The organism is Rhodoferax bucti (assembly GCF_005876985.1).
Lineage (GTDB): Bacteria > Pseudomonadota > Gammaproteobacteria > Burkholderiales > Burkholderiaceae_C > Allorhodoferax > Allorhodoferax bucti.
In genome coordinates this window covers 1,067,032-1,176,946 of the sequence record NZ_VAHD01000001.1, presented here as the reverse complement: position 1 = coordinate 1,176,946, position 109,915 = coordinate 1,067,032, and the positions used below count along the sequence as shown (strand labels likewise).

The window sequence follows — 109,915 nt, the reverse complement described above, 5'->3', positions numbered from 1 at the left end:
CACCGGTCTCGCTCACATCAATCGGGGGCATACGCTGCAAGGCATCGCCGCCACGGAACTCAATCACATCCGCCACACCGGCGCGCTGGGCGTTGCGCTGCGCAAAGTCGACCATGCGGTGCGAAACATCGCTGCCGTAAATCAAGGCTTTTTGGCCTGGCTCCGGCTTCACCACAGCGTCAGCCGCTTCTTGCTTCATAGCAGCCCATTCCTCGGAACGGAAGGGCTTGTACTTCTCAAACGCAAACCGGCGCAGCGATCCGGCGGCAATGTTGCAGGCAATCTGCGCAGCCTCGATGGCCACGGTGCCGCTGCCGCAGCAGGAGTCGTACAGAGGCAACAAATCGTCATCGCCCGAGGCCCAGCCGCTGGCGGCAATCATGGCGGCGGCCAGCGTTTCCTTCAGCGGCGCGTCGCCCTTGTCTTCGCGCCAACCGCGCTTGAACAGGGGCTCGCCGGACGTGTCGATATAGAGCGAGCAGGCGTCGGTGGTCAGGTGGGCGTAAATGCGCACATCGGGCCACTGGGTGTTCACATCGGGACGCACGCCGTTGGCGACTTCGCGGAAGCGGTCGCACACGGCATCCTTCACCTTGAGGGCGGCAAAGTTCAACGAGGTCAGCGGACTGTGCTGGGCCGTCACCTCAACCTTGATGCTCTCGCGTGGGGTGAACCAGCGCTCCCACGCTACTTGCATGGCGGCGCGGTACAGGTCCTGCTCATTGCGGTACTCGGTGTACGACACCAGCACCAGCACGCGCTGGGCCAAACGGCTGTACAGGTTGAGCAACATCGCATGCGTAAACCCGGTGCGCACCGCCACGCCACCGCGTTGCTTGGTGATGCAGCCGGGTGGCAAGCCGGTGATCTGCAAGATCTCCGGCGCCAGGTATTCCTCCACGCCAGCGGCGCAGGGGAGAAAAAGAGTCAATTGGTTCATAGCGCTTTGCGGAGTGAGGCGGGGGCGATCTTGAGGCCCTCGCGGTATTTGGCCACGGTGCGCCGGGCGCATTCAATGCCCTGCTCTTTGAGCATGTCGGAAATCTGGTTGTCGCTCAAGGGCTTTTTGGGGCTCTCGGAGGCGATGAACTGCTTGATGAGCGCGCGCACCGCGGTGCTGGAGGCATTGCCCCCCGACTCGGTACCCAGGCCGGAGCCGAAGAAGTATTTCAGCTCAAAGGTGCCAAACGGCGTGGCCATGTACTTGGCCGTCGTCACCCGGCTGATGGTGGATTCGTGCAGGCCCAGCTCGTCGGCGATTTCGCGCAGCACCAGCGGGCGCATGGCCAGCTCACCGTGGGTGAAGAAGTTTTTCTGCCGGTCCACAATCGCCGTGCTCACGCGCAAGATGGTGTCAAACCGTTGCTGAATGTTTTTGATGAACCAGCGCGCCTCCTGCAGGCGCTGCTGCAAACCGGCATGACTGGAACTGGCTTTGTGGTTGCGCAGCACGTTGGCGTAAATGTCGTGCACCTTGAGGCGGGGCATCACATCCGGGTTGAGCTGCACCCTGAATTTCGGCATGCCGCCCACCTTGCCGATGGGCACCACCAGCACGTCGGGCACCACGATGTTGCGCTCCACATCCACAAAGCGGCGGCCCGGCTTGGGCTCCAAGCGGCCGATCAGCGCAATCGCCTCGCGCACCAGAGCGTCACTGCCCACACCGGCTTGCACCAGGCGCTTGATGTCACGGCGGGCCAGCAGCTCCATAGGCTGCTGGCAAATAGCCAGCGCCACTTGCAAGGCCTCGATACGGTCCCACTCGCCGTCTTCATCTGCGGTCTTCAGCAAGGCTTGCAGCTGCAGGCGCAGGCATTCGCCCAGGTCCCGAGCGCCCACACCCACCGGCTCCAGGCTGTGCAACAACCCGCGCGCCACGGTGAAGTGGTGCACCAAGTCATGCAACTGCTCTTCATCCGCCGGGTGCAGGCTCTGGGCCAGCTCGGCCAGCGGCTCTTCGAGGTAGCCATCGTCGTTGAGGGATTCGATCAGGAAGCGCAGTGCGGCGGCGTCCTCGGCACTCAGGCGCAGCCCGGCGGCCTGGCGGTGCAAGTACGCCTGCAAGGACTCACCCGAGCGGGCCAGCTCAGTGGCGTCTTTCTGGTCGTCCTCATCGATGTTGTTGGTTTTGGCCTTGGCGTCCACGCCCCACTCCCCGTCGTCCGGGGTCATCTCGGTGGTGCCATCACCTTCCCAGTTGGGCTCGTCGCTGCTGGACAGCGGCGTGGATTCCTCATCATTTGTGCTGCTAGCGCTCGTACTGCTTGCATAGTCAGCTATGGAATTAGGAGCAAAATCACCTTCTTCCGATAGACGATCCCCCTCGCTCACCGGGGCATCTACCGCCTCCAGGCCGAAGTCTTCGCGCTCGGCACGCTCTTCGGTGAGTTCCAGAAACGGGTTTTCGTCCAGCATCTGCTCCACCTCCTGGCTGAGTTCCAGCGTGGAGAGTTGAAGCAAGCGGATGGACTGCTGCAGCTGCGGCGTGAGCGCTAGGTGCTGCGAGACGCGTAAAGACAGCCCTTGCTTCATGCCAAAGCGAGCCTGTTATCGGAGAGAAGGGCAATTTGCCGCCGGGCCGCCCCAAGGCAAATTCGCCCCCTCGGGGGGCAGCGACCCGCACAGCGGTGGAGCGTGGGGGTCATAGTCACATTTTGAAATGTTCGCCCAGGTACACGCGGCGGACATCGGGGTTGTTCACGATGTCCGACGGTGTGCCCTGCGCCAGCACATGCCCGTCGCTGATGATGTAAGCGTGGTCGCAAATGCCCAGGGTTTCGCGCACGTTGTGGTCGGTGATCAGCACCCCGATGCCACGGGCCTTCAGGAAGTTGATGATGCGCTGGATCTCGATCACCGCAATCGGGTCGATACCGGCAAACGGCTCATCCAGCAGGATGAAGCGCGGGCGCGTCGCCAAGGCGCGGGCAATCTCCACCCGGCGCCGCTCGCCCCCCGAAAGCGCCAGGGACGGCGACTCGCGCAGGTGCTCCACGCGCAGCTCCTGCAACAAATCGGTGAGGCGGCGCTCGATTTCGTCAGGCTTAAGCGGTGCGCCGGCGTCGTCGCGCTGCAGCTCCAGCACCGCGCGCACGTTGTCTTCCACATTGAGCTTGCGGAAGATGGACGCCTCCTGCGGCAGGTAGCCCAGCCCAAGGCGCGCACGGCGGTGGATGGGCATGTGCTCAATGCTCTGGCCGTCGATGGTGATGTCACCCGCGCTGGCGCGCAGCAAGCCCACGATCATGTAGAACGACGTCGTTTTGCCCGCCCCGTTGGGGCCCAGCAAACCCACGACCTCGCCGGTGCGCACCGCCAGCGACACGTCTTTCACGACCTGGCGCTTGCCGTAGTACTTCTGCAGGTGGTGCGCCTCCAGCCGCCCGGCGGAGGTGTCCGGGGTCTCCGTTGGCATATCGCTCACTGGCCCGCTTTCTCAGCCTGGGGGCTCATTTTGAGCGCGGCACCGGGTGCGGGCGTGGCGTTGGCAGCCACCGGCTCCGGCTTGGGCGTCAGCATGGCCCGGACGCGGCCGGCCGGTGCGGTCGCGGTTTTGGGCGCGCCATCCACCGTGAAGCGGTCGGTCAGGTTTTCGTAGAGGATGACCGCGCCCGTGGTCTCGTCCGCCAAGGTGGCACCACGCAAGCGGCGCATTTGGGCTTTTTTGATGAAGCGCACCGTATCGGCCTTGCCGTCGTACTCAATGGTGTCGCCTTCGCCCTCGATGTATTCGTCCAGGTTGTCCCGCTTCTGGCGGAAAAAGGCTTGCTGACCGGGCGCACCGGTCACCAGACCGAATTGGTAGCCCTCGGGGTCCTGGCGCACCTCGATTTGCGCTCCCCGGATCAGGATGGTGCCTTTGGTGAGCACCACATTGCCGGTAAAGATGCTGACCTGCTTGACGTCGTCGTAGCGCAGCGCATCCGACTCGACATTCATGGGTTTGTTGCGGTCGGCTTTTTCAGCCCGCACGCCTCCGGCGACGCCAGCCAAGGCCAGCAATACCGACAGGGAGAAAAGTATTTTTTTCATAAGGGCACGAAACTTGCTCTAAAAGCGCTCGGTGCATTGTACCGAGCGCTTGGTGTTGAATGCCCTTGCGCTGCTCAACCGTTGGCGTTAATTTGGCGGATCAGGGCTTGCAGCACTTCGGCCGCACGGTCGTTCTCCACCTGGCAGGTGCCGGCATTGGCATGGCCACCGCCGCCGTAGGCCAGCATCAGCTCACCAATATTGGTTTTAGAGCTGCGGTTGGTGATGGACTTGCCGGTGGCAAACACCGTGTTCTGCTTTTGCAGACCCCACAGCACGTGGATGGAGATATTGGTCTGCGGGAACAGCGCATAGACCATGAAACGGTTGACCGCGTAAATGGTGTCTTCGTTGCGCAGGTCCAGCACCAGCAAGTTGCCATGCACGGTGGAGCAGCGCAGCAATTGCTCCTTGGCTTTTTCAGCGTGCTCAAAGTACAGCTCTACGCGCTCCACCACGTCGGGCAGTTGCAGGATTTCATCAATGCCGTGGTTGCGGCAGTACTGGATCAAATCCATCATCAACTGGTAATTGCTGACGCGGAACTCGCGGAAGCGGCCCAGGCCGGTGCGTGAATCCATCAGATAGTTCAGCAGCACCCAGCCGGTGGGGTTCATGATTTCGTCATGGCTGAAGCGGGCCGAATCGCCCTTATCCACGGCGTCCATCATGTCGTTGAAGCGTGCCGGGAAGCGGCTGGCACCACCGTAGTGGTCAAACACCACGCGGGCAGCAGAGTCGGCATGGGGCAGGATGATGTGGTTGGCGCGCTCGCCGGTGTTGCGCACCGTCTCTGACTCGTGGTGGTCAAACGCGAGGTGCACGCCGGGCACATAGGGCAGGTTGGTGGTGATGTCGCGGTCGGACACCTCCACCTTGCCGTCTTGCATGTCTTTGGGGTGAACGAACTTGATCTCGTCGATCAAATCCAGCTCATTGAGCAGCACGGCGCAGACGAGGCCATCAAAATCGCTGCGGGTGACCAGACGGAACTTCTGACTCGACATAGAACGAACCCCTTGACGCAAAGATAAGGAAATTCATTCTAGCCCCGCCGTTTTGCGCCCGCGGGGCTCGCGGGCACTATCGCGACCGGCTTATGCGCGGCCGCCGCGCACGTCGGCGATCAGCGACTCCACCACCTGCAATGCACGCTGCATGTTGCCGGCCATGGAGCCGTCAGTGTAGAAGCGGCCGGCTACGCCCAGTGCGGGCACGCCTTCCACCTTGTAGGCGTTTTGCAGTTGGGCCGCTTTGCTGGCCTTGGTGGCTACGGTGAAAGAGTTGTACTGCGCCACAAACTTGTCTTTGTCCACGCCCTGCTGCGCCACCCACTCCACGATGCCTTCGGGCTTCGCGAGGTTTTGCTTCTCCGCATGGATGGCAGCAAACACTTTGGCGTGCAATTTCTCAACCAGGCCCATGGCTTCCAAGGTGTAGTAGAGGCGCTGCTGCGGCACAAAGCTCTCTTGAAAAGCGACGGGCGCACGGCGGAACGACACATCCTTGGGCAGCGATTTGATCCAGCCCTGCAGGGTGGGCTCAAACGCGTTGCAGTGCGGGCAGTTGTACCAAAAGAACTCCACTACTTCGATCTTGCCGGCGGCCGCCTCGGTAGGCGCACGCGGGTCCAAAGGCAGGTAGTCGGTGCCGGCTTGCGGCTTTTTGGCCTGGGCGTGGGCCAGGGGGCTCCAGGCCGCAGAGGCGGCCAACGCAGCACCAGTAGCCACCTGGGTGAATGCACGACGTTTCATATCCATAAGACTCCTAAGTTCGGGGGTGGGACTGGCTGCAGCCCCAAAAGTTCCAGTAGCAGGGCGGATGCGCTTCAGCGCTGCACCCGCACCAAGGCGGTTTCCAGGCCGGACTTGTCCAGCTTGTCTTTGGCTTTGTCGGCGTCTTCTTTTTTGTCAAACGGGCCGACACGTACCCGGAACACCGGCTTACCCGACAGCTCGCGCTCGGAGATTTTGGTTTCTATGCCGCTCAGCGAGAGTTTGGCGCGCTGGCTCTCGGCGTCTTCGGCGGTGCGAAAGGAACCGACCTGCACCCAGTAAGAGAACACATCACCATCCGGGCCACCCGCTTTCGCCTTGGCCAGATCGCCCAAGGGGTCTGCAGAGGCTTTGCCATCGGCCTTGGCCGCTTTAGTGTCTGCCTTTGCATCGGCTTTGGGATCTGTCTTCGCGTCAGGCTTGGCGTCCGCCTTCACCTCGGGTTTGGCATCGGCTTTGGTGTCCACTTTGCCACTGGCCTTGGCACCGGACGCGGAGCCCGCAGGCACCGAGGCAATCGGCGCTGCCGGGGCCGGGTTCTTGCCATACAGCAAGGCATTCGGGTCCCAGTTTTTGTTTTTCTGGGCTTCGGCGGCGTCCTGATCGGCGCTGCGGCTCTGGCTCTTGTTCATGAAAGGCACCGGCACTTTGGTGACGTAAATCGCCACCGCCAGGGCCGCACTCAAGCCTACCACCACGCCTACGATGAACCCGACCAGGGTTCCGCCACGTTCAAACTTCATGCCTTGCTCTCTTTTGAGGGAATTACATTTTTTGCGGAGCGCTCACGCCCAGCACTGCCAAGCCATTGTGCAGCACCTGCGCCGTGGCCGCGACCAGCGCCAGACGCGCCAGTTTGACGGCTTCGTCATCCACCAGAATGCGCTCGGCATCGTAGTAGCTGTGGTAGCTGGCCGCCAGTTCGCGCAGGTAGAAGGTCACGTCGTGCGGGGCTTCGCCCTCGGTAGCGGCCGTCAACATTTCGGGGAACTTGGCCAGAAGCAACATGAGCGACTGCGCCTGCGGGCTCTCCAACGCAGACAAGTCCACGCCTCGGAGTGCCGCCACATCGCCACCCCAGCTCGCCAACACCGAGCAGATGCGCGCGTGGGCGTACTGCACGTAGTAAACGGGGTTGTCATTGTTCTTCTGCACGGCCAAGTCCACATCGAAGGTGTACTCGGTATCGGGCTTGCGGCTCAGCAGGAAGAAACGCACGGCGTCCTTGCTGGTCCACTCGATCAGGTCGCGCAACGTCACATAGCTGCCGGCGCGTTTGCTGATCTTGACCTCTTCACCCCCACGCACCACGCGCACCATGGTGTGCAGCACGTAGTCGGGGTAGCCCTGGGGAATGCCCACATCGGCCGCCTGCAAGCCAGCGCGCACGCGGGCGATGGTGCCGTGGTGGTCGGTGCCCTGGATATTGACCACTTTGCTGAAACCACGCTCCCACTTGGCAATGTGGTAGGCCACATCGGGCACGAAGTAGGTGTACGTGCCGTCCTGCTTGCGCATGACGCGGTCTTTGTCGTCGCCATAGTCGGTGCTCTTGAGCCACAGCGCACCATCCTGCTCGTAGGTCTTGCCGTTGGCAACCAGCTTGTTCACCGCAGCATCTACACGGCCACTGGTGTAGAGGCTGGATTCCAGGTAGTACTGGTCGAAGTGCAGGTTAAAGGCTTGCAGATCTTTATCTTGCTCGTTGCGCAGGTAGGCCACCGCGAACTGGCGGATGTTGTCGTAGTCGTCCACATCGCCATTGGCAGTGAACTCGCGGTCATCGGCCTTGATGGAAGCCTTGGCCTTGAAGGCCTCGGCAATGTCGGCAATGTAGTCGCCGTTGTAGAAGTTTTTGGCCAGCGGGTTGTCGCTGTCGGTGGGCCAGCAGTCGTCGCCGGGCTTGAAGCCCTTGGCGCGCAGTTGCGTGCTCTTGGTAAGCGTGTCGATCTGCACGCCTGCATCGTTGTAATAAAACTCGCGGTGCACCTTGTAGCCCTGGGTGGCAAACAGGTTGCAAATGGCATCCCCCAGCGCGGCCTGGCGGCCGTGACCCACGTGCAAGGGGCCGGTGGGGTTGGCTGATACAAACTCCACCAACACCGGCTTGCCGCTCTCTGCCTGGTAGCCAAAGCGCGCGCCTTGGCCCAGCACCTCGCGCACCACTTCCTGCTTGGCGGCAGGCTTGAGGCGGATGTTGATAAAGCCGGGGCCGGCGATTTCAATGTCCTGCACCCACTGCTGGTACACGGGTGTGGCGAGCAATTCGGTACGCAGGGTCTCGGCCAACTGGCGCGGATTCATCTTCAGCGGCTTGGCCAACTGCATGGCGGCCGTGGTGGCGAAGTCGCCATGCGCGGCCACTTTGGGAGATTCAAACGCCGCCTTGGGGCCGGCGCCGGGGGAAAGTGTTTCGAGGCAGGCGGCCAGCGCCTGCAGAAGATCGTGTTTGACGGTAAGCATCTGCGGATTTTACGGGCCACGGAAAACACGCATTTGTGTGACTTTGTCAGCGCGAGCCGTCACAGGGGCGTTGTATGCTGATGTTCCCTCCCCCGGGGGATTTCTGCAACGGCAGCGCGTCTGCCAACTTCACTAGACAGGACTACACATGAAACACTTGATTTCTTTCTTGGCCTTGGGTTTGGCACTGGCCGTGGGCGGCGCGCACGCTGCGGACGAAAAGGCACCCACCGCCCAGCAAAACAAAATGAAAACCTGTAACGCCGACGCCAAGACCAAAGAGATGAAGGGCGACGAGCGCAAAAAATTCATGAGCGAATGCCTGAGCGCTAAAGCCGAAGCCCCCGCAGACGGCAAAACCGCCCAGCAAAGCAAGATGAAAACCTGCAACGCCGACGCCAAGACCAAAGAGCTCAAGGGCGACGAGCGTAAAAAGTTCATGAGCGAGTGCCTGAGCGCCAAATAAGCGCCCAAAGCACCCCGCAAACGACCCGGCCCTTGGCCGGGTTTTTTTATGGCCCCACCGCCAGTACCACGCCCACAAACACCGCAAATCCCACCCAATGATTGAGGCGGAAGGCCTTGAAGCAGCCTTCGCGGGTGCGGTCTTTGATCAAGGTCCCGTGCCACACTACTTGGGCCGCTGCCACCGCCATCCCCAGCCACCAAGCCCACGAGTTTAGCGCAGCGGGCAGCACCAGCCCCGTCCAAATAAGCAGGTAGAGCACATAAAACGCCAGCACCGCTGGCACGTCGTACCGGCCCAGGGTGATGGCGGAGGTTTTCATGCCGATGCGCAGGTCGTCGTCCCGGTCCACCATGGCGTACTCGGTGTCGTAAGCCAGCACCCAGAACAGGTTGCCGACCAACAACGCCCACGCCTGCCACGGAATATCGGCCCGCACGGCGGCATACGCCATGGGAATGCCAAAGCTGAACGCCACCCCCAACACCGCCTGCGGCATGGACACATAGCGCTTGGCATACGGGTACACCAGCGCCACGGCGAGCGCAGCAAACGACCAGGCGATGGTGACGCTGTTGGTAGTGAGCACTAACCCAAAGGCCGCCAGGGCCAGCACCGCCCCCACCAGCAGCGCCTCGCGGGTGGAGATGCGCCCGCTGGTCACCGGCCGCTGGGCGGTGCGCTTGACGTGCTTGTCAAACTCGCGGTCGGCCACGTCGTTGACGCAGCAACCGGCACTGCGCATGAGGATAGTGCCCACGGTAAACACCACGATCAGATGCCAGCCCGGAAAGCCCCCCGCCGCCAGCCACAGCGCCGACAGGCTGGGCCACAAGAGCAAGAGCCAACCGGCAGGCCGGTTCCAGCGGATCAGATCCAAATACAGGCGGAGTTTGGTGGAGAACACAGAAGACATATTGCTATGAAATAAATAGCTGCTCGCGCAATCTATACGGGCGCTAGCGGCACTTTTGACTCATAAATTACGAGAGCCGGGCCACACCCGGCAACTCGCAGCTGTAAATGGCGTTGCGCAGCGCGGCAATCGCCTCGTACCGGGTGAAGCTACGGCGCCAAGCCAGCACCACGCGGCGGGTGGGCGGGGGCAGGCTGCTGCCATCCGCCTTGGTGTCCTGAACCGGCAGGTATTTCACAAAACTCTCTTCCGCGCCCCGCTTTTTGGGCTCCAGCGCCTCTTTGGGCACGCTCAGGCGCGGCACCAGGGTGATGCCCATGCCGGCGGCCACCATGTGTTTGATGGTTTCCAGCGACGAACCCTCAAAGCTCTTGCGGATGCCCTCGGCATCGCTGGAGAAGCGGGCGAACTCGGGGCACACCTCCAGCACATGGTCGCGGAAGCAGTGGCCGTTGCCGAGCAGCAGCATGGTTTCGCTTTTGAGTTGCTGCGCGGTCACAAACTCCAGGCTGGCCAGCGCATGGCCGGAGGGAACCGCGGCGTAAAAAGGCTCGTCGTACAGCGGTGCCAGCGCCAGGCCGGTATCCGGAAAAGGCTCGGCCAGGATGGCGCAGTCGATCTCGCCGGTGCGCAGCATTTCCAGCAGCTTGACGGTGAAGTTCTCCTGCAACACCAGCGGCATTTGCGGGCTCTTGGTAATTACCTGGCGCACCAGCGCGGGCAGCAAGTAGGGGGCGATGGTGTAGATCACGCCCAGCTTGATGGGGCCGGCCAGCGGGTCCTTGCCGCGCTTGGCAATGTCCTTGATGTTGGCCGCCTGCTCCAGCACGCTTTGCGCCTGGCGCACGATTTCCTCGCCCAGCGGGGTCACTGCCACCTCGTTGGCACTGCGCTCGAAGAGCTTGACGTCCAGCTCCTCTTCGAGCTTTTTCACCGCCACCGACAGGGTGGGCTGCGAGACAAAGCAGGCATCTGCCGCCTTGCCAAAGTGGCGCTCGCGGGCCACGGCGACGATGTATTTGAGTTCGGTGAGCGTCATCTAGAGCCTCCTTGTTTATCAACCATGATGCCACGGTCGATAGCGTGAATCAATGAGCCACGTCAGCGCGCGTGGCCTTTGGGCTCAATGATGACCAGGGCAATGCCGCACACCAGCAACCCCGCGCCCAGCCAGAACGCGGTATCGGGCTGCTCGGCAAAAAATAGGGCGCCCAGCGCCGGGCTGAACAGCAGCAGCGAGAAGCTGCCCGCCTCCACCGCCGAGGCATCACCCGCCCGGTAGGCAAAAAAGTACCCCAGATAAATGCCCGAGGCCGCCACCGCTACCACCGGCAGCAAGGGCCACAGATTGGCGGGCACCACCGGCAACGCAAAGCCCGACAGCGCGCCGAAGGTGCACCAACACGCCACCTGGCTCCAGGTGAGCACCGCAATCGGGTGCTCGGTACCCGAGTACTTTTTAAGTACCACGCCCAGCGACGCCTCCATCAGCGCCCCGAACAAGGCCACCAGCGCGGCGGGCTGAAACGCCTCGGCACCGGGCTGCAAAATCACCAACACGCCCCCAAAGCCCACCCCCACGCCACTCCAGCGCAACCAGTGCGGCCGCTCGCCCAGCAGCAGCACGCCCAAGGGCAACATGAAGAGCGAGCCCGCCATCAGCAAAGCGCTGGCATCCGCCAGCGGCAGGTGCGACACCGCATACGCGGCACACCAGGCCGAGGTCACGATGAAACAGGCCCTCAGCAGGTGCAGCCAAGGCCGCCGGCTATGCAGCACCCGCCCCCGTGTGGCCAGCCACACCGGCGCCCACAAGGCCAGCACCACAGAGGCCTGCAAAAACAAGACCTGCTGGGGCGCCAGGCCTTGCGCCATGAGTTGCTTGTTGCAGGCATCGAGCACCGACCAGCACCCCATGGCGAGCATCACCAACAGCACGCCACGGGTGTTGCCATGCAACCCACGCCAACGGGATACCCATGCGAACCCCATGCGCTCAGACGGCCGGCAAAGTAGCGCTGCGCAAGCTGTCCCGCAAGATTTCGAGCCGCTCCTTCCAGGCGCGGCGCACCTCCGGCGGCATGCCTTTGAGGATTTGGAAGGACAGCGTGTCCCCACTGCCCTCGACGTCATGCACCGTGACTTCCAACTCGCCCCCCAGCGAGGTGACAACGGCGCCCCGCAAGGTGGTGTGCGCCGTGCGCCGGTTGGAGTGCAGGGTGATGCGGCCGGTCGCGTCCAGGTCCACAAACCATTCGATGCCGCCCTTGCCATCCAGGCCGATTTCACTGCTGCCACCGGTGAAGCCGGCGGTTTTGCGCCAGAGGGCGACTTGTTCGTCCGGCGTCATGGCGGCGACTTTGCCTTTGATCTTGGCGGCTTCGCGCTTTGCGGCGGCCTCTTCGGCCTCTCGCTGCGCCGCGGCTTCTGCTTCCTGCTTTGCCGCACGCTGCTGCTCCAACCGCTCCACCCACACCTGAATCTGCTTGGCAAAGGTGGCAAACGGCTCCGCCACCTTGGCGGGCACATGGTCCAAGCGCAGTGCGGCCTGCTCTTCGGTGCCATTAAAGGCAATGCTGTACGAGCCGGTGGGCACCTGGGCGTCCTGCCCCGGCTTGGGGTTGGCCGCCACCCGCACCATGCGGCTGGCTTCGATGCGCAGGCCTAGGGCGTCAAAGGTCACGTCTAGGGCGCCGGATTTGTCCAGGGCCGGCTGGTCGCCGTGGGCCTGCTGGCTGTAGTGCGCGTGGCGGGCCTTCACGCGGACCTTGCCGGTCTTGCGCATCATGTCCACACTCCAGCCGTGGGCCTGAAAGCGGTGGCCGCTGGGGGTTTTGAGCACAGCGGTGCGCGTCCAGTAGGCCTGCAGCTCGGCGTACAAATACATCGCGACCGCCGCTACAAAAAGCAAGCCCAGGCTCCACCACAACCAATCCATGTGTCCGTTCATGCGGTGATGTTAATCGGCAGGGCGGCTTACCGGCAGCCTTGTGTTTCCACCAAGGTGGTGCAAGGCACAAAGCGTTCACGGATGCGCTTGTAGCTGCCATCGGCCAGCATCGCGTTGAGCGCCTTGTCCAACCCCGCCACGAACTCCGGGGTGTTGGTGCGTTTGCTCAAGGCGTATTGGCCGGGCTCATCCGACGTCACCACTTTGGTACGTACCACGGCCTTGCTCAGGCCCAAGCTCTCCAGCTCACCCCAAGCGGTCACTTCATCGGCAATCAGCCCATCCAGTCGACCCATTTGCAGCATGCCCCAGGCGTTGCGCCGCACCGTCAGCGGCTGGGTGCGGGCGACAAAGTCGGGGTTCTTGATCAGCTCGTCGTACTCCGCTCCGTAGGCGACGCCGACTTGTATGCCCAAGCGAAATTCCGTGCCCACCATGTCTGCGAGCTTGTTGAATTTGTAGCGCTGGTTGGCCGCCGCGCTCATGAACAGCACATTGGGCGAGCGGTTCACTGGGCGGGAGAAATAGGCGAAGCGTTCGCGCTCCACCGTTTTGCGGGCTCCGGGCAGGATGTCGAGTTGCCCGCCTTCCAGCTCCGCCAAGCCGCGCGCCCAGGGCAACTCCATCCACTGCACGGTGCAATCCATGCGGCGCATCGCGTCCCGCAGCAGCTCCACATAGAGTCCGGTGGGCTGCCCATCTGCACCCCGGTAGGAGTACACCCCGTCTTCAAACCAGCGCGCCGTTTTGACACACGCGGCCTGGGCCACCGACAACCCCATCCACAAGCACACACACAGTCGTACACGCCAGATCCTGGTCATTTGCACTCCCTTGTTAGTTCACGCCTTGAGATATTCTGCCCGCCCGCCCAGCCAGCGCGCCACATGCTTGGCTGCCAGGTGGGGGTAGGTGTCCAGCAGCATGGGGGCCTCGGCCTTGGCCCACTCCAGCAGCTCGGTATCGGTTTGCAAGTCCGCAAAGCGCAGCATGGCCTCGCCGCTTTGGCGGGCCCCCAGAAATTCACCGGGGCCGCGAATCTCGAGGTCGCGCCGGGCGATCTCAAACCCGTCGTTGGTCTCGGCCATGGCCTTGAGGCGCTCCCGAGCCGCTTCGCCCAAGCGCGGGGCATCGCCCGTGGAATACAGCAGCACGCAGGCGGAAGCTGCCGCGCCCCGCCCCACCCGCCCGCGCAGCTGGTGCAGCTGGCTGAGGCCAAAGCGCTCGGCATGCTCAATCACCATCAGCGAGGCGTTGGGCACATCCACGCCCACTTCAATCACGGTGGTGCTCACCAGCACCGACATCAGCCCGGCCGTGAAGGCGCCCATGACCGCCTTTTTGTCATCCACATGCATGCGCGAGTGCAGCAGCCCGATCAGCACCGGCTGGCCATCGGCCCGGGTAGCGCCTTGCAGCGCCTCGGCCAGATCGGCGTGGGTCTGGGTGGCGTTGGTCAGGTCCAGCGCCTCGCTTTCTTCAATCAGCGGACATACCCAGTACACCTGCCGGCCTTGACTGATCTGGGCACGGATGCGCTCAATCACCTCGTCGCGCCGCGCATCGTTCACCACCTTGGTAACGATGGGGGTGCGCCCGGGGGGCAGCTCGTCCAGGGTGGAGACATCCAGGTCCGCGTAGTAGCTCATGGCCAGCGTTCTGGGTATTGGCGTCGCCGTCATCATGAGTAAATGAGGCTCCATGTCCTCGTGGTGCAGCTTGTTGCGCAAGGCCAGGCGCTGCGCCACACCGAAGCGGTGCTGCTCGTCGATGATGGCCAGGGCCAGGTTTTTGAACTTCACCTTGTCCTGGATGATGGCATGGGTGCCCACCACCAACTGGGCCTCACCACTCTCAATCAAGGCCAGCATGGCGCGACGCTCTTTGGCCTTTTGGGTGCCGGTGAGCCAGGCAGTAGTGATGCCCAAGGGCTCCAGCCAGCCCAGCAATTTGCGGAAATGCTGCTCGGCCAATATCTCGGTAGGTGCCATCAGCGCGCACTGCCAGCCCGCATCCATGCAAATGGCGGCGGCCAATGCCGCCACCACGGTTTTGCCGGCACCCACATCGCCTTGCAGCAAGCGGTGCATGGGAATGCGGCGCGCCATGTCTTTGGCAATTTCGGCCCCGACGCGCTGCTGCGCATTCGTGAGGCCAAAGGGCAGCGCCGCCAGCAAGCGGGCGTGCAGGGTGCCGCCCTCCACCGCTTTGAGTTGCGGGGCCTTGAGCGCCGCCCGCTCGCGCCGGCTTTGCAGCTGGCTCAGTTGCTGGGCCAACAGCTCCTCGGCCTTGAGCCGCTGCCAAGCCGGGTGGGTGTGGTCCATCAACGTATCGAGCGACACATCGGGCGTGGGGTGGTGCAAAAACTGTAGCGCGTCGCGCAGCGTCCACAAGGGCTGGCGGCCGTTTTCGTGCCGAATGATGTCCAGATCACCCGGCGCGAAGGTGTCGCTCAAATCCGCCCGCACCAGGCCCGAGAGCACCGCTTTGCGCAGATAGGCCTGGGGCAGCCCGGCCACCGTGGGGTAGACCGGTGTGAGCGCGGTGGGCAAGTCGCCACCCGCTGCTTTGAAGCTGGGGTGCAGCATGGTGCGGCCCAGAAAACCGCCTTTGACCTCGCCACGCACCCGCACCTTGTTGCCCACGGCCAGGGCTTTTTGCTGAGAACCGTAAAAGCTGAAGAAGCGCAGGGTGCAAGTGTCGGTGCCGTCGTCCACCGTCACGATGAGTTGGCGGCGTGGCCGGTAGGTGACCTCCTGGTGCGTCACCGTGGCTTCAATCTGCACCGGGTGGCTGTTGTCGCGCACCTCGGCCAGTTTGACGATGCGGGTCTCGTCTTCATAGCGCAGCGGCAGGTGCAAGGCCAAATCGATGTCCCGGCGCAAGCCCAGCTTTTCGAGGGCTTTGGCTGCGGCGGATGCCTTCTCGCTCAAAGGTGCTTTGGCTGGCGTTTTTTTTGAAGCCTTCATCAATAGTGATACCGACAGGCAATGATGATCAAATTTTCACCGTCTGCCCGATATACGAGGCGATGCTCTTGGTCAATCCGACGCGACCAAAAACCCGACAGGTTTTCCCGCAAGGGCTCGGGTTTTCCGATACCGTCAAATGGGTGGCGTAAGCACTCTTGAATCAGCTGATTGATACGCCGCAGCGTTTTTTTGTCTTGCCCCTGCCACCACTCGTAGTCGGCCCACGCGGCAATCGTCCAGGTCAACTTCACAAGGCGAGGCTCAGACATCCGCCAAGCCCTGCTCCAACACTTGTCCCTGACGGTACTGTGCAATGGAGTTGGCTAAGTGCGCAGCATTGGCCGGCGACCTTAATAAATGCACCGTTTCCATCAAGCTATTGAAGCTCTCCAGCGACATCACCACGGCGTCCGGTGCATCACGGCGGGCGATCACGGTGTAGTCGGCGTCTTCGGTAACTTGGTCTATGACCGCTTTGAGGCTGTTACGGGCATCTGAAAAATTGACGACTCGCATGGCTAGAGACTTGTGCTGTAAATTGTGCAAGTCTAAAGAGTTTGCATCGACAACTCAAGCCTCTTGCTCCCGGAATGCTCGGATTCGCTTAAACAACTCAAACACATCCATCCCCAACGCAACAGCGATCACCTCCATGGCATTGAGCGTGGGATTTGCGCGCCCGGTTTCAATCCGGCTGAGGTACGTCTGGTAGAAGCCGCAGCGCTCACTGAACGTCACCTGCGTCCACCCCTGCTCCTGCCGCAAGGCTCGCACGCACGCGCCGAAAGATTGAGCCAGAGACGTTTCCACGCTCGGCACTTTCTATGCTTTGCCTTAATTCACATACACACTAATTCGTATATATTCAACGCACGTTGGATGCGTTTTAAGAGTCGCGCCTTGGCCGCAGAGCTGGCCGTCTCTTCTCTATTCGGGCCTCACGATGGCACGAGCACACAAACCCTTTTTCAAACATTTCATGAAAACCAGCTTTACATCTGTTGTCGCACTTGCAGCGACTCTCCTTGCACATTCCGCCATGGCGCAGGACGCTGCGCCTGCCAAGGGCTATCTCGGCGTCGAATATGGTGCCGTCAAGTTCAAAGACCAAACGTCCGTGGCGAGTGCACTCGTCAGCGCAGTAGGCGGGTCCGCTAGCAGCGTCCAAGACACTGGTATCAGCGTAGGGCGATTCTTCGGCGGAATCAATCTCACAGAAAACGTAGGCGCCGAGCTGGGCTACGTCATGTCGGGCACCGCCAATGCCACCTTTTCTGGCGTGAGCCGTACGTCCGTTGCCTACTCCGGCAGTGCCTCGCAAAAAATCAGTGGCTTCGACTACTCCGCACTTATTCGCCCCAATGTGTCGACAGGTTTCAACGGTGTTTTCGTGCGAGTCGGTGGACACTCCATGAGCATACAAACCGACGTAAGTATCGTTACAGGAAGCTCCTCCGGCGTGAGCAACTCAACCACCAGTGGCACCGGCAGTCTGATCGGGCTTGGTTATGACGGGAAAATCAATGACAAACTGGATTTCCGCATTGCCTACACAAGCTACAACAACGTTGCGGGCATCAGTGGCAACGACAGCAATTTGTGGACCATTGGCCTCATCGGCAAGTTCTGACACATCCAGACCCGTTACCAAGCTGGGCATCGACTCCTTGAAATGAGCTCCAGATAGTAGTGGGCGGCAAATGCCGCCCACTACACTGTGGTGTTTGCCTGCACGCGCAGGCCCACCACCAGAGGAAGCCCCATGAAGAAACTGATTGCACCCTTGGCCATCGCGGCCACCTTGCTGGGCAGCTTTGCCAGCGCTCCCGCCCACGCCCAAAACGCGGCCTATCCGAGCAAGTCCATCCGCTTGGTGATTCCCTTCCCGCCCGGTGGCGGCACCGACATCCTGTCGCGCCTGGTGGCCAACAAGCTCACGGAGAACTTCCAGTGGACCGTGGTGCCCGACAACAAGGCGGGTGCCGGCGGCACCATCGGCATTGCCGAAGCCATCAAGGCTGCGCCCACAGGGTATGACATGGTCATGGGCCAGAAAGACAACTTGGTCGTGGCCCCTTGGCTGTACGGCAACCTGCCCTGGGACCCGACCAAAGACCTCGTACCCGTAGCCCACGTGGCCTATACACCGGTGGTGATCGCCACCGCCGCCAACTCCAGGTTCAAGACACTCGCCGATGTGGTGGCGGCGGCCAAAGCTGCGCCGGACACCATCACCTACGGCTCCCCCGGCAACGGCACCACCATCCACCTGGCGGGCCATTTGTTTGAAAAAGCCGCCAAGGTCGACATCCGCCACATTCCCTACAAGGGCTCCAACCCGGCCTTGATGGACGCGTTGGCCGGCAATGTGGATTTGCTGGTGTCGTCGGTGCCCTCGGCCATCGCCCAGATCAAGGCCGGCAAACTGCGTGCATTGGCCGTGACCTCTGCCGCCCGCAGCACCTCGCTGCCCGACGTGCCCACCGTGGCCGAGTCCGGCTACAAAGACTTTGACGTCAGCACCTGGTACGGCCTCTTCATGCCTGCCGGCACTCCCGCCAACGTGGTCACTTTGGTAAACAGCAAGGTCAACGAACTGCTGGCCAAGCCCGAGTTCAAAGAGGCCATCCATGCCCAGGGTGCAGAGCCCCAGGCCATGAAGCCCGAGCAATTCGGCAACCTACTCAAAACCGACTACGCCAAGTGGAAAGGCATCGTGCAGGCTTCCGGCGCCAAGGTCGAATAAACCTTATCACCCGGACGCATGCCGCGTCATCAGGGAGGCTGGGATAATCCAGCCTCCCTTTTTTATTTCTTTTCCTTGGAACGGGCCTGTCCGGCCCTCAAGCACCATGCCCCACCCGCATCCCGACGCAGGCCGCGTCTTCACCCTCAGCGACTTCGACTTTGAACTCCCCGAAGCGCTGATTGCCCAACACCCCGCTGCAGAACGCAGCGGATCCCGCCTGCTGGATGGCACGGGTGACACCTCGGTAGACCGCATCTTCAAAGACCTGCCCGGCCTGCTGCGTGCAGGTGACTTGCTGGTGTTCAACGACACCAAGGTCATCAACGCCCGCCTCTTCGGTGAAAAAACCACCGGCGGCAAGGTGGAGCTGCTGATCGAGCGGGTGCTGGGCGGCAACCAAGTGGCGGCCCACATGCGGGTGAGCAAAAAACCGGAGGTCGGAGCCACCATCAAAATGACCTGTGCCCCCGGCCAGGAAGACGGCCTCTGCGCCACCCTGCTGGGCCGCTGGCCGAATGTGGACGGCCCCATCTACCGCTTTGTACTCAGTAACGACAAAGGCGATGACCCCTACACCCTGATGGAGCGCCACGGCCATGTGCCCCTGCCCCCCTACATCACCCACAGCGACTCGCCCGAAGACGTGCAGCGCTACCAGACGGTGTTTGCCAAGAACCCCGGCGCAGTAGCCGCCCCGACTGCCGCCTTGCACTTTGACGAAGGCGTATTCGCCCAGCTCGATGCCATGGGCGTGCAGCGCGCGCACGTGACGCTGCATGTGGGTGCAGGCACCTTCCAGCCCGTCAAAACCGAGAACCTGGCCGAGCACCAGATGCACAGCGAGTGGTACCAGGTGCCGCCTGAAACCCAAGAGGCCATTGCCGCCTGCAAGGCGCGCGGCGGCCGCATCGTGGCGGTCGGCACGACCAGCGTGCGCACCCTGGAGAGCTGGGCCAAAACCGGTATTGCGAGCGGCGACACCAATATTTTCATCACGCCCGGTTTTGCGTTCCAACTGGTTGATGTGCTGGTGACAAACTTCCACCTGCCCAAGAGCAGCCTGATGATGCTGGTCAGCGCCTTCACTGGCTACGACCATGTGATGAGTCTCTACCGCGAGGCGATTGCACGGGGCTACCGCTTCTTCAGCTATGGCGACTCGATGCTGCTGACGCGCCGCCGTTAATCTCCCCTGAACACTGACACGAGCACCACCATGTTGAAATTTGACCTACTGAACAACGACCCCGCCAGCGCCGATGGCAGCTACCTCGGCAGCCACGCCCGGCGCGGGCGCCTCACGCTGAACCACGGCGTGGTCGAAACCCCCATCTTCATGCCCGTGGGCACCTATGGCACCGTCAAGGGCGTGATGCCGCGCAGCCTGCACGACATGAATGCCCAGATCATTCTGGGCAACACCTTCCACCTGTGGATGCGCCCCGGCCTGGACGTGGTGCAAAAGTTCGGCGGCCTGCACCAGTTCGAAAAGTGGGACAAACCCATCCTCACCGACTCCGGCGGCTTCCAGGTCTGGAGCCTGGGCGAAATGCGCAAGATTTCCGAAGAAGGCGTGAAGTTCGCTTCTCCTGTGAACGGCGACAAGCTGTTCCTGACGCCCGAGATCAGCATGCAGATCCAGACCACGCTGAACTCCGACATCGTGATGCAGTTCGACGAGTGCACCCCCTACCTGTCGGTGGAGACCAAGACCAAAGGCCAGATCACCACCGAGCGCGAAGCCCGCAGCTCCATGGAACTGAGCTTGCGCTGGGCCAAGCGCTGCCAGGACGAATTTGCCCGGCTGAACAACCCCAACGCGCTCTTCGGCATCGTACAGGGCGGCATGTTTGAGCACCTGCGCGACGAGTCGCTGGCGGGCCTGGAAGCGCTGGACTTCCCCGGCATCGCCGTGGGCGGCTTGTCGGTGGGCGAACCCAAGGAAGACATGATGCGCGTCCTGAAGCACATCGGCCCCAAGCTGCCCAAGCACAAGCCCCACTACCTGATGGGCGTGGGCACGCCAGAAGACCTGATTGCCGGCGTGCAAAACGGCATTGACATGTTCGACTGCGTGATGCCCACCCGCAATGCACGCAACGGCACCCTGTTCAGCCGCTATGGCGACCTGAAAATCCGCAACGCCCGCCACAAGAGCGACGAGCAGCCGCTGGACGTGACCTGCACCTGCTACGCCTGCGCGGGCTCCAGTGGTGTGAGTTGGGCTAACGGCGGGCGCGAAGGCTTCAGCCGTGCCTACCTGCACCACCTGGACCGTTGCGGCGAGATGCTGGGCCCCATGCTGGCCAGCGTACACAACCTGCACTACTACCTGAACCTGATGCAGGAAGTGCGCGATGCGCTGGACGCCGGCCGCTTTGGCGCGTTCGTGCAGCAGTTCCACACCGACCGGGCGCGCGGCGTCTAAGCAGGCCAACCCGCCACACGGCACTTGCAAATAACAACGGGGCCTGAGGCCCCGTTGTTATTTGCTACCAAATCTATAGCTACTTGCGCATACCCACCGTGCGCTAGAGCCCGATTTGACTTAAAGCTTGAACACCGCCACCACCTGCACCAAGTCGTTGGCCTGGCTCTTCAAGCTGCCGGCCGCCGCTGCCATCTCTTCCACCAAAGCCGCGTTCTGCTGCGTGGTCTGGTCCATGGAAGTCACCGCTTCACCGACTTGAGAGACCCCTGCACTTTGTTCTGAACTGGCGGCGCTGATTTCTCCCATGATGTCGGTGACTCTGCGGATGCTGCTGACCACTTCGGTCATGGTTTCACCGGCTTTGTCGACCAAGCTACTACCCTGCTCCACCCGCTCCACGCTGGCGTTGATCAGGGTTTTGATTTCTTTGGCGGCTTCGGCAGAGCGTCCTGCCAAGCTACGGACTTCGGAGGCTACGACGGCAAAGCCTCGTCCCTGTTCACCCGCCCGTGCGGCTTCTACTGCTGCATTCAGGGCCAGGATGTTGGTTTGAAAGGCAATTCCATCAATCACGCTGATGATGTCAGCAATCTTGCGGCTGGATTCGTTGATGCCTTTCATGGTTTCCACCACCTGACCCACCACTTCGCCGCCCTGGATAGCGACGGTCGATGCACTCATGGCCAGTTGGTTGGCTTGGCGGGCGTTGTCCGCGTTTTGCTTCACCGTCGCCCCCAGCTCTTCCATGCTGGCGGCGGTTTCTTCCAGGGCGCTGGCTTGTTGTTCGGTGCGGGCCGAGAGGTCGTTGTTGCCTTGGGCGATTTCGGCGCTGGCGGTGGCAACGCCTTCGGAGCCTTCGCGCACTTGGGCCACCACATGCTGCAGCCGGGCTTGCATCTGCTCCAAGCTGCCCAGCAAGCGGCCCAGCTCATCACTGCCTTTGACCAAGCTGCGCTGGCGCAAGTCGCCTTCGGCAATCCGGTGGGCTAAGTCCATGGCTTCGCGCACCGGGTGGATCACGCTGCGGGGAATCACCCACATCAGCAGCAAGCCGACCACCACGCTCACCAGCAGAGCGGCCAGCGTGGCCAGCTCCACCGATGTCACCATGTCTTTCACCTTCAAGGCGGCCGCCGCAGTGCCGTCCAAATTGAATTTCAAGATTTTTTCCATCGCGTCGTAGGTCTGGCGAAACGCCTGGGGCGCTTTGTCAGCAAAGTCCTTGCGCGCCAAAATGAGCATTTCTTCGGCTCCTTGCGCCGCGCCCACCGCGTCCAAGCCCACATCGATGGTTTTGAAATACGCATCCCGCTTGGCCTGGTAATCGGCAAACAAGGCCTTCTCGGCATCGGCCTGGGGATCGCCGGCTTCGTAGGTCAGCAGGGTGGCGGCATACACCTCGGTGGCTTTGCGCAGGGCGTCGTTCAGGCCAGCGACCCGCTTGGCAAAGGAGGCCGCATCCTCCAGGTCCCGCCCGCCAATGCGGTCGCTGACCAGCAGATAGTGGTCTGCGAGGTAGCCCTTCATATTGCCGAGGTTTTCAATCGCCGGAATCCAGGAGGTCGCCACCTCCCCCGACTCGAACTTGACCGACAGATTGCGGTACAGCGAATTGGCGGCGCTCACAATCGCGAGCGCCAGAATCACCGCCAAGCCGACGGTGATGCGTGCGCGGATGCCGAGGGGCTTGAAGTTCATCGTGTCTCCATCCGCGAACGGTTGGTTTAAAAGGTTTCCCAGTCGTCATCGCCACCGGCCGACTTGGCGCTGCTAGCCGGTTTGGCTGCGGCCAACTGAGGCGCGGGCTGGAAGGCTGCCGGCTGCGCGGCCGGCTTGCTGGCAGTCGCTAGGGCTGGCTTGGCTTTGGGGGCCAAGGCAGGGCGGTTCAGCACCGGCGGTGCCGGGCGCGCGGTTGCGGGCGCACGGTAGGTGCTGACACTGCTGCTGCGGCCATCGGCCAACTTGAATACCGAAACCACCTGCACCAAGTCCCCAGCCTGCGACTTGAGCGCGCTGGCGGCGGCGGCCATTTCTTCCACCAGGGCCGCGTTTTGCTGGGTGGCCTGGTCCATTTGCTGCACGGCTTCGCCCACCTGGGCCACGCCGGCACTTTGCTCATTGCTGGCCGCGCTGATCTCGCCCATGATGTCCGTCACCCGGCGGATGCTGCTGACCACTTCACTCATGGTGCTGCCCGCCTTGTCCACCAAAGCCGTGCCCTGCTCCACCCGCTCCACGCTGGCGTTGATAAGGCTCTTGATTTCCTTGGCCGCCTCGGCGCTGCGGCCTGCCAGCGAACGCACTTCCGATGCCACCACCGCAAAGCCGCGGCCTTGCTCACCAGCGCGGGCGGCTTCCACCGCCGCATTCAGCGCCAGGATGTTGGTTTGGAAGGCAATGCCGTCAATCACGCTGATGATGTCGCTGATCTTGCGGCTGGACTCGTTGATGCCCTTCATGGTTTCCACCACTTCGCTCACCACCTCGCCGCCCTGCACCGCTACGCTGGAGGCGTTGACGGCGAGCTGGTTGGCCTGTTTGGCGTTGTCGGCGTTCTGGCGCACGGCGGAGTTCAGCTCCTCCATGCTGGCGGCGGTTTCTTCCAGGGCGCTGGCTTGTTGCTCGGTGCGGGCGCTCAGGTCGTTATTGCCTTGGGCGATTTCGGCACTGGCGTTGGCCACGCTGTCGGAGCCGGATCGCACCTGGCTCACCACCCGCACCAGGCTGTCTTGCATGCCTTGCATGGCATGCAGCAGTTGACCCACTTCGTCCTGGCTGGTGCTGTCGATGCTGCCGGTCAGGTCACCGGCGGCCACATTGGTGGCAACGGCCAACGCTTCATTCAACGGCTTGGTGATGGAGCGCGCCAACGCAGTGCCAATGACCACCGCCAACAGCACGGCCAAGGCCACGGTTCCCAACATGATGGTGCGCCCGGTGGAGTAGGCAGACTGAGCAACCTCCCGCGCGGCCGTGGCACCGTTGTGATTCAGCTCCACCAATTTTTTAAGGGTTGCACCGGAGCTATCGAACAGGGCTTTGGAATCAGTTTCCAGCAACGTCTTGGCCAATTCGTTGTCATTGCGGCGAGAGGCCTCAATCATTTTTTGGTGCACCGCTAAGTACTGAGCCCGTTCTGCAGCGAAGGTGTCGTAGAGCTTTTGCTCTTCCGGGCTGCTGATGAGCGCCTCGTACCGCTTGCGCATGGCCTCGATTTCGAGCTTCTTGGCGTCTATCAATTTTTCGATACCCGCCATCTGGGCTTCGTCGGTATTGAGAACGTGGCGAAATTCGTACACCCGGTAGAACTTGATTGCCGCGTCAATTTGGTTCACCACCTCCACACTTGGGAGCCAGTTTTCGGTGATCTCGGTGGTTGCCGCATTGAGCTTGCTTTGCGCAGTTAAGCCCACCCCCACGACGACGAGCATCAACACGATCAACAAGCCCGCCGCCATGTACAACCGGGTACCGATTTTTAAGTTTCCCATGTGTGTCTCCTGAAAATTGCGCACTTATGCATTACAACAAACGAATTTTACACAAAATAATGATTTTGTGTTTTATTTAACAAAAACGGTCAGTATTCCGGTGTATCCATAGAGTTGCGCCCCAGCAATCTCTCCATCGGCAAAAAAACCCACCAGCGGCACATCGCCCAAAGCGCGCCGCACAATCTGCATTTCGGCACTGGGCACACCAAAATGAGGCCCCCCGCGCCCGGAGCAACTCACATAGATGGCTCCGGCGATCTGACGGGCCGGGTGGGGAGCCGCCTGCGCCTCGTCTGCGTGCATGGCGGCCGCCAATTCCAGGCTCATTTCCTGCGGCTCCAGCGCCTCCCGGATTTCGGCGCCTATGCGCATCACATCCATGCGAGCGGCCTCCCGGTCGCGTCGGCACAGGGCAAACTGGGCCCCTACCTGCACCTGCTCGGACACCGCAATGCCACGACGCCCTGGGTCCAAGCCAATGATGTGGCGCACCGTCACCTCGCTCCCCAGATTGCCGGTGCGGCGCACCATGCCCGTGGGCTCGGCGCTGTCGGCCGGGGCCAAGGCCACCAAGGTTGCGCGCACCGCCTCCAGGGCATGCTCCGGCTGGTCCAGTGAAATCTGCAAGTCCGCCAGCAACACGTCCAAGGCCGGCTCTCCATCGAGCGACACCACGAGGTTGCGGTCCGCCCCGGTAATCCGCCGGGCCGGGGACACGGGGCTGCAGCCCTGGGTCACGCGGGAAATAACGGCCACCTCTTCCGAAAACGCCACGCCACTCAGGCCCCCACTGAACACGCCGCTGGCGCCGCCATGGCCGCTCAGGTTGCCATCAGCCGCCACGGCAAATTGCACACTGCGTGTGCGGCTGCTGCTCAAGCCCCCGAACACATACCCGGCGCTGGTGCGCCCGGCCATCTCATACACCAGCTCGCCGAGGTCAAACGTGCTGCCGTCGGCATGCACCAGGGCCGTGTGGGCCTCAAACCCCAGCCCCAATGGCGCCACGCCAGAAAACACGCGGTACTGGTCAGCGGGAATGTCTAACAGCATGACGGCCAACGCGGGCTCATCGAAATACTCCACGTTGTTGGCGGCAATGCCAATACCCACCGTGCCGGACCAGTCGGTGACCAGGGGCAGCTCGCCACTCAGATGCTCCAGAATGGCGTCGGCATGGGCGGCATAGTGGTCGGTGATGTAGAGCAGCGCCAGCGTGGGGCTGTTGGCGTACTGCGGCAAAGCCATTTGCCCACGCAACTGCGCCAGCACCAGTGCGGCCGCCATGGGCCACTGCGGGTGGGTGGCATGGGCGTAGGGAAACAGGTGCATGGCAGGGTGAGCGTGGGCAGCCGGTCAGCGGCCGCCGGTTTTTTTGGCAGCGGCCTTGCGCGGCGCGGCACGTTTGGTGACCGCTTTTTTGGTCGCAGCCGTGGCAGTTTTGATGGCTTCTTTGGCCAAGCCGGTAGCCATGTTTTTGGTGATGTCCACCGCCGTTTTGGTGGTGGCTTCTTTCAGGGCGGTAGCCGCAATGTTTTGGAACTGCTGGGTCAACGAGCCCCAGAGCTGCAGGGGGTCCACCATCGGGGTGGCCGGCTTGTCGGCAGCTGCCGCCGATGGGGCGGCGGGTTTAGCGGGGGCCTTGGCCTCTGCCGGCGCCTCGGTTTTGGCGGCCACTGCGTCGCTGAACGACTTGGCGGTGGTCGCCGCCGCCTCGGTCGCCTTGAGCTTGAGGGCGTTGGCCATGTCGCCCAAGTTGAAATTCATGCCCTTGAGGGTGGCCAGCGTCATTTTCTGCACCTCCAGCGCCTGGATGGTGGCGGCCAGCGCGCGAGAGTTCTGCTCCAGCCAGAAGTGCACGTTTTTGAGCTCTTCGATGCGCTTATCCAGCTCCTCCACATTGAGCGTGGGCGCCACCCAGTTGCCCAGGTTGGGCATCTGGGGGATGCTGGTGCTCGCGCCCTTGGCCAGGTTTTGGAGAAAGTCGAAACCGGGAACGAATTTGCCGAAACCGGTGCTGTCTGAATCGCTCATAAGTGCTCCATGGGCCTGCTACCGAGGCTCTTGGTGCAGCTTACCTGACGCAGATGACTTTGGGGAAGTTAGTGTTTGTGCTCCCCATGTGCCGCCGCCGAGGCAGCAGCACCTGCGGGCGCCACCTGCGACACCGGCACTTTCAGCTCTTTCTTGGTCTCCACGCCCTTGGCGTCTTTGAACACCAGGGTCAGTGGGATGGTGGTGTCCTTTTGCAGGGGCAGCTTCAGATCCATCAGCATGACGTGGTAGCCACCGGGCTTGAGGTCCACCGCCTTGCCGGCGGGCAAATCGAGGCCGTTGGTGAGGGCGCGCATCTTCATGACATCACCCTCCATCTTCATTTCATGCACCTCGGCCACGCCCGCCACGGGCGAGCTCACCGCCACCAGCTTGGCGGCGCTTGGCGCAGTCAGCGTCATGAAGGCACCAGAGGCTTTTTGGCCTTGCACCGTGGCGCGGGCCCAGGCGTTTTGCACCTCCACGGCTTGCGCATGCGCACCGGCGGCCAAGAGGGACAGGGCCGCCAGCGTCAGCGCGGCACGGGTAGAACGGAACACACTCATGGAAAGCTCCTTGTAAAAAATCAGTGGGCGTGGCCGCCAGCGGCTTGCACATCCAACACATCCAGACGGGCGGCGGGAAACTTCAGGCCGTGGGCGTCTTGGCCGGCGGCCGGAATCTCGACCCAGGCGTTGCTGCCCTTGTCGCAGCCCTGCACTACCTTGAACCACAGCGTACCGGGCTTTTTGGGCGTGGTGCCACGGAAGACGAATTCGTCCGCAAACGCGTCGGGCAGTGCGCTGTCGGCGCTCTTGGCCGTCCAGGTGATTTCCTGCACGCCTTCGGTGTACTTGGTGCCGTGCATTTCATAAGGCTGGTCGAGCTTTCCGACCTTGGTGCTCACCGCCCAGCCGGCTTTCACCAGAGGCTGCGCGGCATTGAAGCCTGCGGGAATGGTGACGGTCATGGACGTCGTGGGCGAGCCCGCACAGCCATGCCCCACACGCAGCACGGCGCGGTAGCCCGCCCCGGCTGCGGCGGCCTGGTCTTCCAGCGTTACATGAGAAAAAGCGGCGCTAGCGCCCATAGACGTTGCGCAAGCAGCTATCAATTGAATAGCAAAACGATTCATACATCACCTCTATACAGTCACCCTGTCGCCACGCAGAGGGGCGCAAGGGCAACACAACTCGAAACAGGAAATAAGCGCAGGCGTGGCCGTGGTCAGGCGCGCTGCGCAGGGCCAACAAGGCAAGCGCGAGGCTTGCCGCGTTACAGGCGGGCCGGCGGGCCGCGCGCAGGGGCGGTGTTAACGAGGCGGGTGATGAACTGCGCCGGGGGCGCAGCAGGCTGCACGGTGCGCGCCGCCATGGGTACCGGCTGAGCGGCCGGTGTAGAGGGGGGGGCCCCGGCGGGCAAGCACAGCACGCAGTCCAGCGCGTGGGCTTGCATGCCAGCCGGCAGGCTGTCGGCGCTGTCGCCGGACTCGGCCACAAACTTGACGCTGCCGGCCGTGGTGCACACCAGCGTGAGCGCCTGCGGGTGGAGCACCGGTGCCGCCACCGCCACGCCCATGGACAGGACAAAGCTCACCACCATCCAACGGACGATGGAGCGTGCCTGGCGCAGGGACTGGAGGAAGGACATGGGGCCGGATTATGTCGCACACGCCATCCGCCCTGCCATTGACCCGCATCAATGCAATGCGGGCGGCACAGGCGGAACATGGTGACCAGCCCTTGTGCAACACCCGTTTTTCCCCACCCGTTTGGAGCCCCTCATGACCCACCCCACCCCGCACACCTACCAGCAGCAACTGCTGCAACAGCGCGACGAGCTGCGCGCCCGCCTCAACCAGCTGCGCGGTGGCGAGCCCAGCCGCGCCGCCGCCTCGGCGGCCCACTTTGCCGGCCATGAAGATGCGCCCGCCCAGGCCAATACCGAGCGCGACCTGGAGCTGGCGCTGGACGAGCACGAGAGCGCCGAGCTGCGCCGCATCGATGCCGCCCTGCAGCGCATCACGGCCGGCACTTACGGCCAATGCACGGCTTGCGGCACCACCATCCCCGAAGCGCGCCTGCACGCCAACCCGGATGCAGAGCGCTGCATCGACTGCCAGAGCGCACTCGAAGCGGCCTGACCCCGCGCTCGCTGAGGCGGCGGACTGGTATTCTCAGGCGCCATGATGAATTACACCTTCGCCTCTGCGACCATCCTGCTGATCCTGATTACCGACCCCATCGGCAACATCCCCATTTTTGCCAACGCGCTCAAGCACGTCGCGCCCGAGCGGCGGCCCAAGGTCATCCTGCGCGAAATATTGATTGCGTTTGCCTTGCTGCTGACCTTCATGTTTGTGGGCGAAAGCTTTTTGCGGGTGATGAACCTGAGCGAGCTCTCCCTGCAGATCGGCGGCGGCGTGATCTTGTTTTTGATCGCCTTGCGCATGGTGTTCCCGCCTGCCGCCACCGCGGAGAGCGAAATGAAAACCGAGCCGCTGATCGTGCCCCTAGCCATTCCGGCCGTGGCGGGCCCCTCGGCACTGGCAACCGTGCTGCTGCTGGTCTCCCAGCAGCCTGACCGGCGCATGGAGTGGATTGGCGCCCTGTGCGTGACCATGCTGGTGAGCGCGGTGGTGCTGGTGAGTGCGGAGCGCATCCAGCGCATCATCGGCGACCGCTTGGTGGTGGCTGCCGAGCGCCTGATGGGCTTGGTGCTGGTGTCGGTGGCGATTGAGATGATGCTGCGCGGCATCAAGACTTTTGTGCAGCAAGTGGCCGCCGCCACCTGAGCACGACACGCCCCAAGAAAAAAGCGCTCCTCGTGGAGCGCTTTTTTTATGGGTGCTTTTTATGCTGGTTTGGCTACGCCAGCAGCCCTTGCCCATGGTGACGCAGGTGGTCTTCCATAAAGGTGCTGATGAAGTAGTAGCCGTGGTCATAGCCCGCGTGACGGCGCAGGGTCAGCGGCTGGCCCACCTGGGCACACGCGGCCTCCAGCAGGTGCGGGTGTAACTGTTCTTCCAGAAATTTGTCAGCCAGCCCCTGGTCCACCAGGATGCCGCCGGGGTATGGGGGCGTGCTTTGCGCCGCCATCAGTGCAGTAGCGTCATGCGCCGCCCACAGGCTTTCGTCCTGGCCAAAGTAGCCGGTGAAGGCTTTCTTGCCCCAGGGGCACTGGGTAGGCGCACAAATGGGCGCAAAGGCCGACAGGGTTTTGAACACGCCGGGGTGGCGCTGCGCCAGCGTGAGCGCGCCGTGCCCGCCCATGGAGTGGCCGGTGATGCCGATGCGCGCTGCGTCCACCGGCAGGTCTTGGGTGATGTGCGGCAGCAGCTCCTTGAGCAAATAGCTTTCCATGCACCAGTGGCCGCTCCAAGGCTCCTGGGTGGCGTCGAGGTAGAAACCGGCGCCCACGCCAAAGTCCCAATGGTCGGCCTCGCCCACCAACCCTGCGCCGCGCGGGCTGGTGTCGGGGCTGATGAGGGCCAGCCCCAACTCAGCCGCCACCCGCTGGGCGCCGGCCTTGAAGGCAAAGGTTTCTTCGGTGCAGGTCAGGCCTGCCAGATAAACCACTGCGGGCACCGGCCCGCTGGAGGCCTGCGGCGGCAAGAAGACGCCAAAGCGCATGGGCAAGCCGATTTCGGTAGAAAAGTGCTTGTAAAAGCGCTGCACCCCGCCGAAGCAGGCGTGCTCGCTGAGCAGTTCAAACTGGCTGGATTGCATGGATTGCGACCTTGAATTTGCTATCAAAAGAGAAGCTGCTCGCGCACATTCCACGAGCGCTAACACCCTATTTCATTAATAAATAACGACGCCGCGAATCGACTCGCCGCGTTTCATCAAATCGAAGCCCTTGTTGATGTCCTCCAGCGGCATGGTGTGGGTGATCAGGCTGTCGATGTTGATCTTGCCTTCCATGTACCAGTCCACGATCTTGGGCACATCGGTGCGGCCGCGTGCGCCGCCGAAAGCAGAGCCTTTCCACTCCCGGCCGGTGACCAGCTGGAAGGGGCGGGTGGAGATTTCGGCACCGGCTTCGGCCACGCCGATGATGATGCTCTGGCCCCAACCTTTGTGGGTGCACTCCAGCGCCTGGCGCATGACCTTGGTGTTGCCGATGCACTCGAAGCTGTAGTCGGCACCGCCGTCGGTCAACTGGACGATGGCGTCCACGATGTTCCCGCCAGCGGCTTCAATGTCCTTGGGGTTCAGGAAGTGGGTCATGCCAAAGCTGCGGGCCATGGCCTCGCGGGCCGGGTTCAGGTCCACACCGATGATCTTGTCCGCACCCACCATCTTCAGACCCTGGATCACGTTCAGGCCGATGCCGCCCAATCCAAACACCACGGCGTTGGCGCCCGCTTCCACCTTGGCGGTGAAGATCACCGCGCCAATGCCGGTGGTCACGCCGCAGCCGATGTAGCAGACCTTGTCAAAAGGTGCATCGTCGCGGATCTTGGCCAGGCTGATCTCCGGCGCCACGGTGTAGTTGCTGAAAGTGCTGGTACCCATGTAGTGAAAGATGGGATCGCCATTCAGGCTGAAGCGCGAGGTGGCATCGGGCATCAAGCCCTTGCCCTGGGTGCCACGGATCAGCTGGCACAAATTGGTTTTGCGGCTCAAGCAGAACTTGCACTGGCGGCACTCAGGCGTATAGAGCGGGATGACGTGGTCGCCTTTTTTGAGGCTGGTCACGCCGGGGCCCACGTCCACCACAATGCCGGCGCCTTCGTGGCCCAGGATGGCGGGGAAAATGCCTTCAGGGTCAGCACCGCTGAGTGTGTAGTAGTCGGTGTGGCAGATGCCGGTGGCCTTGATTTCGACGAGCACTTCGCCGAACTTGGGGCCTTGCAGGTCCACGGTTTCAATGGTGAGGGGTTGGCCTGCTTTCCAGGCGACGGCGGCACGTGTTTTCATTCGGGGCTTTCGGTAGAGGGTGTGACAGGGGTATCGGGGGCAGTATCTTCGGCGGCTGTGACAGCCGTGTTGGCCATAGCGCTGGCGCGCGTGCGCACCTCCAGCGGCACGACTTCTTGGTGGATGGCGCCGAACATGCTCACGCCATCGCGGCCTTTGACTTCGATGCGGATGGTGTCGCCCAACTTCATGTACTCGGTGCTGGGTTGGCCGTCTTGCAGGGTTTCCATGGCACGCTTCTCAGCAATGCAGCTGTAGCCGTTGGGCCAGTCGGTGCGGTTTTTGCGGGCCACGCCTTTGTTGCTGACGGTGCCGGAGCCAATGAGGGTACCGGCACGCAGGCGGCGGGTGGTAGCGGCGTGGGCAATCAGCTGGCCGAAATGGAAATGCATGTCGTTGCCCGCCTCGCACAGGCCCACCTTGCGGCCATTCCAGGTGCATTGCACCGGCAGGTGCACCCGGCCGCGCGCCCAGGCATCGCCCAGCTCGTCGGGGGTGACCACTACCGGCGCAAAGGCGGTGGCAGGCTTGCTCTGCACAAAGCCAAAGCCCTTGGCCAGCTCGTCGGGCACCAGGTTACGCAGGGTGACGTCGTTCACCAAGCCAATCAGGCGCACCGCGTCCAGCGCGCGGTCCGGCGCGCAGCCCATGGGCACATCACCGGTGATGACGGCCAGCTCGGCCTCAAAGTCCACCCCCCAGGCCTCGTTGCCGCACACGATGTCGGCCTGCGGGCCGGCCAGGTCGTCGCTGCCGCCCTGGTACATCAACGGGTCCGTCGCAAAACTCTCAGGCATCTCGGCCCCGCGGGCCTTGCGCACCAGCTCCACGTGGTTTAGGTAGGCAGAGCCATCCAGCCACTGGTAGGCGCGCGGCAGGGGCGCCAGGCATTGGGCGGGGTCAAACGGAAACGCATGCCGCGCCCGCCCCTGGTTGAGCTGGGTGTACACATCTTGCAGCGCGGGGGCGAGGTAGTTCCAGTCGTCCAGCACCTGCTGGAGCCGGTTGGCAATGTGGGTGGCGTAGTGCGCCTGGGTCAGGTCCCGGGAGACGACGACCAGCTGGCCATCACGGGAACCGTCCTGGTAGGTTGCGAGTTTCATGCCGGCATTTTCGCTGGGTTTGGCACCCCAGGGCCTTCACGTGTCTACCGTACACTGGCCTTTTGCGTTCCTTCATCATGCCCGTGGCCTCCCCCGGAACTTCCCTGCCCCCCGCCCTGACTGCCCGCTCGCTGCGCCGTGTGGCCGTGCTACTGGGGGCGGTGCTGGCCTTGCACCTCTGGCTGCTGGGGGGCTTGCCCCGTGCACTGCACTGGCCCGGCGCTGCCGACACTGCCACGGCAGAGGAGCCCCTCACGCTGAGCACCCGCCTCATTGCTCCCCCCGCCCCCGTCCCTGTGGAACTGCGCCCCGTGCAGCCCCCGGCGCCCCGCACCGACACGCCTGCCCGCCCGCCCGTAGCGCTGGACATGCAAGCGGCCATTACCCCAGCAGCACAAGAACCCGGTCCGGCCGCACCCTTAACGAGCGACGCAGTACCCGCCGGGGCTGACAGCGACACCGCCTTGAGCACCACGCCAGCGCCCACCCCGGCGAGCGAGCCTGCCGCCACAGCCCCAGCAGCAACAGCAGCCGTGGCACCGGCGCCAGCAGAGCGGCTTGCGCGCTTCGCGTTCCCCCCGCCCGTGGTGCTGAACTACGACGTCATCGGCCTGACCGATGGGCAGAAGAATGTGGTGAGTGCCGCCATCACCTGGAAGCACGATGGTGAGAACTACCAGGCCAGCCTGCTGATCACCAAGTTCCTGGTCAGCCTGCGCCAGTGGACGAGCAAGGGCGCGCTCACCGCCGGCGGGCTGGCACCGGTGCGCTTTGGGGAAAAAGGCTTTCGCCGCTCCGAGGTGGCCTCCCACTTTGTGCGGGATGAAGGGCGCGTGATCTTCAGCGCCAACTCGGCCCCCGCCACGCTGCTGCCGGGGGCGCAAGACCATTTGAGCGTGTTCATGCAACTCGCCAGCCTCTGGGCCGGGGAACCTAACCGCCTCACCGGCGGCGACACCCTGACCTTCCAGTCCATCGGCCCCAAGCAAGCCGAAACCTGGACCTTTGTGGTCTCGCCGGAGGAACACATCACCGTGCCCGGCGGCAGCATGCAGGCCATCAAGCTCACCCGCGAAGCCACCAGCGACTACAGCACCAAAGCCGAAATTTGGCTGGCCCCGCAACTCGCGTATCTGCCCGCACACATCCGCCTCTCCGAGCCCAACGGCAACGTGCTGGACATGGTGTGGACGGACAGCCAACTCCCCTGATTGCCATGCCCCTGACATCCGCAGCCCCCCTCTCGCGCCGCCTGTGCCTTTTGCTGGGGCTCTCCTCCGCCCTGCTGCTGCCCCCAGCCGCCCATGCGCAAGCCCCGGCAGCAGACGCAGCCCTCCCGTTCAAAGCCCCGGCGCCGGTACGCATTGCCTACGACGTGGAGGGTGTGATCGGCTCCCCCTACACCGGTAGCGCGGAGCTGGTGTGGGCACACGACGGTAAGCGCTACCAGTCGCAACTGCTGATCCGAAAATTCGGCCTCACACTGCAAGCCTGGACCAGCCAAGGCGCGCTGGGTGAGCGCGGGCTGGAGCCGGACATTTTCACCAGCAAGCGGCTCGGCCAATCAGAAATCAATGCCCGTTTTCAACGGACCACCGGCCGCGTAGTGTTCAGCGAGGGCACGCCGGATGCGGCGCTGCAAAGCGGCGCCCAGGACCAGCTCAGCGTATTTATGCAACTCGCCAGTCTGCTGGCCGGCAGCAGCACAAGCCGGCCAGTTGCAGACACGGGCCCCGCCATCAGCCTCCAGGCCATCGGCGACCGCTATGCCGAGCAATGGAGCTTCAAGGCCTCCAAGCCAGAGGCCGTCAAGCTGGCGGGCGGCAGCGTGCAAGCGGTCAAATTCACCCACGAGCCGACCGCCGAGCGCAAGCAGCGTCTGGAGCTCTGGTACGCGGCCAGCCAGCAGTTTTTGCCCGTACGCATCCGGATTACCGAATCCAATGGCGATTTTCTCGATTTGCTGCGGGCCGTGGGCCCAAACCCGTGAGTCGCGCGCAGAGAACGCCATTTGCTGCTACTCTTGAATCGGTGCAGATGGCATCCATGTACGGTTCATCTCTCTGAATACACCTATGCAAACGCTCTACGACTCCGATTCTTTCTCCGTCACCCACATGCTCGCCAATGGCGATGCCGAGGACCAGGCACCGGAAAAAACCGAGCGCTACCCCTTGGGCATTCCCACGCTGGCACGCCATGGCTTTGAAATCGTGGACAAACGCTCCAACAAAGAGGTGTACCTGGACGGCTCCTGGGCCGAACTCTTCCAGCAGCACATCATGGCCTGGCAGGTGAACACCCCGACCCAGGAAGAAGTGGAAGACACCCTGGAGCAATACGCCGAATTGGCACAGACGCCGGTGTCGGTGCACTGAGGGCTGTCAAATTGGCATAAGGCTGGGTGGCTAAGCTGTGGCCATCTTGCAAGGAGTTTCCTGATGCCTTTGTCCCACGTCCCACCCCGTCGCGCGTTTTGGGCGCGCACCCTCTCCGGCTGGCTCGGGGCGCTGGCAGCCTGCACCGCCTCCCTCGCCTACGCAGAACCGGGCGTCAGCCCACGGCAACTGCTGATCGGCCAGAGCATTACCCTGCAAGGCGGCAAAAACGAATATGGCAATGATGTGCAGGACGGCATCCAGGCCTACCTGCAGACTGTCAATGCCAAAGGTGGCGTGTTAGGCCGCCAGATCGTCCTGAAAACACTGGACGATGACAACAGCACTGCCAAGGCGGCGGCCAACGCCGCCCAACTCCTCGAAAAAGAAAAGGTGTTCATTCTCTTTGGCTCAGTGGAAGGCGGACCGTCCACCGAAGTCGCCAAAGTAGCCAGTGAGCAGAAGGTACCGTTTTTCGGGCCGATTGCGGGAGCCCCCGGGCTGCGCCGGCCGTTTCTGCCCATGGTGTTTCCGGTGCGTGCGGAGCACCGCGATGAATTCCGTGCCTTGCTGCAGTACAGCAAGAGCACCGGGGGCAGCAAGGTCGCCTTCTTCCGCTCGGACTCTGACAACGGTGCTGCGCACCTGGCCAACGTCAAGCTGCTGTGCCAGGAGCTGGGCATGGAGTTGGTCGCCGATTTGCCCTTCAAGTCGAATGCGGACGATGCCCGGATCGCCCAGCTGGCAGAGCAGCTCAAGAACAGTGGTGCCCAGCTGGTGTTCAACCACGGCGGCATCGGGGCGTATGAAAAGCTCATCCGCGCGGCCAAAAGCATCGGGGTGCGCAGCACCTTCAATGCGGTCAACTCCGGCTCCGCCCAGTTGGCCAAGCATCTGGGGCCGCTGGCGCATGGCATGGTGTTTTCACAAGTCGTGCCCAGCCCCTGGGAACGCAAGACGGCCATGACGCGCGAATACCAGGACGTGTTTGCCAAGTTCAAGCCGGGCACCGATTTCTCGTATGGCAGCCTGGAGGGCTACATCACGGCCAAGGCGCTCGTGAACGCCTTGCAGCTGGCGGGCCCCGAGCCCACCCGCGAGCGTCTGGTGCAGGGCATTTACGGTGGCAGCCCGTTCAACATGAACGGCTTGCCCGCGGTCTACACCCGCGAACACCACACCGGCATGAGCCTGGTGGATCTGTCCATCGTGACCACGCAAGGCAAATTCCGGCACTAAGCCCCCGGCCTGCCAAGGCCCCGTGGCGGCGGACCGATGGCCGGAACTGCGACAATCGGGGGATGAGCCAGACTTACATTCTTACGTTTTCCTGCCCCGACCGCTTGGGGCTTGTCCATGCTGTTTCGGGTTTTTTGCTGGAACGCGGCGGCAATATTGAAGAAGCGGCCCAGTACAACGACCACGATACCGGCCTGTTTTTCATGCGGGTGCAGTTCAGTTGCGGCCAGCTCACCCACGACGACCTGAAGAGCCAGCTCGGCAGCTTTGCCAGCCCCTTGCAACTGCAGTGGAGCCTGCACACCGTGGCCCAGCCGATGCGCACCGTCATCATGGTCAGCAAGGAAGGCCACTGCCTCAACGATTTGCTGTTCCGCTGGAAGAGCGGGCTGCTGCCCCTGGACATCCGGGCCATTGTGTCCAACCACCGCGAGTTTTACCAACTGGCGGCGAGCTACAACGTGCCCTTCCACCACATCCCAGTGACGGCGGCGACCAAAGAGCAGGCCGAAGCCAAGCAGCTGGAAATCATCGAGGCCGAAGGTGCCGAACTGGTGGTGCTGGCCCGCTACATGCAAATCCTGAGCGACAACTTGTGCCGCCAGCTCAATGGCCGGGCCATCAACATCCACCACAGCTTTTTGCCCAGTTTCAAGGGCGCCAAGCCCTACTACCAGGCGCATGACCGCGGCGTGAAGCTGATTGGCGCCACTGCCCACTATGTGACTGCGGACCTGGACGAAGGCCCCATCATCGAGCAGGACGTGGCCCGCGTAGACCACAGCCGCACGGTGGAAGACCTGACCACCATCGGCCGCGACACCGAAAGCCAGGTCTTGGCGCGCGCGGTGAAATGGCACAGCGAGCACCGGGTGCTGCTCAACGGCCACAAAACCGTGATCTTCCGCTGAAGCCCTGCACGCAGATACAAAAAAGGCGGCCAGTGGCCGCCTTTTTTTATGGACGCGTCGCGGTGAATCAACCGCGCAAGTGAAAGCGCCCCACCAACTGGTCGAGTGACTGGGCCTGCTCATCGAGCGATTGGGCTGCCGCAGCTGCCTCCTCCACCAAGGCCGCGTTTTGCTGGGTGCTGTCATCCAGCTGCGCAACCGCGCGGTTGATTTCCTCAATGCCGTTGCTTTGCTGGGCGGAGGCACCGGAAATTTCTTCCATGACCGCGCTGGTTTGCTGCACGGTCTGCGCCATTTCGCTGATGGTCTGGCCGGCCTTGTTGGCCAACACCGCGCCCTCCTGCACCTGGCGGGTGGACTCTTCAATTAGCGCGTTGATCTCGCGCGCCGCCTTGGCACTGCGCTCGGCCAGGGAGCGCACCTCGCTCGCCACCACCGCAAAGCCGCGGCCCTGCTCGCCCGCGTGGGCGGCTTCTACCGCGGCGTTCAGCGCCAGGATGTTGGTCTGGAAGGCAATGCCCTCAATCACACTGATGTTGCCGTGGATGGCCTGGGTGCTCTTGCTGATGCGCTCCATGGTGCTCACCACCTCGGCCACCACTTCGCCGCCTTGGCGGGCAGAGCGGCTGGCGTTGCCGGAGAGCTGGGCCGCCTCGGCGGCGCTTTCGGCATAGCGGCGGGTGAGGGCCGCCATTTGCTCCACGTTGGTGGTGGTTTTTTCCAGCGAGGCGCTTTGCAGTTCGGTGCGTTGCGACAGGTCCAGGTTGCCCATGGAGATTTCGCGGGATGCATTGGCCACCTGCTTGGAGCTGTCTGCTATGTCGCGCATGGTGTCTGAGAGCTTCATTTGCATATCGCGCAGCGAGTACAGCAAGCTTTCGTTGTCTTTGGGGCCCAGCTCAATCTGCATGGACAAATCGCCACTGGCGATGCGGCTGGCAATCGATTTGGCATAGGCCGGCTCGCCGCCGAGCTGGCGCGACAAGCGCCCCGCCACCCAGGCACTGATGACCAGCGACACGATCAGCAGGGCCACCATGATGCCCACCACCCACATTTGGGAAGAGCGGTAAATCTGCCCGGCTTGCGCAATCGTGGCCTCGGCGGATTTGGTGCGCTGCTCCACCAGCGTGTCCACAATCTTCTCTAGCTTGCGGGTGTCGTTGAGCAAGCGGGCGTCTTCGGTCGGCACATCGGTGCTCATTTGCATCAAGTCCAGCGGCTGCTCTTTGACCAAGGCAATGTAGGCACGCTGGCGCTTGGCCCAGTTGCCCATGGCTTCGGTCAGTTGCTGGCTGGTGGCCGCAGTTTCTTCCGAGTTAGAGAGGCTTTTGATGGTTTCCAGGCGCTTGCTGATATCGCCCAGACTGGTTTCAATGGCTGCGCCCAAGGTGGTGCGCTCGGCAGCGGTGGTGGCGGTGAGCAGCTGGGTTTGTGCCCGGCTGGCCCGCAGGATCAGGCCCCGCGTCTCTTCAGCCGCCTGGCCTGCAGCGTACTCGTGCTCGTAAATGTCTTGGGTAGAGGCATTGAGCCGCCCCATTTGAAACAGCGACAGCACCCCGATCACCACCGCCCCCAACAATACGCTGGCAAAGGCCAGCCAGAGGCTGGTGCGTACCGTCATGTTCTCGAGTGCGGCAATGCGGGTGCGCTGGTAGGGCGCGGCGTCCTGGAACTCCGGACTTCCAACGACGAAACCGGGCAAATCATTCACAGTAACAACAGTATTCATGTTTTCCCTCTATGGGGTTTCAAAGAACTCAGGATACTGAAATTCAGCACTTTGTGCTTGCAGAAATACCCATGCTTTCCCCGAGCTGTACGGGTTTGGCGGGGGCCCACGCAGAATTGAACTCCAGTGTGTTCTTGCGGAACAGCAAGACCACCGTAGAGCCAAGCAAGAACCGGCCCATCTCATCCCCCTGCTTGAGCACCACCTTGCCGGCGTCGTAGTGCCACTCGGTCACCTGGGGCAAACGCGGCGGGTTCACCACACCGTGCCAGACCGTGGCCATGCTGCCGACCACGGTGGCACCCACCAGCGTCAACACAAACTCGCCATGCGGGGAATCGAACACGCACACCACCCGCTCGTTGCGGGCAAACAAACCCGGCACACCGCGTGCGGTAGTGGGATTCACCGAAAACAGATCGCCCGGCACATAAATCATGCGGCGCAGCTCGCCATCGCAAGGCATGTGGATGCGGTGGTAGTCGCGCGGGCTGAGGTAAATGGTGGCAAAGGTGCCGTGGTCAAACTGGGCGGCCAGCTGCGCATCGCCCCCGACCAGAGCTGTGCTGCTGTAGTGGTGGCCTTTGGCCTGGAAGATTTGGTCTTTGTCGATGGCACCGAACTGGCTGATCGCGCCGTCCACCGGGCACACAAATGGCGCTGCTGCCAGCGGACGGGCCCCGTCTTTCAGCGCGCGGGTGAAAAATTCGTTGAACGTCGCGTAGGCAGCAGGATCGGGGTTGGCCGCCTCGGCCATGTTGACCCGGTACTTCCCGATGAACCAACGGATCAGCGCGGTAGTGGCCTTGCCGCCACGGGCACCGGCAACCAGACCGGCAAAGGCGGTCAGGGCTTTTTTGGGGAGAAGGTACTGCGGCAGTACAGCAAGGGCGTCGGACACAGGGGGTCTCCCGGGAGAAAAAGAGGGCCATTCTACTGACGCCCCCCTTGCGCAAACTGCTTGTTTTCCCTTGGTAATGGCATCATGGCGACATGAGCGCCTCCCGCATTCCCCCCATCCAATGCCTGTTGACCTTTGAAGCCCTGGCGCGCCTGCGCTCGGTCACACTGGCCGCCGAAGAGCTGTTTGTCACGCCCAGTGCGGTCAGCCACCGGGTACGGCAGCTGGAGCAAATCATCGGCACCAAGCTGTTCGGCCGGGCGGACTTTTCGCTCACCACCGAGGGCAGCGAGTACCTGGCTCATGTGCGCGAGGGGCTGACCATCCTGCAAAAATTCCCCAGCGCGGCGGCGGCACCGGGCAAGCGCAAGCTGCGGCTGGCGGTCACGCCCACGTTTTCGCGCTCCATCCTCATCCCGCGCCTGCGCCAATTCACCGACGCCTACCCCGAGATCGACCTGACGCTGCAGGTCTCCATCCCCCTGCTCGACGTAGTGGCCGAGGACGCCGACCTGATGGTGCGCTTTGGCGCCGGCCGCTATGCCGACATGGAGCACACCCTGCTGATGAAAGACGAGGTCACCCCCTTGGCCTCGCCCGCCTTTGTGCGGGAGCATGGCCCCTTTGAAACCCCACAAGACCTCGCCAACCTGCCCCTGCTGCGCAGCCCGCTGGAGCCCTGGCGCACCTGGTTTGCCGCCAACGGGTTGGACTGGCCGGAGCCGGTGGAGGGCTCGCAGTTCAACGACATCGGCCTCATGTGCGACGGCGCTGCCGCCGGCATGGGGGCCGGCCTGGTGCGCCTCAAGCTCGCCGCCCACTGGCTCGAGAACGGCTCGCTGGTGCGGCTGTACGACCACAACGCCCCCAGCCCCCACGCCCACTACCTGTGCTGGCGCACCGGCGCGATGGACCGCTGGGAGGTCGCCGCCTTTGCCGAGTGGCTCAAAAAAGCCGTGGCCTGAGCCAGGCCCGCCCTACACCGCTGGCGGCCAGCGCTTTTCACGCGGAGCTGCAAGTTTCTTCACACCGCGGAGCGCCGCTTTCTTTTAGAGTGAGACTCTCCGCAGCCGTCCCCGGAAATCCGTATGAATGCCCCTCTTGCCCCTACCGCCCAGGAAATGCTACAAAAAAGAGAGCTGCTCGCGCAGATCCTGCCTGCGCTAGAGGCCTATTTTCCCAAGCATGCGCTGCTGTACCAGACTGAAGACACCACACCCTACGAGTGCGACGGCCTGACCGCCTACCGCCAGCGCCCCCTGCTGGTGGCCTTGCCGGAAACCGAAGACCAGGTCGCCGCAGTGCTCAAAGCCTGCCACCGCCTGAACGTGCCGGTGGTGGCACGCGGTGCGGGCACCGGGCTCTCGGGTGGGGCCATGCCCCATGCGCTGGGGGTGACCTTGTCGCTGGCCAAGTTCAACAAAATTCTGAAAGTGGACGCACGCAGCCGCACGGCGGTGGTGCAGTGCGGCGTGCGCAACTTGGCCATCAGCGAAGCGGCGGCCCCCCATGGCCTGTACTACGCCCCCGACCCCAGCAGCCAGATTGCCTGCACCATTGGCGGCAACGTGGCCGAGAACTCGGGCGGCGTGCACTGCCTCAAATACGGCCTCACACTGCCCAATGTGCTCAAAGTGCGCGGCTTCACCATGGAGGGGGAGCCCATCGAGTTTGGCGGCGACGCGCTGGACACCCCCGGCTACGACCTGATGAGTGTGGTGGTCGGCAGCGAAGGCATGCTCGCCGTGACCACCGAAGTCACCGTGAAACTGGTGCCCAAGCCCCAGCTGGCCCGCTGCATCATGGCCAGCTTTGACGACCTGCGCAAAGCGGGCGACGCGGTGGCGGCGGTGATTGCCGCTGGCATCATCCCCGCCGGGCTGGAGATGATGGACAAGCCCATGACCGCGGCGGTGGAAGACTTTGTGCACGCGGGCTACGACCTGAGTGCCGAAGCCATTCTGCTGTGCGAGAGCGACGGCACCCCCGAAGAGGTGGAAGAAGAAATCGGCCGCATGAGCGAGGTGCTACGCGGCGCCGGCGCCACCGGCATTGCGGTGAGCAACAGCGAGGCCGAGCGCCTGCGCTTCTGGAGCGGGCGCAAAAACGCCTTCCCCGCCAGCGGCCGCATCAGCCCCGACTACATGTGCATGGACAGCACCATTCCCCGCGCACGGCTGGCCGACATCCTGCTGGCGATTGCGGAGATGGAGAAAAAATACCAGCTGCGCTGCGCCAACGTGTTCCACGCGGGCGACGGCAATCTGCACCCGCTCATCATGTTTGATGCCAACGACCCCGACCAGCTGCACCGCTGCGAGCTGTTTGGTGCCGACATTCTGGAAACCAGCGTGGCCATGGGCGGCACGGTGACCGGCGAACACGGCGTGGGCGTGGAAAAGCTCAACAGCATGTGCGTGCAGTTCAGCGCGGAAGAAAACGCGCAGATGTTTGCCCTCAAGGAAGCCTTTGACCCGAAAAGTCTGCTCAACCCCGGCAAGGTGATTCCCACCCTGCACCGCTGCGCCGAATACGGCAAAGAGCTGGTGCGCGGCGGCAAGATCAAGCACCCGGACCTGCCCCGGTTCTAGCCCCATGCAAGGTTTGCGCGGATTGGCATGGCTGCTGGTGATTCAAAGCGCCGGCGAACTGCTGGCGCGTGCCTTGCACCTGCCGTTTCCCGGCCCGGTGGTGGGCATGGTGCTCTTGCTGGGCGCGCTGCGCTGGCAGGTGGTGCGTGAGCCGGTGAGCGAATGCGCAGGCTTTTTGCTCAACCACCTCTCGCTGCTGTTCATTCCGGTGGGGGTGGGCGTGATGACGCACTTGCACCTGCTCAGCCAGTACGGCGGGCGCATTGCCGTAGTGCTGGTGCTGTCCACCTGGATCGGCATGGCGGTGAGCGCACTCACCCTCTACGCCCTGAATCGCGGCGATAGCCCACCCGAGAACCCGCCCCATGTCTGAAGTGGTGGCCCTCTGGGTCTACCTGTCGGCCACGCCACTGTTCGGGCTGACGGCCACCCTCAGCGTGTATGTGCTGGCGCATGCGCTCTACCTGCGCAGCGGCCAGGCGGCTTGGGCCAACCCGGTGCTGTGGAGCGTGGTCACGCTGGCGGGCTTGCTGCTGGCCACCGGCACGTCGTACCCGGGCTATTTTTCAGGCGCGCAGTTCATCCACTTTTTGCTGGGGCCGGCGGTGGTCGCACTGGGCTGGCCTCTGTGGCAGCGGCGGACGGAGGTGCGCCAGCGCTGGGGGCGCCTGCTACTGGCGGCGTTGCTGGGTGGCGGTGCGGCCAGCGGGTCGGCACTTGCGCTGAGCTGGGCGCTGGACTTGCCGCAGGAGGTGCTACTCTCCATGGCGCCCAAGTCGGTCACCGCGCCGGTGGCGATGGGGATTGCCGAAAAAATCGGCGGCATCCCGGCCCTCTCTGCCGTGTTTGCCATGTTGACCGGCTTGATCGGCGCCTTGAGTGCCAAAGCCCTCTTCACCCTGCTGCGGCTGCCCTACACCCCGTCCGGCTGGGCCGCCCGTGGTTTTGCGCTAGGCACCGCATCACACGGCATTGGCGCCGCGCGGGCTTTGCAAGTGAACCCGGATGCAGGCGCCTACGCCGGACTGGCGCTGGGGCTGCAGGTGGTGCTGGCGGCCTTGTTGCTGCCCTTGTTTTTCCGCTGAAGCCCTGTAGGCAGCGCACTCAAAATTTGGAGCTGATCACAAAGTTGATCGCACCCGACTCGCCCACGAAGGCCTGGTACTGGAACGACTGGCCGGCCGCGGTGGTGTACACCGAGCGCCACTGCGCCATCAGGCTTTTGCCGCTGGGGTCGTAGGCCAGCTCCAAGGGGCTGTGGCTGAACGACGTGAGCGCCACGCCCAGCTTTTTGCGCCCGCCATCGTGCCGGGTGTCAAAAGCCACCAAGGTGTTTTGCAGAGAGAGTTCGATGGACTTGCGGTCAGAGTCTGCCTTGGCGAGCAAGCCGCGGTCCGACTGGTTGAGCGAGGGCGCGGCGCCGGAGGGCAGCTTGTTGAGTGAGATCAGCTCTTGCCCGCACACCGGCCCCGGCAGGGCGGCACAGCAGAAGGATGCGAAGACAACAGCTCTCATGGCGCACTCCTGACACGAGCAGAGACCTAGTGTGGCACAAGCCCACCGGCTTGAAAAGCCGAAAAAGCCCCCTCTTCCCCGTCATCTTCCCTATCAAAAAGAGCCCTAGCGCTCTAGAAATATGCGCAAACAGCTATCAAAACAATAGCAAATCAGATCAAGAACCCGCGCACCGGGTCGTCGGGCCCGCGCTGCAGCCAGTTGGTCGACGCGTACTGCGTGCCGGCATCGGTCGCGTGCAGCGTGTAGGCGTGGCGCGACACCGCCGAGCGGTTGGGCGCGCTGTAGTGCGGCAGCAGGCCATGGAAGACCACCAGCGCGCCGGCCTTCACTTCCAGCGGTATCGCATTCACATTGCTCGCAGGCCAGGGCGTGGCGTCGAGCTTCTTCATGGTGATGGTGTCGCCACGGCGCTCGAAGCGCTCGCGCAGCACGCCGCGCGGGCCGCGGTGACCGCCGGGTTCGGTCCACAGGCAGCCGTTGGCCAGCGTGGCGTCTTCCAACGCAAACCAGAAGGTGGTCACGCTGATGGGCGTGGTATCAAAAAACGTGGCGTCCTGGTGCCAGCCCACTTCGCCGCCAATGCCGGGCTGCTTGAAGATGTACATGGACTGCCAGACCTGCGGCCGGGTCAGCCCCACGTCGGCCGCCACTTCGGCCAGCGCGGCGCCGTGGCTGAAGGCCTCGAACACCGGATCCTGGTCGTGCAGCGCGTGACCGATTTTGTTGATGGACAGGGCCTTGGCCTGGCGCAGCTCGCCGTCCGGCCCGAAAGCCTCTTCCTCAAAAAAGCAGCTGACGCGGTTGGCCGAATCGAGAAAGTAGCGGTCCACCTGGCGCACCTGGTCGTTGGTGGTGAAGATGGTTTTGCTCTCGTTCGGGTCAAAGGCGTCAACGATGGCCTCGGCCCGGGCGCGCACGGCAGCGATCTCGGCGGCGGACTTGAAGTTCGGCAGGATGAGGAAGCCATCCTCGTGGTAGCGGGTTTTCTGGTCTTCGATCAACATGGGCTATGCAAAGTGGGGCTGTGGCAATAGCGTTTCAGTATAGACAGCCGGGGCACAAACCGGAGCAATTCGGATACGCTTGTGCGCAGGAGACCGTTAGCCCATGAACCTCACCCCCCTGATCCAGCTCACCCGTGGCGGCACGCCCGAATGCCTGCACTTTGGCGCCGTGGCCGTCGTCAACCGCGCCGGCCAGCTCAAAGCCTTTGCGGGTGACCCGCACCTGGTTACCTTTACCCGCTCCACCCTCAAGGCACTGCAAGCCCTGCCCTTTGTGGAAGCGGGCGGCCCTGCGCAGTTTGGCTTTACCCAGGCGGAGAACGCATTGCTGTGCGCCAGCCACAACGGCGAAGCCATGCATGTGGATGGCGCGAACAGCATGCTGGCCAAGGCGGGCCACACCTACAAGACGCTGCGTTGCGGCTGCCATGTGCCGCTGCTGTTTAGCTACTTTGACAAGGGCGCGCCAGAAGGCCTGGCGGTCACCGAGGCGCACAACAACTGCAGCGGCAAGCACGCAGGCTTTGTGGCCTATTGCGTGCAGCACGGCCTGCCGCTGGACGACTACACCGCAGCCGACCACCCGCTGCAGCAGGCCATAGCGCGCGATGTGGCGCGTGCCGTGGGCATGGACGTGCAGGACATGCCGCGTGGCATTGACGGCTGCTCGGCACCCAACTTCGCGATGCCCCTCTCCAAACTCGCACGCGGTTACGCACGCCTGGCCAGCGGCGCGCAAGACGCTGAGTTTGGCGCCAGCTTTGCACTGCTGAGCGAGGCCATGACCGCCCACCCCGAGATGGTGAGCGGCACCGGCCGCAACGACCTGGATTTCATGCGGGTGGGCCGGGGCGACTGGGTCAGCAAGGTGGGCGCGGACGGCGTGCAGGTGGTGGGCAGCAAGAGCCGCGGCGAGGCCTTTGCGCTCAAGATCATTGACGGCAACAAGCCCGCGCTGTTTGCGGCCAGCGTGGAGATCCTGGACCAACTGGGCTGGCTAGACGATGCGCAACGCGCCGCACTGCGACCCTGGCGCGCGGCCGAAATTCGCAACGCGCGCGGCCTGCTGGTGGGCGAGCGGCTCCCTGTCTTCCAACTGGAGACCCCATGAACACCAAGATCAGCCTCATAGGCGCGCCCACCGACATTGGCGCGGGCAGCCGCGGTGCCAGCATGGGGCCCGAAGCCCTGCGCGTGGCCAACATCACCAGCGTGCTGCAGGGCCATGGGCTGGAGGTACTGGACAAAGGCAACCTCAGCGGCCCCAGCAACCCCTGGCTACCGCCCGTGAACGGCTACCGCCACCTGGCCGAGGTGACCGCGTGGAACCGCAGCCTGCACGACGCCGTGTACGCCGAGCTGCAGGACGGGCGCCTGCCCATCGTGCTGGGCGGTGACCATTGCCTGGGCATAGGCTCCATCAGCGCCGTGGCACGCCACTGCCGCGACGTGGGCAAGAAACTGCGCGTGCTGTGGCTGGACGCGCATGCCGACTTCAACACCAACACCCTCACGCCCAGCGGCAACATCCATGGCATGCCCGTGGCCTGCCTGTGCGGCTTCGGGCCGCAGGAGCTGATTGAGATTGGTGGCCAGGTGCCGGCCATTTCACCCAAGTGGGTGCGCCAGATCGGTATCCGCAGTGTGGACGAGGGCGAGAAGCGTTTTGTGCATGAGCAGGACCTCGAGGTTTTTGACATGCGCTACATCGACGAGATGGGCATGCGAGCGGCGATGGAGTTGGCCTTGGCCCTGATCGACAGCAACACCCACTTGCATGTGAGCTTTGACGTGGACTTTCTGGACCCCGACATTGCGCCCGGCGTGGGCACCACCGTGCGCGGCGGCCCCACCTACCGCGAGGCCCAGCTCTGCATGGAGATGATTGCCGACACGGGCCGCATGGCGAGCCTGGATGTGTTTGAGCTGAACCCCGCGCTGGACGAGCGCAACCGCACCGCCGAGGTGGCGGTGGACCTGATTGAATCGCTGTTCGGCAAGAGCACTCTGATGCGCAAATAAGCCCAGCGACAATACGCAGCTGCACCCGTCACATTTACCCCTGTTTTGAATTTATTTGCCATGACCACTCTTGGAACCCCCCTCTCCCCCCACGCCACCAAAGTCATGCTGCTGGGCAGCGGCGAGCTGGGCAAAGAAGTGCTGATAGCGCTGCAGCGCCTGGGCGTGGAAACCATTGCGGTGGACCGATATGACAACGCCCCTGGCCAGCAGGTGGCCCACCACGCGCGCACCATCACCATGAGCGACCCGGCCCAGCTCAAGGCCTTGATCGAAGCTGAGCGCCCCATGCTGGTCGTGCCCGAGATTGAAGCGATTGCCACCCCCATGCTCGAAGAGCTGGAAGCCGCCGGCACCGTGCGCGTGATTCCCACGGCCCGCGCGGCCCGCCTGACCATGGACCGCGAGGGCATTCGCCGCCTGGCCGCCGAAACCCTGGGCCTGCCCACCAGCCCCTATCAATTCTGTGACTCGCTGGCCGAGCTGCAAGCGGCTATTGAGGGTGTGGATGGCAAGCCGGGCATCGGCTACCCCTGCATCGTCAAACCAGTGATGAGCAGCTCCGGCAAGGGCCAAAGCAAGATCGACGGCCCCGCCGATGTGCAAAAAGCCTGGGACTACGCCATGGCCGGCGGCCGCGTCAGCCATGGCCGTGTGATTGTGGAAGGCTTTATCGATTTCGATTACGAAATCACCCAGCTCACCGTGCGCTCGGTGGGCGCGGATGGCCAGATCGTCACCAGCTTTTGCGACCCCATCGGCCACATCCAGGTCAGCGGCGACTATGTGGAAAGCTGGCAACCCATGGCCATGCACCCCGCCGCGCTGGAGCGTGCGCGCGAAGTGTCCAAGGCGGTGACTGACAACCTCGGCGGCCAGGGCTTGTTCGGTGTAGAGCTGTTTGTCAAAGGCGAGCAAGTGTGGTTCAGCGAAGTGAGCCCCCGCCCGCACGACACCGGCCTGGTGACCTTGTGCACCCAGCACCAAAGCGAATTTGAGCTGCACGCCCGCGCCATTCTGGGTCTGCCGGTGGACACCTCATTGCGCAACCCCGGCGCCAGCGCCGTGATCTACGGCGGTGTAGAGGCCAAAGGCATTGTGTTTGACGGCGTGGAGCAAGCGCTGGCGGTGCCCAACACCGACCTGCGCCTGTTCGGCAAACCCGAGAGTTTTACCAAACGCCGCATGGGCGTGGCCCTGGCCCGCGCCACGGATACCGACACCGCCCGCGCCAACGCCAAACTGGCGGCCAGCAAGGTCAAGCCCCGCTCGGCTTAAGCCCCTGCGCTTAGCGGTGGAACACCGCCACGGTCTGCACCAGGTCTTGTGCCTGGGTGCGCAGGCTGCCGGCGGCAGCGGCCATTTCTTCCACCAAGGCCGCGTTTTGCTGGGTGGCTTGGTCCATCTGGGTCACCGCATCGCTCACCTCGGCCACGCCTTGCGCTTGCGCAGCGCTGGCGGCGCTGATTTCACCCATGATGTCTGTCACCCGGCGGATGCTGCTGACCACTTCGGTCATGGTTTCGCCCGCGTGGTTCACCAGCGTGCTGCCCTGCTCCACCCGCTCCACGCTGGTGTTGATGAGCGTCTTGATTTCCTTGGCCGCCTCCGCACTGCGGCCCGCCAGTGAGCGCACCTCGCTGGCCACCACCGCAAAGCCCCGGCCTTGCTCGCCGGCACGGGCGGCTTCCACCGCCGCATTCAGCGCCAGGATGTTGGTTTGGAAGGCAATGCCGTCAATCACGCTGATGATGTCGCTGATCTTGCGGCTGGATTCGTTGATGCCCTTCATGGTTTCCACCACTTCGCTCACCACTTCGCCGCCCTTGGCGGCGGTGTTGCTGGCCGCCAGGGCCAGGGTATTGGCTTCGCGGGCATTGTCGGCAGACTGGTGCACCACATGGGTCAGCTGGTTCATGCTGCTGGCGGTGCGCTGCAGGTTGGCGGCGGTTTGCTCGGTGCGGTTGCTCAGGTCCTGGTTGCCCATGGCAATCTCGGAGCAAGCTACGTCAATATTGGCAGTGCTGCTGCGCACAGCGGCCACGGCTGTTTCCATGCGGGCCAGGGTGGCGCGCAACATGTCGCCACCTTTGGTGGTGGTTTGCACTTCGTGCACATTCAGGTCGATGGTGTCATCGCGGTTCACCTGGGCCACCAGCACCCGCAACTCGTCCCCCTCGCGGGCCGCTTTCGCCATGTTGATGGCCATGACCGATTGCACGCTGGTCTGGATGACCACGTACACCGCATGAATCACCACCCGCCCGAAGTCGGGCTGGGCAATGCAATACAAGCCAAAGCCGGCAGCCTGCAGGCGGTCAAACATCACATGGTGCACCGCATAGAGTGCTGCGGCAAACACAATGACCCGCCAGTCGCGGTAGGTTAAAAACAGGGCCAGCGACACAAACACGCCGAAGTGCATTTCCTCCATGCCACGCGCCAACTGGATATGCAGCGCCACGAACGCCACCATCACAAAAGCCAGCACAAAGCGGCTCAACACGGTGTAGCGCGCCATGGCGAACACCCCGAACGCGATGGCCAGCAACAGCACCGTCGCCGCGATGGCGAGCCCGCTATCGACAAACTGCACACCCAAAGCCACAGCGGCAATGGCCGACAGCACGATGTAGCTCAGCAACACCCGATCGCCCAACTGGGCGAGGGCCTCGGTGCTGCTTTGGGTGGACTGTTTGGAAAACATAAATGGCCTCGATAAAACAAATATTTCAATATTAACGAATTTTAACGCAATTGCTGTGATCCAACGCAAGAAAACAAGTACTGATACTTTTTCGCACCACCAGAATGCTTACGGATTTCGCCCATTCAGGTACAGTGAAACTAGCACTCTTGGCCTGTTTGTGACATCTCCAAAACCCCCATCCCCCCCACCAACCGCCACACCTCGGTGGGATGAGGCGCGGTTTGACGACGATGACGCCAGCCTCTGGAAATTGGCATTGGAAGGCTCGGGGGCCGGCGCCTGGGACTGGAATATCGAAACCGGTGTGCAAATGCACTCCCGCCGCTGGCTGGAAATGCTCGGCTACCAGCATGGTGAAGTGGCTGCGCACAACCAAACTTTTGTAGAGCGCATCCACCCCGACGACTTGGAGCGGGTCAAAGAAACCTACAACGCCTATATAGAAGGGCGCTCCCCCACCTACTCCACCGAATTTCGCCTGCGCTGCAAGAACGGCAGCTGGAAATGGATACTCACCAGCGGCATGGTGGTGCGCCGCGACGCGGAGGGCCGCCCCTTGCGCATGATCGGCACCCATGTGGACATCGACCAGCGCAAACAGGCCGAAGCCCAGCTCCACACCAGCGAAGAGCGCTGGAAGCTGGCGCTGGAAAGCACCGGCGACGGCGTGTGGGACTGGCACATCCAAGACCAGCGCGAATACTTCTCCAAGCGCCTGGTAGAGATGTACGGCTACACCGAAGAAGATCTGCAGCAACACCCCGACACCCTGGACAGCCGCACCCACCCGGAAGACGTGGCGCAAATGTTCAACGACCGGCAGGCCCACTTCGACGGCCAAACGCCCACCTACTACAACGAGCACCGGGTGCGCTGCAAAGATGGCAGCTGGAAGTGGATCATGACCCGCGGCATGGTGGTCAGCCGCGACGCTGACGGCCGCCCTCTGCGCATGCTGGGCACCCACACCGACATCACCGCCCGCAAAGAAGCCGAGGCGCAAATCCGCCAGCACGCCTACTTTGACCCGCTCACCGGCCTGCCCAACCGGCGCATGCTGCGCGACCGCATCGAGCAGGAAATCAAGCGCAACCGGCGCGACGGCAAAAAGCTCGCCGTGCTGTTCATGGACCTGGACCACTTTAAAGAAGTGAACGACACCCTGGGCCACGACAACGGCGATGCGCTCCTGGTGGAAGCCGCGCGGCGGCTGCGGGGCTGCGTGCGTGAGCACGACACCGTGGCCCGCATGGGCGGCGACGAGTTCACCCTGCTCATCACCGAGCTGGACGCGGGCGACCGGCTGGAGCCCTTGCTGCAAAAACTATTGCAAACCATGGCCGCCCCGTTTGAGCTGGGGCGGGAGCGCATGTTTGTGTCGGCCAGCATCGGCGTCACCCTGTGCCCGGACGACGGCTCCGAAGTGGAGTCGCTCTACAAGAACGCAGACCAGGCGCTCTACGACGCCAAAAACGCCGGGCGCAACCGCTTCAGCTACTTCACGCCGGCACTGCACGAAGCCGCCATGCAGCGCGCACGCATTGCCAACGACCTGCACGACGCCCTGGAGCGCCGGCAGCTGGAGCTGCACTACCAGCCCATTGTGGAGCTGGCCACCGGCCACGTGCGCAAGGCAGAGGCCTTGCTGCGCTGGCGCCACCCGGTGCGCGGCATGATCAGCCCTGCCGAATTCATTCCGGTGGCCGAGAGCAGCGAACTGATTGTGGACATCGGCGACTGGGTGTTCGACCAGGTCGCCAGCCAACTGCAGGTGTGGCGGCGCAGCCTGCACCCCCACTTTCAGATCAGCATCAACAGCTCGCCCGTGCAGTTCCGCCGGCCCTGCTCCGGGGAGCGCAGCTGGGTGCAGCGCCTGCACCGCATGGGCCTGCCGGGAGCCGCCATGGTGGTGGAAATCACCGAAGGCCTGATGCTGGACGCCGACGAAGCCGTCACCCGCCAACTGCTGGAGTGGCGGGACGCCGGCATCCAGGTCGCGCTGGATGACTTCGGCACCGGCTACTCCTCGCTGGCCTACCTGCAAAAGCTGGATATCGATTTCATCAAAATCGACAAATCTTTTGTGCATGGCCTGGCCCCCCACAGCACGCACTTCATCTTGTGCAAAGCCATGGTGGTCATGGCCCACGCCATGGGCCTGCGCGTGGTGGCCGAAGGGGTGGAAACTGCACAGCAACGTGATTTGCTGCTGGAGGTGGGCTGCGATTTTGCGCAGGGCTACCTGTTCTCCAAGCCCCTGCCCCCGCATGAGCTGGAAGCCCTGCTGAGCACCCCCGGCACTGACGAACGCTGGCTGCCGCAGACTACACTCGCAGGCATGCAACTGCTTGTGATTGATGACCACCCCATTGTCCGCAAAGGGATGGTGGCCGCCCTGCAACAGATGCAGCCAGCAGTGGACGTGCTGGAGGCCAGTGACGGCGCACAAGGCCTGGAGCTGCTGGAAAACCATGTCCGCATCAAGGCCGTGCTGATCGACCTGGAGATGCACCCGCTGGGTGGCATCCCCACCATCCGCCAGATCCGCCAAATGCAACCGGCCCTGCCGGTGTTGGTAGTCGCCGGCTCGGAAGACCCGGCCGATTACGAGGCGGCAGTAGCCGCCGGCGCCAACGGCTACTGCCCCAAATCCGCCGGCCTGCGCACCATGCGGCAAGCCCTGCGGCAGGTGCTGGACGGGGCGCCCTACGTGCCCGACTTCATCCGCCACCCGCCCGTCCAGACCGGGCCCGGCCCCCTCTAATCCGGGCGCAGCACTCTGGTTAGTGCAAGCTGGCTAGCAGTGCCGCGTTGCCGCCGGCGGCCGTGGTGTTCACCGTCACCGTTTGCTCGGCGCAGAAGCGGTAGAGGTAGTGCGGGCCACCGGCTTTGGGGCCAGTGCCTGACAGGCCTTCGCCACCGAAGGGCTGCACCCCCACCACCGCGCCGATCATGTTGCGGTTGATGTAGATGTTGCCCACGTGGGCGGCAGCGGCCAGCGCTTGGGCACGGCTGTCGATGCGGGTCTGGATGCCCAAGGTCAGGCCATAGCCCAGCGCGTTGATCTGGGCGATCACGTCTTCGGGGTTACCGTCCCAGCGCACCACTTGCAACACGGGGCCGAAGATTTCGGCCTTCACCTGCGCAATGCTCGCCACCTCAAACGCATGCGGCGCGATCAGGTTTGCGATGAGTGGGCGCGGCAACGCGCTTTGCGCCGCGCCCGCCCCGACCAGCACTTTTGATTCCATCTGAAGACGACTGATGTGGCGCTGGATATTGTCAAAGGCTTCGCGGTCAATCACCGGGCCCAGGTCGGTGGCCAGGTCGGCCGGGTTGCCGGCCTGCAGCTCTTGCGCTGCGCCTTGCAGCATCTCGATCACCCCATCCGCAATCGCGCCGTGCACCACCAGCAGGCGCAGCGCGGAGCAGCGCTGGCCGGCGGAGCGGAAGGCGCTTTGCACCACCGCATCCACCACCTGCTCAGGCAGCGCGCTGCTGTCCACCAGCATGGCGTTGATGCCGCCGGTCTCGGCAATCAGCGGAACGATGGGGCCGTCTTTGGCGGCCAGCGCACGCTGGATGATTTTGGCCACTTGGGTGGAGCCGGTGAACACCACACCGGCCACGCCGGGCTGGGCTACAAGCGCCGCACCCACAGTTTCGCCAGCGCCGTGCAAGAGCTGCAACGCGTCAGCTGGCACACCGGCAGCCACCATCAAATCCACCGCAGCTTTGGCCACGCCCGGAGTTTGCTCAGCCGGCTTGGCCAGCACGGTGTTACCGGTGGCCAAGGCCGCAGCGACCTGGCCCATGAAGATGGCCAGCGGGAAGTTCCACGGGCTGATGCACACCCACACGCCACGCGCGGTGAGGCGCAAGGTGTTGGTTTCGCCGGTCACGCCGTATTGGTAACCCGCTTGGGCGTTCGCCTGGGATGCGGAGGGTGCATGGGTGACACCATGCACTTGGGGACAAGCAATGGGCTGCATGATGCGCTGCGCCTCGTCGGCGTAGTAGCGCAAGAAGTCCACCGCCTCGCGCACTTCGCTGACCGCGTCGCCCCAGGTCTTGAAGGCTTCTTTCACCAAGAGCGCGCAAAACTGCGGCATGGCGGTTTGCAGCGCATCGGCGGCGCGCCGCAAGGTGGCAGCACGCTCTTCCACCGGCACTTTGCTCCACTTTTGATAGCTGCTCGCGCAGCTTGCATAGGCGCCAGGGATGTTTTTGACATCAAACTCCGGCACCACCGGCACAGGCGCGGTCTGCAGAGCAGCCAATAGCGGGTCGCGCATGGCGGCCACGGTCAAGTCCAGCCCGGTGCTGTTGGCGCGGCTGCCGGGGTGCTTGCCGAACAGGTCGGCCGGCAGCGGCAAACTGGGGTGCGGCTCCAGGCGCAAAGGTGAAATCAGCAGCTCGCCCATGCCCACCGATTCGTCGGCGAGCTGGTGCACAAAGCTGGAGTTGGCGCCGTTCTCGAGCAGGCGGCGCACCAGGTAGGCCAGCAAGTCTTTGTGCGCGCCCACGGGGGCGTAGACGCGGCAGGCGACCAGCGGGTTCTTAAGCACCTCGCGGAAGATGCCCTCGCCCATGCCGTGCAGGCGCTGCAGCTCAAAGGGCGCACCGCTCTTGGCCGCCATTTGCAGGATGGCCGCAATGGTGCCGGCGTTGTGCCCGGCGAACTGGGGGTAAATGGCATCGGGCACCGCCAGCAGCGCACGGGCGCAGGCCAGGTAGGACACATCGGTGTGGTGCTTGTGGGTGAACACGGGGTAGTGCGGCAGGCCCAGCTCTTGGGCGCGCTTGACCTCGGCATCCCAATAAGCGCCCTTGACCAGGCGGCACATCAGCTTGATTTGGTATTTGCGAGCCAGCGCGGTGACGTGCTCGATCAGCTCCAGCGCACGGGTCTGGTAGGCCTGCATGGCCAGCCCCAGTCCGGCCCACTGCGGGCAGTGCGCAGCCACTTTCACCAGCAGGGCTTCCAGCACTTCGAGCGACAGCTCCAGGCGGTCCACCTCTTCAGCGTCGATGGTGAGGTTGATGTTGGCGGCAGCTGCGGCTTCGCACAGCGTCCAGACGCGGGGCACCAGCTCGTCGAGCACGGCCTGACGATGCGCGTCTTCATAGCGCGGGTAGAGGGCGCTGAGCTTGATGGAAATACCATCATTTTCGGCCAAGGCGCCCGTCTTGTTTGCGCAAGCAGCTATGAATTCAATAGCATCTGCATAGCTCTTGAGATAGCGCAGCGCGTCCTTGTCAGTGCGGGCGCCTTCGCCGAGCATGTCATAGCTGAAGCGCACATTGGCCTTTTTGCGAGAGACATCGGCCTCCCTCATCGCCTCCGGCATGGTCTGGCCGAGCACAAACTGGCGACCCAGCAGCTGCACCGCACGCAGCGTGGCGGCCACCACCGTACGGGCGCCGAGCTTGGCCATCAAGCCGGGCTCGTTCTGCGCATCCGGCAAAAAGTGCTTGGACAGGGCAATGGCGGTGCTCGACAGGCGGGAGAGCACCTTGTCGCCGCTGGCCTCAAAGTCGGCGCGGCCCAGTTGGTCGGTGGTGAGCGCAATCGCGGTTTCGGCATCCGGCACACGCAGCAGGGCCTCGGCAAGGCGCATCAGGGCCAGGCCCTCAGCGCTGGAGATGGGGTATTCCTTGAGCAGGCTCTCCATCGCCCAAAAGGGGGGCGGGTTGTCGCGCACCGCTTGCACCCAAGGCTCGGCGCTGCGAGCGGCGTGGGCCCAGTCGAGCGCGCCTTCCAACATCTGCAAACGGTGAGAGACGATGTGGTCTTCCGCGCGATAAGGCGTGGGCAAACGGGGCGGGACGGGGGTGAACGCGATAGATCGGGCGGGTTGGGACATAGCGACTCCTGCACAGGGCAACGAAATGATTTATCGCTATTCTTTCAACAATCCATCTGAGTTTTTCTCTAAATTTTCACAATCAGATAGTAGATTCATCTGTCAAACGTGTAGTCCATTTAGGCGGATCGCACTTCTCACACCAATTACTGGAGCCAATAAACATTTATATTGTGTTTTTATATTAATTTCATTAAAATTGATATATTGCGAATGGGCTTTCAATTCAATTTCGTCACGCTATCTCCGAGATATCCAGAAGACGAATTTCGCCATCGCTATGGAACATGGTTTGATCGCAGTCAAGTGCTTTAGGCAGCTTGAATGAGGCGACAAAGCCCTTTTCAAAATCGTTTGAACGGGTTCCGCACCGTTATGATGCATTTAAATTAACCCGCTTGATAAAGGGGATTTCGTGAGCAAGACGACGTTGGCCGGCGATGCCGGATTTGGTTCTTTCTTTCGCTACCACGGCTGGTTGTCCCCCGGCGTCCGGTTATTCCGCAAGCTCAATTTCACTGCCAAGTCCGCGTGGATTGCAGTGATGTTTCTGATTCCCATCGTGCTGCTGATTGCGGACACCTGGAACAACACCCGTGTGCAGGTAGCGACCACCGAACACGAGCTGCAAGGTGTGGCCTACGTCAAACCCCTGCACGAGCTGATCCGCCAAGCGCAGCTTCGCCGCCTCAACGCCATCACCAAGTCCCCCGAGCTCAGCGCAAGCCAAACCGCGGTCACCCAGGCTTTCAGCAAACTCCAGGCCATTGACAAAGAACTGGGCAAGGATCTTGACACCGCCGAGGCTCTAGGCAATGTACAAAAGCTGCATCAGGCCCTGCTTGCCAACCCTACGGGCAAAGACGAGCAAGAGACATTTGATATTCACAACGAATACATCGACACACTGCTGAAGTTGGGCGAGCATGTTTCCGACACCTCCGAACTGGCCCTGGACCCGCAGCTGGAAACCTTCCACCTGATGAACTACGCCGTTTTGTACGGCCCACAGCAGATGGAGAACGTGTCCGAGCTGTCCGTGATGGGATGGTCTGCACTCAAAGCAGGCCAGAAATCCGAGTACATCGCCGAACGCATTAACCAGGATTTCGGCATCCTGCGCTTTGTCGACAACATCGTCGAAAACGCCTATATCCGCAGCACCGGCGGCACCCCCGAGGCGGACGCCAAATTCGGCATGAAGGCCAATGATGACGCCTACGACGCTTTTCAGGAAGCCAGCAGGAAGCAGGTGGTGGGCGTAAAAGTGGAAGGCGACGCCGATGCTTACCTCAAGATGGGCTCAGCTTCCCTGGAAGCCGAGCGCCAGCTCAACGAAAAAATGATGGCACAGCTCGAACTCCGCTTGGGCGAGCGCATTGTGGGTCTGCGCAGCGACCTGAACATGCGCGTGAGCATTGCGGTGTTCTTTGTGGCGATTGCCTTCTACATGCTGCTGGCGTTTTACAAAGTGATGATGGGTGGCCTGCGCGAGGTCACCGGCCACCTGGAGCAAATCACCCAGGGCAACCTGGTCACCGCACCGACGCCCTGGGGCAAGGACGAAGCTGCGCACCTCATGATCACCCTGCGCGACATGGAAGCCAGCCTGCGCGTGATCGTGCGCAACACCCTGGACGGTGCTGCAAATGTGAATACGGCCAGTGAAGAGATCGCCTCCGCCTCGCAAGACCTGTCCCGCCGCACTGAGGCCAGCGCGGCTGCGCTGGAACAAACGGCGGCCACCATGACCCAGATTTCGGAGACCGTGCAGCGCACCTCCGACACGGTCAGCGGTGCCGCCGAAATCGTGCGCTCCAACGCCCAATCCGCCAAGCGCGGCGGCGAGGTGATCTCGCAAGTGGTGAGCACCATGCAGGGCATCAATACCTCTTCCAACAAGATTGCCGACATCATCAGCGTGATTGACGGCATCGCCTTCCAGACCAACATCCTGGCGCTGAACGCGGCGGTGGAAGCCGCCCGCGCAGGCGAGCAAGGCCGCGGCTTTGCGGTGGTGGCATCTGAAGTGCGCTCGCTCGCGGGCCGCAGTGCCGAAGCAGCCAAGGAAATCAAGAGCCTGATTACCGCCAGCATCGAGCAAGTGGAACGCGGCAGCCTGGTGGTGGGCGAAGCGGGCAAGACCATTGAAGACATCGTGACGAACGCCGCCCGCATCGACAGTCTGATGACTGAAATTGCGAACGCGACCAAGGAGCAATCTTTGGGTGTGAACCAGGTAGGCGCAGCCGTGCACGACTTGGACCAGAACACCCAGCAGAACGCTGCGCTGGTGGAAGAAACTGCGGCAGCGGCATCTGCGCTGTCCGAGCAAGCGTCCCGCCTGGCCGAAGAGGTGTCCTTCTTCAAGCTGAAGTAAGCTCACGATGTGATTGACCACATCGAACTTGACCGCATCGACCTGCGCATCCTGAGCTGCTTGCAAGCAGACGGGCGCATTGCCAACCTGAAACTGGCCGAAACGGTGGGCCTCTCCCCCACCGCAGTGCTGGCCCGTGTGCAGAAGCTCAGCAAAGAGGGCTACATCCTCGGTTACGAAGCACGTCTGAACCCGCTCAAGCTGGGCGCCGGGATGATGGTGTTTGTAGAGGTGTTGCTGGACCGCACCACGCCCAATGTCTTTGAGGCCTTCAAGGCCGCGGTACAAGTGCATTCGGAAATCATGGAGTGCCACATGGTGGCTGGCGGCTTTGACTACCTGCTCAAAACCCGCATGGCCGACATGGCCGCGTACCGCCACTTTGCAGGCACGGTGCTCTGGCAATTGCCCGGTGTGCGCGAAACCCGCACCTACGCGGTGATGGAAGAAGTGAAGAACACAACCCATCTCAAGTTGTAACAGGCGGCCGCCCGCGACACTGGCCGTCTCCGTCTTGAAGCAGAATCTGCCTATGCTCAATCGCCGTCAATTCTCCTTCGCCGCTGGTGCCACCGCACTGGCCGGCTTTCCTGCTGTACATGCCCAAGCCGACAAAATCGTGCTGGGCCAGTCGGCTGCCTTTACCGGCCCCGCCGCGCAGCTGGGCATCCAGCTCCATGCGGGCGCTAAGCTCTATTTCGACCAGCTCAATGCCCAAGGCGGCATTGGCGGGCGGCAAGTGGAAATCCGTAACCTGGACGACGGCTACGAACCCGCCCGCTGCGAGGAAAACACCCGCAAGCTACTGGAGGCCGACGTCGCCGCCCTGTTTGCCTACGTGGGCACGCCCACCAGCATTGCCGCCCTGCCCCTGGCCACCAAGGCCAAAGTGCCGTTTATTGCGCCATTCACTGGTGCCATGGCGCTGCGCCTGCCGTTCAACCGCTACGCCTTTCATGTGCGTGCCTCGTACAACGACGAGACCGCCCTCATCGTCAAACAACTGCACCATGTGGGCATTACCAAAGTGGCGGTGTTTTACCAAAACGATGCCTACGGCAAAGCCGGGCTCGACGGGGTGCAGGCCGCACTGGCCAGCCTCAACCTCAAGCCGGTGGCCGTGGCCACGGTGGAGCGCAACTCGGTGGATGTGGCGGCAGCCGTGGCCACCATCAACGCCGCGGGGCCGGAGGCAGTGGTGCAGGTGAGCGCCTACAAATCCTGCGCGGCCTACATCCGGGCGGCGCGCAAGGCGGGCTACGGCGGCGGGTTTTACAACCTGTCCTTCGTGGGCACCCAGGCGCTGGCCGACGAGTTGGGCAAAGACGCTGCCGGCGTGGTGGTGTCGCAAGTGATGCCCTCGCCCTATGTGGGCAACAAAGCCATTTCACGTGAGTTTGCCGAGGCCGTGCGCAAAAGCAATGGCGCGGTGCAGGCCAACTTCTCCAGCATGGAGGGCTACCTGTCCGCCAAGGTGCTGGCAGAGGGCCTACGCCGCAGCGGCGGCAAAGGCGGTGCGGATGCCCTCATCAGCGCCATGGAGAGCATCAACGGCCAGCCCTTTGGAGGCTTCAATGTGAACTTCTCCAAAACCGACCATGTGGCCTCCACCTTTGTGGAAATGACCATGCTCACCGGCGACGGCCGGGTGCGTACCTAAGCAGAGGCCGGGTAGTGGCGCGCGCCGAAGATGGCGCTGCCCACCCGCACCATGGTGCTGCCACCGGCAATCGCAGCATCCAGGTCGCCGCTCATTCCCATGGAGAGGGTATCCAGCGGCAAGCCTTGGGCCAACAAGGCATCAAATACCGCCTTAGCGCTCATGAACACTGCGCGAGCAGCTACAAAATCAGGAGCAGGCTCGGGAATGCACATGATGCCGCGCAACTGCAGCCGTGGCAAGGCCGCCACCGCTGCAGCCAGCGCAGCCGCCTCTTGCGGCGCCACACCCGACTTGGTGGGGCCCCCATCCACATTCACCTGAATGCACACCTGCAGCGGCGGCAGGTGGGCCGGCCGCTGCTCGCTCAGGCGCTGGGCGATCTTGAGGCGGTCCACCGTGTGCACCCACTGGAAATGCTCGGCCACCAGCCGCGTCTTGTTGCTCTGGATGGGGCCGATGCAATGCCACTCGATAGGCAGTGCCTGTAGAGCGGTGATTTTTTCAACTGCTTCCTGGATGTAGTTTTCGCCAAACGCGCGCTGCCCGACATCAAAGGCCGCCTGCACCGCGTCCGGCCCGAAGGTCTTGGAAACCGCCAGCAGGCGCACCGCGTCCACCGGGCGGTCACACTGCTGGCACGCGTGTGCAATACGCTGGGCCACAGCGTGGAGATTGTCGGCAATCATCGTCATAATCTCCCGAGCGTAACAAACCTGCCATCCGCCTAGAGAGGGACTCCGTGGACATTACCCAGCTGCTCGCATTTAGCGTCAAAAACAAAGCGTCTGACTTGCACCTCTCGGCCGGCCTGCCGCCCATGATCCGGGTGCATGGCGATGTGCGCCGCATCAACGTGGAGCCCCTGGACCACAAGCAGGTGCACGCCATGGTGTACGACATCATGAACGACACCCAGCGCAAGATGTACGAGGAGTTTCTGGAGATCGACTTCTCGTTCGAGATCGACGGTCTGGCGCGCTTTCGCGTCAACGCCTTCAACCACCAGCGCGGCGCGGGCGCGGTGTTCCGGACGATTCCGAGCAAAATTTTGTCGCTGGAGCAGCTCAACGCCCCCAAGATTTTTGGCGACCTGGCCCTGAAGCCACGCGGCTTGGTGCTGGTCACCGGCCCTACCGGCTCCGGCAAGTCCACCACGCTGGCGGCGATGGTGAACTTCTTGAACGAAACCGAGTTCGGCCACATCCTGACGGTGGAAGACCCCATCGAATTCGTGCACGAATCCAAGAAGTGCCTGGTCAACCAGCGCGAAGTCGGCCCGCACACCCTGAGTTTTGCCGCCGCCCTGAAATCCGCCCTGCGCGAAGACCCGGACGCGATTCTGGTGGGCGAAATGCGCGACCTGGAAACCATTCGCTTGGCGATGACGGCAGCCGAAACCGGCCACTTGGTGTTCGGCACGCTGCACACCTCAAGTGCGGCCAAAACGATTGACCGGATCATTGACGTGTTCCCGGCCGAAGAGAAAGAAATGGTGCGGGCCATGCTGTCCGAATCACTGCAGGCCGTGATTTCGCAAACCCTGTGCAAAACCAAAGACGGCCAAGGCCGCGTGGCGGCGCACGAGATCATGCTGGGCACCAGCGCCATCCGCAACCTGATCCGCGAGGCCAAGGTGGCGCAGATGTACTCGGCCATCCAGACCGGCAACAGCGTGGGCATGCAGACCCTGGACCAGAACCTCACCGAGCTAGTCAAACGCAACATCATCAGCCCCGCCGAGGCACGCGGAAAAGCCAAGATTCCCGAGAATTTCCCGGGGTGACTGTTACCCCCACGCTCCGCCGCTACGCGGGTCGCTGCCCCCCAGAGGGGCTAATTTGCCTTGGGGCGGCCCGGCGGCAAATTGTTGCTCGCAGTACGACGCTTTTGCTTTCGAACTTTTCCTGAAGGAGCTCTCATGGAGCGCGATCAAGCCACGAAATTTATCAACGACCTGCTCAAGCTGATGGTCAGCCGCAATGGCAGCGACCTCTTTATCACCGCCGAGTTTCCGCCTGCCATCAAGGTGGACGGCAAGGTCACCAAGGTCTCGCCGCAGCCTCTGAATGCCGCGCACACCATGGCACTGGCCCGCTCCATCATGAGCGATAAGCAGGTGGCCGAGTTTGAGCGCACCAAGGAGAGCAACTTCGCGATTGCGCCGGCCACCATCGGGCGCTTCCGGGTGAATGCGTTCATCCAGCAGGGCAAAGTCGGCATGGTGTTGCGGGTGATTCCGCAGGTGCTGCCTACCATCGACGGGCTGGGCGTGCCCCAGATCTTGAAGGAAATTGTGCAGTCCAAGCGCGGGCTGTGCATTCTGGTGGGGGCCACGGGGTCGGGCAAATCAACGACGCTGGCGGCCATGGTGGACTGGCGCAACGAAAACTCTTACGGCCACATCATCACCATCGAGGACCCGGTGGAGTTTGTGCACGCCCACAAGAACTGCGTAGTGACACAGCGCGAAGTCGGCCTGGACACCGACAGCTGGGAGGCCGCGCTCAAAAATACCCTGCGCCAGGCGCCAGACGTGATCCTGATGGGTGAAATCCGCGACCGCGAAACCATGGAACACGCCATCGCGTTCTCGGAGACCGGTCACCTGTGCCTGGCCACCTTGCACGCCAACAGCGCCAACCAGGCGCTGGACCGGGTGATCAACTTCTTCCCGGAAGAGCGCCGCAGCCAACTGCTGATGGACTTGTCCCTCAACCTGCGGGCCATGGTGTCGCAGCGGCTCATCCCCAAGCAGGACGGCAAAGGCCGTGTAGCGGCGGTAGAGGTGATGCTGAATTCGCCGCTGATTTCCGACCTGATCTTCAAGGGCGAAGTGTCCGAGGTAAAAGAGATCATGAAGAAGAGCCGCCAGGCCGGCATGCAGACCTTCGACCAGGCGCTGTTCGACCTCTACGAAGGCCACGTCATCACCTACGAAGATGCGCTGCGCAACGCCGACTCCCTCAACGACCTGCGCCTGCAAATCAAACTCAACAGCCACCGCGGCAAGTCCACCGACTTGTCCGCTGGTACCGAAAACTTCGCGATCATGTAAATGTGGCCCCCACGCTTCGCCGCTAAAGCGGGTCGCTGCCCCCCGAGAGGGCTAATTTTGCTCGGGGCGGCCCGGCGCAAAATTGTCCATTCGTTCCACTGAATCTTCGCCATCATGCCAAACATCAACAAAAAAACCTACGAACCCTCCCCCGCCTACTCGGTGGCTTTTTTGGGCCTCGGTGTCATGGGTTACCCCATGGCCGGGCACTTGGCGCGGGCTGGCCACCAGGTGGCGGTGTACAACCGCACCGCTAGCAAATCCGTAGCATGGTGCGCAGAATTTACGGGCGCCAGCAGCCAACTGGGCTCTCATTCGCATGCACCGACGCCACGTGAAGCCGTGCAGCACGCAGACATCGTGTTCTGCTGTGTGGGCAACGATGCAGACCTGCGCAGTGTCACGCTGGGTGACGACGGCGCCTTTGCGGGCATGAAACCGGGCGCGATTTTTGTGGACCACACCACCGCTTCTGCCGACGTGGCACGCGAGCTCAGTGCCGTGGCGCAAACACGCGGCCTGCAGTTCATCGACGCTCCTGTGTCGGGCGGCCAGGCCGGCGCGCAAAACGGCCTGCTTACCGTGATGTGCGGTGGCAATGCCACTGCGTTTGAAGCCGTCAAACCAGTGGCCATGGCGTTCTCGCGGGCCTTCACCCTGTTGGGCGAAAGCGGCTCGGGCCAGCTCGCCAAAATGGTGAACCAGATTTGCATTGCCGGGCTGGTACAAGGCCTGTCCGAGGCCGTGGCGTTTGGCCAGCGCGCCGGGCTGGACATGAACCAGGTGCTGGACGTGATCGGCAAGGGCGCAGCCCAAAGCTGGCAGCTGGACAACCGTGGCAAGACCATGGTGGCCGACAAGTTCGACTTCGGTTTCGCGGTGGACTGGATGCGCAAAGACCTGGGCCTGGTGCTCGACGAAGCCAAGCGCAATGGCGCACGCCTGCCGGTAACGGCATTGGTAGACCAGTTTTATGCCGACGTGCAACTCATGGGCGGCAACCGCTGGGACACCAGCAGCCTGATCAAGCGCCTGAAGTAACAAGGCTCCACACTCCGCCGCCGTGCGGGGGCGCAGGCCCCCTGAGGGGCAATAAAAAAGGCCCCTGTGGGCCTTTTTTACTTCTTCTGCTCAGCAGGCGGCTGCTGGGGCAAGGTGCGGGCCAACTCTTCTTCCGAGATGATTTCCAGAATCCGCACCACGCGCTGCACCCCGCTGGTGTTGCTGATGATGTCGGTTGCGCGTTTGGCTTCACGCGCGGTCACCCGGCCCATGACATACACCGTGCCGCGCTCGGTGGTGAGTTTGAAGGCACTGGCAAACAAATCTTTCGCATCCACCAGGCCGGCTTTGGCGCGGCCGGTCACCAAAGAATCCGAGGAGCGTTGGGTCAGGGTGGAGTTGCCCATGACATCCAGCTCGTTCACGATGTTGCGCACGTTGTCCACGCCGCTCACAATTTTTTCGACCAGCTGCTTGTCCTGCAGATTAGGCACCTCGCCGGTCAGCAGCACCTGGCGGTTGTAGCTGGTCACGTTCACATGCACACGCTCCCCCAGGTTTTCGCGGATACGGCTGGCAGAGCGCAGCTCAATGCCTTCGTCTTCCACCAAGCTGCCGGAGGTGCGGCGGTCGGTAGCCACCAGGCCGGTGCCGACAAATGCGCCCCCCATCACCAGGGGCACACAGGCGCTCAGGCTGGCGGCCAGCAGCGCTGCCAGCGTGAGGCGTTGGATCAAACGGCGGGGTGTGAATGTCATCATGGGGTTTCCTGTTCTCCGAGCAGTTGGGCGTCCACCGCATCACAAATGCAGTGCAGCGCCAAAATATGAACTTCCTGAATGCGGGCCGTGCGGTCGTGGGGCACGCAGATATGCACATCGGTATCCCGCAGGGCCTGGGCCATCTTGCCGCCGCCCTTGCCGGTAAGGCCGACCACCACCATCTCCCGCTCATGCGCGGCCTCAATGGCAGCCAGCACATTGGCCGAGTTGCCGCTGGTAGAAATGGCCAGCAGCACATCCCCCGGCGCACCCAACGCGCGCACCTGGCGCGAGAAGATCACATTGAAGTCGTAGTCATTGGCAATGGCGGTGAGGATGGAGCTGTCGGTGGTCAGCGCAATCGCGCCCAATTCGGGCCGCTCGCGCTCAAAGCGGCCCACGAACTCGGCCGCGAAATGCTGCGCGTCGGCTGCCGAGCCGCCATTGCCGCAGGCCAGCACTTTGCCTCCGCTGGTTACGCAAGCCAGCATGGCTTGTACCGCGTCGGCAATGGGTTTGCTTAAGCCTTGCGCAGATTGGTATTTGAGGTCTGCGCTGTCGATGAAATGTTGTTGAATTCGTTGTTCCAGCATGGCGGGCATGATACCGCGCCCCCTGAAAACCCTGATGTCAGAACCCTTTACGGATGTATCAGGATGCGTCAAACGCGGCGCGCAGCCATTCCACCGCGTCGCCATCGATCACCACCACATCAAAACGGCAGGGTGGCATGGTGCGCAAGGTCAACAAATAGTGCCGTGCGGCAAAGATGATGCGCCGCTGCTTCACATGCCCCACACTGGCCGCGGCACCGCCATGGTCGCTGCGGCTGCGCTTGCGCACCTCCACAAACACGAGGGTGCCATCCCGGTCGCGCAGGATGAGGTCGATTTCGCCCCCGCCGCGCCCGGGCGTCCGATAATTGCGCGCAACGAATTGCAGCCCCTTGGCCTGCAAAAAACCCAAGGCCTGCTCCTCTGCCGCATCCCCGACTTGTTTGGTGCTGGCGCGAGCAGGCCGCGATGGAAGTAAGCCCATATATGAGTGCGTCTTTTTCTTCAGCCATCCAGGCCGCCAAAGAAGCGGCCGGTGCGCAGCATTATCCGCAAGGTGCTTTGTATGTGGTGGCCACGCCCATAGGCAACTTGGCGGACATCACCCTGCGGGCGCTGCATGTGCTGGGCTTGGCCGACGGCATCGCGTGCGAAGACACCCGCCACACGCAGCAAATGCTGCGCGCCTACGGCATCGACAAACCCGGCTCGGCCCTGCTCGCGGTGCACCAACACAACGAAACTGAAGCCGCCCAGGCCGTGATTGCACGCCTGCGGGAAGGACAACGCATCGCCTACGTGAGCGATGCTGGCACACCAGGCGTGAGCGACCCAGGCGCCCGCCTGGTCGCGCAAGTGCGGGCGCAGGGCTTGACAGTGATTCCGCTGCCGGGTGCCAGCAGTGTGGTGACCGCCGTGTCAGCGGCAGGCCTGGTGGATGCGGGCGAGAGCCATAGCGGCTTTTTATTCCGGGGCTTTTTGTCGTCCAAGGCCACCGAGCGGCAGCACCAAATTGCCGCACTGGCCACCCAGCCTCACGCCGTGGTGTTGCTGGAGGCCCCCCACCGCATGGAAGCACTGGCACAGGCTCTGGCCGTGCTGGGCGAGCGCAAGCTCACCGTAGGGCGGGAGCTGACCAAACAGTTTGAGGAAATTGCCACCGTGGAAGCGGCTGGATTTGCCGCCTGGCTGGCCCAGGACGCCAACCGCCTGCGCGGCGAATTCGCCCTGGTGATTCACCCTGCCGTGACGCAAGAAGCCACCCAGGATGACCGCGTGCTGCATTTGCTGCTGGAGCAACTGCCGCTCAAATCCGCCGTCAAACTAGCCGCCGACATCACCGGCGAGCCACGCAACGCGCTATACGAGCGGGCTTTGCTGCTTAAGCGCGGGGCCTCGGCAGAAGACTAGGCCTTCTTCGCGGCAACCCACGCCGCCACATAGGCCCTTGCCCGCTCTTCCACCTGCGCGACACTGACACCAGGGGCGAAGAGCTGGCTGCCGATACCGAAACCTGTCGCGCCTGCAGCCACCCAACCCGGGATGCTCTCGGGCGTGATACCACCCACGGGCCACAAATCGGTGCCCGCCGGCACGACCGACTTCAAAGCTTTGAGGCCGCCATGCCCTAGCGACTCGGCCGGAAACAGCTTGAGCGCATGCGCGCCGGCTTGCAGAGCCGCAAAGGCCTCGGTAGGCGTCGCCACACCAGGGGCGGCCAGCATACCCAGCGCCACCGCACGGCGAATCACCGCCGGGTCGCAGTTGGGCGACACCAGCAGGCGGCCACCGGCGGCATGCACCTCTTCCACATGCGCCTCGGTGAGCATGGTTCCACCACCAATCAGGGTGTCAGCGGGCATACCAGCTGCGAGAGCAGCTATACATTCGATAGCACCCGGGCGATTCAACGGCACTTCCAACGTGCGAAAGCCTGCGGCATACAGCGCCCGACCCACGTCCAAGGCCTCGGCAGGCGCCAAGCCCCGCAGAATGGCGATCAAGGGCAGGTTGCGCGCGGCAGTCAGCAAAGGATGGGACGTGCTCATGAGGTGCTCCAGTGGGAATGAATATGCTGCACGGCCGCCAAAAAGGCCTGGCGTGCATCCAGAATGTCAAAGCTCGTGCCGAGTTGCAACGCAGCCTTTTGGTACAGCGCTGCCAACTGGGGCGACCCAATCAGGCGGAACGCTGCCGGAGAGCCTCCCGGCCCGCTACCCAGCACGTCTTTCAACTCCGTGCCGATCAACAAGCCGCTCAGGTAAGACGTGGTGTGCCCGGCCGGCATGTCTTTGGCCACCACGCGGGCACGGGCGCTGAACAGCACATGGCTCAGGGCATGGCCGCCTGCCGCCTGCACACCTTCCGCAAAGGCCGCATCGCTCCAATCAGGTTCGTTGCCTGCACTAGCAGCCGCTGCAGCCAGCGTGCCGTGTTTGCGCAGCAGGTCAAACAACTCGCCCGTCATGTAAGTGCGCAGTTGCAGCACCCGCCCCTCCTCCAGCAGCACCCACTTGCTATGGGTGCCGGGCAAGACAAACCATCCGGAGTGCTGGCCTTGTGCGCAAGCGCCCAACAACTGGGTTTCTTCCCCCCGCATCACATCCGGCAGGCCGACGGCATTGCGCACGCAATAGCCCGGCAGCAGCAGCACAGGGGCTGCGCCGTTGGCATCCGGCACCCGGTAGGCGTGGGCGGCAAGCGCCGTCAGAGGCACCGAGGCATCCACATAGGGCACCTCATGCCAGCCCAAGGCACTGCCCACCATGCCGGACGCAATAACCAATGCCGGCGAAGGGGTGCCCAGCACCTCCAGCGCCGACGTGAGGGCCTGCGGGAACCGCCCCTTGCAGGCGAGTGCGCCATCGCTGTCGTGCATTTCTTGCAGGCAGTCGCCTTGCGGAGTGAGGCTATAGGCGCGGCGATGGGTGGTACCCCAATCCACCCCGACAATGCGGGTAGTCGAATTCAAAGACATGGTGAATCAATCCAATGGTGTGAGGCCCGATTTAAACATATGATGATTAACCTCCATTTTCACCCCTCTGCACACCATCCATGAGCGCACAAACACCCCGCCAGGGAGCCACCTACACCGGCCGCAAGCTGCATGGCCTGGTTGTCCAGCAACTAGGACACCGCGTGGTGGGCGGCACCTACGCCGCCGGTAGTGTGCTCCCCAATGAGGAGTTGCTGTGCCAGGAACTGGCCGTGAGCCGCACGGCACTGCGCGAAGCGGTGAAGGTACTGGCCGCCAAAGGCCTGCTGGAGGCCCGCCCCCGCATTGGCACCCGGGTGCGCAGCCGCGACCACTGGAATTTGCTGGACCCGGATATTTTGGCCTGGCGCTGCGCCACCGGGGTGGACGCCGAATTTTTGCGCCACCTCACCGAATTGCGCGAGATCATTGAGCCCTCTGCCGCAGCACTGGCTGCCACCAGCCGCACGTCCGAGCAACTGGAGGCCATTGCCTCGGCCTTGCATGCCATGGAGGCCGCCAGCAACATCACCGAGTGGGTGCAGGCCGACCTGGGCTTTCACACCGCCGTGCTCAAAGCCACCAACAACCCCTTGCTGATGCCCCTGGCCGCCATCATTGGCAGCGCACTCGAGTCCTTGCTCGGCGTGACAGCCCGCACCTCGGACAACTTCAACCAGGCCCTGCCCGATCACCGCAAGGTATTTGAGGCCATTCAGGCGCAAGAACCGCAAAACGCCTTGCACCGCATGGCGGGCATGCTCTCTGACACCCGCAAGCTGATCCGCCAGACCATCCAGCCTGACGTCAGTTGACAGCGTAAACACTACGTTTATTTGTATGACAAATAAACGCTTTGTTTTACAATCCGGCGATTCTTCAGCCCTTGGAGCCCCATGAAGCCGGACACCCTTTCCCACTTCGCCCACTACCCGAGCTTGAGCGGACGCAGCGTCTTTGTGACGGGCGGCAGCTCCGGCATCGGTGGTGACATCGTGATTGCCTTTGCCCGCCAGGGGGCCCACGTGGCCTTCACCGGCCGCAATGCCGAGGCCGCCCAGCAGGTCATCGACGCCGCCAAAGCACTGGGCCCCGAGCCCCTGTTTTTGCAAAGCGATGCGGCCGATGTGCAGGCACTGCAATCGGCCATTGCCACCGCCGCAGCGAAGTTTGGCGACATCACCGTGCTGGTCAACAACGTGGCCAACGACCAGCGCCACGAACTGGCTGAGGTGACCGCTGACGACTTTGACTGGCGCGTGTCCGTCAACTTGCGCCCCCACTTTTTTGCCGCTCAAGCAGTGGCCGAAGGCATGAAGCGCGCCGGCGGAGGCGCGATCGTGAACCTGGGCTCCACCAGCTGGAAGATCAAGGGCAAGGGCTACCCGGTCTATGCCACCTGCAAGTCCGCCACCGTGGGTCTGACCCGCAGCCTGGCGCGCGAGCTGGGCGAGTTCAACATCCGCGTCAACACTCTTACCCCCGGGTGGATCATGACCGACAAGCAGCTGACGATGTGGGTCGATGAGGCCGGCGAGCGCGCCATGAAAGAAAACCACTGCCTGCCCGGCCGCATCCTGGGCGCGGACGTGGCGAATATGGCCCTGTTCCTGTCGGCTGCCGACAGCGGCATGGTGACGGCGCAAGACTTTGTGGTGGATGCCGGATGGACCTGATGAACCCCACTCCTCCCACCGCCATCTGGCCCGCGGAATTGCAACTGGGCGAAGGGCCCTTGTGGCATGCCACCAGCCAGCGCTTTTTCTTTGTAGACATCCATGGTTGCGCCGTGCATGCCTGGACACCCGCCACCGACCGCCGCCAAAGCTGGAAGATGCCCCAGCGCGTGGGCTGGCTGATTCCGCGCAAAGACGGTGACGGCTTCATGGCCGGCTTACAGAGCGGCATCGTTCGCCTGTGGCTGGAGCCGGATGTGCGCTGGGAGCCTGTGGCCCAGCCCCATGCAGACAAACCCGAGGTGCGGCTCAACGATGCCAAGGCCGACGCCCAGGGACGCATTTGGGCCGGGTCCATGGACAACGACGATCCATCCCGCCGGCAGGGTCAGTTGGCGTGCCTGGACACAGACGGACGCTGCGAGGTGGTGGAAACCGGCATCTACATTGCCAACGGCCCGGCCATTGCGCCGGACGCCCGGTGGATGCTACATACCGACAGCTTTCTCAACACCGTGTATCGCTACGAGCTGGGCGCGGATGGCCGCCTGGGCAACAAGACCGTGTGGCGAGTATTCAGCGATGCCGAAGGCACCCCCGACGGCATGACCCTGGACGCTGAAGGCCACGTGTGGATTGCCTTTTGGGGCGGCGCGTGCATACGCCAGTTCACTGTGGCGGGCGAATGCCTGCAAACCATCCCCATGCCGGCTTTGCAAATCACCAGCATCGCGTTTGGGGGCGAGGACATGCGCACCATGCTAGTGACCAGCGCGCGCACCGGTTTGAGTGAGGATGTACTGGCCCTGTACCCGGCATCGGGCAGCGTGTTCACCCTGCACACCGGCGCAACGGGCTTGCCTGCCTGCGCGTACGGCGCCCCCCTGGCTGCCTAAGAATCCCCGGCGCGCAGACGGCGGCGGCTGTCTCGCGCGTTGGGCAACCAACCCCGCCACACCCAGCGGGCCAGCAGCATGAGCCCGCGAATCCACTCATCAATCGCGTAGGCCATCCAGATGCCGGGCAAGCCAAACAGGCGCCCCAGCCAGAACGAGCCGACACCCAGCACCAACACCAGCGATGCCACGGCAGAGGTGGCCGGGAAAATCGCATCGCCTGTAGCACGCAGGGCGCCGTTCAAAATGAGGTTGAATACACGCCCTGTCTCCAGAATCAGCGACAACCACAGCAGCGTTTGCGCGGCGTGGATAACGGCAGGGTCTTTGGTAAATGCGCGCATCAGCCACGGCGCCCCCAGCGCCGCCAACAAGGCGAGAGAACCTGAGGCCAGCAAGCCATTGCGCACCGCCTTGCGTACCAGCCGGTTGGCCACCCGCAAGTCGCCCGCACCAATCAAGCGGCCCACCATGATTTCGCAGGCCCAACCGATAGCCATGCTGGTCAGCAACACGTATTTCAACAACTGCAAAGTGTAGGAATGGGTGGCTAAAGCAGTCACCCCCAGTCGGGCCGTTGCCGCCAGAGACACCATGAACGCAGCGCGGTAGGTAATTTCTACCCCTGCACCTGGCAGGCCCACGCGCAACACGGGGCCAAAGTCTTTCCAGCCCACCGCCCACCAATCGCGCGCCGTAGGCACCAGTTGCATACGTACCCGCCAGAACCACAGGTGCAGCACCAGCCCCAGCGCCCGGCTCACCAACATGGCGATGGCATAACCTTCCAGGCCCAAGCCATTCCACTCCCCCCAGCCGCGCATGATGATGAAGGCCAGCCCCAGGTGTGTGGAGTGCATGGCGATCATGATGCGCAGCGAGTCTTTGGCAAACAGGTGCGCGCGCAGCACCGCCGCCATGCTGAGGTTGTAGGCATCCAGCAAGAGCGCCGGCGCAAACCACTGCAGGTACGGGGCGGCCAGCGCCGCCACTTCGTGCGGCGCGTTGAGCCAATCCAGCGCCAAGTCGTTACCCGCCACCACCCCCACCATCACGAAGGTACCGACCCAAGTACTCGCCCCCAGCGCCAACAAAGCCGCCCGGCGGGAGGCGGCATGCTGTGCGCCGCCCAGGTACTGGGTGACCATCACACCCAAACCAATGGCCAGCACGCGAAAAGCCACATTGAGCGTTTCCAGAATCTGGTTCACCAAGCCAAACGCACCGGCCGCCACATCGGACTCATGGGAGGCCAGCCAAAGGCCGCCCATGGCCACGGTCATGCCCAATAAAAATTCGCCGAGCAACGGCCCGGCGATGGTGTTGAGGCGGGGGCGTGCGTCAGTGCTCATGGATTCACTGTAACCCAGCGACGCCCCGCCCGGAGCTTATGCAGCGAGGAAAGCCCCACCCCATGCGGCCAAGGCCAAAGTGCCGTTTTGGACTGACGCCTGCGGCAAGCCGCTGCCCTGCAAGGGCTGGAGATGAGCCCAATCCGCCGGAATGGCCCAGCTCACTGCAGCATCGCTGAAATTGAAGACGCACAGCGTGGTCTCCCCCTCAAACTGGCGCACATAGGCCAGCACCTGAGGATGGGCCTCCAGCACTTGCAAGCTGCCGCTCAACAGGCTGGGGCGGGTTTTGCGCCAGCGCAGCAACTGGCGGTAGAAGTGCAACAGGGATGCACTGTCGCGCTCCTGCACATCCGCGGCCAGGGGCACGTGGGTAGCCGCAACCGGCAACCAGGGCTTTGCTGCGGCAGGTACCGAGGAGAAGCCGAGGTCTGCGGACTGCGATACCCAAGGCATGGGCGTACGGCAACCATCGCGTCCTTTGAACTCGGGCCACATGGTGATGCCGTAGGGGTCTTGCAAATCTTCAAACGCGATGTCTGCCTCGGGCAAGCCCAACTCGTCGCCCTGGTAAATGCACGGGGAGCCGCGCAAAGACATTTGCAATGCAGCTCCCAAACGCAAAAGCGCTGGCACCGCCGTAGGTGCCGTGCTGCCCCACCGGGTGGCGACGCGCACCACGTCGTGGTTGGAAAGTGCCCAGCAAGGCCAGCCGCCGGGCGCGACCTCTTCAAAACGCTTCACAAAACCACGGAAGTGGGCCGCACTGTGGGCCGTGCCCAGCAAGTCAAAGCAATAGGCCATGTGCAGCTTGTCGCCGCCGCTGGTGTACTCGGCCACGCGGGCCAAACCATCGTCATCCCCGATTTCACCCACCATGGTGGTGTTGGGGTATTCGTCCAGCAAAGCGCGCAAGCGGCGCAAGAAGGCCAGGTTTTCGGGCTGACTCTTGTCGTGCTGGTGCCACTGCCAACCGTAGGGGTTGACGGCATTGACCGCGGGGTCTTCGCCATCAGGGCGGCCACGGGGCGGGTTGTCGCGCAGCTGGGCATCGTGGAAATAGAAGTTGGCCGTGTCCAGGCGGTAACCGTCCACCCCCAAGTCCAGCCAGAACTTCACCGTGGCCAAGAGTGCGTCCTGCACCTCGGGGTTATGAAAGTTGAGGTCGGGCTGGCTGGTCAAAAAGTTGTGCATGTAGTACTGGCAACGGCGGGTGTCCCACTGCCAAGCGCTACCGCCAAAAATAGAGAGCCAGTTGTTGGGGGGAGTGCCATCGCTTTTGGCATCGGCCCAGACATACCAGTCTGCCTTGGGGTTGGTGAGGCTGGAGCGGCTCTCTACAAACCAGGGGTGCTGGTCGGAGCTGTGCGAGAGCACCTGATCGATCATCACCTTCAGGCCCAACGCGTGGGCGCGGTCCACCAACTGCTTGAAATCGGCAATCGTGCCAAACATCGGATCGACATCGCAGTAGTCGCTCACGTCGTAGCCGAAGTCTTTCATCGGGCTTTTGAAGAAGGGCGACAGCCAAATGCCGTCCGCGCCTAGCTCAGCCACATAGTCCAGCTTGGCGGTGATGCCGTTCAAATCACCAATGCCATCGCCATTGCTGTCCGCAAAACTACGGGGGTAGATTTGGTAGATGACGCCACCGCGCCACCAGTTGTCGTTGGATGCTTTCGTCATGATCGGATATCCCTTTAAAGAAAACGGCGAACCTGCTCACGCAAATTCGCCTTGCAAGAATCGTACGCGGCCTTACTTGACCGAGCCGGAGAGCAGACCCCGCACAAAGAAACGCTGCAGCGAGAAGAACACTGCCACAGGCACGGCAATTGACACAAAGGCACTGGCTGTCAAGATTTCCCAACTCTCGCCGCGGGAGCCGAGCAAGTCGTTGAGCTTGATGGTGAGGACCACCTGGTCCGGCGCCTTGCCGAGGAAGACCAGGGCAATCAAAAAGTCGTTCCACACCCACAGGAATTGGAAGATCGCAAAGCTGGCCAACGCAGGCACCGACAGCGGCAACACGATGCCGGTGAAGATCTGGAAATGCGAAGCGCCATCCATGCGCGCACTCTCGATGATGTCGCGCGGCAAAGACGCGATGTAGTTGCGCAGCAGGTAGATCGCCAGCGGCAAGCCGAACGCCGAGTGCGCCAGCCATACGCCGAGGTAGGTTTTGGACTCGGTGCCAAAGGCCTCGCCCACCTGGTTGTACAGGCGCAGCAAGGGAATCAGCGACATCTGCAGCGGCACCACCAACAAGCCCACCACCACGATGAACAGAAACTTGCGCCCGGGAAACTCCATCCAACTGAACGCGTAGGCCGCAAATGCCGCGATCAGAATCGGGATGAAAGTAGCCGGAATGGTGACCTTGAAGGTATTCAAAAAGGCTTGGCCCACGCCCTCACCCGCAATCACTTTTTCATAGTTTTGCGTCATGAAGACCGGTGGGGACTCGGCCACATAAAACACGCGCACACCCCGGTCTTTGTCATAGGGCTGGCTCAGCTCCAAGCGGTAGCTGCCATCGGCCTGCACGCTCAAGGTGCCATCAGGTTGGCCGTCTTCCTCATCAAAAATCTGGCCGTCCTCCACTTGCACGGAGGTGCCCACGGCAAACTCTTTGGGGTTGGACGATTTGAGCGAGAACTGCTTGATCTTGATGCCACCGCCTTCGGCAAACAGGCGGCCGCTGATGACATAGCGGTCGCCTTCTTTCACCAGACTTTGGACACCGGCGGTGCGACGCATGTCTGCACGCGTCTGGGTAGACAAGGCCGTCCACCAGCCACTGGACACCAGTTGGGTTTTCTCGCGGAAGCTCGACACCAGCAAGCCGAAGGTGGGCAGGACCCACATCAGCACGATGACCAGCAACAAAGCCTGCGCCATCAGGGAAGGAAGGGAAAAATACTTTTTCATCGTTGTGCCTCCTCGGTACGGAAGCGGCGGATGTTGAAGGCCATCACCGGTACCACTGCAAACATCAAAACCATCGCCAATGTGGAACTGCGGCCGTAATCGCCACCGCCACGGAACATCCAGTCGTACATCAGATTACCCAGCACGCTGGTATCCCACTGGCCACCGGTCATCGCCATCACGATGTCAAACACCTTGAGCACGGTGATGGTGATGGTGGTCCACACCACCAGAATGGTGGACATGACTTGGGGCACCATGATCTCGAAAAAGATCTGCAACTCGCTGGCGCCATCAATGCGTGCCGCCTCAATGGTTTCGTGCGGCACACCACGCAGCGCGGCAGACAGAATCACCATCGCAAAGCCCGTCTGAATCCAGATCAGGATGGCCATCAAAAAGAAGTTGTTCCAGAACGGCACAGTCACCCAGGCTTGGGGCTGAAAACCCATGCCCATGACGATGGCGTTCAAGATGCCGATCTGATCAGCGTCGGGGCCGCGGAAGTCGTACACAAACTTCCAGATCACGCTGGCGCCCACAAAGCTGATGGCCATAGGCATGAACACCATGGACTTGGCAAAGCCGCCCCACCACACGCGGTCGGCCAGCACTGCCACCACCAAACCGAATGCGGTGGCAGCAGCAGGCACCACCAGCAACCACATGAAGTTGTTGCGGATGGTCAGCAAAAAGTTTTGGTCTACAAACACCCAGCGGAAGTTCGCCAAACCCACGAACTGCTCACCGGTCGCGTCATAGAAGCTCAAGCGGAAGGTTTCAAACAGCGGGTACACCAAGTAGGTACCCAGAAGCAGCAGGGCCGGAGCGATGAACAGCCAGGGCCGCACGTTGTTACGCGCCATTTCGCGGCCATAACGGGTGCCGATCGGCAGATGCACAATTTTGTCCAACACGAAGTTGGAGCCTGCAAAGTACAGCAAGCAGAACGCAATGCTGACCAGTACAGCGGAGAGGGTCTGGAGGACTTGATCAGTCATGGGATCAATGCTTTTGCGTGTTGCGGGAAAGATTTCAAAAGGGCCGGCAGCCGAAGCCGCCGGCCTGAAGACGTGCCGCGTGGCGACGTCAGAGGAGATACTTACTTGATAGCGTCCCAGCTCTTCTGGATTTCGTCAGCCACTTCTTTGGCAGATGCACCGCCGGAGTAATTGACCATGCCCTTCCAGAAGCTGCCTGCACCCACTGCGCCGGGCATCAGGTCGGAGCCGTCAAAGCGGAAGGTGGTGGCGTTTTGCAAAATCTCGCCTTGCTTGCGCAGCGACGCAGTTTTGTACTTAGCCAGGTCCACACCCTTGTGCGGTGTCAGGAAACCGCCTTCAGCCATCCAGATTTCATGCGACTGGGGGTGCTGCAGATATTCCATGAACGCGCGGGCGCCCTTGCTGTCCTTGGTGATGGTCAGGATCGTGCCGCCACCGAGAACGGGATTGCCCAGCTTCTTGCTGCTGTAAGAAGGGAAGTAGAAGAAGTCGGCTTCGTCGGTCTTGCCTTCGGGGAAGAAAGCGGGAATGAACGATGCTTGGCGGTGCATGTAGCACTTGGGTGGGGATCCGAACAAGCCTTTAGGGCTGTCCTTGAAGCTCACGGTGGCCACGGCCTTGGCGCCGCCGTCTACATACGCATCGTTCTTGGCGAACCAGCCGTAGGCTTCGATCGCTTCAATCACACGCTTGTCGTTGAACTTCATCTTGTTGCTGACCCAGTCGTCATACACCTCAGGGGTCTGGGTGCGCAACATCATGTCTTCCACCCAGTCGGTGGCGGGCCAGCCCGTGGCGGCATCAGAACCCAGGCCGATACACCAAGGCTTGCCACCGTCGGCAGCGATTTTCTTGGTCAGTGCTTGCAGCTCTTCCATGGACTTGGGCACTTTGTAGCCCTTTTCCTTGAAGTTCTCGGGCACGTACCAGACCAGGCTCTTCACGTTCACGTTGTAGAACATGCCGTAGAACTCTTTCTTGCCGGCCTTGTTGGCGTAGGTGCCCAAGTCCGCCCAGGAGCTGCCGGCGGCGTAGTTCTTTTTCACCCATTCCTGGGCCTTGGCACCCAGGGGCTTCAGGCCGTCGATGGCGGCCATGTTGGCGGCCAAACCGGGCTGGGGGAACACCGAGATATTGGACGGCGAGCCGGCCTTGATGTCGATCACGATTTGCTGCTCGGAGCTCTGTGAGCAAGAGTGCTTCACGGTGGCACCAGTGGCTTTCTCAAAGTTGGCAATCACCTTTTTGAACATGCCTTCTTCAGCACCGGTCCACGGGCAGGTGATGGTGACGACTTCACCCTTCAAGTCCGGCCCTTTGTAGTCTGCAGCCATTGCCGGAGCGGCTACGGCACCCCACACCAGAGCGGTGGCTCCGGCAATCACGGTTTTCTTCATCATCGTCTTCTCCTCATGGTGCATCGCGGCCCATCCGCGCTGCGTTGTTGAAACAGGCTTAGTCAACGCGCTTGCCGTCCGCGTTGAACTTGTACAAATGCTCAGGCGCAAAGCCCAGTGAAATTGCGGCGCCGGGCTGCAAGCCCAATGTGCCGTCCATGCGCGCGGTAATTTCGCCAAATGCACCGGCAGTGACATAGGCAAAGGTTTCGTTACCGAGCTGCTCGGAATGCTTCAAGGTGCCTTGAATCGGGCCGCCTTCGGTCACTTTCAAATGCTCAGGGCGCAAGCCGATGGTGGCCACGTTGTGGCGCGCCGCTAAGTCACCACCCAAAAAGTTCATTTGCGGGGAGCCAATGAAGCCGGCCACAAACAGGCTCGCAGGCTTGTTGTACAAATCCAGCGGCTTGCCGACCTGCTCGACGCGGCCCTTGTTGAGCACCACGATCTTGTCGGCCAAAGTCATGGCCTCCACCTGGTCGTGGGTCACGTAAATCATGGTGGCCCCGAGACGGCGGTGCAAGGTGGCCAACTCCACACGCATCTTGGTGCGTAGCGCAGCGTCCAGGTTGGAGAGCGGCTCGTCAAACAAAAACACCTTGGGGTCGCGCACGATGGCACGGCCAATGGCCACGCGCTGACGCTGTCCACCTGAGAGTGCCTTGGGCAAACGGTCCAGATATTCGGTGAGTTGCAGGATGTCAGACGCCTCGCGCACCCGGCGCTCGATCTCGGCCTTGGGGGTCTTCGCAATCTTCAAAGCGAAGGCCATGTTGTCAAACACCGTTTTATGCGGGTACAGCGCATAGCTCTGAAACACCATGGCCACACCGCGCTCGGACGGGCCGAGGTCGTTCACCCGGGCGCCGCTAATGTTCAGGTCGCCACCGGAAATTTCCTCCAGGCCGGCAATCATGCGCAGGAGCGTGGTCTTGCCGCAGCCGGAAGGCCCCACAAAGACCGCGAACTCGCCGGGCTCGATATCGAGATCGATGCCGTGAATGACATCGGCCTTGCCGTAGTTTTTGACGATTCCGCGCAAGCGGACATCCGACTGACTCATACACATGCTCCTGACGAGACACGCAACCGGTAAGCGGCTGCCACAAAGTTTCACGGATCGTAATTAAATTACCGCCTAAAACACCTCGGGCAAACCCTTAGATAATCACTTATTTCGCTGTTTTTTTGCAAAAACAAAACCGGTTTTGTACAAAGAAGCCACACCGGCGGCAAACCTGAAGACCAAGCCCTCAGGCGGCAATAAAGTTACAGTCCGGTTACGGCTTGAAATCGTTTTCAAAATTCTGCCATGGCCACGACAAAATTTCAGCCATTCGTTGCAGGACCCAGCGAGATTGGGGCTCAGACAGCACACAGGGCTCGGTACGTAATCCGGTGTAACAACGCGCAATCACGTCCTGCTCGGTCACGCCGAGCTTGAATTGCAAATCCGCCGCAGTGGGCGCCAGCATGTGGGCCATGTCTTCACACAACTCATAGTCGGCTAGCACCTGCGCCCACGGGGCCGTGGGCTTGGCGCGACCTACCGGCGTATAGAGCGCTAAAAAGGAAGGGGGTATCTCGATGGGGGGGGCAAAGTCAGTCATGGGCCATTGTGGCGCAGCGCCCTGGCCACGCGCTGGCACACACGCCGGTCTACAGGCGGGTCCACACACAGCCCACGCGGTATCCGCAGCGCCAGGCTAGGCGCCCCGGGCGGCCCACACGCACTCAGGCAGGCCAGGCGCGCAATGAAGCATCATTTAGCCCTCTAGCGCTCGCAGAATCAGCGCGAGCAGCTATGCTTTTAATAGCAAATCAGGCGAGGGGTGGCAGCAACCCTGCCGCGCGCAGCTTGTCTTTTTTGCTGGGCCGGCGGCCCTTGACGCCGCCAGCGGCCTGGTCGCGGCTCACCGTGGGCAGCGCCACCTCTGGCTCGAAGCCGGCCACTGTTTCACGCACCACTTCCAGGGCGTGGCGCTTCTCGATCAGCGCGAAGTGCGCCGCGTTCTCTGCGGTCACAAAACTCACCGCCATGCCGCGCAAGCCCGCCCGCCCGGTGCGACCGATGCGATGGATGTAGTCGGCAGCGGCGCGAGGCAAATCAAAGTTCACCACCACCGGCAGGCCTGCAATGTCCACACCCCGCGCGGCTACGTCGGTGGCCACCACCACCTGCACGTCGCTGGCCTTGAAATCGGCCAGCACCTGGCCGCGTTTACCCTGACTCAGTTGGGCATGGAAGGGCTCGGCCTGCAAGCCCGCCCGGCGAAGTTTGTCGGCCACCATTTCGGCGGCGTATTTGGTGGCGACAAACACCAGCACCCGGGGCCATTGCTCTTGCTGCACCAAGTGGCGCAACAACTGGGTGCGGCGGGACGGATCAACCGTGACGGCGCGCTGCATGATGTCGGGTGCGGCTTGCATACCGGTGTCGATGGTGACCTCCACCGGATCGCGCAAGCGCGCCTCTGCCAGGCGGCGCACTGCCGCGCTGTAAGTGGCCGAAAACAGCAGGCTTTGCCGCTGCGCAGGCACCATGGCCAGCACGCGCTCCAGCTCTTCGGCAAAGCCCAGGTCCAGCATGCGGTCTGCTTCGTCCAGCACCAAGGTTTCTACCCGGCCCAGGTCCAGGGCATTGTGCGCAACGATGTCCAGCAAGCGGCCGGTGGTGGCGACCACCACATCGGTGCCACCGCGCAAGGCCATTAACTGCGGGTTGATGGACACCCCACCGAATACCACCGACACACGCACCGGCAGACCCGCAACACGCGCCAGCCCCGAGAGCACACCGCCCACTTGCACCGCCAGCTCGCGCGTAGGCACTAACACCAAGGCTTGGGGATGGCGAAAACCGGCGCTGGATGCCGGCTTGCAACGCTGCAACACAGCCAAGGCAAAGGCGGCTGTTTTGCCCGAGCCGGTTTGGGCACATACCAGCACATCACGGCCGGCCACAGCGGGCGGCACGGCGGCTGATTGCACGGGAGTGGGCTGGGCATAGCCCTGCTGCGCCATAGCGGCAACCAGGGTCTCGTGGAGACCCAAGGAAGAAAATGTCATACGGGATTACTCTCTGGCATCAACGGCGGCAGGAGCCCCCGCAGGCGCCTTACGCGGCGCTGCCGCGCTTGGGTTGTGCAGGGGCGTGGATGAACTGGCCGCTACGGTTGAGGCGGGTCGCCAACGCATCCAGGTACCCCAGCAGGCGCTCGGCTTGCAAGGGCTTTTGGTACAGGGTGACCCAGTTGGGCAGGCGGCCGTCGTCTTCCACCTCTTTGCGGGTGAGCGCGGTGAGCACAATCACTTCAATCGGCTGGTAAGCGGCCTCTTGGGCCATGGTATTGATGAGGTGGTAGCCATCGAATGGCTTCATCATCAAATCCGTCACCACCAAATCAGGGCGCTGGCGCTCCAATTGGATCAGCGCTTGCGAGGCATCGTTGGCCACGGTGAGCGCCACCTCGTGCCCGCCGCGGGCCAGCAAGGCTTGGAAATACGCTACCTGCACCGGATCATCTTCTGCCAACAGCACGCGCATGGGGCGGGCGCCGGATTCGCTGCTGGTGGTGGTGCCGCGTGACTGCACCAGTTTGTCAATGGCACTGCGGAAAATACGGCGATGCCCACCCGGCGTGACCCACGCTTCGAGCTCCCCGCTGATCACCATCTTCTGCACCGAGGTGGTGGAGAGGCCCAAGATGCGGGCGGCTTGTTGGGTGGTCAGGACATCGCTGCTATTGGTCATGGTCGGACGGAAGTGGGGTGGATATTCCTCACTGAAATTCAAATTTCTCAGTTTTGGGGCTTCGGGTGCATTTTACGCAATGCGCCGCCAAATCAACCCGTTACTTTGAAGCCGTCCGCTCTTTATTACAAAATTAAAACAGGCAAAGTGTGATTTTTAATGCCACTCTTTGGCATCCGCCACGTCGGGCATGGCGGTCAACTCGCCCGGTACCGTCAATGCGAACTCGGGTTCCGGTTCCCGGATTTCGATAGGTTTCGACAAGCAAGCTTTGAACCCCGACTGCATACGGGCCACCACATTGGGGTTCAGCCAAAAGGTATTCACCGGCGCCGACGAGGATTTAGAAGATTGCGACATGGCTTTTATTCATTCAATTCAATTTAATTGAAATATAACGAATTAAGCCTGAAAGTCAAGTTTTAAACAGGCCGCCCTTTGCCGACCTGTTATTCGGCTTCGCGCATCACACCAAGGCGCGCAACTCCTGCGCCGCATCTTGCAGCACCGGCAACAAGGTGCGCACAAAGTCCTCCGCCTCCCAGCGGTGGGGGGCCGCCACCACATTCAGGGCGCCCACCACCACCCCCTGAGCATTACGCAGCGGTACCGCCAAAGCCTGCACGCCCAATTCGTGCTCTTGCACGGCGAGGCTGAAGTCGTTTTTGCGGGCCGCATCAATCAGGCCTTTGAGCGCCTTGGTATCCGTCACCGTGTGGGCCGTGAGGCGGCGCAAGGTGTGGGTGGTGAGCCATTGCTGTAACGCCGGCTTGGCCAAGCCGGCCAGCAGCACCCGCCCGGTCGAGGTGGCGTGCGCGGGCAACCGCGCCCCCAAGTGCAAACCGTAGGCCAACACCTGCACCTTGCCGGTGGCCGAGCTGCGCCAGTCGTTACCGCTGCGCGCCACGATCACCACCTCATCCCCATCCAGCACCACCGCAGAGAAGGACTCCTGCGTCTGCGCCGCCAGGCGGTTGAGCGTGGGCTGCACCGCCCGAGGAAAACGCGCAGAGGCTAGGTAGGTGCCGGAGAAACGCAGTATCTTGCTGCTGAGCCAGAAGTAGCTGCCATCGCTCTCCAAATAGCCCAGATGCGCCAGGGTGAGTAGGTGGCGCCGGGCTGCCGCGCGGGTAATGCCGGCACGCTGGGCCGCCAGGGTCGCATTGAGCTTCTGGCGCTCGGTGTCAAAACTCTCCAGCACCGCCATGCCTTTGGCCATGCCGGCAATCAAATCAGTCGCCGCAATCGGCGGGGCCTCGCGCCCATCTTGCAACCACGCCATAAAGAGTCCTTGCGATGTATTGCGCGGTGATCGCACAAGCATGCCAATGATCGCACAAAGCCGTCACGAGCATGGTGACACTAGACCGGCACAAATTTACGCTCAACTCATTCACCCAAGGAGCACTATGCGTACCCAAGTTGCCATCATCGGAGCGGGCCCCTCCGGCCTGTTGCTCGGACAGTTGCTGCACAAAGCCGGCATTGATGCCGTCATCCTGGAGCGCCAGAGCGCGGATTACGTGCTCTCGCGCATCCGGGCCGGCGTGCTGGAGCAAGTCACCACCGATTTGCTGGACGAGGCGGGTGTCAGCCAACGCATGCACGCAGAAGGGCTGCCCCACACCGGCTTCGATTTGCTGTTCCAGGGCAGCCGCCACCGCATTGACCTGCAAGCCCTGACCGGCGGACAAAAAGTGATGGTGTACGGGCAAACCGAAGTCACCCGCGATTTGATGGAAGCCCGCCAAGCCGCAGGCCTGCCCACCATTTACGAAGCATCGGACGTGAGCATCCATGACTTCGACACCGCAACTCCACGCGTCAGGTACCAAAAAGACGGGGCCTGGCACGAACTGACCTGCGACTTCATTGCCGGCTGCGATGGTTTTCATGGCGTGTGCCGCGCCAGCGTGCCTGCAGGCGCCATCACCGAGTATGAAAAGGTCTACCCCTTCGGCTGGCTGGGCCTGCTATCGGACACGCCGCCCGTGCACCACGAGCTGATTTACGCCAACAGCCCGCGTGGGTTCGCCCTGTGCTCACAGCGCAGCGCCACCCGCAGCCGCTACTACCTGCAAGTGCCCCTGACCGAGCGGGCCGACCAATGGACGGACGACGCCTTTTGGGCCGAGCTGCGCAAGCGCCTCGACCCGCAGGCCGCCGAAGCCCTGGTCACTGGCCCCTCGCTGGAAAAAAGCATTGCCCCCTTGCGCAGCTTTGTGACGGAGCCGATGCGCTTCGGCCGCTTGTTTTTGGCCGGCGATGCCGCCCACATCGTGCCGCCCACAGGTGCCAAGGGATTGAACCTGGCGGCCACGGATGTGAAATACCTGTCGTCGTCCCTCATCGAGTTCTACCAAGAGCAATCGTCGGCAGGCATTGACCATTACTCCCAGCGATGCCTGCAGCGCATCTGGAAGGGCGAGCGCTTCTCCTGGTGGTTTACCAGCCTGATACACCGCTTCCCCGATGGCGGCGCCATTGGCCAGAAGTTGCAGGACGCAGAGCTTCAATACCTGGTGCAATCCACCGCCGCATCCACCGCACTGGCGGAGAACTACGTGGGCCTGCCGCTTTAAGCGGCCTCCATGCACCCTGCGCTTGTAAGCGCAGGCCGTCTGCGGTAGTCTGGCTGACAAAAGCCGCAGGGGGAAATGTCGCAATGTCAGTCCGAGACCCTAGGTCCAGCGAAGCACTGGACCGCATCTCTATCGCTCGCCAACCCATCGTCAACACAGAGCGTGCCGTGGTGGCTTACGAGCTGTTCAACCGCACTCTGGCTGGCGGCGCGCATTCGCAAGCGAGTGACATGGCGCTGGCCCTGCATGCGGTGGCGGAAAGTGCGGCCCCCTTTGCCACCAGCAAACACGACGTGTTCATTCACTCGGTCCACGCCGGGCTGGAGGGGCCGCATTGGGACTTTGTAAACCCGAGCACCACCGTCATCGAAGTGCCCCCTGCCCCACAACATGCACCGGACTTCATTGCCAGCCTGAGCACCACGTTGCAAGCCTTGCGCATCCGCGGGTTCCGGCTGGCGTTCAAACACAGCGTAGTGGCACCGGTTTACAAGCCGTGGCAGGCGTTGGCAGACTTTGTGAAGCTCGATACCTCGCGCATCGACCCCGCCCAACGCAAACCGCTGGTACAAGCCGCCAAGGCCCGTACCAGCGCCCGCCTGATTGCCGAGAAAATCGAAACTGCTGAGCAGCTGGAATCCATGACGGCGCTGGGCATTCCTGCGTTTCAGGGCTTTTGGTTTTCCATGCCGGAGACCATCCAGTCCCGCGTGCTCACCCCTCGCCAGACCATGGCCCTCCAGCTCGTGGCGCGCCTGCAAGCACAGGCCCCGCTGGACGAGATTGAAGTGGTGCTCAAAAAAGATGCCGGCTTGGGGGTGAGCTTGCTGCGCATCATCAACTCGGCGGCCACGGGCTTGCAGCACAAAGTCACCTCCCTGCGCCAGGCCGTGATGCTGATGGGCTATGCACGACTCACCCGCTGGGCCGCCATGCTGCTCACCCAAACCCATGACCAAGCCAGCCTGCAAGCCACCGCCGCCGTGGTGCGCGGCCGCATGATGGAGCTGCTGGTACAAGCAGCGCCCGACGTCGGCGACCCCGGCGCGGCATTTCTGGTGGGGCTGCTCTCGCAAATCGACCAGTTGCTGGGGCAGCCGATGGGCCAATTGCTCAACCAGCTGGGCCTGGACGATTCCGTAGCCGAGGCCCTGCAACACGGCACCGGCCCCTACGGCGGCCTGTTGGCGCTGGTCGTGGCCTGCGAAAGTGATGATGAAGCTGCCTTCTCAGCCGCCTTTCGCCAGCTGCCCTTTTCGCTGCGACAGATCAATATCGCGCACATGGAATCGCTGGCCTGGGCGGATAGCATGGAGACATGACACCTCCACGCCTCCAATCCAACAGCCCGACTTCTGACAACCCCAAATTCGGGCGCTTGCTGGCCGTGTGCGGGTTTGCCGTGCTGTTTTGCGGCATGCTGGTCTGGCTCATGGCCGATGTGTTTACCGACTGCTGCGACCTCTCCTGGCTGGGGCGCATCTTTCGCTAGGCAACCCGGCGGAGAAGCCGAATCTTTACATTGCACCGGTAAACGCCCGCACGCCGGGCGGAGTTAAAGAAGGTGCGAGTGCATCTCGCCATGGCTTCGCACAGGCTTTACATGGCCTACCGACAATGCGCTCCATGCACCGAAAGCGAGTCATGAAGTTCATTCCGTCGATAGTGTTGGTATCCGTCTGCGCCACATGGAGCGCAGCCTGCGGGGCGCAAGATCTGGGCCGCGTGCTCTCCACCCAGCCCATCATTCAACAGGTGGCCGTGCCACGGCAAGTGTGCAGCAACCAACAGGTAGAGGTCGTTCCACAAAAATCCGGCGCAGGCGCTGTGATGGGCGCGGTGGCCGGCGGAGCCATCGGCAATTCGGTAGGACGTGGTGCAGGCAATGCAGCAGCCACCGTCATTGGCGTGCTGGGCGGTGCCGTGTTGGGCGACCGGATCGAAGGCAGCCCGTCACCCCAGGTGCAAACCGTGCGCAGTTGCAATGTGCAAAACATGTATGAGACACGCACCGTGGCCTACAACGTGGTGTACGAATACGCAGGGCGCCAGTACAGCGTGCAATTGCCGAACGACCCAGGCCCGACCATTGCACCCCAAGTCACTCCGGTGGGCAGTGTTGCGCCTAACGTCGTTACCCAAGCGACCGTGGCAACACTACCGCCCGTGTATACGCAGCCTGCGGTGATCGAGTCCCAAGTGATTTACCAACCCTACTATCCACGCCCGTATTACTACCCGGCGGTGCGATTGAACTTTGACTACGGGTATGGGGGGCACCGTCATTGGCGCTGAGAGGGGTGACTGGTGCGACTGGCGGGGATCGAACCCACGACCCTTGGCTTCGGAGGCCAATACTCTATCCACTGAGCTACAGTCGCTAACACAGGCTGGCATTGTAGGTGTTTTCAAAAGGTCGGCCGCTATAATCCCGAGCTGATTCGAAGGCCCTGATTATTTTGAGGACACCCATGAGCGACAACAGCCAAGCCACTGTGCACGAAGAAGCCCACACTGGCCCTATCAAGACGCCCAAACAATTGTTGCTGGCAGCGTTCTTTTCGTTCGTGATCCCCATCTTTGTGATCATCGGCTTGGTGTACTACGTTACGTCTGCCAACAAACCTGCCGCCGGCGCCGTGAATATGGAAAAGGCAACGGCCGAGCGCATCCAAAAAATTGGCATGGTCGAAGTCCGCGATGCCAACCGCGAGCTCAAGTCGGGTGAAGACGTGTTCAAAGCCCAATGCTCTGCCTGCCACAGCTCCGGTGCAGCGGGCGCCCCCAAGTTTGGCGATGCTGCTGCATGGGGCCCCCGTATCAAAACCGGCTTTGAAGCCTTGGTGAACTCTGCCATGAAGGGCAAAGGCGCCATGGGTGCACAGGGTGGTGGCGATTTTGACAACCTGGAAATTGCCCGTGCTGTGGTTTATATGGCCAACGCTGGCGGAGCCAAGTTTGACGAACCCAAGAAGCCTGCGGCCGAAGCCAAGTAAACCCCACCTGCTTCCAACTTCAAAGCCGACTTTGGTCGGCTTTTTTGCGTCTAGCGCCCGTAGATCCTGCGCAACCAGCTATGAAAAGCATAGCAACCCTAATGGGTTGCCGGATTGGCTTGCGGACTGGTGACGTAGCCAAATCGTGTCGGCAGCGCATCGGTACGTACCTCGAGCGGCTGCCACGCACCGCGCTCAACCTGCTCCGCCGCGCGCTCCATGTCGGCGGTGTGCACCAAGCCAAAACCCAGCGGTGTGTCCAGGTAAAGCCACCCGGCATCATCCAGATAGCAAGCTAGCACGTCCGTGGGCACCCCGGTGTGCGATGTGACGGCGCCCTGCCCGTCCACACGCCAGATGTAGGGCGTGCACTGCAATTCCACATACACCCGTTGCGGGCCGTTTTGGAAATACCAGCGCCCCTGCGCATCCGAGGCGTAGTTGCGGGCGATGAAACCCAGCAGCTTTTCGTGCTGGAGCACGCTGCCCTTGGCGCCGGGTAATCCACTGGCAAACGGGCCTGCGGCTTGCGCCGCGTCGTCCCGCAGGCACCACTGCCCTCGGGTGTCCAGGCCGAGCCAACCGTAGCAATCGGGCACGTTGGGCCACTTGACCATGGCTTGCTGAACGATGTCATCCATTGCGGTCGCTTACTTTAAGCGCTTGCTTCCAGCAGCCAGTTCCCTACGGCCTGCGGCATGCTGCGCACGTGGCCCGGCATGCGCCCATGCGGAAAGCCCACATGCCCGCCATGTGCCGGCTGCCACAGGGTGACGTGGGCACCCACCTCTTTGGCGTGGGGCAGACACCATGCGGGCACAAACGGGTCGTTGCGCGCATTCACCACCAGCGCCGGCAGGCGAATGCGGTGCAAATGGGGCTTGGCGGAGCCCCGCGCCCAATAGTCTTCGGTGTTTTTAAAGCCGTGCAGGGGGGCGGTAAAAATGTTGTCGAACGCATGCAGCGTGCGCGCTGCCCGCAGGGCCTGGCCATCAAACAACCCGGGGTACTGCTGCAGCTTCATCAGGGCCTTGGGCACCATGGTTTTAAGAAACATGCGGGTGTACACCAGCCGGTTAAAGCCGGCCCCGATCGCATGGCCGCCGGCCGCAAGGTCGATGGGGGAGCACACCGCCGCCACCGCGCGGACGGTTTGCGATGCCGCATCCCCCGCCTCTTCGGCCCAGCGCAGCAAGGCGTTGCCCCCTAAAGACACGCCCACCGCCACCACGGGCCCGGCATGGGCGGCGCGGAACTGCTGCAGCATCCAGCCGATTTCTTCGTAGTCGCCCGAATGGTAGGCCCGGGGCGCGCGGTTGATCTCGCCACTGCACCCCCGGAAGTGCGGTACCGCGTAGGCCATGCCGCGCTCACGCGCGAAGTCGGCAAAGGCTTCTGCATAGTGGCTGCGGGAAGTGCCTTCCAAACCATGGAACAGCACCAGCAGCGGTGCGCCCTCGGACACGGTGGATTCGAGCCAATCGACATCCACAAAATCTTGGTCCGGCGTGGTCCAGCGCTCACGGCGGTAGTGCGGGGTGGGGCCAAACACGCGGCGCGAATACAAAGCCGGCCAGATGGTCTGCAGGTTGCCACCGGGCAGCCAGGCGGGCGCTATATATTTCATAGTAGCTTGCGCAGGTAGTACGGGCGCTAGCGCCCGATTCAATGCAAAACCTGCGGTACCAGCGTGCTACCGCCCGCATCGCCCGGTGTGCCGGGGCTGGCGTGGTGCACCACCATGCGCCAGCCTTGTGCGGTCTTGTGGTACACGTTGGTGGCCAGTACATGCGCCGAGGCAGGGCCGTCCGGCGTCAGAATGTCCACCGTCTCCAGCACATGGTGCACCGCACTGGCCAGCGAATCCACGCGGCGGATGTGCTCCGGCCGCACATGCACGGCGCCCCCTTGCGAAAACATGGCCTCGAACGCCGCCCGTATGGCGCCAACCCCCATCAACCGCTGCCCGCCGGGGTGGATGCAGGCGATGTCGTCCTCATCGGCCCAACACGCCATGAGCTGATCGAGGTCGCCCCGTTGCAGTGCTTCGTAAAAGGCGGTTTCCACTTCGTCGGGCGTGCCGCCCATGACGGCGTGGAGTTTGGCTTTATTTTTTGGCATGGCCCGATTCTCTCGCATACCGGCCGGACGGGCGCCGCGCACGGTTGTAGGATGCGGTCTTCATTTGGAGGATGTTTCATGCACGCTGCGATGGCCCCACGCTCCCCATGGTCCACCTGGTTGCTCCGCACCGCACGGCTTGCCTTGTGCAGCGCGGTACTGAGCCTGACCGCCTGCGGGTACAACGATTTCCAGCGGCTGGATGAACAAACCCAGTCGTCCTGGAGCGAGGTGCTCAACCAGTACCAACGCCGCGCGGACTTGGTGCCCAATATCGTGGCTACCGTCAAAGGCGAGGCCGCGTTTGAGCAAGACACCTTGACCAAAGTCGTCGAGGCCCGCGCCAAAGCCACCTCCATGCAAGTGAGCCCCGAAACCTTGAATAACCCGGACGCGTTTGCCAAGTTCCAAAAAGCCCAAGGTGAACTGGGCGGCGCGTTGAGCCGCCTGATGGTGGTTAGTGAGCAGTACCCCAACCTGAAGGCGAACCAGGGCTTTAGCGACCTGCGGGTACAACTCGAGGGCACCGAGAACCGCATCACGGTCGCCCGCAACCGCTACATTCAGGCGGTGCAGGAGTACAACGTACTGGCTCGCAGCTTCCCCACCAACCTGACGGCCAAGCTCTTCAGCTACGCGCCCAAGCCCGCTTTCACGGTGGCCAACGAGGCGACCATCAGTAGCCCGCCGGTGGTGGATTTCAACAAAAAGTAAGCACCATGGGCTGGCCTTTGTGTGTGTTCCAGTGGCCACGGGTGTGGTGGTGCTGGTTGCTAGGTGGCGTGCTGGCTTTCGGCGCCTGGGGCGTGCACGCCCAGAGCGTGCAAGCGGTTCCCGCACTTTCCTCTCATGTGGTGGACATGACGGCCACCCTCAGCGAACAACAACAGCTTGCGCTCGACGCCACGTTGAGCCGCTTTGAGACCAGCCATGGCGCGCAAGTGGTGGTGTTGATCGTGCGCAGCACCGCGCCAGAAGACATTGCAGTCTATGCCAACCGGGTTGCCAGCGCCTGGAAGATTGGCCGCAAAGACATTGGCGACGGCGTATTGCTGCTGGTCGCCAAGGACGACCGCACCCTGCGCATAGAGGTTGCCAGAACGCTGGAGGGCGCGATTCCCGACCTGATGGCCAAGCGCATCATCGACCAAGCCATAGCGCCACGCTTCAAGCAAAGCGACTTCGCTGGCGGGTTGACGATAGGCGTTGAACAGCTGATGGGGCTGATTCGAGGTGAAGCACTCCCCGCCCCGACAGCCACCCGCCCCCAAGGTGGCTTTCAATGGATGGATTTGGCCGTCTTTCTTTTCTTTGCGGTCACGGTCGGAGGAAGGATGGCACGGCGAGCGCTTGGAACCCGCTGGGGCTCCATGCTGACCGGCGTGGCGGCGGGTGGTTTGGCATTTTTTGTGACCCAAAGCCTGCTGTTGGCAGCAGGCGCAGCCGTCGCCGCATTTGTGCTGACCCTGCTGACGAGTTTGAACAAATACGCTACCCACACGGGTTCTGGTGGGTATGGAGGCTTTGGCTCTGGCAACAGCAGCGGTAGCGGCCGCTCCGGGGGTGGCGGTTTCAGCTCCGGGGGTGGGGGCAGTTTCGGGGGTGGTGGTGCCTCAGGAGGTTGGTGATGATTGCTCGACTATCCCGTTGGTTCAGGCACCGTTGGGCGGATGATGCACACCGCACATTGGCTGCACCTGCCCTGGCCCGAATCCAAGCACGCGTTGTGGCGAGTGAGGCACTGCACTCCGGCGAAATCCGGGTGTGCATCGAGGCCGGCTTGCCCAATAGCTACCTGCTGCGCCGCGACGGTACTGCGGCACTCCTGCGGCAGCGTGCCATTGCGCTCTTCGGTCGCTTGCGGGTATGGGACACCGAGCACAACAACGGGGTGCTGATCTACCTCTGTCTAGCAGAACACGCGATTGAGTTGGTGGCGGACCGAGGGATCGACCGGCATGTCTCCCAAGACGCGTGGAGTGCCATCGTCCAGCGCCTGTCGGTGCAGTTGCGAGCAGGTCAGTGGGAAGCCGGCCTGGGTGAGGCCATCGACGATGTGCATGCACTGCTCACACGGCATGCACCTGCTTCTAGCGGTGAGACGAACCCCAACGAGCTGCCCGACACTCCGGTGCTCCTGTAACGCCACCCAGAAACAACAAAGCCACCCGAAGGTGGCTTTGTGGAGAGAAGAAGCTGGAGCTTATTTCTTGCGCAGGAACTTGCGAGCAGCAGAAATTTCTGCAGCCATGATGGCAATTTCCGACTGAATGCGGGCAATGTCGATTTCGCTCTTAGCGTTCTTTAAGGCTTCTTCCGCTGCAGCCTTCGCTGCATTGGATTTTTCCTCGTCCAGATCCTTGCCGCGAATCGCCGTGTCAGACAACACAGTCACGCAGTTAGGCTGCACTTCCAACAGGCCACCAGCGACGAACACAAACTCTTCGCTGCCATCGGCTTTTTGAATGCGCACCGAGCCGGGCTTGATGCGCGTGATCAGGGGCGTGTGGCGGGGCTTGATGCCCAGCTCGCCAGCCTCACCGGGAAGCGCCACGAAGACGGCTTCACCGGAGAAGATGGACTCTTCTGCACTGACCACATCAACGTGGATGGTGTTCATGACTTAGACCTTCTTGGCTTTTTCGAACGCTTCGTCGATGGTACCGACCATGTAGAACGCTTGTTCTGGCAGGTGGTCGCATTCGCCGGCAACGATCATCTTGAAACCACGGATGGTTTCAGCCAAAGTCACGTACTTGCCGGGGGAGCCGGTAAACACTTCAGCCACGTGGAAAGGCTGGGACAGGAAGCGCTGGATCTTACGAGCGCGTGCCACGGTCAGCTTGTCTTCAGGGGCCAATTCGTCCATACCCAGAATCGCGATGATGTCGCGCAATTCCTTGTAGCGCTGCAGAGTACCTTGCACTGCACGGGCAGTGTTGTAGTGCTCTTCGCCCACGACGTTGGGGTCCAACTGGCGGCTGGTGGAGTCCAAAGGATCCACCGCAGGGTAAATACCCAGGGAAGCGATGTCACGGGACAACACCACGGTGGAGTCCAAGTGAGCGAAGGTGGTCGCAGGAGATGGGTCGGTCAAGTCATCGGCAGGCACGTACACGGCTTGGATGGAAGTGATGGAGCCCACTTTGGTCGACGTAATACGCTCTTGCAGACGGCCCATTTCTTCGGCCAGTGTAGGCTGGTAGCCCACAGCAGAAGGCATACGACCCAACAGCGCGGACACTTCGGTACCGGCCAAGGTGTAACGGTAGATGTTGTCCACGAAGAACAACACGTCACGGCCTTCGTCACGGAAGGATTCCGCAATGGTCAAACCGGTCAAGGCCACGCGCAAACGGTTGCCTGGGGGTTCGTTCATCTGACCGTACACCATGGCCACTTTGGACTTGGGCAGGTCTTCGAGGTTCACCACGCCGGAGTCAGCCATTTCGTGATAGAAGTCGTTACCTTCACGGGTACGCTCACCCACACCGGCAAACACGGACAAACCGCTGTGTGCCTTGGCGATGTTGTTGATCAACTCCATCATGTTCACGGTCTTGCCCACACCGGCACCACCGAACAAACCGACCTTACCGCCTTTGGCGAAGGGGCACACCAAGTCAATCACCTTGATACCGGTTTCCAGCAGCTCTTGCGATGGGCTCAGCTCATCGTAAGTAGGCGCCTTGCGGTGGATAGAAGCTGTCAGCTCGGAAGCCACAGGACCACGTTCGTCGATGGGCGCACCCAGCACGTCCATGATACGGCCCAGAGTAGCCTGGCCCACGGGGACCATGATCGGCTTCTCGGTGTTGGACACCACCATGCCGCGACGCAGGCCGTCGGAAGATCCCAAAGCGATGGTACGGACGATGCCGTCACCCAGCTGCTGCTGAACTTCCAGCGTCAGGGTAGAGCCTTCCATCTTCAGCGCGTCATAAATGCCGGGCATCTTGTCACGGGGGAACTCAACGTCCACCACCGCGCCAATACACTGAACAATTTTTCCCTGAACTTGGGAGTTAGCTTGAGCCATTTTTCGCTCCAAAAATTAAATCTTTAACAAAAACTCGGATGCTTCCGTGCGGTACGGTTTACACCGCCGCGGCACCGGCCACGATTTCCGACAACTCTTTGGTAATGGCGGCCTGGCGGGTCTTGTTGTAGACCAGCTTCAGTTCACCAATCACGCTTCCAGCGTTGTCCGTCGCAGCCTTCATGGCCACCATGCGCGCCGATTGCTCGGACGCCATGTTCTCAGCCACAGCCTGGTACACCAGTGCCTCGACATAACGGGTCAACAAATCGTCAATCACCGCTTGCGCATCGGGTTCGTAGATGTAATCCCAAGCGTGGTTGGAACCACTGGCTTGAGATTCCGCTTCCATCTGCGCAGCAGACAGAGGCAACAACTGCTGAACCACGGGTTCCTGCTTCATGGTGTTGATGAATTTCGTGTAACACAGGTACACCGCATTCACTTCACCCTTGACATACGCATCCAGCAACACCTTGACAGGCCCGATCAGCTTGTCGAGGTGGGGCGTATCGCCCAACTGGGTAGCGTGCGAAACCACTTTGGCGCCCACACGGTTCAAGAAACCCAAGCCCTTGTTACCGATAGCCACCGCTTGCGCCGAAACGCCTGCGGCTTGCAAATCACGCAGCTTACCGGTCACGGAACGCAACACGTTGGTGTTCATGCCACCGCACAGACCCTTGTCTGTGGTTACGACGATAAACCCTGAGGTCTTCGCGTCATTGGTCTGCATGAATGCGTGCGTGTATTCCGGATTGGCCTTGCCGAGGTTGGTAGCAATATTGCGAATCTTGTCGCTATACGGACGGGCAGCCCGCATCCGGTCCTGCGCTTTGCGCATTTTGGATGCAGCCACCATTTCCATCGCCTTGGTGATCTTCTTGGTGTTTTCCACCGATTTGATCTTGCCGCGTATTTCCTTACCTGCTGCCATACAAGGCTCCTTGGGTCATCAGGTCGGAATTAGGCGAAAGACTTCTTGAACGCCACGATTGCGGCGTTCAACTCAGCTTCAGCATCCTTGTCCATGGCCTTGTCTGCTTCCAGCTTGGCCAACAGGGCGGCGTGCTTGTCCTTCAGGAAAGCGTGCAGACCGTGTTCGAACGCCAAGACCTTCTTCACTTCGATGTCGTCCATGAAACCCTTGTTCACGGCAAACAGCGTAGCGCCCATCAGGCTGATGGTCAGGGGGCTGTACTGGGCCTGCTTCAGCAACTCAGTCACGCGAGCACCACGATCCAACTGCTTACGGGTGGCTTCGTCCAAATCGGAGGCGAACTGCGCGAACGCAGCCAATTCACGGTACTGGGCCAAGTCGGTACGGATACCACCGGACAGGTTCTTCACCAGCTTGGTTTGCGCTGCACCACCGACGCGGGACACGGAGATACCGGCGTTGATCGCAGGGCGGATACCAGCGTTGAACAACGAGGTTTCCAAGAAGATCTGACCGTCAGTGATGGAAATCACGTTGGTAGGAACGAAGGCAGACACGTCACCGGCTTGGGTTTCGATGATTGGCAACGCGGTCAAAGAACCGGTCTTGCCCTTCACGGCACCCTTGGTGAAGGCGTCCACGTAGTCGGCGTTCACGCGAGCTGCGCGTTCCAGCAAACGGCTGTGGAGATAGAACACGTCGCCAGGGTAGGCTTCGCGGCCTGGTGGACGACGCAGCAGCAAGGAAACTTGGCGATAAGCGACAGCTTGCTTGGACAAGTCGTCGTACACGATCAAAGCGTCTTCGCCACGGTCGCGGAAGTATTCGCCCATCGTGCAGCCGGAGTAGGCCGACACGTACTGCATGGCAGCAGATTCAGAAGCGGTAGCCGCCACGACGATGGTGTATTCCATCGCGCCAGCTTGCTCGAGTGCGCGCACCACGTTCTTGACAGAAGAAGCCTTCTGACCGATCGCGACATACACGCAGGTCATGTTCTGACCCTTCTGGTTGATGATCGCGTCAATCGCCACGGCGGTCTTGCCGGTCTGACGGTCACCAATGATCAACTCACGCTGACCACGGCCGACGGGAACCATGGAGTCGATGGACTTCAGGCCGGTCTGCATAGGCTGGCTCACGGATTCGCGGGCGATCACACCAGGTGCCACCTTTTCGATCACGTCAGTCATCTTGGCGTTGATGGGGCCTTTGCCGTCGATAGGCTGACCCAAGGCATTCACCACACGGCCACGCAACTCAGGACCCACGGGCACTTCCAGAATACGGCCTGTGCACTTCACAGTGTCGCCTTCGGAGATGTGCTCGTACTCGCCCAAGATCACGGAACCGACAGAGTCGCGCTCCAAGTTCAGGGCCAGACCGTAGGTGGGCAAGCCATCGCTACCGGCGGGGAATTCCAGCATTTCGCCTTGCATCACATCGGACAGACCGTGAATGCGGCAGATACCGTCGGTCACAGAAACCACGGTACCTTGGTTGCGGATGTCTGCGCTGGCGGACAAACCGTCAATGCGGCTCTTGATCAATTCAGAAATTTCTGCGGGATTGAGTTGCATGACTCTTTCCTTCTTTCTTTGGTTGGGCTGACAGCGGAAGGCAAAGCCTTACGCTGAAAGAGCCACTTTCATTTGTTCCAGACGGGCCTTGACGGATGTGTCAAGAACTTCGTCACCCACCACCACGCGGACACCGCCAATCAATTCAGCATCCAACTCAACAGAAAGGTTGAGCTTGCGGCCGAAACGCTTCTCCAGAGAAGCGGCGACTTCCGACAATGCAGCTGCATCGATCGGAAAGGCGCTATAGACAACGGCATCAGAAAAGCCGCCTTGGGCGTTCTTCAGTGCACGGAACTGGGCTGCGATTTCCGGCAACGCAGCGAGGCGTCCGTTATCGATCACAGTGCGCAGGAAGTTCTTTCCTTGCTCAGGCAATGCAGCTTTGATCACTCCAGCAATCAGGTCAAACACCTGGCTGTTGGAGCTATTGGGGTTGCCGGCGAACTGCTGGAGTTGGCTATTAAGCGCAACTTCAGCCAATTCATCCAGCCACACAGCTGCAGCGCTCAAGTCCGCTTGCGTAGCCTTGAACAAAGCTTCGGCGTAAGGCCTGGCGATGGTGGCAAGTTCAGCCATGTGATTCCCTTACAGCTCAGTCTTCAAGCGCGACAGCAAATCTGCATGCACGCCGGCACTGACTTCCTTGCGCAGAATCTGCTCAGCACCTTTGACAGCGAGAGCGGCGACCTGTTCACGCAAAGCATCCCGGGCCTTCACAGATTGCTGCTCGGCTTCCGCCTTGGCTGCAGCAATGATGCGGTTGCCTTCTTCCACGGCGCGAGCCTTGGCTTCTTCGACAATCGTCTGGGCACGGCGCTCAGCATCCGCCAAGCGGGTTGCTGTTTCGTTGCGTGAGCTGGCCAATTCGGCTTCTACGCGCTTGTTGGCAGAGGCGAGTTCAGCCTTCGCCTTGTCGGCGGCAGCGAGGCCGTCGGCGATTTTCTGTGCCCGCTCGTCCAGCGCTTTTGTGATCGGGGGCCACACGAATTTCATCGTGAACCACACCAGGATCGCAAAAACGATAGCCTGCAGGAACAGGGTAGCGTTAATGTTCACGGTTTGATTCCTTCTCTAACGTGAAGGGGCCGTTAATTACTTCAGAACGAAGGGGTTAGCGAATGCGAACAGCAGAGCGATAGCAACGCCGATCAGGAACGCAGCGTCGATCAGACCAGCCAAGATGAACATCTTGGTTTGCAGTTCGTTCATCAATTCGGGTTGACGTGCAGAAGATTCGAGGAACTTGCCACCCATCAGCGCGATACCGATAGATGCGCCGATAGCGCCCAGACCAACGATCAAACCGCAAGCCAGTGCCACGAGGCCGAGAATGTTTTCCATGAGAAGCTCCTAAAAGTTAGTTGGAAAAAGAGAAAGAAAACGAAAGGAAAAAAGTTACATCAATGTGCGTCGTGCGCTTGACCGGTGTAGATCAGCGTCAACATCATAAAGATGAAGGCTTGCAAGGTGATCACGAGAATGTGGAACAGTGTCCACACGGTTCCTGCGATGATGTGACCAATGGCCAAACCAACACCGGTTGCCGACAGCGCCCAGCCGCCACCCATCAGGGCAATCAACATGAACACCAACTCACCTGCAAACATGTTGCCGAACAACCGCATGCCATGGGACACGGTTTTGGCAAGGTATTCGATCATCTGCATCAGGAAGTTCACAGGGTACAGAGCCCAGTGATCACCAAACGGTGCAGCAATCAGTTCGTGCGCCCAGCCACCCAGACCTTTGATCTTGATGTTGTAAACCAAGCAGACAAACAAAACAGAGCAGGACAGTCCCAGCGTAGTGGACAAATCAGCTGTAGGCACGACACGCATGTAGTCCTTGAAACCCATGGCTGGGCCGGCGCTGTGCCAGATAGCGGGAATCAGGTCGACCGGCAACATGTCCATGGCGTTCATCAGGAAAATCCAGACGAACACCGTCAACGCCAAGGGGGAGATGAGCTTGCGGCTGGTGGCGTTGTGAATCACACCCTTAGCCTGGTTTTCCACCATCTCGGACAAAATTTCTACCGCTGCTTGAAAGCGACCGGGAACACCAGAGGTGGCTTTGCGAGCAGCATTCCACAAAATGAAGCAACCCAGAACACCCAGAATCACGGAGAAGACAACCGAGTCCAAGTTGAACAAGCTGAAATCAACAATGCTGGTCTGCTTGACGCTCTCGAAGTCAAAGTTTTTTTGCAGATGCTGCAAGTGGTGCTGGATGTACTCACCGGCAGATGGGGCATGGGTTTCAGCGTGTTCAGAAGCCATATGTCACCAATATTCAAAGGTTTACGGTTGGATGCGGCGCTTGGATTGCAGCCACGCGGCCACCCAATACACCTTCATCGTCACCACGAAGCCAGCCACCAGTGCCAGCCAATTCAGTTGAGGGACCAGCTTGGGCGCAGCCAGCAGCAGAGCCACTGTCAAGACCACCTTCACCACTTCCCACACCACAAAACTCAAAAACGCCGCCCCTGAATCCTTCAGCGTGGGCTGCATGCGCAAACCGCGCGCCAGCACCATGGCAGGAAAGATGACAGCCACCGCGCCGTAAATGGCAGAAACTGCCACCACCTGCCCGAAAGCCCACCCAGCCACCACCGCAATCACACAGGCCACCAGGACCTGCATCTTGATGACCCACCAAGGAGACACCGAGGGATTGCTTTGGCGCCATTGGCGCACTTCTTCAGCCGTCAAGGGCTTGAACTCTTCATCAAACACCCCATCTGGAATATCTGAATCGCGGGCGTCGGTCACTGTGTGCGTGTTTGTCATTATCAAATTCGCGCTCAGACTGTTGCCCAGTTCAATGCACAGCCTCTGATTATACGTAGAAACCCGTCTGCGCCAGCAATTTCCCGCAAATCCGCACAGCGAAAGGCCTCCGTAAGGTCGACACAGCAAAGAGCGGCGTTGGTAGGCACAGCGATAATCGGACCCGCTTCCCCTTCTATTTCTGCGAAAGGCGCATCCATGGCCACCCCACCCACTCCCGGCAACTTTCCGGAAATTTCTCGCGCTGAATCGTTGATCGAGTACCCGTCCCGATTCCCCATCAAGGTGATGGGCCACAAGGTCGATGGCTTGGTCCATGCGATCACCCTGATTGCCAAAGAATTCGACCCGACTTTTGATGCCTCCACCATCGAGCTGCGCGAAAGCAAAGGCGGCAACTACCTGGGTGTGACCATCACGATCACCGCCACCAGCCGTGAGCAGCTCGACGAGCTGTACCGCACCTTGAGCACCCACCCCATGGTGAAAGTGGTGCTCTGACGCCGTGACCATCGACCTCCAGCAGCGCGGCCGCTTGGCCTATGTGCCGACTTACGAGGCCATGCAGCGCTTTACAAACGAAAGAGACGTAGGGCCCTTGTCGGATGTGCGCGACCAGCTATGGATTTGTGAGCATCCACCTGTTTTCACGCAGGGCCTTGCCGGCAAGCCGGAACACATTTTCATGCCCGGCGACATCCCCATCGTGCAAACCAACCGGGGCGGGCAAGTGACCTACCACGGCCCCGGCCAAGTCATGGGCTACCCCCTGATCGATCTCAAGCGCGCGGGTTATTTCGTCAAAGAATATGTTTACCGCATTGAAGAGGCGGTCATCAAAACCTTGTCCCATTTCGGCGTGACCGGGCACCGCGTGGCTGGCGCGCCGGGCATTTATGTCCGGCTCGAGGACCCCACCGGCCATGCACCGCTGGCACAGCGCCCCCAGCAGGGCGCCGCCCGCACGGCAGACCCGGACTTCACCGGCCTGGGCAAAATCTCTGCGCTGGGCATCAAGGTCAGCCGCAACTGCACTTACCACGGCGTGGCGCTGAATGTCGCCATGGACCTGGAACCCTTCTCCCGTATCAACCCTTGCGGCTACGCCCAGCTGCAAACGGTGGACCTTTCTACAATCGGGGTCCAAGTCAGTTGGCAGGACGCCGCTGATGTGTTGGGCCACAAGCTCGCCACCTACCTCGCACCCTGAAGGTGCACCGGGGCCCACGCCCACCTGCAAAGACGCCACACCATGAGCCACAGCGATACCCCCACCAGCCGCGACCACAGCAGCGCCAACCCCACCGTGCGCGAAGCCCAGTCCACCGCCGACTACAACCCGCTGGCCAAGCAAAAAGCGCAGGCCAAGCTGGCCCGCATCCCGGTGAAAGTACAGCAAGGCGAAGTGCTGAAAAAGCCGGACTGGATCCGCGTCAAAGCTGGCAGCCCCACCACCCGCTTTTACGAAATCAAGGACACGCTGCGCGCCAACAAACTGGTGACCGTGTGCGAAGAGGCCAGCTGCCCCAACATCGGCGAATGCTTCGGCAAGGGCACGGCCACTTTCATGATCATGGGCGACAAGTGCACCCGGCGCTGCCCCTTCTGCGACGTGGGCCACGGCCGCCCCGACCCGCTGGATGTGAACGAGCCCGACAACCTGGCCAAGACCATCGCCCAGCTCAAGCTCAACTACGTGGTCATCACCAGCGTGGACCGCGATGACTTGCGCGACGGCGGTGCCGGCCACTTTGTGGAATGCATCCGCAAAACGCGCGAACTCTCGCCCAAGACGCAAATCGAAGTGCTGGTACCTGACTTCCGCGGCCGTGATGACCGCGCGCTCGAAATCCTGAAGGCCGCACCGCCCGACGTGATGAACCACAACCTGGAAACCATCCCCCGCCTCTACAAAGAAGCGCGCCCGGGCTCGGATTACCAGTTCAGCCTGAACCTGCTCAAGAAATTCAAGGCACTCTTCCCCGACGTGCCCACCAAGAGTGGCCTGATGGTCGGCCTGGGTGAGACGGACGAAGAAATTCTGGAGGTGATGCGCGACATGCGCGCCCACAACATCGAGATGCTGACCATCGGCCAGTACCTCGCGCCCTCCACGAGCCACCTGCCGGTGCGCCGCTATGTGCACCCCGACACCTTCAAGATGTTCGAGGAAGAGGCCTACAAGATGGGCTTCAAGCACGCCGCAGTGGGCGCCATGGTGCGATCGAGCTACCACGCCGACGTGCAAGCCGGGCACGCACTGAACACCCCCGCCTAAAACGCAGAACGCTATCAAATCAATAGCTTCTCGCGCACAACGGACGTGCGCTAGCAGCTATTTTTACGTCAAGGCTTGGCGTAGCCGCTCTCGGCCCACGCAACCGCACTACTACGGTTGAGCTTGAAGCCGGGGGACACTTTGACCTGCGCCAAGACATCGTCCCCCTCATCCCGCGCAGTCAGGGTGGCGCTGGGGTTGTCTTCGTCCGGCTCGATGTCTAGGTACACCGTGATCCGCGCGGTACCGGCAGTCACCGTGATGCTCTGGTGCAACGCGGCGTGCAATTGCTGCTCACTGCGGCGCACGAATTCGCTGGCCGTTTTCACCAAGGTGCTGAAGGCTGCGCCGTCCAGGGGCTTGGGGTTCTTTTTGTCGCGGCCCATGGTCCAGGGGCCGACGAGCGCGGGCTCCGACTGGCCATCGCGCGTCATGGCGACGGCCCAGCCATCATCGTCCTCGTTTTTGATCACGCGGGCCGTCCAGCCGTTGTCACGCCACACGCGGGGTTCTTGGATTTTGGAAGAAATGGAATCAGTCAAACGCGGAATGCTCGCAACAAAAAGAGGGAAAGGCCGGATTTTGCCCCCTGCCCGTGCAATCGGTGCCAAGGGCCGCTAGCATGGCGACTGGCCGCCGTGATTGCATCTGCTGGAAGCAGCAAGCGCCGCTACCAAAACCATAGCTGCCCGCGCATACCAGACGGGCGCCAGAGACCCATTTACTTCATACAACGACCTGCACCATGCAATACCACGCCCGTGAAAGCCGTTACGACGGCGCCGTCCCCTACCGCACCTGCGGCAAAAGTGGCCTCAAACTCCCCGCCGTATCGCTGGGCTTGTGGCACAACTTTGGCGATGCCACGCCCTTCCAGACCCAGCGCGACATGCTGCGCACCGCCTTCGATTTGGGCATCACCCACTTTGACCTGGCCAACAACTACGGCCCGCCCTACGGCAGCGCAGAAACAAACTTTGGCGAGCACCTGAAGCGCGACTTCAAGCCCTACCGCGACGAGCTGATCATCTCCAGCAAGGCCGGCTACGACATGTGGCCCGGCCCTTATGGACAGGGCGGTGGCTCGCGCAAATACGTACTGGCCAGCCTGGACCAGAGCTTGAAGCGCATGGGTCTGGAGTACGTGGACATTTTCTACAGCCACCGCTTTGACCCTGACACCCCGCTGGAAGAAACCATGGGCGCACTGGCCACGGCCGTGCAGCAAGGCAAGGCGCTGTACGCCGGCATCAGCAGCTACTCCGGCACCAAGACGCGCGAAGCGGCCGCCATCCTCAAGAGCATGGGCGTGCCTATGCTGATCCACCAGCCCTCGTACAGCCTGATGAACCGCTGGATCGAGGAAGACCTGCTGGACGCACTGGATGACACCGGCATGGGCTGCATCGCCTTCAGCGCGTTGGCCCAGGGCCTGCTGACCAACAAGTACCTCAACGGCGTGCCCGCCGACGCGCGCATCAACCGCCCCGGCGGTGGCTCCTTCAAGCAAGACCACCTGAGCGAGCAAAACCTCAAGCACGTGCGCGCCCTCAACGACATTGCCCAGGCGCGCGGTCAGAGCCTGGCGCAAATGGCCACCGCCTGGGTGCTGCGCGACAAGCGCGTCACGTCCGCCCTGATCGGCGCGAGCAAGCCCGAGCAAATCGTGGACCTGGTGGGCGCCATGCAAAACCTGAGCTTTACCCAGGCCGAGCTGGACACCATTGACGGCCACGCCGTGGACGGTGGCATCAACCTGTGGAAGCGCCCCTCCACCGACCAGCGTCTGGCCTGAGCCCCTGCCAACCATGCACGCCGCCCATGGCTCCCTGTCGCTGCGCCAGTACGGCCCGTCGCCGGGCAGCCATGCGCACGACCATTTCCAGATACTGCTGGGCCTGGAAGGCACGCTGGAGCTGGAGGTGCAAGGCCGCGGCCAGCGCATTGCGGCAGGCAGCGGCTGCGTGATTGCACCGGGAGAGCGGCATGACTTTGAGGCCGACGGCAAGGCGCACTGCCTGGTGCTGGACACGGCCGAAGCCGGCTGGGCCACTGCCGTGGGCACCCCGGTGCAAGCCGCCACCGCGCTGGCCCTGGCGCGTTACCTGCAGCTGGCCTTGGCCCGGCAGGACAGCCTGGCCCAGCACTACGGCCCGCTCTTGCTGCTGGACTGCTGGCGCGCACCGCAGGCCAAACCTGCGCGTGCCCAGCGCCGCATCGACTGGAGCGGCCTCATCCAGTGGTGCGAGCGCCAGCTGCACACACCGCTAACAGTGGCCGACCTGGCACAACAGGTATTTCTGAGCCCCACGCAATTTGCCGTGCGCTGCCAGCAGGAGCTGGGCATGCGCCCCATGCAGTGGCTGCGCGACCTGCGCCTGCAGCGCGCCCGCCAACTGCGTGCCCAAGGCCTCGCCGTGGCCGACATTGCCCGGCGCTGCGGCTACCAGTCCGCATCGGCCCTGACCGCCGCATTACGCCAGCACACACGGCACTGAGGCAGGCCAAAAAAAGGGGATTCGTTTTAGCTCGGAGTGGTCCGGCACTGAAACCGGTGTTGGACGACAGCACACCGTGGTTCCGCTCCAGTGCCTGCGGCTAAGCTTGCAGCCCTATGCATGCCTCCCTCCTCGCCCTCGCCGCCATCGCCCTCTGGGGCTCACTCGCCCCGCTGGGCGTTTCATTGGCCCACGTTCCCCCGTTTCTGCTGACCGGCTGCTCGCTGCTCATCGGCAGCCTCATTGGGCTGGTGCTTTCACGCGGCCGGGTGCAGCAATGGAAAGTGCCTGCCCGCACGCTGGCACTGGGCCTGTATGGCCTGTTTGGCTACCACTTCCTGTTCTTCATTGCGCTGCGCAGCGCGCCGCCCGTGCAGGCCAATCTGGTGAACTACCTGTGGCCGCTGGGCATTGTGCTGATGGCCCCGCTCTTCCTGCCCGGCATGCGCCTGTACGGCCTGCACATTGCCGCAGCGCTGCTGGGCTTTGCCGGCGCGGCGCTGGCCATCGTGGGTGGGCGTGATCTGCAGGGCGGCTTTGCGTGGGGTTACATCCCGGCCTTGGCATCGGCCTTTGTGTGGGCCAGCTACTCGCTACTAACGCGGCGCGTGCCGGCCTTTCCCAGCGCAGCCATCGGCCTGTTCGGGTTGGTGTCGGGCCTGCTCTCGCTGTTGTGCCACGCCCTGCTGGAAAGCCCGGTGGATTTGAATGCACACGACGGGGCACTATTGCTCGCCATGGGCCTGGGCCCTTTGGGCGGTGCGTTTTACCTGTGGGATGCAGCGCTCAAACGCGGTGACGCGCGGCAGATTGGGGTGCTGTCCTTCCTCACGCCGCTGCTGTCCACACTGGCACTGCTGTGGCTGCGGGGCGAGTGGCCCAGTGCATCGGTGGTGCTAGCTGCGGCCATGATCATTGGTGCCGCCGTGCTGGGCTCGCGGGTGAAAGACTGAGGCCTAGATCTGGCCGCCACTGAGCTCGAGCGCCGGGTCTTCTGCGGTGCGCACCCGCTCAGCCCAGGTAGCCAGCTTGGTGGTATCGGAGCGCAGAATTTCCTGCTTGACCGCCAGAATCTGCGCGGGGTGCATGGAGAAGCTGCGCAGCCCCAAGCCCAAGAGCAAACGGGTCATCGTCACGTCGCCTGCCATTTCGCCGCACACGCTCACATCTTTGCGCTGGCGGCGGCACTCGGCAATCGTATCGGCCACCAAACGCAACACGGCGGGGTGCAGCGGGTCATACAAGTGGGCAACCGACTCATCCGCGCGGTCAATCGCCAGTGTGTACTGGATCAGGTCGTTGGTGCCGATCGACAAAAAGTCAAAATACTTCAAAAACAGCGGCAGGCTCAGGGCGGCAGCGGGGATTTCGATCATCGCGCCCAATTGCACCGGCCCGTAAGCCACACCACGCCGGTCCAACTGCGCACGGGCCTGCTGCACGTGGGCCAAGGTCTGGCGGATTTCGCTGGCATGCGCCAGCATGGGGATCAACAAACGCACCTGGCCGTGGGCTGCAGCCCGCAGAATGGCGCGCAATTGCGTCAAAAACATGGCCGGGTCTGCCAGGCTCCAGCGGATGGCCCGCAGCCCCAGCGCGGGGTTCAGGTGGGCGTCGTCTCGCACCGATTCATCCAGCGGCTTGTCGGCCCCCACGTCCACGGTGCGAATGGTCACTGGCAGGCCTTGCATGCCCTCCACCGCTTTTTTGTAGGCGAGGTATTGTTCCTCTTCGTCCGGCAAGCGGCCTTGGCGCCCCATGAACAAAAATTCACTGCGGAACAAGCCCACCCCCAACGCGCCGGCCTTGAGCGCCACTTCGGCGTCTTCCGGCATTTCGATGTTGGCCAGGAGTTGGACTTTTTCCTCGTCCATCGTCACCGCAGGCGTATGCAGCAGGCGCTGCAGGCGACCGCGCTCCAGCTCACCCTGGCGCTGCTTGAATCCGTACTCGGCCAGGATGATGGGCGAGGGGTCCACGATGACCACGCCCGCATCCCCATCGATGATGACCCAGTCGTCCTGGCGCACCAACTGGCTGCAGGTGCGCGCACCCACCACGGCAGGAATGTCCATGCTGCGGGCCACGATGGCGGTGTGCGAGGTTTTGCCACCCACATCGGTGATGAAGCCGGCAAACACGCTTTGCTTGAACTGCAGCATGTCAGCGGGCGACAAGTCGTGCGCAATCAGCACCAGCGGCACGTCCACCGTGTCGTCAAGCAGCAAGTCTTGTTGCGAACCTTTGCGCCCACCGCGCTGCACCGGCTGGATCACCGGAGACTGCGTCCCTTTCATGGCGCGCAGCACCCGCTCGCAAATCTGCTCCATGTCGGCCTTGCGCTCGCGCAGGTAGGCGTCTTCCATTTCATCGAAATGGCGGGCGACGATTTCGAGCTGTGTGGTCAGTGCCCACTCGGCGTTGTAGAGGCGGTCGGTAATCCAGTGTTTGACGCCCCCCACCAGCTCTTCGTCCTGCAAGAGCATCAGGTGGACATCGAGCAAAGCAGCCAATTCGCTGGGCGCCTCCTTGGGCCCCATGCGGGAGATGCTGTCTTGGAGGCGGTGGATTTCTTCCACCACGGCGTCGCGCCCGGCGCGCACACGGGCGATTTCAGACTCTACTTCCGCCGGCGGGATGAAGTAGTGCGCCACATCCACCCGGCTGGACGCCACCAGCACCGCACGCCCGATGGCAATACCCCGCGAGACGGTGAGACCGTGGATGGAAAACGTCATGCGCTTATTCGCCCTCGCCGAACTTGTCGTTGATCAGCGCCAGCAGGGCATCCATGGCTTCTTGCTCCTGAGCACCATTGGTCTCCAGGGTAATTTCGGCCCCCAGCCCGGCCGCCAGCATCATGACGCCCATGATGCTTTTGGCATTCACCCGGCGCTCGCCGCGGGACATCCACACCTCGCACGGAAAACTGCCTGCGAGCTTGGTGAACTTGGCCGAGGCGCGCGCATGCAGGCCCAGCTTATTGACTATGGTCGTGTTGGTGCTGATCATGGTTTTTTCGATGTTGGTTTTGTGGGGCCGTCACGGCCACTTGCATGATGCTCTGGGAGCCGCCGGCCAGCGCACGGGTCACCAGCACATCCAGAGGCTCGCTGCGGTAGTTGACGATGCGCAGCAGCATCGGCAAATTTACCCCTGCAACCAGCTTGGAGTGGAAGCCGTCTACCACCTTTTGCGCCACGTTGCAAGGGGTAGCGCCAAACACATCGGTCAGCACCAAGACTTGGGGAGCCCCTAGGCCGGTGAGCAGTGCTTTGGCCGCCCGACGTGTGACCTCCGGGTCTTCATGGGCAGGTACATCCAGTGCCACCAGCGCTGCGCCTGCATCCGGATACACATGCAGCACACACTCCCGCAACGCGCTGGCGAGTGGGGCGTGGGCGACGAGGAGAATTCCGGTGTTCATGGTGTGTCAGGTGTGGGCGTTGATTATGGCGCCTTTGCTTTGCAGGCCACCAGGTAGGCTGCCACGCAGGTGGCCCCGTAGACTGCGAACGCGGCTTGTAGCGCTTGCGCCTCCAGCAGGCCTCCGGCCTTGAACCCGTCCACCAACAAACCAATGCCCCATTGCACCGCAAACACCCCGGCAAATATCACCAGGTTGTAAGCCGACAGCGCCCGCCCCGCCATATGCCCCGGAAACGCCATGCCCACTGCAGGCTGGGCCAGTGCGGCCACCGTGCAGCTCACACATACCAAGCTCAACAGCACGCCAGCCCACGCAGAATATGAGCCGCCAGCTATGATTAAGATAGCAAGTAGCACGAAATTCAGCGGCATCCATTGACGGATGAGCTTCTCCGCGCTGAGGCCGCGCCGGCTCAACCACGGGTTGGCCATCCCCCACAGCCAGTAGGTGACCAGCATGGCAAGGTTCAACCAGAACAGCCCGGTTGCCGCCTGTGCGGGGCTGTAGCCGGCGACCTTGGTCATCCAGGGGCCGGCCCACAAGGTTTGCAGGGCCACCATGCCGCCATAGTTAAAGAAGCCCAGGGGCGCCAGGCGGCGGAAATACGGATGCCGCCAGATAGCGGCATACCCCGCATCGGGGGCCGCACCGTCTGCCGCCGGACCTGCGGCCTCCTGGGCCTTCCAAGCAGGCACCTGCCACCGGATGATGAGCATGCTCAGCACCACCAAGGCTCCCAGCGCCAGAAAAATGCCGCGCCACCCCACCAGCGGCATCAGCCACTGCACGGGCAAGGTCGACGCCACCATGCCGGAAGCCCCCACCATCAGCATCCAGGAGTTCGCCCGCATGAGCTGGTCTTTCGGGTACCAGCGGCGGTAACCGGTGAGCGGCGCCATCAAACACGCGCTCACGCCCATGCCGCACAGAATGCGCCCCACCAGCAAACCGGCAAACTGATCGGCGGCGGCAAACGCAGCACATCCGGCTACGGCAGCGAGCAAAAACAGCAGCACCACTTTGCGCGGGCCATGCCGGTCCAGCCACCGCCCCAGCGGTAGTTGCATGGCCGCGAAGCCCAGGAAATAGCCTCCCGCGAGCAAACCGAGGTCCGCAGACCGAAGTTGAAATTCCTGCACCAGCGTAGGCGCCAGGGTGGCAGTAATCGCCCTGATCAGTGCGGACAAAAGATAGGCGAGCGCAAACGCCACAAAAACGGCAATCGCTTGGCGGCGCGGAAGGGTGTCGGGGTGCATCAGGGTTCCAGGGTCATGGGTTCTGTCAGGGTGTCCGGGATCGCGCTTCCGTACACCGCGAGGTGGTAGATATGCGCGCCCCGCACCAGCCAGCGCAGGTGTGCCCGCAGCGGCTTTCCGTCGGGCCCGCTGCCTACGGTTTGCACACCCATTGCTTGCTGCGCCCATGCGGGCACTCCTTGGGTGCTCAGCGTAAACGTACTCGCGCGCATGGACGCCAAAGCTTGTTGCTGCCATTCGCGCTGGAGCGCAGGCACGTCCGCCGCACGGGGCGCCTCCATGTGGCTGACCGCAAACAGACTGCCCTCGGCCTCACAGCCCGCCATTTGCATGGGCAAGGCTTGCCCTCCCAAGCTCACGGTGCGCTCTGCGGTGTCGGGTTTGCAGGGCAGCATGGCCGTCATTCCGGCAATGGGAACTTGGCGCCAATTCAGCCCCGGGCTGCAGGCCGTAAGAGCGCCCAGCAGCGCAACCACTGCTATACCACCCAGACCACCACGGCCCAGCGCGCACAGATTGCTCCGCATGGTCATTGCAAAGCGCCGAATACCTTGCTCAACACGCTGCTTCCGTACGCTACCGGGTTCTGGCGGATTTTTTTCTCCTCTTCGGAGATCATGAAATACAAGCCGTCCAGGGTTTTGCCGGTGACGTACTGCTGGATATTGGCATCTTCTTTTTTCATCAACCCCAGCTCGGAGGCCTTACCCGCGAGTTGGTTGTATTTGTCCGCCAAACCGACCTTGGCTGTCGCCTGCGTCACGATGGGGAGAAACTTCACCCCCAAGGGCGCGCGGGTCTTGCCCGCGAAGAACTCCGTCACGGCGGTGTCACCGCCCCCCAGAATGCCTTTGGCGTCCTGCACCGTCATCGACTTCACGGCTTGTGCCAGCAGGTCTTTGGCCATGAGCACGGCGGCTTCCGCACCACGGTTCATCGATGTCACCAATTCGTCCACGCGGGCGCCCTGACCGAACGTCCGTAGCAATTTGGCGGCGTCTTCCAAGTATCCCGGCAGGGGAATGCGAACTTTTTCGTTACCCAGGAATCCATCTACCGTGCCAAGCTGTGCAATGGCCGCGCTGGCACCTTTTTCCAACGCAAGCTTCAAGCCCTTGCTTGCATCGGCGTTGCTCAACTCAGCCAGACTGAGCGCCCTGGCTTGGGTATGCGCCCACAAGCCTGCAAATGCCAGTGCGTTGAGCGATAAAGAATTAAACTGTCGACGGTCCATTGTGGATTCCTACTATGAAGAAACTGATTGTGGTGGGCAGCATCGTAGCTGCTTGCGTTTTAGGTGCTGCCGCATTATTCACAAGCGGGAGCGAAGCCGCGCCGGCATCTACCTTTGTGCTGTTGGATGGCAGCACCAAGACCACCAGCGACCTGCGAGGCCAAGTGACCTTGGTGAATTTCTGGGCCACCAGCTGCACCACCTGCGTCGCTGAAATGCCACATATGGCGGAGACGTACCAAAAGTACAAAGGCCAAGGCTACTCCATGTTGGCCGTCGCCATGGCTTACGACCCACCCAGCTATGTGGTGAACTTTGCCCAGACCCGCCAGTTGCCGTTTGACGTGGCCATCGATAACACCGGTGCGGTTGCCAAGTCGTGGGGCGATGTGGCCTTAACGCCGACCAGCTACCTCGTGAACAAGCGGGGAGAGATTGTGAAGCGCTATATCGGACAGCCCGACTTTGCAGAGCTGCACCAGCTGATTGAAAAGCTGCTGAAAGAAAGCTAATCGTCGGCGGCAAGACTGGTTTGCATCTCCTTGCCTAAACCTATTGCGCCTCGCCCTACTCATGCTCCAGCCCGATACCGCAGCTTCTCAGCAATACACCGTGATTCGTGCGTGCTCTTCGGCAGAGATAGATGCCACGCGCACACTTTTCCGTGAATACGCCGCCAGCTTGTCGGTGGACTTGTGTTTTCAGAATTTTGAGGAAGAGCTGGCTGCTTTACCCGGTGAATACGGGCCAACACGCGGAGCGCTGCTGCTCGTGAACTGCGACGGCACGTGGACGGGCTGCTGTGCCTTGCGCCCCTTGGACACCTCGGACTACCCCAATGCGGCAGAAATGAAGCGGCTCTACATCAAGCCAGAATACCGGCGCTTGGGCTTGGGTCGCATTTTGGTTGAGGCTATTTTGGATGCTGCACGCGAAGCGGGATATGAATCCGTCTTGCTGGACACACTGGATGAAATGGAAACCGCCCGCGCCCTGTATGAGGACTTAGGCTTTGAAGAAGTGCCACCGTACTATTTCAACCCAATAGCCGGTGCGCATTACCTCAAGGTGACGCTCTGAGCGGCACCTTGCAGGAAATTAGCTGCGGGCTTGTGCGAGCAGCGTCGCCGCGTCACTCACCTCGAACTTGCCAGGGCCTTCAATATTGAGGGTGACTACTTTGCCGTCCTTCACCAGCATGGAGTAACGGTTGCTGCGCAAACCCAGACCTTTTCCGGTCAGGTCCAATGTCAGACCCGTGGCCTTGGCAAACGCTGCATCGCCATCACCCAACATGCGTACTTTGGTGCCGGTCTTCTGATCACGCGCCCAAGCGCCCATCACGAAGGCGTCGTTCACGCTCACGCACCAGATTTCGTCTACGCCGGCAGCCTTGAATTCTTCGGCACTTTCCACATAACCTGGCACATGCTTTGCTGAACACGTGGGGGTGAACGCACCGGGCAGCGCAAACAGCGCAATCGTCTTGCCTGCAGTGGCCTTTACAACGTCCACGGGGTTAGGACCGATGCTGCAGCCCTCTCCCTCGACCTCGGAATACTCCATCAACGTGGTCGCGGG

General features: G+C 62.1%; 116 protein-coding genes and 1 tRNA gene (2 of these 117 running past the window's edge). 46 read left to right on the top strand and 71 right to left on the bottom strand.

What is annotated here, in order from left to right:
• The 8 genes from FDM28_RS05670 to argS form a co-directional block, all read right to left on the bottom strand.
• Positions 1-940, bottom strand: partial view of a THUMP domain-containing class I SAM-dependent RNA methyltransferase gene (locus FDM28_RS05670; protein WP_138513855.1) — the 5' portion only. It extends 332 nt beyond the left edge of the window; the window shows 940 of its 1,272 coding nt (coding positions 1-940); it begins with the start codon at positions 938-940; its stop codon lies beyond the left edge, outside the window.
• Complete coding sequence (locus FDM28_RS05665; RefSeq protein WP_138513853.1) at positions 937-2,535, bottom strand: RNA polymerase factor sigma-54; 1,599 nt, start codon at positions 2,533-2,535, stop codon at positions 937-939. The genes FDM28_RS05670 and FDM28_RS05665 overlap by 4 nt, the downstream gene beginning before the upstream one ends.
• A 115-nt stretch (positions 2,536-2,650) precedes the next feature.
• Entirely contained in the window at positions 2,651-3,418 is a 768-nt protein-coding gene (gene lptB / locus FDM28_RS05660) for an LPS export ABC transporter ATP-binding protein (protein ID WP_138513851.1), read from the bottom strand.
• A 5-nt stretch (positions 3,419-3,423) separates the two neighbouring features.
• A complete protein-coding gene (gene lptA, locus FDM28_RS05655; protein WP_138513849.1) occupies positions 3,424-4,035 on the bottom strand; it encodes a lipopolysaccharide transport periplasmic protein LptA in 612 nt (203 codons plus the stop codon).
• A 74-nt stretch (positions 4,036-4,109) separates the two neighbouring features.
• Complete coding sequence (locus tag FDM28_RS05650; protein WP_138513847.1) at positions 4,110-5,042, bottom strand: DHH family phosphoesterase; 933 nt, start codon at positions 5,040-5,042, stop codon at positions 4,110-4,112.
• 90 nt (positions 5,043-5,132) lie between these two features.
• Positions 5,133-5,789: a thiol:disulfide interchange protein DsbA/DsbL gene (locus tag FDM28_RS05645; RefSeq protein WP_138513845.1), complete on the bottom strand. Its 657-nt coding sequence runs from the start codon at positions 5,787-5,789 to the stop codon at positions 5,133-5,135.
• Positions 5,790-5,863: 74 nt separating this feature from the next.
• Positions 5,864-6,553: an SPOR domain-containing protein gene (locus tag FDM28_RS05640; protein ID WP_138513843.1), complete on the bottom strand. Its 690-nt coding sequence runs from the start codon at positions 6,551-6,553 to the stop codon at positions 5,864-5,866.
• A gap of 22 nt (positions 6,554-6,575) precedes the next feature.
• Positions 6,576-8,273 (bottom strand): arginine--tRNA ligase, encoded by a 1,698-nt coding sequence (gene argS, locus FDM28_RS05635; RefSeq protein ID WP_138513841.1) that lies wholly within the window; start codon positions 8,271-8,273, stop codon positions 6,576-6,578.
• Positions 8,274-8,421: 148 nt separating this feature from the next.
• On the opposite strand from argS, the gene FDM28_RS05630 reads away from it, so the two are divergent.
• Positions 8,422-8,739 (top strand): PsiF family protein, encoded by a 318-nt coding sequence (locus FDM28_RS05630; protein WP_138513839.1) that lies wholly within the window; start codon positions 8,422-8,424, stop codon positions 8,737-8,739.
• Positions 8,740-8,785: 46 nt separating this feature from the next.
• Here the strand turns inward: FDM28_RS05630 and ubiA are convergent, their stop codons facing one another.
• The 9 genes from ubiA to FDM28_RS05590 form a co-directional block, all read right to left on the bottom strand.
• Positions 8,786-9,655 (bottom strand): 4-hydroxybenzoate octaprenyltransferase, encoded by an 870-nt coding sequence (gene ubiA / locus FDM28_RS05625; protein ID WP_138513837.1) that lies wholly within the window; start codon positions 9,653-9,655, stop codon positions 8,786-8,788.
• Positions 9,656-9,722: 67 nt separating this feature from the next.
• On the bottom strand, positions 9,723-10,694 hold the full coding sequence (locus tag FDM28_RS05620) for a LysR substrate-binding domain-containing protein (protein WP_138513836.1): 972 nt from the start codon (positions 10,692-10,694) through the stop codon (positions 9,723-9,725).
• A 62-nt stretch (positions 10,695-10,756) separates the two neighbouring features.
• Positions 10,757-11,647 (bottom strand): DMT family transporter, encoded by an 891-nt coding sequence (locus tag FDM28_RS05615; RefSeq protein ID WP_170211606.1) that lies wholly within the window; start codon positions 11,645-11,647, stop codon positions 10,757-10,759.
• 4 nt (positions 11,648-11,651) lie between these two features.
• Complete coding sequence (locus tag FDM28_RS17610; protein WP_170211604.1) at positions 11,652-12,605, bottom strand: hypothetical protein; 954 nt, start codon at positions 12,603-12,605, stop codon at positions 11,652-11,654.
• 26 nt (positions 12,606-12,631) lie between these two features.
• Entirely contained in the window at positions 12,632-13,429 is a 798-nt protein-coding gene (locus tag FDM28_RS05610; RefSeq protein WP_138513832.1) for a substrate-binding periplasmic protein, read from the bottom strand.
• An 18-nt stretch (positions 13,430-13,447) separates the two neighbouring features.
• Positions 13,448-15,574, bottom strand: coding sequence for an ATP-dependent DNA helicase RecG (recG, locus tag FDM28_RS05605; RefSeq protein ID WP_138513830.1), 2,127 nt, complete (start codon positions 15,572-15,574; stop codon positions 13,448-13,450).
• Complete coding sequence (locus FDM28_RS05600; protein ID WP_138513828.1) at positions 15,574-15,846, bottom strand: Txe/YoeB family addiction module toxin; 273 nt, start codon at positions 15,844-15,846, stop codon at positions 15,574-15,576. The genes recG and FDM28_RS05600 overlap by 1 nt, the downstream gene beginning before the upstream one ends.
• A complete protein-coding gene (locus FDM28_RS05595) occupies positions 15,839-16,093 on the bottom strand; it encodes a type II toxin-antitoxin system Phd/YefM family antitoxin (protein ID WP_138513826.1) in 255 nt (84 codons plus the stop codon). Before FDM28_RS05595 ends, FDM28_RS05600 begins: the two co-directional genes overlap by 8 nt.
• Before the next feature lie 54 nt (positions 16,094-16,147).
• Positions 16,148-16,387 (bottom strand): helix-turn-helix domain-containing protein, encoded by a 240-nt coding sequence (locus tag FDM28_RS05590; protein ID WP_138513824.1) that lies wholly within the window; start codon positions 16,385-16,387, stop codon positions 16,148-16,150.
• Between the two features lie 169 nt (positions 16,388-16,556).
• Here FDM28_RS05590 and FDM28_RS05585 point away from each other — a divergent pair, with 169 nt between their 5' ends.
• The 4 genes from FDM28_RS05585 (at position 16,557) to tgt (ending at position 20,754) form a co-directional block, all read left to right on the top strand.
• Positions 16,557-17,207, top strand: coding sequence for an outer membrane beta-barrel protein (locus FDM28_RS05585; RefSeq protein WP_170211600.1), 651 nt, complete (start codon positions 16,557-16,559; stop codon positions 17,205-17,207).
• 132 nt (positions 17,208-17,339) lie between these two features.
• Positions 17,340-18,323 carry a Bug family tripartite tricarboxylate transporter substrate binding protein gene (locus FDM28_RS05580; RefSeq protein WP_138513820.1) on the top strand — a complete coding sequence of 328 codons (984 nt, stop codon included), beginning with the start codon at positions 17,340-17,342 and terminating at the stop codon, positions 18,321-18,323.
• Positions 18,324-18,429: 106 nt separating this feature from the next.
• A complete protein-coding gene (gene queA, locus FDM28_RS05575) occupies positions 18,430-19,512 on the top strand; it encodes a tRNA preQ1(34) S-adenosylmethionine ribosyltransferase-isomerase QueA (protein ID WP_138513818.1) in 1,083 nt (360 codons plus the stop codon).
• A 30-nt stretch (positions 19,513-19,542) separates the two neighbouring features.
• Positions 19,543-20,754, top strand: coding sequence for a tRNA guanosine(34) transglycosylase Tgt (tgt, locus tag FDM28_RS05570; RefSeq protein ID WP_138513816.1), 1,212 nt, complete (start codon positions 19,543-19,545; stop codon positions 20,752-20,754).
• A 120-nt stretch (positions 20,755-20,874) separates the two neighbouring features.
• Here the strand turns inward: tgt and FDM28_RS18095 are convergent, their stop codons facing one another.
• The 7 genes from FDM28_RS18095 to FDM28_RS05535 form a co-directional block, all read right to left on the bottom strand.
• Positions 20,875-22,455 carry a methyl-accepting chemotaxis protein gene (locus tag FDM28_RS18095; RefSeq protein WP_138513814.1) on the bottom strand — a complete coding sequence of 527 codons (1,581 nt, stop codon included), beginning with the start codon at positions 22,453-22,455 and terminating at the stop codon, positions 20,875-20,877.
• Positions 22,456-22,481: 26 nt separating this feature from the next.
• Positions 22,482-24,248, bottom strand: coding sequence for a methyl-accepting chemotaxis protein (locus tag FDM28_RS05560; RefSeq protein WP_138513812.1), 1,767 nt, complete (start codon positions 24,246-24,248; stop codon positions 22,482-22,484).
• A 72-nt stretch (positions 24,249-24,320) separates the two neighbouring features.
• Positions 24,321-25,583: an FIST signal transduction protein gene (locus FDM28_RS05555; RefSeq protein ID WP_138513809.1), complete on the bottom strand. Its 1,263-nt coding sequence runs from the start codon at positions 25,581-25,583 to the stop codon at positions 24,321-24,323.
• Positions 25,584-25,607: 24 nt separating this feature from the next.
• The gene (locus tag FDM28_RS05550; protein ID WP_138513807.1) at positions 25,608-26,285 is read right to left on the bottom strand and encodes a PhaM family polyhydroxyalkanoate granule multifunctional regulatory protein; all 678 of its coding nucleotides are present in this window, start codon (positions 26,283-26,285) and stop codon (positions 25,608-25,610) included.
• Between the two features lie 68 nt (positions 26,286-26,353).
• The gene (locus FDM28_RS05545) at positions 26,354-26,851 is read right to left on the bottom strand and encodes a copper chaperone PCu(A)C (protein WP_138513805.1); all 498 of its coding nucleotides are present in this window, start codon (positions 26,849-26,851) and stop codon (positions 26,354-26,356) included.
• A 20-nt stretch (positions 26,852-26,871) separates the two neighbouring features.
• Entirely contained in the window at positions 26,872-27,420 is a 549-nt protein-coding gene (locus FDM28_RS05540) for a YcnI family copper-binding membrane protein (protein ID WP_138513803.1), read from the bottom strand.
• Positions 27,421-27,560: 140 nt separating this feature from the next.
• Positions 27,561-27,935, bottom strand: coding sequence for a DUF2946 family protein (locus FDM28_RS05535; protein WP_138513801.1), 375 nt, complete (start codon positions 27,933-27,935; stop codon positions 27,561-27,563).
• A 133-nt stretch (positions 27,936-28,068) separates the two neighbouring features.
• Between FDM28_RS05535 and FDM28_RS05530 the strand changes: the two genes are divergently transcribed.
• Positions 28,069-28,428, top strand: a complete 360-nt coding sequence (locus FDM28_RS05530; RefSeq protein ID WP_138513799.1) for a TraR/DksA family transcriptional regulator — start codon at positions 28,069-28,071, stop codon at positions 28,426-28,428.
• A gap of 45 nt (positions 28,429-28,473) precedes the next feature.
• Positions 28,474-29,079: a MarC family protein gene (locus FDM28_RS05525; protein ID WP_138513797.1), complete on the top strand. Its 606-nt coding sequence runs from the start codon at positions 28,474-28,476 to the stop codon at positions 29,077-29,079.
• A 73-nt stretch (positions 29,080-29,152) separates the two neighbouring features.
• On the opposite strand, the gene fghA is transcribed toward FDM28_RS05525, so the two are convergent.
• From fghA to FDM28_RS05510, 3 genes are all read right to left on the bottom strand, one after another.
• A complete protein-coding gene (gene fghA, locus FDM28_RS05520; RefSeq protein ID WP_138513795.1) occupies positions 29,153-30,013 on the bottom strand; it encodes an S-formylglutathione hydrolase in 861 nt (286 codons plus the stop codon).
• A 75-nt stretch (positions 30,014-30,088) separates the two neighbouring features.
• Positions 30,089-31,207: an S-(hydroxymethyl)glutathione dehydrogenase/class III alcohol dehydrogenase gene (locus tag FDM28_RS05515; protein WP_138513793.1), complete on the bottom strand. Its 1,119-nt coding sequence runs from the start codon at positions 31,205-31,207 to the stop codon at positions 30,089-30,091.
• The gene (locus tag FDM28_RS05510; protein WP_138513791.1) at positions 31,204-32,310 is read right to left on the bottom strand and encodes a fumarylacetoacetate hydrolase family protein; all 1,107 of its coding nucleotides are present in this window, start codon (positions 32,308-32,310) and stop codon (positions 31,204-31,206) included. Before FDM28_RS05510 ends, FDM28_RS05515 begins: the two co-directional genes overlap by 4 nt.
• A 62-nt stretch (positions 32,311-32,372) precedes the next feature.
• Between FDM28_RS05510 and FDM28_RS05505 the strand changes: the two genes are divergently transcribed.
• The 5 genes from FDM28_RS05505 (at position 32,373) to purU (ending at position 36,838) form a co-directional block, all read left to right on the top strand.
• On the top strand, positions 32,373-33,521 hold the full coding sequence (locus FDM28_RS05505) for a DUF3108 domain-containing protein (RefSeq protein WP_138513789.1): 1,149 nt from the start codon (positions 32,373-32,375) through the stop codon (positions 33,519-33,521).
• 5 nt (positions 33,522-33,526) lie between these two features.
• On the top strand, positions 33,527-34,300 hold the full coding sequence (locus FDM28_RS05500; protein WP_138513787.1) for a DUF3108 domain-containing protein: 774 nt from the start codon (positions 33,527-33,529) through the stop codon (positions 34,298-34,300).
• 85 nt (positions 34,301-34,385) lie between these two features.
• Complete coding sequence (locus tag FDM28_RS05495) at positions 34,386-34,688, top strand: BTH_I0359 family protein (RefSeq protein ID WP_138513785.1); 303 nt, start codon at positions 34,386-34,388, stop codon at positions 34,686-34,688.
• A gap of 63 nt (positions 34,689-34,751) precedes the next feature.
• Positions 34,752-35,927, top strand: a complete 1,176-nt coding sequence (locus tag FDM28_RS05490) for an ABC transporter substrate-binding protein (RefSeq protein ID WP_138513783.1) — start codon at positions 34,752-34,754, stop codon at positions 35,925-35,927.
• A 62-nt stretch (positions 35,928-35,989) separates the two neighbouring features.
• Positions 35,990-36,838 (top strand): formyltetrahydrofolate deformylase, encoded by an 849-nt coding sequence (purU, locus tag FDM28_RS05485; RefSeq protein WP_138513782.1) that lies wholly within the window; start codon positions 35,990-35,992, stop codon positions 36,836-36,838.
• A 67-nt stretch (positions 36,839-36,905) separates the two neighbouring features.
• Here the strand turns inward: purU and FDM28_RS05480 are convergent, their stop codons facing one another.
• Positions 36,906-38,570, bottom strand: coding sequence for a methyl-accepting chemotaxis protein (locus FDM28_RS05480; RefSeq protein WP_240791899.1), 1,665 nt, complete (start codon positions 38,568-38,570; stop codon positions 36,906-36,908).
• 43 nt (positions 38,571-38,613) lie between these two features.
• The gene (gene asd / locus FDM28_RS05475) at positions 38,614-39,471 is read right to left on the bottom strand and encodes an archaetidylserine decarboxylase (RefSeq protein ID WP_138513780.1); all 858 of its coding nucleotides are present in this window, start codon (positions 39,469-39,471) and stop codon (positions 38,614-38,616) included.
• Between the two features lie 92 nt (positions 39,472-39,563).
• On the opposite strand from asd, the gene FDM28_RS05470 reads away from it, so the two are divergent.
• The 4 genes from FDM28_RS05470 to FDM28_RS05455 all read left to right on the top strand — a co-directional run bounded on the left by FDM28_RS05470 (position 39,564) and on the right by FDM28_RS05455 (position 43,147).
• Complete coding sequence (locus FDM28_RS05470; RefSeq protein ID WP_138513778.1) at positions 39,564-40,436, top strand: LysR substrate-binding domain-containing protein; 873 nt, start codon at positions 39,564-39,566, stop codon at positions 40,434-40,436.
• Positions 40,437-40,559: 123 nt separating this feature from the next.
• The gene (locus tag FDM28_RS05465; RefSeq protein ID WP_138513776.1) at positions 40,560-42,062 is read left to right on the top strand and encodes an FAD-linked oxidase C-terminal domain-containing protein; all 1,503 of its coding nucleotides are present in this window, start codon (positions 40,560-40,562) and stop codon (positions 42,060-42,062) included.
• 4 nt (positions 42,063-42,066) lie between these two features.
• Complete coding sequence (locus FDM28_RS05460) at positions 42,067-42,435, top strand: CidA/LrgA family protein (protein ID WP_138513774.1); 369 nt, start codon at positions 42,067-42,069, stop codon at positions 42,433-42,435.
• The gene (locus FDM28_RS05455) at positions 42,428-43,147 is read left to right on the top strand and encodes an LrgB family protein (RefSeq protein ID WP_138513772.1); all 720 of its coding nucleotides are present in this window, start codon (positions 42,428-42,430) and stop codon (positions 43,145-43,147) included. The genes FDM28_RS05460 and FDM28_RS05455 overlap by 8 nt, the downstream gene beginning before the upstream one ends.
• 19 nt (positions 43,148-43,166) lie before the next feature.
• Here the strand turns inward: FDM28_RS05455 and FDM28_RS05450 are convergent, their stop codons facing one another.
• Together FDM28_RS05450 and FDM28_RS05445 are read right to left on the bottom strand one after the other, a co-directional pair.
• A complete protein-coding gene (locus tag FDM28_RS05450; protein ID WP_138513769.1) occupies positions 43,167-43,577 on the bottom strand; it encodes a hypothetical protein in 411 nt (136 codons plus the stop codon).
• A 152-nt stretch (positions 43,578-43,729) separates the two neighbouring features.
• Positions 43,730-44,584 (bottom strand): phytanoyl-CoA dioxygenase family protein, encoded by an 855-nt coding sequence (locus FDM28_RS05445; protein WP_138513767.1) that lies wholly within the window; start codon positions 44,582-44,584, stop codon positions 43,730-43,732.
• Between the two features lie 103 nt (positions 44,585-44,687).
• Here FDM28_RS05445 and FDM28_RS05440 point away from each other — a divergent pair, with 103 nt between their 5' ends.
• The 3 genes from FDM28_RS05440 to purT are packed head-to-tail and all read left to right on the top strand — an operon-like array spanning position 44,688 to position 47,884.
• On the top strand, positions 44,688-45,695 hold the full coding sequence (locus tag FDM28_RS05440; RefSeq protein ID WP_138513765.1) for an asparaginase: 1,008 nt from the start codon (positions 44,688-44,690) through the stop codon (positions 45,693-45,695).
• Positions 45,692-46,606, top strand: a complete 915-nt coding sequence (gene rocF, locus FDM28_RS05435) for an arginase (RefSeq protein WP_138513763.1) — start codon at positions 45,692-45,694, stop codon at positions 46,604-46,606. The genes FDM28_RS05440 and rocF overlap by 4 nt, the downstream gene beginning before the upstream one ends.
• A gap of 60 nt (positions 46,607-46,666) precedes the next feature.
• Complete coding sequence (gene purT, locus FDM28_RS05430; protein ID WP_138513761.1) at positions 46,667-47,884, top strand: formate-dependent phosphoribosylglycinamide formyltransferase; 1,218 nt, start codon at positions 46,667-46,669, stop codon at positions 47,882-47,884.
• 10 nt (positions 47,885-47,894) lie between these two features.
• On the opposite strand, the gene FDM28_RS18090 is transcribed toward purT, so the two are convergent.
• The gene (locus FDM28_RS18090) at positions 47,895-49,313 is read right to left on the bottom strand and encodes a methyl-accepting chemotaxis protein (protein WP_138513759.1); all 1,419 of its coding nucleotides are present in this window, start codon (positions 49,311-49,313) and stop codon (positions 47,895-47,897) included.
• A 160-nt stretch (positions 49,314-49,473) separates the two neighbouring features.
• On the opposite strand from FDM28_RS18090, the gene FDM28_RS05420 reads away from it, so the two are divergent.
• Positions 49,474-52,080 (top strand): EAL domain-containing protein, encoded by a 2,607-nt coding sequence (locus FDM28_RS05420; protein WP_138513757.1) that lies wholly within the window; start codon positions 49,474-49,476, stop codon positions 52,078-52,080.
• Between the two features lie 19 nt (positions 52,081-52,099).
• Here the strand turns inward: FDM28_RS05420 and FDM28_RS05415 are convergent, their stop codons facing one another.
• Positions 52,100-55,183 (bottom strand): L-glutamate gamma-semialdehyde dehydrogenase, encoded by a 3,084-nt coding sequence (locus tag FDM28_RS05415; protein ID WP_138513756.1) that lies wholly within the window; start codon positions 55,181-55,183, stop codon positions 52,100-52,102.
• 415 nt (positions 55,184-55,598) lie between these two features.
• On the opposite strand from FDM28_RS05415, the gene FDM28_RS05410 reads away from it, so the two are divergent.
• Genes FDM28_RS05410 through FDM28_RS05400 form a run of 3 tightly spaced genes read left to right on the top strand, consistent with a single transcriptional unit; the run spans position 55,599 to position 59,223 of the window.
• Entirely contained in the window at positions 55,599-57,563 is a 1,965-nt protein-coding gene (locus FDM28_RS05410) for a methyl-accepting chemotaxis protein (RefSeq protein ID WP_138513754.1), read from the top strand.
• Positions 57,564-57,572: 9 nt separating this feature from the next.
• Entirely contained in the window at positions 57,573-58,043 is a 471-nt protein-coding gene (locus FDM28_RS05405) for an Lrp/AsnC ligand binding domain-containing protein (protein ID WP_087495399.1), read from the top strand.
• 52 nt (positions 58,044-58,095) lie between these two features.
• Entirely contained in the window at positions 58,096-59,223 is a 1,128-nt protein-coding gene (locus tag FDM28_RS05400) for an ABC transporter substrate-binding protein (protein ID WP_138513752.1), read from the top strand.
• Here the strand turns inward: FDM28_RS05400 and FDM28_RS05395 are convergent.
• Positions 59,220-59,918 carry a YggS family pyridoxal phosphate-dependent enzyme gene (locus tag FDM28_RS05395; RefSeq protein WP_138513750.1) on the bottom strand — a complete coding sequence of 233 codons (699 nt, stop codon included), beginning with the start codon at positions 59,916-59,918 and terminating at the stop codon, positions 59,220-59,222. The genes FDM28_RS05400 and FDM28_RS05395 overlap by 4 nt on opposite strands.
• Before the next feature lie 47 nt (positions 59,919-59,965).
• Between FDM28_RS05395 and FDM28_RS05390 the strand changes: the two genes are divergently transcribed.
• The 3 genes from FDM28_RS05390 to FDM28_RS05380 all read left to right on the top strand — a co-directional run bounded on the left by FDM28_RS05390 (position 59,966) and on the right by FDM28_RS05380 (position 63,322).
• A complete protein-coding gene (locus FDM28_RS05390) occupies positions 59,966-61,009 on the top strand; it encodes a type IV pilus twitching motility protein PilT (protein ID WP_138513748.1) in 1,044 nt (347 codons plus the stop codon).
• A gap of 135 nt (positions 61,010-61,144) precedes the next feature.
• Positions 61,145-62,281, top strand: a complete 1,137-nt coding sequence (locus FDM28_RS05385; protein WP_138513746.1) for a PilT/PilU family type 4a pilus ATPase — start codon at positions 61,145-61,147, stop codon at positions 62,279-62,281.
• A gap of 114 nt (positions 62,282-62,395) precedes the next feature.
• Positions 62,396-63,322 (top strand): NAD(P)-dependent oxidoreductase, encoded by a 927-nt coding sequence (locus tag FDM28_RS05380; protein WP_138513744.1) that lies wholly within the window; start codon positions 62,396-62,398, stop codon positions 63,320-63,322.
• Positions 63,323-63,399: 77 nt separating this feature from the next.
• Here the strand turns inward: FDM28_RS05380 and FDM28_RS05375 are convergent, their stop codons facing one another.
• The 3 genes from FDM28_RS05375 to FDM28_RS05365 are packed head-to-tail and all read right to left on the bottom strand — an operon-like array spanning position 63,400 to position 65,082.
• Positions 63,400-64,041, bottom strand: a complete 642-nt coding sequence (locus FDM28_RS05375) for a BON domain-containing protein (protein ID WP_240791919.1) — start codon at positions 64,039-64,041, stop codon at positions 63,400-63,402.
• Positions 64,041-64,637: a phosphoheptose isomerase gene (locus FDM28_RS05370; RefSeq protein WP_138513741.1), complete on the bottom strand. Its 597-nt coding sequence runs from the start codon at positions 64,635-64,637 to the stop codon at positions 64,041-64,043. The genes FDM28_RS05375 and FDM28_RS05370 overlap by 1 nt, the downstream gene beginning before the upstream one ends.
• Positions 64,638-64,695: 58 nt before the next feature.
• Positions 64,696-65,082 (bottom strand): YraN family protein, encoded by a 387-nt coding sequence (locus FDM28_RS05365; protein ID WP_138513739.1) that lies wholly within the window; start codon positions 65,080-65,082, stop codon positions 64,696-64,698.
• Positions 65,083-65,084: 2 nt separating this feature from the next.
• Between FDM28_RS05365 and rsmI the strand changes: the two genes are divergently transcribed.
• The gene (gene rsmI, locus FDM28_RS05360) at positions 65,085-66,008 is read left to right on the top strand and encodes a 16S rRNA (cytidine(1402)-2'-O)-methyltransferase (RefSeq protein ID WP_138513737.1); all 924 of its coding nucleotides are present in this window, start codon (positions 65,085-65,087) and stop codon (positions 66,006-66,008) included.
• On the opposite strand, the gene FDM28_RS05355 is transcribed toward rsmI, so the two are convergent.
• Both FDM28_RS05355 and FDM28_RS05350 read right to left on the bottom strand, forming a co-directional pair.
• The gene (locus FDM28_RS05355) at positions 66,005-66,646 is read right to left on the bottom strand and encodes a 2-dehydro-3-deoxy-6-phosphogalactonate aldolase (protein WP_138513735.1); all 642 of its coding nucleotides are present in this window, start codon (positions 66,644-66,646) and stop codon (positions 66,005-66,007) included. The two genes, rsmI and FDM28_RS05355, sit on opposite strands and share 4 nt — an antisense overlap.
• Positions 66,643-67,575, bottom strand: a complete 933-nt coding sequence (locus FDM28_RS05350) for a 2-dehydro-3-deoxygalactonokinase (RefSeq protein WP_138513733.1) — start codon at positions 67,573-67,575, stop codon at positions 66,643-66,645. Before FDM28_RS05350 ends, FDM28_RS05355 begins: the two co-directional genes overlap by 4 nt.
• A gap of 80 nt (positions 67,576-67,655) precedes the next feature.
• Here FDM28_RS05350 and FDM28_RS05345 point away from each other — a divergent pair, with 80 nt between their 5' ends.
• The 3 genes from FDM28_RS05345 (at position 67,656) to FDM28_RS05335 (ending at position 70,147) form a co-directional block, all read left to right on the top strand.
• On the top strand, positions 67,656-68,390 hold the full coding sequence (locus FDM28_RS05345; protein ID WP_138513731.1) for a FadR/GntR family transcriptional regulator: 735 nt from the start codon (positions 67,656-67,658) through the stop codon (positions 68,388-68,390).
• Positions 68,391-68,471: 81 nt separating this feature from the next.
• On the top strand, positions 68,472-69,251 hold the full coding sequence (locus FDM28_RS05340) for an SDR family NAD(P)-dependent oxidoreductase (protein WP_138513729.1): 780 nt from the start codon (positions 68,472-68,474) through the stop codon (positions 69,249-69,251).
• Positions 69,251-70,147 carry an SMP-30/gluconolactonase/LRE family protein gene (locus FDM28_RS05335; protein ID WP_170211598.1) on the top strand — a complete coding sequence of 299 codons (897 nt, stop codon included), beginning with the start codon at positions 69,251-69,253 and terminating at the stop codon, positions 70,145-70,147. Before FDM28_RS05340 ends, FDM28_RS05335 begins: the two co-directional genes overlap by 1 nt.
• Here the strand turns inward: FDM28_RS05335 and FDM28_RS05330 are convergent.
• The 11 genes from FDM28_RS05330 to FDM28_RS05280 all read right to left on the bottom strand — a co-directional run bounded on the left by FDM28_RS05330 (position 70,144) and on the right by FDM28_RS05280 (position 81,867).
• Positions 70,144-71,499 (bottom strand): MATE family efflux transporter, encoded by a 1,356-nt coding sequence (locus FDM28_RS05330; protein WP_138513725.1) that lies wholly within the window; start codon positions 71,497-71,499, stop codon positions 70,144-70,146. The genes FDM28_RS05335 and FDM28_RS05330 overlap by 4 nt on opposite strands.
• Positions 71,500-71,535: 36 nt before the next feature.
• Complete coding sequence (locus FDM28_RS05325; RefSeq protein ID WP_138513723.1) at positions 71,536-73,185, bottom strand: alpha-glucosidase family protein; 1,650 nt, start codon at positions 73,183-73,185, stop codon at positions 71,536-71,538.
• A gap of 72 nt (positions 73,186-73,257) precedes the next feature.
• Positions 73,258-74,430: a carbohydrate ABC transporter permease gene (locus FDM28_RS05320; protein WP_138513721.1), complete on the bottom strand. Its 1,173-nt coding sequence runs from the start codon at positions 74,428-74,430 to the stop codon at positions 73,258-73,260.
• Positions 74,427-75,431, bottom strand: coding sequence for a carbohydrate ABC transporter permease (locus FDM28_RS05315; protein WP_138513719.1), 1,005 nt, complete (start codon positions 75,429-75,431; stop codon positions 74,427-74,429). Before FDM28_RS05315 ends, FDM28_RS05320 begins: the two co-directional genes overlap by 4 nt.
• 101 nt (positions 75,432-75,532) lie before the next feature.
• A complete protein-coding gene (locus FDM28_RS05310; protein WP_206021913.1) occupies positions 75,533-76,834 on the bottom strand; it encodes an ABC transporter substrate-binding protein in 1,302 nt (433 codons plus the stop codon).
• Between the two features lie 55 nt (positions 76,835-76,889).
• Positions 76,890-77,894: an ABC transporter ATP-binding protein gene (locus FDM28_RS05305; RefSeq protein ID WP_138513717.1), complete on the bottom strand. Its 1,005-nt coding sequence runs from the start codon at positions 77,892-77,894 to the stop codon at positions 76,890-76,892.
• A gap of 217 nt (positions 77,895-78,111) precedes the next feature.
• A complete protein-coding gene (locus FDM28_RS05300; RefSeq protein WP_138513715.1) occupies positions 78,112-78,441 on the bottom strand; it encodes an ATPase with chaperone activity in 330 nt (109 codons plus the stop codon).
• A 211-nt stretch (positions 78,442-78,652) separates the two neighbouring features.
• Entirely contained in the window at positions 78,653-79,900 is a 1,248-nt protein-coding gene (locus tag FDM28_RS05295; protein ID WP_138513713.1) for a DEAD/DEAH box helicase, read from the bottom strand.
• A gap of 49 nt (positions 79,901-79,949) precedes the next feature.
• Positions 79,950-80,585, bottom strand: a complete 636-nt coding sequence (locus FDM28_RS05290; RefSeq protein WP_138513711.1) for a response regulator — start codon at positions 80,583-80,585, stop codon at positions 79,950-79,952.
• 156 nt (positions 80,586-80,741) lie between these two features.
• Positions 80,742-80,945 carry a hypothetical protein gene (locus FDM28_RS05285; RefSeq protein WP_138513709.1) on the bottom strand — a complete coding sequence of 68 codons (204 nt, stop codon included), beginning with the start codon at positions 80,943-80,945 and terminating at the stop codon, positions 80,742-80,744.
• A 106-nt stretch (positions 80,946-81,051) separates the two neighbouring features.
• Positions 81,052-81,867: an IclR family transcriptional regulator domain-containing protein gene (locus tag FDM28_RS05280; protein WP_138513707.1), complete on the bottom strand. Its 816-nt coding sequence runs from the start codon at positions 81,865-81,867 to the stop codon at positions 81,052-81,054.
• 127 nt (positions 81,868-81,994) lie between these two features.
• Here FDM28_RS05280 and pobA point away from each other — a divergent pair, with 127 nt between their 5' ends.
• From pobA to FDM28_RS05265, 4 genes are all read left to right on the top strand, one after another.
• Positions 81,995-83,167, top strand: coding sequence for a 4-hydroxybenzoate 3-monooxygenase (gene pobA / locus FDM28_RS05275; RefSeq protein WP_138513705.1), 1,173 nt, complete (start codon positions 81,995-81,997; stop codon positions 83,165-83,167).
• Positions 83,168-83,250: 83 nt separating this feature from the next.
• Positions 83,251-84,489, top strand: coding sequence for an EAL and HDOD domain-containing protein (locus FDM28_RS05270; protein WP_138513704.1), 1,239 nt, complete (start codon positions 83,251-83,253; stop codon positions 84,487-84,489).
• A complete protein-coding gene (locus FDM28_RS17605) occupies positions 84,486-84,659 on the top strand; it encodes a hypothetical protein (protein WP_170211596.1) in 174 nt (57 codons plus the stop codon). The genes FDM28_RS05270 and FDM28_RS17605 overlap by 4 nt, the downstream gene beginning before the upstream one ends.
• A gap of 152 nt (positions 84,660-84,811) precedes the next feature.
• Positions 84,812-85,462: a glycine zipper 2TM domain-containing protein gene (locus FDM28_RS05265; protein ID WP_138514280.1), complete on the top strand. Its 651-nt coding sequence runs from the start codon at positions 84,812-84,814 to the stop codon at positions 85,460-85,462.
• 10 nt (positions 85,463-85,472) lie between these two features.
• Here the strand turns inward: FDM28_RS05265 and FDM28_RS05260 are convergent.
• Positions 85,473-85,548 (bottom strand) — tRNA-Arg (locus FDM28_RS05260).
• Between the two features lie 90 nt (positions 85,549-85,638).
• On the opposite strand from FDM28_RS05260, the gene FDM28_RS05255 reads away from it, so the two are divergent.
• Positions 85,639-86,163 (top strand): c-type cytochrome, encoded by a 525-nt coding sequence (locus tag FDM28_RS05255; RefSeq protein ID WP_138513703.1) that lies wholly within the window; start codon positions 85,639-85,641, stop codon positions 86,161-86,163.
• A gap of 98 nt (positions 86,164-86,261) precedes the next feature.
• Here the strand turns inward: FDM28_RS05255 and FDM28_RS05250 are convergent, their stop codons facing one another.
• Genes FDM28_RS05250 through FDM28_RS05240 form a run of 3 tightly spaced genes read right to left on the bottom strand, consistent with a single transcriptional unit; the run spans position 86,262 to position 88,284 of the window.
• Positions 86,262-86,804, bottom strand: coding sequence for a DUF2946 family protein (locus tag FDM28_RS05250; protein ID WP_138513701.1), 543 nt, complete (start codon positions 86,802-86,804; stop codon positions 86,262-86,264).
• A 14-nt stretch (positions 86,805-86,818) separates the two neighbouring features.
• Complete coding sequence (locus FDM28_RS05245) at positions 86,819-87,790, bottom strand: YheT family hydrolase (RefSeq protein WP_138513699.1); 972 nt, start codon at positions 87,788-87,790, stop codon at positions 86,819-86,821.
• A gap of 38 nt (positions 87,791-87,828) precedes the next feature.
• The gene (locus tag FDM28_RS05240) at positions 87,829-88,284 is read right to left on the bottom strand and encodes a YybH family protein (RefSeq protein ID WP_138513697.1); all 456 of its coding nucleotides are present in this window, start codon (positions 88,282-88,284) and stop codon (positions 87,829-87,831) included.
• Positions 88,285-88,362: 78 nt separating this feature from the next.
• Between FDM28_RS05240 and FDM28_RS05235 the strand changes: the two genes are divergently transcribed.
• From FDM28_RS05235 to FDM28_RS05225, 3 genes are read left to right on the top strand one after another with little or no spacing between them, the layout of a single operon-like run.
• Positions 88,363-88,998: a LemA family protein gene (locus FDM28_RS05235; protein WP_420853004.1), complete on the top strand. Its 636-nt coding sequence runs from the start codon at positions 88,363-88,365 to the stop codon at positions 88,996-88,998.
• A 5-nt stretch (positions 88,999-89,003) separates the two neighbouring features.
• On the top strand, positions 89,004-89,912 hold the full coding sequence (locus tag FDM28_RS05230) for a TPM domain-containing protein (RefSeq protein ID WP_138513695.1): 909 nt from the start codon (positions 89,004-89,006) through the stop codon (positions 89,910-89,912).
• Positions 89,912-90,427 (top strand): TPM domain-containing protein, encoded by a 516-nt coding sequence (locus FDM28_RS05225; protein WP_138513693.1) that lies wholly within the window; start codon positions 89,912-89,914, stop codon positions 90,425-90,427. Before FDM28_RS05230 ends, FDM28_RS05225 begins: the two co-directional genes overlap by 1 nt.
• A gap of 60 nt (positions 90,428-90,487) precedes the next feature.
• Here FDM28_RS05225 and FDM28_RS05220 read toward each other — a convergent pair whose 3' ends face one another.
• The 9 genes from FDM28_RS05220 to FDM28_RS05180 are packed head-to-tail and all read right to left on the bottom strand — an operon-like array spanning position 90,488 to position 97,638.
• Complete coding sequence (locus FDM28_RS05220) at positions 90,488-90,904, bottom strand: F0F1 ATP synthase subunit epsilon (RefSeq protein ID WP_138513691.1); 417 nt, start codon at positions 90,902-90,904, stop codon at positions 90,488-90,490.
• Positions 90,905-90,907: 3 nt separating this feature from the next.
• A complete protein-coding gene (atpD, locus tag FDM28_RS05215) occupies positions 90,908-92,323 on the bottom strand; it encodes a F0F1 ATP synthase subunit beta (protein ID WP_138513689.1) in 1,416 nt (471 codons plus the stop codon).
• Positions 92,324-92,381: 58 nt separating this feature from the next.
• Positions 92,382-93,260, bottom strand: coding sequence for a F0F1 ATP synthase subunit gamma (gene atpG, locus FDM28_RS05210; protein ID WP_087495434.1), 879 nt, complete (start codon positions 93,258-93,260; stop codon positions 92,382-92,384).
• Positions 93,261-93,289: 29 nt separating this feature from the next.
• A complete protein-coding gene (gene atpA, locus FDM28_RS05205) occupies positions 93,290-94,843 on the bottom strand; it encodes a F0F1 ATP synthase subunit alpha (protein ID WP_138513686.1) in 1,554 nt (517 codons plus the stop codon).
• Positions 94,844-94,891: 48 nt separating this feature from the next.
• Positions 94,892-95,422, bottom strand: coding sequence for a F0F1 ATP synthase subunit delta (locus FDM28_RS05200; protein ID WP_138513684.1), 531 nt, complete (start codon positions 95,420-95,422; stop codon positions 94,892-94,894).
• A 9-nt stretch (positions 95,423-95,431) separates the two neighbouring features.
• Complete coding sequence (locus tag FDM28_RS05195; protein WP_138513682.1) at positions 95,432-95,902, bottom strand: F0F1 ATP synthase subunit B; 471 nt, start codon at positions 95,900-95,902, stop codon at positions 95,432-95,434.
• A 36-nt stretch (positions 95,903-95,938) separates the two neighbouring features.
• Entirely contained in the window at positions 95,939-96,187 is a 249-nt protein-coding gene (gene atpE / locus FDM28_RS05190) for a F0F1 ATP synthase subunit C (protein WP_019429175.1), read from the bottom strand.
• A 59-nt stretch (positions 96,188-96,246) separates the two neighbouring features.
• Entirely contained in the window at positions 96,247-97,125 is an 879-nt protein-coding gene (atpB, locus tag FDM28_RS05185; protein WP_138513679.1) for a F0F1 ATP synthase subunit A, read from the bottom strand.
• A gap of 21 nt (positions 97,126-97,146) precedes the next feature.
• The gene (locus FDM28_RS05180; RefSeq protein ID WP_138513677.1) at positions 97,147-97,638 is read right to left on the bottom strand and encodes an ATP synthase subunit I; all 492 of its coding nucleotides are present in this window, start codon (positions 97,636-97,638) and stop codon (positions 97,147-97,149) included.
• Positions 97,639-97,836: 198 nt separating this feature from the next.
• Here FDM28_RS05180 and FDM28_RS05175 point away from each other — a divergent pair, with 198 nt between their 5' ends.
• From FDM28_RS05175 to lipA, 3 genes are read left to right on the top strand one after another with little or no spacing between them, the layout of a single operon-like run.
• Positions 97,837-98,139, top strand: coding sequence for a YbeD family protein (locus FDM28_RS05175; protein WP_138513675.1), 303 nt, complete (start codon positions 97,837-97,839; stop codon positions 98,137-98,139).
• A gap of 4 nt (positions 98,140-98,143) precedes the next feature.
• On the top strand, positions 98,144-98,848 hold the full coding sequence (gene lipB / locus FDM28_RS05170) for a lipoyl(octanoyl) transferase LipB (RefSeq protein ID WP_138513673.1): 705 nt from the start codon (positions 98,144-98,146) through the stop codon (positions 98,846-98,848).
• 42 nt (positions 98,849-98,890) lie between these two features.
• A complete protein-coding gene (lipA, locus tag FDM28_RS05165) occupies positions 98,891-99,916 on the top strand; it encodes a lipoyl synthase (RefSeq protein WP_138513671.1) in 1,026 nt (341 codons plus the stop codon).
• Positions 99,917-99,984: 68 nt separating this feature from the next.
• Here lipA and FDM28_RS05160 read toward each other — a convergent pair whose 3' ends face one another.
• Entirely contained in the window at positions 99,985-100,458 is a 474-nt protein-coding gene (locus tag FDM28_RS05160) for a hypothetical protein (RefSeq protein ID WP_240791898.1), read from the bottom strand.
• 203 nt (positions 100,459-100,661) lie between these two features.
• On the opposite strand from FDM28_RS05160, the gene mgrA reads away from it, so the two are divergent.
• The 3 genes from mgrA to FDM28_RS05145 all read left to right on the top strand — a co-directional run bounded on the left by mgrA (position 100,662) and on the right by FDM28_RS05145 (position 103,367).
• Complete coding sequence (gene mgrA, locus FDM28_RS05155; RefSeq protein ID WP_138513669.1) at positions 100,662-101,711, top strand: L-glyceraldehyde 3-phosphate reductase; 1,050 nt, start codon at positions 100,662-100,664, stop codon at positions 101,709-101,711.
• A gap of 13 nt (positions 101,712-101,724) precedes the next feature.
• Positions 101,725-102,414 (top strand): helix-turn-helix domain-containing protein, encoded by a 690-nt coding sequence (locus tag FDM28_RS05150; RefSeq protein ID WP_138513667.1) that lies wholly within the window; start codon positions 101,725-101,727, stop codon positions 102,412-102,414.
• Positions 102,415-102,530: 116 nt separating this feature from the next.
• On the top strand, positions 102,531-103,367 hold the full coding sequence (locus tag FDM28_RS05145; protein WP_138513665.1) for a DMT family transporter: 837 nt from the start codon (positions 102,531-102,533) through the stop codon (positions 103,365-103,367).
• Positions 103,368-103,370: 3 nt separating this feature from the next.
• On the opposite strand, the gene ptsP is transcribed toward FDM28_RS05145, so the two are convergent.
• From ptsP to FDM28_RS05115, 6 genes are read right to left on the bottom strand one after another with little or no spacing between them, the layout of a single operon-like run.
• Positions 103,371-105,152, bottom strand: a complete 1,782-nt coding sequence (ptsP, locus tag FDM28_RS05140) for a phosphoenolpyruvate--protein phosphotransferase (protein ID WP_138513663.1) — start codon at positions 105,150-105,152, stop codon at positions 103,371-103,373.
• Positions 105,153-105,156: 4 nt separating this feature from the next.
• The gene (locus tag FDM28_RS05135) at positions 105,157-105,426 is read right to left on the bottom strand and encodes an HPr family phosphocarrier protein (RefSeq protein ID WP_138513661.1); all 270 of its coding nucleotides are present in this window, start codon (positions 105,424-105,426) and stop codon (positions 105,157-105,159) included.
• Positions 105,395-105,841 (bottom strand): PTS sugar transporter subunit IIA, encoded by a 447-nt coding sequence (locus FDM28_RS05130; protein ID WP_138513660.1) that lies wholly within the window; start codon positions 105,839-105,841, stop codon positions 105,395-105,397. Before FDM28_RS05130 ends, FDM28_RS05135 begins: the two co-directional genes overlap by 32 nt.
• 23 nt (positions 105,842-105,864) lie before the next feature.
• On the bottom strand, positions 105,865-107,100 hold the full coding sequence (locus FDM28_RS05125; protein WP_138513657.1) for an MFS transporter: 1,236 nt from the start codon (positions 107,098-107,100) through the stop codon (positions 105,865-105,867).
• Positions 107,100-107,633: a hypothetical protein gene (locus tag FDM28_RS05120; protein ID WP_138513655.1), complete on the bottom strand. Its 534-nt coding sequence runs from the start codon at positions 107,631-107,633 to the stop codon at positions 107,100-107,102. Before FDM28_RS05120 ends, FDM28_RS05125 begins: the two co-directional genes overlap by 1 nt.
• Positions 107,630-108,334: a DUF4197 domain-containing protein gene (locus FDM28_RS05115; protein WP_138513653.1), complete on the bottom strand. Its 705-nt coding sequence runs from the start codon at positions 108,332-108,334 to the stop codon at positions 107,630-107,632. Before FDM28_RS05115 ends, FDM28_RS05120 begins: the two co-directional genes overlap by 4 nt.
• A 14-nt stretch (positions 108,335-108,348) precedes the next feature.
• Between FDM28_RS05115 and FDM28_RS05110 the strand changes: the two genes are divergently transcribed.
• A complete protein-coding gene (locus FDM28_RS05110) occupies positions 108,349-108,846 on the top strand; it encodes a TlpA disulfide reductase family protein (RefSeq protein ID WP_138513651.1) in 498 nt (165 codons plus the stop codon).
• Positions 108,847-108,907: 61 nt separating this feature from the next.
• On the top strand, positions 108,908-109,414 hold the full coding sequence (locus FDM28_RS05105; protein ID WP_138513649.1) for a GNAT family N-acetyltransferase: 507 nt from the start codon (positions 108,908-108,910) through the stop codon (positions 109,412-109,414).
• Positions 109,415-109,432: 18 nt separating this feature from the next.
• Here the strand turns inward: FDM28_RS05105 and FDM28_RS05100 are convergent, their stop codons facing one another.
• Positions 109,433-109,915 carry the 3' portion of a peroxiredoxin gene (locus FDM28_RS05100; RefSeq protein ID WP_138513647.1) on the bottom strand. It continues 24 nt past the right edge of the window, so 483 of the gene's 507 nt are visible here — the last part of the coding sequence; its start codon lies off the right edge, out of view; it ends in the stop codon at positions 109,433-109,435.

Excerpts from the sequence above, each read along its gene's own strand:
- FDM28_RS05665 (WP_138513853.1), bottom strand. The coding sequence starts at position 2,535 with ATGAAGCAAGGGCTGTCTTTACGCGTCTCGCAGCACCTAGCGCTCACG.
- lptB (WP_138513851.1), bottom strand. The coding sequence starts at position 3,418 with ATGCCAACGGAGACCCCGGACACCTCCGCCGGGCGGCTGGAGGCGCAC.
- lptA (WP_138513849.1), bottom strand. The coding sequence starts at position 4,035 with ATGAAAAAAATACTTTTCTCCCTGTCGGTATTGCTGGCCTTGGCTGGC.
- FDM28_RS05650 (WP_138513847.1), bottom strand. The coding sequence starts at position 5,042 with ATGTCGAGTCAGAAGTTCCGTCTGGTCACCCGCAGCGATTTTGATGGC.
- FDM28_RS05645 (WP_138513845.1), bottom strand. The coding sequence starts at position 5,789 with ATGAAACGTCGTGCATTCACCCAGGTGGCTACTGGTGCTGCGTTGGCC.
- FDM28_RS05640 (WP_138513843.1), bottom strand. The coding sequence starts at position 6,553 with ATGAAGTTTGAACGTGGCGGAACCCTGGTCGGGTTCATCGTAGGCGTG.
- argS (WP_138513841.1), bottom strand. The coding sequence starts at position 8,273 with ATGCTTACCGTCAAACACGATCTTCTGCAGGCGCTGGCCGCCTGCCTC.
- FDM28_RS05630 (WP_138513839.1), top strand. The coding sequence starts at position 8,422 with ATGAAACACTTGATTTCTTTCTTGGCCTTGGGTTTGGCACTGGCCGTG.
- ubiA (WP_138513837.1), bottom strand. The coding sequence starts at position 9,655 with ATGTCTTCTGTGTTCTCCACCAAACTCCGCCTGTATTTGGATCTGATC.
- FDM28_RS05620 (WP_138513836.1), bottom strand. The coding sequence starts at position 10,694 with ATGACGCTCACCGAACTCAAATACATCGTCGCCGTGGCCCGCGAGCGC.
- FDM28_RS05615 (WP_170211606.1), bottom strand. The coding sequence starts at position 11,647 with ATGGGGTTCGCATGGGTATCCCGTTGGCGTGGGTTGCATGGCAACACC.
- FDM28_RS17610 (WP_170211604.1), bottom strand. The coding sequence starts at position 12,605 with ATGAACGGACACATGGATTGGTTGTGGTGGAGCCTGGGCTTGCTTTTT.
- FDM28_RS05610 (WP_138513832.1), bottom strand. The coding sequence starts at position 13,429 with ATGACCAGGATCTGGCGTGTACGACTGTGTGTGTGCTTGTGGATGGGG.
- recG (WP_138513830.1), bottom strand. The coding sequence starts at position 15,574 with ATGAAGGCTTCAAAAAAAACGCCAGCCAAAGCACCTTTGAGCGAGAAG.
- FDM28_RS05600 (WP_138513828.1), bottom strand. The coding sequence starts at position 15,846 with ATGTCTGAGCCTCGCCTTGTGAAGTTGACCTGGACGATTGCCGCGTGG.
- FDM28_RS05595 (WP_138513826.1), bottom strand. The coding sequence starts at position 16,093 with ATGCGAGTCGTCAATTTTTCAGATGCCCGTAACAGCCTCAAAGCGGTC.
- FDM28_RS05585 (WP_170211600.1), top strand. The coding sequence starts at position 16,557 with ATGAAAACCAGCTTTACATCTGTTGTCGCACTTGCAGCGACTCTCCTT.
- FDM28_RS05580 (WP_138513820.1), top strand. The coding sequence starts at position 17,340 with ATGAAGAAACTGATTGCACCCTTGGCCATCGCGGCCACCTTGCTGGGC.
- queA (WP_138513818.1), top strand. The coding sequence starts at position 18,430 with ATGCCCCACCCGCATCCCGACGCAGGCCGCGTCTTCACCCTCAGCGAC.
- tgt (WP_138513816.1), top strand. The coding sequence starts at position 19,543 with ATGTTGAAATTTGACCTACTGAACAACGACCCCGCCAGCGCCGATGGC.
- FDM28_RS18095 (WP_138513814.1), bottom strand. The coding sequence starts at position 22,455 with ATGAACTTCAAGCCCCTCGGCATCCGCGCACGCATCACCGTCGGCTTG.
- FDM28_RS05560 (WP_138513812.1), bottom strand. The coding sequence starts at position 24,248 with ATGGGAAACTTAAAAATCGGTACCCGGTTGTACATGGCGGCGGGCTTG.
- FDM28_RS05555 (WP_138513809.1), bottom strand. The coding sequence starts at position 25,583 with ATGCACCTGTTTCCCTACGCCCATGCCACCCACCCGCAGTGGCCCATG.
- FDM28_RS05550 (WP_138513807.1), bottom strand. The coding sequence starts at position 26,285 with ATGAGCGATTCAGACAGCACCGGTTTCGGCAAATTCGTTCCCGGTTTC.
- FDM28_RS05545 (WP_138513805.1), bottom strand. The coding sequence starts at position 26,851 with ATGAGTGTGTTCCGTTCTACCCGTGCCGCGCTGACGCTGGCGGCCCTG.
- FDM28_RS05540 (WP_138513803.1), bottom strand. The coding sequence starts at position 27,420 with ATGAATCGTTTTGCTATTCAATTGATAGCTGCTTGCGCAACGTCTATG.
- FDM28_RS05535 (WP_138513801.1), bottom strand. The coding sequence starts at position 27,935 with ATGTCCTTCCTCCAGTCCCTGCGCCAGGCACGCTCCATCGTCCGTTGG.
- FDM28_RS05530 (WP_138513799.1), top strand. The coding sequence starts at position 28,069 with ATGACCCACCCCACCCCGCACACCTACCAGCAGCAACTGCTGCAACAG.
- FDM28_RS05525 (WP_138513797.1), top strand. The coding sequence starts at position 28,474 with ATGAATTACACCTTCGCCTCTGCGACCATCCTGCTGATCCTGATTACC.
- fghA (WP_138513795.1), bottom strand. The coding sequence starts at position 30,013 with ATGCAATCCAGCCAGTTTGAACTGCTCAGCGAGCACGCCTGCTTCGGC.
- FDM28_RS05515 (WP_138513793.1), bottom strand. The coding sequence starts at position 31,207 with ATGAAAACACGTGCCGCCGTCGCCTGGAAAGCAGGCCAACCCCTCACC.
- FDM28_RS05510 (WP_138513791.1), bottom strand. The coding sequence starts at position 32,310 with ATGAAACTCGCAACCTACCAGGACGGTTCCCGTGATGGCCAGCTGGTC.
- FDM28_RS05500 (WP_138513787.1), top strand. The coding sequence starts at position 33,527 with ATGCCCCTGACATCCGCAGCCCCCCTCTCGCGCCGCCTGTGCCTTTTG.
- FDM28_RS05495 (WP_138513785.1), top strand. The coding sequence starts at position 34,386 with ATGCAAACGCTCTACGACTCCGATTCTTTCTCCGTCACCCACATGCTC.
- FDM28_RS05490 (WP_138513783.1), top strand. The coding sequence starts at position 34,752 with ATGCCTTTGTCCCACGTCCCACCCCGTCGCGCGTTTTGGGCGCGCACC.
- purU (WP_138513782.1), top strand. The coding sequence starts at position 35,990 with ATGAGCCAGACTTACATTCTTACGTTTTCCTGCCCCGACCGCTTGGGG.
- FDM28_RS05480 (WP_240791899.1), bottom strand. The coding sequence starts at position 38,570 with ATGAATACTGTTGTTACTGTGAATGATTTGCCCGGTTTCGTCGTTGGA.
- FDM28_RS05470 (WP_138513778.1), top strand. The coding sequence starts at position 39,564 with ATGAGCGCCTCCCGCATTCCCCCCATCCAATGCCTGTTGACCTTTGAA.
- FDM28_RS05465 (WP_138513776.1), top strand. The coding sequence starts at position 40,560 with ATGAATGCCCCTCTTGCCCCTACCGCCCAGGAAATGCTACAAAAAAGA.
- FDM28_RS05460 (WP_138513774.1), top strand. The coding sequence starts at position 42,067 with ATGCAAGGTTTGCGCGGATTGGCATGGCTGCTGGTGATTCAAAGCGCC.
- FDM28_RS05455 (WP_138513772.1), top strand. The coding sequence starts at position 42,428 with ATGTCTGAAGTGGTGGCCCTCTGGGTCTACCTGTCGGCCACGCCACTG.
- FDM28_RS05450 (WP_138513769.1), bottom strand. The coding sequence starts at position 43,577 with ATGAGAGCTGTTGTCTTCGCATCCTTCTGCTGTGCCGCCCTGCCGGGG.
- FDM28_RS05445 (WP_138513767.1), bottom strand. The coding sequence starts at position 44,584 with ATGTTGATCGAAGACCAGAAAACCCGCTACCACGAGGATGGCTTCCTC.
- FDM28_RS05440 (WP_138513765.1), top strand. The coding sequence starts at position 44,688 with ATGAACCTCACCCCCCTGATCCAGCTCACCCGTGGCGGCACGCCCGAA.
- rocF (WP_138513763.1), top strand. The coding sequence starts at position 45,692 with ATGAACACCAAGATCAGCCTCATAGGCGCGCCCACCGACATTGGCGCG.
- purT (WP_138513761.1), top strand. The coding sequence starts at position 46,667 with ATGACCACTCTTGGAACCCCCCTCTCCCCCCACGCCACCAAAGTCATG.
- FDM28_RS18090 (WP_138513759.1), bottom strand. The coding sequence starts at position 49,313 with ATGTTTTCCAAACAGTCCACCCAAAGCAGCACCGAGGCCCTCGCCCAG.
- FDM28_RS05415 (WP_138513756.1), bottom strand. The coding sequence starts at position 55,183 with ATGTCCCAACCCGCCCGATCTATCGCGTTCACCCCCGTCCCGCCCCGT.
- FDM28_RS05400 (WP_138513752.1), top strand. The coding sequence starts at position 58,096 with ATGCTCAATCGCCGTCAATTCTCCTTCGCCGCTGGTGCCACCGCACTG.
- FDM28_RS05395 (WP_138513750.1), bottom strand. The coding sequence starts at position 59,918 with ATGACGATGATTGCCGACAATCTCCACGCTGTGGCCCAGCGTATTGCA.
- FDM28_RS05385 (WP_138513746.1), top strand. The coding sequence starts at position 61,145 with ATGGAGCGCGATCAAGCCACGAAATTTATCAACGACCTGCTCAAGCTG.
- FDM28_RS05380 (WP_138513744.1), top strand. The coding sequence starts at position 62,396 with ATGCCAAACATCAACAAAAAAACCTACGAACCCTCCCCCGCCTACTCG.
- FDM28_RS05375 (WP_240791919.1), bottom strand. The coding sequence starts at position 64,041 with ATGACATTCACACCCCGCCGTTTGATCCAACGCCTCACGCTGGCAGCG.
- FDM28_RS05370 (WP_138513741.1), bottom strand. The coding sequence starts at position 64,637 with ATGCTGGAACAACGAATTCAACAACATTTCATCGACAGCGCAGACCTC.
- FDM28_RS05365 (WP_138513739.1), bottom strand. The coding sequence starts at position 65,082 with ATGGGCTTACTTCCATCGCGGCCTGCTCGCGCCAGCACCAAACAAGTC.
- rsmI (WP_138513737.1), top strand. The coding sequence starts at position 65,085 with ATGAGTGCGTCTTTTTCTTCAGCCATCCAGGCCGCCAAAGAAGCGGCC.
- FDM28_RS05355 (WP_138513735.1), bottom strand. The coding sequence starts at position 66,646 with ATGAGCACGTCCCATCCTTTGCTGACTGCCGCGCGCAACCTGCCCTTG.
- FDM28_RS05350 (WP_138513733.1), bottom strand. The coding sequence starts at position 67,575 with ATGTCTTTGAATTCGACTACCCGCATTGTCGGGGTGGATTGGGGTACC.
- FDM28_RS05345 (WP_138513731.1), top strand. The coding sequence starts at position 67,656 with ATGAGCGCACAAACACCCCGCCAGGGAGCCACCTACACCGGCCGCAAG.
- FDM28_RS05340 (WP_138513729.1), top strand. The coding sequence starts at position 68,472 with ATGAAGCCGGACACCCTTTCCCACTTCGCCCACTACCCGAGCTTGAGC.
- FDM28_RS05335 (WP_170211598.1), top strand. The coding sequence starts at position 69,251 with ATGAACCCCACTCCTCCCACCGCCATCTGGCCCGCGGAATTGCAACTG.
- FDM28_RS05330 (WP_138513725.1), bottom strand. The coding sequence starts at position 71,499 with ATGAGCACTGACGCACGCCCCCGCCTCAACACCATCGCCGGGCCGTTG.
- FDM28_RS05325 (WP_138513723.1), bottom strand. The coding sequence starts at position 73,185 with ATGACGAAAGCATCCAACGACAACTGGTGGCGCGGTGGCGTCATCTAC.
- FDM28_RS05320 (WP_138513721.1), bottom strand. The coding sequence starts at position 74,430 with ATGAAAAAGTATTTTTCCCTTCCTTCCCTGATGGCGCAGGCTTTGTTG.
- FDM28_RS05315 (WP_138513719.1), bottom strand. The coding sequence starts at position 75,431 with ATGACTGATCAAGTCCTCCAGACCCTCTCCGCTGTACTGGTCAGCATT.
- FDM28_RS05310 (WP_206021913.1), bottom strand. The coding sequence starts at position 76,834 with ATGATGAAGAAAACCGTGATTGCCGGAGCCACCGCTCTGGTGTGGGGT.
- FDM28_RS05305 (WP_138513717.1), bottom strand. The coding sequence starts at position 77,894 with ATGAGTCAGTCGGATGTCCGCTTGCGCGGAATCGTCAAAAACTACGGC.
- FDM28_RS05300 (WP_138513715.1), bottom strand. The coding sequence starts at position 78,441 with ATGACTGACTTTGCCCCCCCCATCGAGATACCCCCTTCCTTTTTAGCG.
- FDM28_RS05295 (WP_138513713.1), bottom strand. The coding sequence starts at position 79,900 with ATGACATTTTCTTCCTTGGGTCTCCACGAGACCCTGGTTGCCGCTATG.
- FDM28_RS05290 (WP_138513711.1), bottom strand. The coding sequence starts at position 80,585 with ATGACCAATAGCAGCGATGTCCTGACCACCCAACAAGCCGCCCGCATC.
- FDM28_RS05285 (WP_138513709.1), bottom strand. The coding sequence starts at position 80,945 with ATGTCGCAATCTTCTAAATCCTCGTCGGCGCCGGTGAATACCTTTTGG.
- FDM28_RS05280 (WP_138513707.1), bottom strand. The coding sequence starts at position 81,867 with ATGGCGTGGTTGCAAGATGGGCGCGAGGCCCCGCCGATTGCGGCGACT.
- pobA (WP_138513705.1), top strand. The coding sequence starts at position 81,995 with ATGCGTACCCAAGTTGCCATCATCGGAGCGGGCCCCTCCGGCCTGTTG.
- FDM28_RS05270 (WP_138513704.1), top strand. The coding sequence starts at position 83,251 with ATGTCAGTCCGAGACCCTAGGTCCAGCGAAGCACTGGACCGCATCTCT.
- FDM28_RS17605 (WP_170211596.1), top strand. The coding sequence starts at position 84,486 with ATGACACCTCCACGCCTCCAATCCAACAGCCCGACTTCTGACAACCCC.
- FDM28_RS05265 (WP_138514280.1), top strand. The coding sequence starts at position 84,812 with ATGAAGTTCATTCCGTCGATAGTGTTGGTATCCGTCTGCGCCACATGG.
- FDM28_RS05255 (WP_138513703.1), top strand. The coding sequence starts at position 85,639 with ATGAGCGACAACAGCCAAGCCACTGTGCACGAAGAAGCCCACACTGGC.
- FDM28_RS05250 (WP_138513701.1), bottom strand. The coding sequence starts at position 86,804 with ATGGATGACATCGTTCAGCAAGCCATGGTCAAGTGGCCCAACGTGCCC.
- FDM28_RS05245 (WP_138513699.1), bottom strand. The coding sequence starts at position 87,790 with ATGAAATATATAGCGCCCGCCTGGCTGCCCGGTGGCAACCTGCAGACC.
- FDM28_RS05240 (WP_138513697.1), bottom strand. The coding sequence starts at position 88,284 with ATGCCAAAAAATAAAGCCAAACTCCACGCCGTCATGGGCGGCACGCCC.
- FDM28_RS05235 (WP_420853004.1), top strand. The coding sequence starts at position 88,363 with ATGCACGCTGCGATGGCCCCACGCTCCCCATGGTCCACCTGGTTGCTC.
- FDM28_RS05230 (WP_138513695.1), top strand. The coding sequence starts at position 89,004 with ATGGGCTGGCCTTTGTGTGTGTTCCAGTGGCCACGGGTGTGGTGGTGC.
- FDM28_RS05225 (WP_138513693.1), top strand. The coding sequence starts at position 89,912 with ATGATTGCTCGACTATCCCGTTGGTTCAGGCACCGTTGGGCGGATGAT.
- FDM28_RS05220 (WP_138513691.1), bottom strand. The coding sequence starts at position 90,904 with ATGAACACCATCCACGTTGATGTGGTCAGTGCAGAAGAGTCCATCTTC.
- atpD (WP_138513689.1), bottom strand. The coding sequence starts at position 92,323 with ATGGCTCAAGCTAACTCCCAAGTTCAGGGAAAAATTGTTCAGTGTATT.
- atpG (WP_087495434.1), bottom strand. The coding sequence starts at position 93,260 with ATGGCAGCAGGTAAGGAAATACGCGGCAAGATCAAATCGGTGGAAAAC.
- atpA (WP_138513686.1), bottom strand. The coding sequence starts at position 94,843 with ATGCAACTCAATCCCGCAGAAATTTCTGAATTGATCAAGAGCCGCATT.
- FDM28_RS05200 (WP_138513684.1), bottom strand. The coding sequence starts at position 95,422 with ATGGCTGAACTTGCCACCATCGCCAGGCCTTACGCCGAAGCTTTGTTC.
- atpE (WP_019429175.1), bottom strand. The coding sequence starts at position 96,187 with ATGGAAAACATTCTCGGCCTCGTGGCACTGGCTTGCGGTTTGATCGTT.
- atpB (WP_138513679.1), bottom strand. The coding sequence starts at position 97,125 with ATGGCTTCTGAACACGCTGAAACCCATGCCCCATCTGCCGGTGAGTAC.
- FDM28_RS05180 (WP_138513677.1), bottom strand. The coding sequence starts at position 97,638 with ATGACAAACACGCACACAGTGACCGACGCCCGCGATTCAGATATTCCA.
- FDM28_RS05175 (WP_138513675.1), top strand. The coding sequence starts at position 97,837 with ATGGCCACCCCACCCACTCCCGGCAACTTTCCGGAAATTTCTCGCGCT.
- lipA (WP_138513671.1), top strand. The coding sequence starts at position 98,891 with ATGAGCCACAGCGATACCCCCACCAGCCGCGACCACAGCAGCGCCAAC.
- mgrA (WP_138513669.1), top strand. The coding sequence starts at position 100,662 with ATGCAATACCACGCCCGTGAAAGCCGTTACGACGGCGCCGTCCCCTAC.
- FDM28_RS05150 (WP_138513667.1), top strand. The coding sequence starts at position 101,725 with ATGCACGCCGCCCATGGCTCCCTGTCGCTGCGCCAGTACGGCCCGTCG.
- FDM28_RS05145 (WP_138513665.1), top strand. The coding sequence starts at position 102,531 with ATGCATGCCTCCCTCCTCGCCCTCGCCGCCATCGCCCTCTGGGGCTCA.
- ptsP (WP_138513663.1), bottom strand. The coding sequence starts at position 105,152 with ATGACGTTTTCCATCCACGGTCTCACCGTCTCGCGGGGTATTGCCATC.
- FDM28_RS05135 (WP_138513661.1), bottom strand. The coding sequence starts at position 105,426 with ATGATCAGCACCAACACGACCATAGTCAATAAGCTGGGCCTGCATGCG.
- FDM28_RS05130 (WP_138513660.1), bottom strand. The coding sequence starts at position 105,841 with ATGAACACCGGAATTCTCCTCGTCGCCCACGCCCCACTCGCCAGCGCG.
- FDM28_RS05125 (WP_138513657.1), bottom strand. The coding sequence starts at position 107,100 with ATGCACCCCGACACCCTTCCGCGCCGCCAAGCGATTGCCGTTTTTGTG.
- FDM28_RS05120 (WP_138513655.1), bottom strand. The coding sequence starts at position 107,633 with ATGACCATGCGGAGCAATCTGTGCGCGCTGGGCCGTGGTGGTCTGGGT.
- FDM28_RS05115 (WP_138513653.1), bottom strand. The coding sequence starts at position 108,334 with ATGGACCGTCGACAGTTTAATTCTTTATCGCTCAACGCACTGGCATTT.
- FDM28_RS05110 (WP_138513651.1), top strand. The coding sequence starts at position 108,349 with ATGAAGAAACTGATTGTGGTGGGCAGCATCGTAGCTGCTTGCGTTTTA.
- FDM28_RS05105 (WP_138513649.1), top strand. The coding sequence starts at position 108,908 with ATGCTCCAGCCCGATACCGCAGCTTCTCAGCAATACACCGTGATTCGT.